Source organism: Metallosphaera sp. D4-4 (assembly GCF_046245145.1).
Lineage (GTDB): Archaea > Thermoproteota > Thermoprotei_A > Sulfolobales > Sulfolobaceae > Metallosphaera > Metallosphaera sedula.
Window position 1 is genome coordinate 720,013 of record NZ_CP176412.1, and the last position, 112,697, is coordinate 832,709.

At 46.7% G+C, this 112,697-nt stretch carries 120 protein-coding genes, 1 pseudogene and 1 riboswitch (2 of these 122 only partly in view); of the genes and pseudogenes, 66 read left to right on the forward strand and 55 right to left on the reverse strand.

All coding sequences use genetic code 11. From position 1 onward, the window contains the following. Positions 1-195, reverse strand: the beginning of a protein-coding gene (locus ACI49J_RS04135; RefSeq protein WP_240252810.1) for an aldose 1-epimerase. It extends 597 nt beyond the left edge of the window; only the first 195 of its 792 coding nucleotides appear in the window; it begins with the start codon at positions 193-195; its stop codon lies off the left edge, out of view. 112 nt (positions 196-307) lie between these two features. Between ACI49J_RS04135 and fdhF the strand changes: the two genes are divergently transcribed. Next, positions 308-2,293, forward strand: a complete 1,986-nt coding sequence (fdhF, locus tag ACI49J_RS04140; RefSeq protein ID WP_240252812.1) for a formate dehydrogenase subunit alpha — start codon at positions 308-310, stop codon at positions 2,291-2,293. Here fdhF and acs (ACI49J_RS04145) read toward each other — a convergent pair. Then, positions 2,279-4,246 carry an acetate--CoA ligase gene (gene acs / locus ACI49J_RS04145; protein WP_240252814.1) on the reverse strand — a complete coding sequence of 656 codons (1,968 nt, stop codon included), beginning with the start codon at positions 4,244-4,246 and terminating at the stop codon, positions 2,279-2,281. The two genes, fdhF and acs (ACI49J_RS04145), sit on opposite strands and share 15 nt — an antisense overlap. 440 nt (positions 4,247-4,686) lie before the next feature. Between acs (ACI49J_RS04145) and ACI49J_RS04150 the strand changes: the two genes are divergently transcribed. From ACI49J_RS04150 to ACI49J_RS04160, 3 genes are read left to right on the forward strand one after another with little or no spacing between them, the layout of a single operon-like run. Further along, positions 4,687-6,594 carry an APC family permease gene (locus ACI49J_RS04150; RefSeq protein ID WP_409366465.1) on the forward strand — a complete coding sequence of 636 codons (1,908 nt, stop codon included), beginning with the start codon at positions 4,687-4,689 and terminating at the stop codon, positions 6,592-6,594. A 39-nt stretch (positions 6,595-6,633) separates the two neighbouring features. After that, positions 6,634-7,413, forward strand: coding sequence for an MBL fold metallo-hydrolase (locus tag ACI49J_RS04155; RefSeq protein WP_240252818.1), 780 nt, complete (start codon positions 6,634-6,636; stop codon positions 7,411-7,413). Positions 7,414-7,472: 59 nt separating this feature from the next. Continuing rightward, on the forward strand, positions 7,473-8,624 hold the full coding sequence (locus ACI49J_RS04160; RefSeq protein ID WP_240252821.1) for a hypothetical protein: 1,152 nt from the start codon (positions 7,473-7,475) through the stop codon (positions 8,622-8,624). A gap of 2 nt (positions 8,625-8,626) precedes the next feature. Here ACI49J_RS04160 and ACI49J_RS04165 read toward each other — a convergent pair whose 3' ends face one another. Then, positions 8,627-10,441, reverse strand: coding sequence for a phosphoenolpyruvate carboxykinase (GTP) (locus ACI49J_RS04165; protein ID WP_240252823.1), 1,815 nt, complete (start codon positions 10,439-10,441; stop codon positions 8,627-8,629). Positions 10,442-10,593: 152 nt separating this feature from the next. Between ACI49J_RS04165 and tpiA the strand changes: the two genes are divergently transcribed. After that, complete coding sequence (gene tpiA, locus ACI49J_RS04170; protein WP_240252827.1) at positions 10,594-11,280, forward strand: triose-phosphate isomerase; 687 nt, start codon at positions 10,594-10,596, stop codon at positions 11,278-11,280. Between the two features lie 21 nt (positions 11,281-11,301). Here tpiA and ACI49J_RS04175 read toward each other — a convergent pair whose 3' ends face one another. The 3 genes from ACI49J_RS04175 to purE are packed head-to-tail and all read right to left on the reverse strand — an operon-like array spanning position 11,302 to position 13,164. Next, on the reverse strand, positions 11,302-11,637 hold the full coding sequence (locus tag ACI49J_RS04175; protein ID WP_012021394.1) for a winged helix-turn-helix domain-containing protein: 336 nt from the start codon (positions 11,635-11,637) through the stop codon (positions 11,302-11,304). After that, entirely contained in the window at positions 11,634-12,719 is a 1,086-nt protein-coding gene (locus ACI49J_RS04180) for a 5-(carboxyamino)imidazole ribonucleotide synthase (protein ID WP_240252828.1), read from the reverse strand. The genes ACI49J_RS04175 and ACI49J_RS04180 overlap by 4 nt, the downstream gene beginning before the upstream one ends. After that, positions 12,691-13,164, reverse strand: a complete 474-nt coding sequence (gene purE, locus ACI49J_RS04185; protein ID WP_240252829.1) for a 5-(carboxyamino)imidazole ribonucleotide mutase — start codon at positions 13,162-13,164, stop codon at positions 12,691-12,693. The genes ACI49J_RS04180 and purE overlap by 29 nt, the downstream gene beginning before the upstream one ends. Before the next feature lie 121 nt (positions 13,165-13,285). Between purE and ACI49J_RS04190 the strand changes: the two genes are divergently transcribed. Together ACI49J_RS04190 and ACI49J_RS04195 are read left to right on the forward strand one after the other, a co-directional pair. Next, positions 13,286-14,548, forward strand: coding sequence for an APC family permease (locus ACI49J_RS04190; protein ID WP_240252831.1), 1,263 nt, complete (start codon positions 13,286-13,288; stop codon positions 14,546-14,548). Continuing rightward, positions 14,548-15,048: a DUF429 domain-containing protein gene (locus tag ACI49J_RS04195; RefSeq protein ID WP_240252832.1), complete on the forward strand. Its 501-nt coding sequence runs from the start codon at positions 14,548-14,550 to the stop codon at positions 15,046-15,048. Before ACI49J_RS04190 ends, ACI49J_RS04195 begins: the two co-directional genes overlap by 1 nt. Before the next feature lie 2 nt (positions 15,049-15,050). Here the strand turns inward: ACI49J_RS04195 and ACI49J_RS04200 are convergent, their stop codons facing one another. Together ACI49J_RS04200 and ACI49J_RS04205 are read right to left on the reverse strand one after the other, a co-directional pair. After that, positions 15,051-15,635, reverse strand: a complete 585-nt coding sequence (locus ACI49J_RS04200) for a hypothetical protein (RefSeq protein WP_240252834.1) — start codon at positions 15,633-15,635, stop codon at positions 15,051-15,053. Beyond that, the gene (locus ACI49J_RS04205; protein WP_240252839.1) at positions 15,628-17,316 is read right to left on the reverse strand and encodes a DNA polymerase domain-containing protein; all 1,689 of its coding nucleotides are present in this window, start codon (positions 17,314-17,316) and stop codon (positions 15,628-15,630) included. Before ACI49J_RS04205 ends, ACI49J_RS04200 begins: the two co-directional genes overlap by 8 nt. A 248-nt stretch (positions 17,317-17,564) precedes the next feature. Here ACI49J_RS04205 and ACI49J_RS04210 point away from each other — a divergent pair, with 248 nt between their 5' ends. After that, on the forward strand, positions 17,565-18,416 hold the full coding sequence (locus ACI49J_RS04210; RefSeq protein ID WP_240252841.1) for a hypothetical protein: 852 nt from the start codon (positions 17,565-17,567) through the stop codon (positions 18,414-18,416). Between the two features lie 128 nt (positions 18,417-18,544). After that, on the forward strand, positions 18,545-19,075 hold the full coding sequence (locus ACI49J_RS04215) for a class I SAM-dependent methyltransferase (protein WP_240252843.1): 531 nt from the start codon (positions 18,545-18,547) through the stop codon (positions 19,073-19,075). On the opposite strand, the gene ACI49J_RS04220 is transcribed toward ACI49J_RS04215, so the two are convergent. The 4 genes from ACI49J_RS04220 to ACI49J_RS04235 form a co-directional block, all read right to left on the reverse strand. After that, a complete protein-coding gene (locus ACI49J_RS04220) occupies positions 19,072-19,311 on the reverse strand; it encodes a hypothetical protein (RefSeq protein WP_240252845.1) in 240 nt (79 codons plus the stop codon). The two genes, ACI49J_RS04215 and ACI49J_RS04220, sit on opposite strands and share 4 nt — an antisense overlap. Then, a complete protein-coding gene (locus tag ACI49J_RS04225; protein WP_240252847.1) occupies positions 19,312-19,506 on the reverse strand; it encodes a hypothetical protein in 195 nt (64 codons plus the stop codon). Positions 19,507-19,707: 201 nt separating this feature from the next. Then, a complete protein-coding gene (locus ACI49J_RS04230; RefSeq protein WP_240252852.1) occupies positions 19,708-20,658 on the reverse strand; it encodes an alpha/beta hydrolase-fold protein in 951 nt (316 codons plus the stop codon). A gap of 201 nt (positions 20,659-20,859) precedes the next feature. Then, a complete protein-coding gene (locus tag ACI49J_RS04235; RefSeq protein WP_240252853.1) occupies positions 20,860-21,459 on the reverse strand; it encodes a DUF2249 domain-containing protein in 600 nt (199 codons plus the stop codon). A 134-nt stretch (positions 21,460-21,593) separates the two neighbouring features. Between ACI49J_RS04235 and ACI49J_RS04240 the strand changes: the two genes are divergently transcribed. The 4 genes from ACI49J_RS04240 to ACI49J_RS04255 all read left to right on the forward strand — a co-directional run bounded on the left by ACI49J_RS04240 (position 21,594) and on the right by ACI49J_RS04255 (position 23,536). After that, entirely contained in the window at positions 21,594-21,971 is a 378-nt protein-coding gene (locus tag ACI49J_RS04240; protein WP_012021382.1) for a MarR family transcriptional regulator, read from the forward strand. A gap of 446 nt (positions 21,972-22,417) precedes the next feature. Further along, the gene (locus tag ACI49J_RS04245; RefSeq protein ID WP_240252855.1) at positions 22,418-22,729 is read left to right on the forward strand and encodes a ferredoxin family protein; all 312 of its coding nucleotides are present in this window, start codon (positions 22,418-22,420) and stop codon (positions 22,727-22,729) included. Continuing rightward, positions 22,730-23,203, forward strand: a complete 474-nt coding sequence (locus ACI49J_RS04250) for a hemerythrin domain-containing protein (RefSeq protein ID WP_240252857.1) — start codon at positions 22,730-22,732, stop codon at positions 23,201-23,203. Between the two features lie 9 nt (positions 23,204-23,212). Beyond that, positions 23,213-23,536, forward strand: a complete 324-nt coding sequence (locus ACI49J_RS04255) for a hypothetical protein (RefSeq protein WP_240252859.1) — start codon at positions 23,213-23,215, stop codon at positions 23,534-23,536. Between the two features lie 30 nt (positions 23,537-23,566). On the opposite strand, the gene ACI49J_RS04260 is transcribed toward ACI49J_RS04255, so the two are convergent. The 8 genes from ACI49J_RS04260 to ACI49J_RS04295 all read right to left on the reverse strand — a co-directional run bounded on the left by ACI49J_RS04260 (position 23,567) and on the right by ACI49J_RS04295 (position 32,250). Continuing rightward, complete coding sequence (locus ACI49J_RS04260; RefSeq protein WP_240252863.1) at positions 23,567-24,313, reverse strand: exodeoxyribonuclease III; 747 nt, start codon at positions 24,311-24,313, stop codon at positions 23,567-23,569. 178 nt (positions 24,314-24,491) lie between these two features. Continuing rightward, complete coding sequence (locus tag ACI49J_RS04265) at positions 24,492-25,121, reverse strand: hydrogenase (protein WP_240252865.1); 630 nt, start codon at positions 25,119-25,121, stop codon at positions 24,492-24,494. After that, positions 25,114-26,055, reverse strand: coding sequence for a respiratory chain complex I subunit 1 family protein (locus ACI49J_RS04270; RefSeq protein WP_240252867.1), 942 nt, complete (start codon positions 26,053-26,055; stop codon positions 25,114-25,116). Before ACI49J_RS04270 ends, ACI49J_RS04265 begins: the two co-directional genes overlap by 8 nt. Continuing rightward, positions 26,052-27,764, reverse strand: coding sequence for a proton-conducting transporter membrane subunit (locus ACI49J_RS04275; RefSeq protein WP_240252869.1), 1,713 nt, complete (start codon positions 27,762-27,764; stop codon positions 26,052-26,054). The genes ACI49J_RS04270 and ACI49J_RS04275 overlap by 4 nt, the downstream gene beginning before the upstream one ends. After that, complete coding sequence (locus tag ACI49J_RS04280; protein ID WP_240252870.1) at positions 27,761-28,372, reverse strand: NADH-quinone oxidoreductase subunit B family protein; 612 nt, start codon at positions 28,370-28,372, stop codon at positions 27,761-27,763. Before ACI49J_RS04280 ends, ACI49J_RS04275 begins: the two co-directional genes overlap by 4 nt. Next, complete coding sequence (locus ACI49J_RS04285) at positions 28,369-29,475, reverse strand: hypothetical protein (RefSeq protein WP_240252872.1); 1,107 nt, start codon at positions 29,473-29,475, stop codon at positions 28,369-28,371. Before ACI49J_RS04285 ends, ACI49J_RS04280 begins: the two co-directional genes overlap by 4 nt. Next, positions 29,472-30,767, reverse strand: coding sequence for a hydrogenase 4 subunit F (locus ACI49J_RS04290; RefSeq protein WP_240252874.1), 1,296 nt, complete (start codon positions 30,765-30,767; stop codon positions 29,472-29,474). The genes ACI49J_RS04285 and ACI49J_RS04290 overlap by 4 nt, the downstream gene beginning before the upstream one ends. Before the next feature lie 15 nt (positions 30,768-30,782). Then, positions 30,783-30,861: riboswitch (Fluoride riboswitch) on the reverse strand. A 390-nt stretch (positions 30,862-31,251) separates the two neighbouring features. After that, positions 31,252-32,250 carry an acryloyl-coenzyme A reductase gene (locus ACI49J_RS04295; RefSeq protein WP_240252877.1) on the reverse strand — a complete coding sequence of 333 codons (999 nt, stop codon included), beginning with the start codon at positions 32,248-32,250 and terminating at the stop codon, positions 31,252-31,254. 165 nt (positions 32,251-32,415) lie between these two features. Between ACI49J_RS04295 and ACI49J_RS04300 the strand changes: the two genes are divergently transcribed. Beyond that, the gene (locus ACI49J_RS04300) at positions 32,416-32,805 is read left to right on the forward strand and encodes a CBS domain-containing protein (RefSeq protein ID WP_240252879.1); all 390 of its coding nucleotides are present in this window, start codon (positions 32,416-32,418) and stop codon (positions 32,803-32,805) included. 35 nt (positions 32,806-32,840) lie between these two features. On the opposite strand, the gene ACI49J_RS04305 is transcribed toward ACI49J_RS04300, so the two are convergent. Next, positions 32,841-33,923 carry a succinate-semialdehyde dehydrogenase gene (locus ACI49J_RS04305; protein ID WP_240252881.1) on the reverse strand — a complete coding sequence of 361 codons (1,083 nt, stop codon included), beginning with the start codon at positions 33,921-33,923 and terminating at the stop codon, positions 32,841-32,843. 81 nt (positions 33,924-34,004) lie between these two features. On the opposite strand from ACI49J_RS04305, the gene ACI49J_RS04310 reads away from it, so the two are divergent. Further along, the gene (locus ACI49J_RS04310) at positions 34,005-35,180 is read left to right on the forward strand and encodes a 3-hydroxyacyl-CoA dehydrogenase (protein ID WP_240252883.1); all 1,176 of its coding nucleotides are present in this window, start codon (positions 34,005-34,007) and stop codon (positions 35,178-35,180) included. 31 nt (positions 35,181-35,211) lie between these two features. Further along, positions 35,212-36,630 (forward strand): phenylacetate--CoA ligase family protein, encoded by a 1,419-nt coding sequence (locus ACI49J_RS04315; protein WP_240252885.1) that lies wholly within the window; start codon positions 35,212-35,214, stop codon positions 36,628-36,630. A 26-nt stretch (positions 36,631-36,656) separates the two neighbouring features. Here the strand turns inward: ACI49J_RS04315 and ACI49J_RS04320 are convergent, their stop codons facing one another. From ACI49J_RS04320 to ACI49J_RS04330, 3 genes are read right to left on the reverse strand one after another with little or no spacing between them, the layout of a single operon-like run. After that, positions 36,657-38,492, reverse strand: a complete 1,836-nt coding sequence (locus ACI49J_RS04320) for an amylo-alpha-1,6-glucosidase (RefSeq protein ID WP_240252887.1) — start codon at positions 38,490-38,492, stop codon at positions 36,657-36,659. A gap of 4 nt (positions 38,493-38,496) precedes the next feature. Further along, positions 38,497-40,344, reverse strand: a complete 1,848-nt coding sequence (locus ACI49J_RS04325) for a glycoside hydrolase family 15 protein (RefSeq protein ID WP_240252889.1) — start codon at positions 40,342-40,344, stop codon at positions 38,497-38,499. A 1-nt stretch (position 40,345) separates the two neighbouring features. Continuing rightward, positions 40,346-41,590, reverse strand: a complete 1,245-nt coding sequence (locus tag ACI49J_RS04330) for an NDP-sugar synthase (protein ID WP_240252891.1) — start codon at positions 41,588-41,590, stop codon at positions 40,346-40,348. 34 nt (positions 41,591-41,624) lie between these two features. Between ACI49J_RS04330 and ACI49J_RS04335 the strand changes: the two genes are divergently transcribed. Genes ACI49J_RS04335 through ACI49J_RS04370 form a run of 8 tightly spaced genes read left to right on the forward strand, consistent with a single transcriptional unit; the run spans position 41,625 to position 48,996 of the window. Continuing rightward, positions 41,625-42,959, forward strand: a complete 1,335-nt coding sequence (locus ACI49J_RS04335) for a glycoside hydrolase family 57 protein (protein WP_240252893.1) — start codon at positions 41,625-41,627, stop codon at positions 42,957-42,959. After that, entirely contained in the window at positions 42,956-44,650 is a 1,695-nt protein-coding gene (locus tag ACI49J_RS04340) for a glycosyltransferase (RefSeq protein ID WP_240252895.1), read from the forward strand. Before ACI49J_RS04335 ends, ACI49J_RS04340 begins: the two co-directional genes overlap by 4 nt. A gap of 9 nt (positions 44,651-44,659) precedes the next feature. Beyond that, positions 44,660-44,866, forward strand: a complete 207-nt coding sequence (locus ACI49J_RS04345; RefSeq protein ID WP_012021361.1) for a MoaD/ThiS family protein — start codon at positions 44,660-44,662, stop codon at positions 44,864-44,866. Continuing rightward, entirely contained in the window at positions 44,787-45,491 is a 705-nt protein-coding gene (locus tag ACI49J_RS04350; protein ID WP_318551983.1) for a hypothetical protein, read from the forward strand. The genes ACI49J_RS04345 and ACI49J_RS04350 overlap by 80 nt, the downstream gene beginning before the upstream one ends. Beyond that, entirely contained in the window at positions 45,488-46,594 is a 1,107-nt protein-coding gene (locus ACI49J_RS04355; RefSeq protein WP_240252899.1) for an FAD-dependent oxidoreductase, read from the forward strand. The genes ACI49J_RS04350 and ACI49J_RS04355 overlap by 4 nt, the downstream gene beginning before the upstream one ends. Positions 46,595-46,637: 43 nt before the next feature. Then, entirely contained in the window at positions 46,638-47,147 is a 510-nt protein-coding gene (locus ACI49J_RS04360) for a DUF1955 domain-containing protein (RefSeq protein ID WP_240252907.1), read from the forward strand. Then, positions 47,144-48,481 (forward strand): pyruvate kinase, encoded by a 1,338-nt coding sequence (gene pyk, locus ACI49J_RS04365; protein WP_240252909.1) that lies wholly within the window; start codon positions 47,144-47,146, stop codon positions 48,479-48,481. Before ACI49J_RS04360 ends, pyk begins: the two co-directional genes overlap by 4 nt. A gap of 53 nt (positions 48,482-48,534) precedes the next feature. Continuing rightward, a complete protein-coding gene (locus ACI49J_RS04370; RefSeq protein ID WP_240252910.1) occupies positions 48,535-48,996 on the forward strand; it encodes a GNAT family N-acetyltransferase in 462 nt (153 codons plus the stop codon). Between the two features lie 32 nt (positions 48,997-49,028). On the opposite strand, the gene ACI49J_RS04375 is transcribed toward ACI49J_RS04370, so the two are convergent. Next, the gene (locus ACI49J_RS04375) at positions 49,029-49,379 is read right to left on the reverse strand and encodes a transcriptional regulator (RefSeq protein ID WP_240252911.1); all 351 of its coding nucleotides are present in this window, start codon (positions 49,377-49,379) and stop codon (positions 49,029-49,031) included. 283 nt (positions 49,380-49,662) lie between these two features. On the opposite strand from ACI49J_RS04375, the gene ACI49J_RS04380 reads away from it, so the two are divergent. From ACI49J_RS04380 to ACI49J_RS04390, 3 genes are read left to right on the forward strand one after another with little or no spacing between them, the layout of a single operon-like run. Beyond that, positions 49,663-50,136 (forward strand): hypothetical protein, encoded by a 474-nt coding sequence (locus ACI49J_RS04380; protein ID WP_240252912.1) that lies wholly within the window; start codon positions 49,663-49,665, stop codon positions 50,134-50,136. Then, positions 50,133-50,441, forward strand: coding sequence for a hypothetical protein (locus ACI49J_RS04385; protein ID WP_012021353.1), 309 nt, complete (start codon positions 50,133-50,135; stop codon positions 50,439-50,441). The genes ACI49J_RS04380 and ACI49J_RS04385 overlap by 4 nt, the downstream gene beginning before the upstream one ends. Beyond that, positions 50,438-50,737 (forward strand): hypothetical protein, encoded by a 300-nt coding sequence (locus ACI49J_RS04390; protein WP_240252913.1) that lies wholly within the window; start codon positions 50,438-50,440, stop codon positions 50,735-50,737. The genes ACI49J_RS04385 and ACI49J_RS04390 overlap by 4 nt, the downstream gene beginning before the upstream one ends. Here ACI49J_RS04390 and ACI49J_RS04395 read toward each other — a convergent pair. The 3 genes from ACI49J_RS04395 to ACI49J_RS04405 all read right to left on the reverse strand — a co-directional run bounded on the left by ACI49J_RS04395 (position 50,734) and on the right by ACI49J_RS04405 (position 52,623). Further along, positions 50,734-51,414 (reverse strand): creatininase family protein, encoded by a 681-nt coding sequence (locus ACI49J_RS04395; RefSeq protein ID WP_240252914.1) that lies wholly within the window; start codon positions 51,412-51,414, stop codon positions 50,734-50,736. The genes ACI49J_RS04390 and ACI49J_RS04395 overlap by 4 nt on opposite strands. Before the next feature lie 142 nt (positions 51,415-51,556). Next, positions 51,557-52,024, reverse strand: a complete 468-nt coding sequence (locus tag ACI49J_RS04400; protein WP_240252915.1) for a hypothetical protein — start codon at positions 52,022-52,024, stop codon at positions 51,557-51,559. After that, positions 52,021-52,623 carry a hypothetical protein gene (locus ACI49J_RS04405; RefSeq protein WP_240252916.1) on the reverse strand — a complete coding sequence of 201 codons (603 nt, stop codon included), beginning with the start codon at positions 52,621-52,623 and terminating at the stop codon, positions 52,021-52,023. Before ACI49J_RS04405 ends, ACI49J_RS04400 begins: the two co-directional genes overlap by 4 nt. 85 nt (positions 52,624-52,708) lie before the next feature. On the opposite strand from ACI49J_RS04405, the gene ACI49J_RS04410 reads away from it, so the two are divergent. Further along, entirely contained in the window at positions 52,709-53,089 is a 381-nt protein-coding gene (locus ACI49J_RS04410) for a RidA family protein (protein WP_240252918.1), read from the forward strand. Here the strand turns inward: ACI49J_RS04410 and ACI49J_RS04415 are convergent. The 3 genes from ACI49J_RS04415 to ACI49J_RS04425 form a co-directional block, all read right to left on the reverse strand. Further along, positions 53,086-53,265, reverse strand: coding sequence for a hypothetical protein (locus tag ACI49J_RS04415; protein WP_012021347.1), 180 nt, complete (start codon positions 53,263-53,265; stop codon positions 53,086-53,088). The two genes, ACI49J_RS04410 and ACI49J_RS04415, sit on opposite strands and share 4 nt — an antisense overlap. A gap of 39 nt (positions 53,266-53,304) precedes the next feature. Beyond that, entirely contained in the window at positions 53,305-54,033 is a 729-nt protein-coding gene (locus ACI49J_RS04420; protein ID WP_240252920.1) for a P-loop NTPase, read from the reverse strand. 189 nt (positions 54,034-54,222) lie between these two features. Continuing rightward, a complete protein-coding gene (locus ACI49J_RS04425; protein WP_240252921.1) occupies positions 54,223-55,227 on the reverse strand; it encodes a pyridoxal-phosphate dependent enzyme in 1,005 nt (334 codons plus the stop codon). Between the two features lie 170 nt (positions 55,228-55,397). Here ACI49J_RS04425 and ACI49J_RS04430 point away from each other — a divergent pair, with 170 nt between their 5' ends. After that, positions 55,398-57,380 (forward strand): acetate--CoA ligase family protein, encoded by a 1,983-nt coding sequence (locus ACI49J_RS04430; RefSeq protein WP_240252923.1) that lies wholly within the window; start codon positions 55,398-55,400, stop codon positions 57,378-57,380. On the opposite strand, the gene ACI49J_RS04435 is transcribed toward ACI49J_RS04430, so the two are convergent. After that, complete coding sequence (locus ACI49J_RS04435; RefSeq protein WP_012021343.1) at positions 57,381-57,701, reverse strand: transcriptional regulator; 321 nt, start codon at positions 57,699-57,701, stop codon at positions 57,381-57,383. A 362-nt stretch (positions 57,702-58,063) separates the two neighbouring features. On the opposite strand from ACI49J_RS04435, the gene ACI49J_RS04440 reads away from it, so the two are divergent. Further along, positions 58,064-58,441: a MarR family transcriptional regulator gene (locus ACI49J_RS04440; RefSeq protein ID WP_409366466.1), complete on the forward strand. Its 378-nt coding sequence runs from the start codon at positions 58,064-58,066 to the stop codon at positions 58,439-58,441. Here ACI49J_RS04440 and ACI49J_RS04445 read toward each other — a convergent pair. Continuing rightward, positions 58,434-58,775: a hypothetical protein gene (locus tag ACI49J_RS04445; RefSeq protein WP_048060096.1), complete on the reverse strand. Its 342-nt coding sequence runs from the start codon at positions 58,773-58,775 to the stop codon at positions 58,434-58,436. The genes ACI49J_RS04440 and ACI49J_RS04445 overlap by 8 nt on opposite strands. A 52-nt stretch (positions 58,776-58,827) precedes the next feature. Between ACI49J_RS04445 and ACI49J_RS04450 the strand changes: the two genes are divergently transcribed. The 6 genes from ACI49J_RS04450 (at position 58,828) to ACI49J_RS04475 (ending at position 62,690) form a co-directional block, all read left to right on the forward strand. Then, positions 58,828-59,130, forward strand: a complete 303-nt coding sequence (locus ACI49J_RS04450) for a hypothetical protein (RefSeq protein WP_240252924.1) — start codon at positions 58,828-58,830, stop codon at positions 59,128-59,130. Between the two features lie 249 nt (positions 59,131-59,379). Next, complete coding sequence (locus tag ACI49J_RS04455) at positions 59,380-59,694, forward strand: DUF4898 domain-containing protein (protein ID WP_012021340.1); 315 nt, start codon at positions 59,380-59,382, stop codon at positions 59,692-59,694. Between the two features lie 131 nt (positions 59,695-59,825). Beyond that, positions 59,826-60,449: a hypothetical protein gene (locus ACI49J_RS04460; protein WP_240252925.1), complete on the forward strand. Its 624-nt coding sequence runs from the start codon at positions 59,826-59,828 to the stop codon at positions 60,447-60,449. A 15-nt stretch (positions 60,450-60,464) separates the two neighbouring features. Then, positions 60,465-61,550 (forward strand): M28 family peptidase, encoded by a 1,086-nt coding sequence (locus ACI49J_RS04465; RefSeq protein WP_240252927.1) that lies wholly within the window; start codon positions 60,465-60,467, stop codon positions 61,548-61,550. A gap of 77 nt (positions 61,551-61,627) precedes the next feature. Then, a complete protein-coding gene (locus ACI49J_RS04470; RefSeq protein WP_240252929.1) occupies positions 61,628-62,170 on the forward strand; it encodes a hypothetical protein in 543 nt (180 codons plus the stop codon). A 40-nt stretch (positions 62,171-62,210) separates the two neighbouring features. Beyond that, positions 62,211-62,690 carry a dCTP deaminase domain-containing protein gene (locus tag ACI49J_RS04475; RefSeq protein ID WP_240252932.1) on the forward strand — a complete coding sequence of 160 codons (480 nt, stop codon included), beginning with the start codon at positions 62,211-62,213 and terminating at the stop codon, positions 62,688-62,690. A 41-nt stretch (positions 62,691-62,731) separates the two neighbouring features. Here ACI49J_RS04475 and ACI49J_RS04480 read toward each other — a convergent pair whose 3' ends face one another. After that, positions 62,732-63,631, reverse strand: a complete 900-nt coding sequence (locus ACI49J_RS04480) for a BadF/BadG/BcrA/BcrD ATPase family protein (RefSeq protein WP_240252935.1) — start codon at positions 63,629-63,631, stop codon at positions 62,732-62,734. 112 nt (positions 63,632-63,743) lie between these two features. On the opposite strand from ACI49J_RS04480, the gene ACI49J_RS04485 reads away from it, so the two are divergent. Continuing rightward, positions 63,744-64,760, forward strand: coding sequence for a metallopeptidase TldD-related protein (locus tag ACI49J_RS04485; RefSeq protein ID WP_240252942.1), 1,017 nt, complete (start codon positions 63,744-63,746; stop codon positions 64,758-64,760). Here the strand turns inward: ACI49J_RS04485 and tsaA are convergent. Continuing rightward, on the reverse strand, positions 64,757-65,158 hold the full coding sequence (gene tsaA / locus ACI49J_RS04490) for a tRNA (N6-threonylcarbamoyladenosine(37)-N6)-methyltransferase TrmO (RefSeq protein ID WP_256464104.1): 402 nt from the start codon (positions 65,156-65,158) through the stop codon (positions 64,757-64,759). The genes ACI49J_RS04485 and tsaA overlap by 4 nt on opposite strands. Next, positions 65,155-65,730 (reverse strand): XdhC family protein, encoded by a 576-nt coding sequence (locus tag ACI49J_RS04495; RefSeq protein WP_240252943.1) that lies wholly within the window; start codon positions 65,728-65,730, stop codon positions 65,155-65,157. The genes tsaA and ACI49J_RS04495 overlap by 4 nt, the downstream gene beginning before the upstream one ends. A gap of 139 nt (positions 65,731-65,869) precedes the next feature. Here ACI49J_RS04495 and ACI49J_RS04500 point away from each other — a divergent pair, with 139 nt between their 5' ends. Together ACI49J_RS04500 and ACI49J_RS04505 are read left to right on the forward strand one after the other, a co-directional pair. Further along, complete coding sequence (locus tag ACI49J_RS04500; RefSeq protein WP_240252944.1) at positions 65,870-66,100, forward strand: ribbon-helix-helix domain-containing protein; 231 nt, start codon at positions 65,870-65,872, stop codon at positions 66,098-66,100. Beyond that, the gene (locus ACI49J_RS04505) at positions 66,097-66,519 is read left to right on the forward strand and encodes a PIN domain-containing protein (RefSeq protein WP_240252947.1); all 423 of its coding nucleotides are present in this window, start codon (positions 66,097-66,099) and stop codon (positions 66,517-66,519) included. The genes ACI49J_RS04500 and ACI49J_RS04505 overlap by 4 nt, the downstream gene beginning before the upstream one ends. 63 nt (positions 66,520-66,582) lie before the next feature. On the opposite strand, the gene ACI49J_RS04510 is transcribed toward ACI49J_RS04505, so the two are convergent. Beyond that, a complete protein-coding gene (locus ACI49J_RS04510; RefSeq protein WP_240252948.1) occupies positions 66,583-66,996 on the reverse strand; it encodes an SRPBCC family protein in 414 nt (137 codons plus the stop codon). A gap of 32 nt (positions 66,997-67,028) precedes the next feature. After that, positions 67,029-68,183, reverse strand: a complete 1,155-nt coding sequence (locus ACI49J_RS04515) for a VWA domain-containing protein (RefSeq protein ID WP_240252949.1) — start codon at positions 68,181-68,183, stop codon at positions 67,029-67,031. Between the two features lie 190 nt (positions 68,184-68,373). Here ACI49J_RS04515 and ACI49J_RS04520 point away from each other — a divergent pair, with 190 nt between their 5' ends. The 8 genes from ACI49J_RS04520 to ACI49J_RS04555 all read left to right on the forward strand — a co-directional run bounded on the left by ACI49J_RS04520 (position 68,374) and on the right by ACI49J_RS04555 (position 78,288). Beyond that, the gene (locus ACI49J_RS04520; protein ID WP_240252950.1) at positions 68,374-69,576 is read left to right on the forward strand and encodes an ABC transporter permease; all 1,203 of its coding nucleotides are present in this window, start codon (positions 68,374-68,376) and stop codon (positions 69,574-69,576) included. After that, positions 69,573-70,322: a peptide ABC transporter permease gene (locus ACI49J_RS04525; protein ID WP_240252951.1), complete on the forward strand. Its 750-nt coding sequence runs from the start codon at positions 69,573-69,575 to the stop codon at positions 70,320-70,322. Before ACI49J_RS04520 ends, ACI49J_RS04525 begins: the two co-directional genes overlap by 4 nt. Further along, positions 70,323-71,177: an ATP-binding cassette domain-containing protein gene (locus ACI49J_RS04530; RefSeq protein ID WP_240252954.1), complete on the forward strand. Its 855-nt coding sequence runs from the start codon at positions 70,323-70,325 to the stop codon at positions 71,175-71,177. 24 nt (positions 71,178-71,201) lie between these two features. Then, positions 71,202-72,005 (forward strand): hypothetical protein, encoded by an 804-nt coding sequence (locus ACI49J_RS04535; protein WP_240252956.1) that lies wholly within the window; start codon positions 71,202-71,204, stop codon positions 72,003-72,005. 53 nt (positions 72,006-72,058) lie between these two features. Next, the gene (locus ACI49J_RS04540) at positions 72,059-74,032 is read left to right on the forward strand and encodes a DEAD/DEAH box helicase (RefSeq protein ID WP_240252958.1); all 1,974 of its coding nucleotides are present in this window, start codon (positions 72,059-72,061) and stop codon (positions 74,030-74,032) included. A gap of 157 nt (positions 74,033-74,189) precedes the next feature. Continuing rightward, a complete protein-coding gene (locus tag ACI49J_RS04545; RefSeq protein WP_240253482.1) occupies positions 74,190-74,885 on the forward strand; it encodes an ABC transporter ATP-binding protein in 696 nt (231 codons plus the stop codon). Next, positions 74,882-76,498, forward strand: coding sequence for an ABC transporter permease subunit (locus ACI49J_RS04550; RefSeq protein WP_240252960.1), 1,617 nt, complete (start codon positions 74,882-74,884; stop codon positions 76,496-76,498). Before ACI49J_RS04545 ends, ACI49J_RS04550 begins: the two co-directional genes overlap by 4 nt. A gap of 215 nt (positions 76,499-76,713) precedes the next feature. After that, complete coding sequence (locus ACI49J_RS04555; protein ID WP_012021320.1) at positions 76,714-78,288, forward strand: acyl-CoA carboxylase subunit beta; 1,575 nt, start codon at positions 76,714-76,716, stop codon at positions 78,286-78,288. Here the strand turns inward: ACI49J_RS04555 and ACI49J_RS04560 are convergent. Together ACI49J_RS04560 and hel308 are read right to left on the reverse strand one after the other, a co-directional pair. Next, positions 78,285-78,461 carry a hypothetical protein gene (locus tag ACI49J_RS04560; RefSeq protein WP_240252963.1) on the reverse strand — a complete coding sequence of 59 codons (177 nt, stop codon included), beginning with the start codon at positions 78,459-78,461 and terminating at the stop codon, positions 78,285-78,287. The two genes, ACI49J_RS04555 and ACI49J_RS04560, sit on opposite strands and share 4 nt — an antisense overlap. Continuing rightward, entirely contained in the window at positions 78,421-80,523 is a 2,103-nt protein-coding gene (gene hel308 / locus ACI49J_RS04565) for an ATP-dependent DNA helicase Hel308 (protein WP_240252966.1), read from the reverse strand. Before hel308 ends, ACI49J_RS04560 begins: the two co-directional genes overlap by 41 nt. A 163-nt stretch (positions 80,524-80,686) precedes the next feature. Here hel308 and ACI49J_RS04570 point away from each other — a divergent pair, with 163 nt between their 5' ends. Next, on the forward strand, positions 80,687-82,141 hold the full coding sequence (locus ACI49J_RS04570) for an APC family permease (protein ID WP_240252967.1): 1,455 nt from the start codon (positions 80,687-80,689) through the stop codon (positions 82,139-82,141). Here the strand turns inward: ACI49J_RS04570 and ACI49J_RS04575 are convergent, their stop codons facing one another. Both ACI49J_RS04575 and ACI49J_RS04580 read right to left on the reverse strand, forming a co-directional pair. Continuing rightward, the gene (locus tag ACI49J_RS04575) at positions 82,142-82,498 is read right to left on the reverse strand and encodes a NifB/NifX family molybdenum-iron cluster-binding protein (RefSeq protein WP_240252968.1); all 357 of its coding nucleotides are present in this window, start codon (positions 82,496-82,498) and stop codon (positions 82,142-82,144) included. It abuts the gene before it with no gap. Then, a complete protein-coding gene (locus ACI49J_RS04580) occupies positions 82,495-82,899 on the reverse strand; it encodes a PadR family transcriptional regulator (protein WP_225938844.1) in 405 nt (134 codons plus the stop codon). The genes ACI49J_RS04575 and ACI49J_RS04580 overlap by 4 nt, the downstream gene beginning before the upstream one ends. 268 nt (positions 82,900-83,167) lie before the next feature. Here ACI49J_RS04580 and ACI49J_RS04585 point away from each other — a divergent pair, with 268 nt between their 5' ends. The 3 genes from ACI49J_RS04585 (at position 83,168) to ACI49J_RS04595 (ending at position 90,098) form a co-directional block, all read left to right on the forward strand. Further along, positions 83,168-84,316: a hypothetical protein gene (locus ACI49J_RS04585; RefSeq protein WP_240252977.1), complete on the forward strand. Its 1,149-nt coding sequence runs from the start codon at positions 83,168-83,170 to the stop codon at positions 84,314-84,316. 104 nt (positions 84,317-84,420) lie between these two features. Next, entirely contained in the window at positions 84,421-88,230 is a 3,810-nt protein-coding gene (locus ACI49J_RS04590; RefSeq protein ID WP_240252979.1) for a protease pro-enzyme activation domain-containing protein, read from the forward strand. Beyond that, positions 88,227-90,098 (forward strand): peptide-N4-asparagine amidase, encoded by a 1,872-nt coding sequence (locus tag ACI49J_RS04595; protein WP_240252981.1) that lies wholly within the window; start codon positions 88,227-88,229, stop codon positions 90,096-90,098. The genes ACI49J_RS04590 and ACI49J_RS04595 overlap by 4 nt, the downstream gene beginning before the upstream one ends. Here ACI49J_RS04595 and ACI49J_RS04600 read toward each other — a convergent pair. The 4 genes from ACI49J_RS04600 to ACI49J_RS04615 form a co-directional block, all read right to left on the reverse strand. Continuing rightward, positions 90,010-90,369 carry a hypothetical protein gene (locus ACI49J_RS04600; protein ID WP_012021312.1) on the reverse strand — a complete coding sequence of 120 codons (360 nt, stop codon included), beginning with the start codon at positions 90,367-90,369 and terminating at the stop codon, positions 90,010-90,012. The genes ACI49J_RS04595 and ACI49J_RS04600 overlap by 89 nt on opposite strands. A gap of 76 nt (positions 90,370-90,445) precedes the next feature. Next, positions 90,446-91,042: an endonuclease V gene (locus ACI49J_RS04605; RefSeq protein ID WP_240253484.1), complete on the reverse strand. Its 597-nt coding sequence runs from the start codon at positions 91,040-91,042 to the stop codon at positions 90,446-90,448. Positions 91,043-91,044: 2 nt separating this feature from the next. Beyond that, complete coding sequence (locus tag ACI49J_RS04610) at positions 91,045-91,488, reverse strand: protein-tyrosine phosphatase family protein (RefSeq protein WP_240252987.1); 444 nt, start codon at positions 91,486-91,488, stop codon at positions 91,045-91,047. A 28-nt stretch (positions 91,489-91,516) separates the two neighbouring features. Further along, the gene (locus ACI49J_RS04615) at positions 91,517-92,086 is read right to left on the reverse strand and encodes a GMP synthase subunit A (RefSeq protein WP_240252988.1); all 570 of its coding nucleotides are present in this window, start codon (positions 92,084-92,086) and stop codon (positions 91,517-91,519) included. 90 nt (positions 92,087-92,176) lie between these two features. Here ACI49J_RS04615 and ACI49J_RS04620 point away from each other — a divergent pair, with 90 nt between their 5' ends. Genes ACI49J_RS04620 through ACI49J_RS04630 form a run of 3 tightly spaced genes read left to right on the forward strand, consistent with a single transcriptional unit; the run spans position 92,177 to position 94,394 of the window. Next, positions 92,177-93,439, forward strand: a complete 1,263-nt coding sequence (locus tag ACI49J_RS04620) for an NAD(P)/FAD-dependent oxidoreductase (RefSeq protein ID WP_240252989.1) — start codon at positions 92,177-92,179, stop codon at positions 93,437-93,439. 21 nt (positions 93,440-93,460) lie between these two features. Continuing rightward, a complete protein-coding gene (locus tag ACI49J_RS04625) occupies positions 93,461-93,931 on the forward strand; it encodes a DUF2299 domain-containing protein (protein ID WP_240252993.1) in 471 nt (156 codons plus the stop codon). A 4-nt stretch (positions 93,932-93,935) separates the two neighbouring features. Next, complete coding sequence (locus ACI49J_RS04630; RefSeq protein ID WP_240252994.1) at positions 93,936-94,394, forward strand: DUF2299 domain-containing protein; 459 nt, start codon at positions 93,936-93,938, stop codon at positions 94,392-94,394. Here the strand turns inward: ACI49J_RS04630 and ACI49J_RS04635 are convergent. The 4 genes from ACI49J_RS04635 to ACI49J_RS04650 all read right to left on the reverse strand — a co-directional run bounded on the left by ACI49J_RS04635 (position 94,332) and on the right by ACI49J_RS04650 (position 97,596). Further along, complete coding sequence (locus tag ACI49J_RS04635) at positions 94,332-95,051, reverse strand: carotenoid biosynthesis protein (RefSeq protein ID WP_240252999.1); 720 nt, start codon at positions 95,049-95,051, stop codon at positions 94,332-94,334. The genes ACI49J_RS04630 and ACI49J_RS04635 overlap by 63 nt on opposite strands. 43 nt (positions 95,052-95,094) lie before the next feature. Then, on the reverse strand, positions 95,095-96,222 hold the full coding sequence (locus ACI49J_RS04640; RefSeq protein WP_240253486.1) for an MFS transporter: 1,128 nt from the start codon (positions 96,220-96,222) through the stop codon (positions 95,095-95,097). A gap of 71 nt (positions 96,223-96,293) precedes the next feature. After that, positions 96,294-97,202, reverse strand: a complete 909-nt coding sequence (locus ACI49J_RS04645; RefSeq protein WP_240253000.1) for a fumarylacetoacetate hydrolase family protein — start codon at positions 97,200-97,202, stop codon at positions 96,294-96,296. Positions 97,203-97,254: 52 nt separating this feature from the next. Next, positions 97,255-97,596, reverse strand: coding sequence for a DUF2173 family protein (locus tag ACI49J_RS04650; protein ID WP_240253001.1), 342 nt, complete (start codon positions 97,594-97,596; stop codon positions 97,255-97,257). Positions 97,597-97,843: 247 nt separating this feature from the next. Here ACI49J_RS04650 and ACI49J_RS04655 point away from each other — a divergent pair, with 247 nt between their 5' ends. From ACI49J_RS04655 to ACI49J_RS04670, 4 genes are all read left to right on the forward strand, one after another. After that, positions 97,844-98,251, forward strand: a complete 408-nt coding sequence (locus tag ACI49J_RS04655; RefSeq protein ID WP_240253002.1) for a hypothetical protein — start codon at positions 97,844-97,846, stop codon at positions 98,249-98,251. Between the two features lie 120 nt (positions 98,252-98,371). Beyond that, positions 98,372-99,499: an MFS transporter gene (locus ACI49J_RS04660; protein ID WP_240253003.1), complete on the forward strand. Its 1,128-nt coding sequence runs from the start codon at positions 98,372-98,374 to the stop codon at positions 99,497-99,499. A gap of 155 nt (positions 99,500-99,654) precedes the next feature. Then, on the forward strand, positions 99,655-99,840 hold the full coding sequence (locus ACI49J_RS04665) for a double zinc ribbon domain-containing protein (protein ID WP_240253005.1): 186 nt from the start codon (positions 99,655-99,657) through the stop codon (positions 99,838-99,840). Between the two features lie 39 nt (positions 99,841-99,879). After that, positions 99,880-101,862: a DEAD/DEAH box helicase gene (locus ACI49J_RS04670; RefSeq protein WP_240253006.1), complete on the forward strand. Its 1,983-nt coding sequence runs from the start codon at positions 99,880-99,882 to the stop codon at positions 101,860-101,862. Here the strand turns inward: ACI49J_RS04670 and acs (ACI49J_RS04675) are convergent. Beyond that, on the reverse strand, positions 101,840-103,834 hold the full coding sequence (gene acs / locus ACI49J_RS04675; RefSeq protein WP_240253007.1) for an acetate--CoA ligase: 1,995 nt from the start codon (positions 103,832-103,834) through the stop codon (positions 101,840-101,842). The two genes, ACI49J_RS04670 and acs (ACI49J_RS04675), sit on opposite strands and share 23 nt — an antisense overlap. A gap of 97 nt (positions 103,835-103,931) precedes the next feature. Between acs (ACI49J_RS04675) and ACI49J_RS04680 the strand changes: the two genes are divergently transcribed. Next, entirely contained in the window at positions 103,932-104,492 is a 561-nt protein-coding gene (locus ACI49J_RS04680; protein ID WP_240253008.1) for an acetate uptake transporter, read from the forward strand. 19 nt (positions 104,493-104,511) lie between these two features. On the opposite strand, the gene tenA is transcribed toward ACI49J_RS04680, so the two are convergent. Further along, a complete protein-coding gene (gene tenA / locus ACI49J_RS04685; protein WP_240253017.1) occupies positions 104,512-105,192 on the reverse strand; it encodes a thiaminase II in 681 nt (226 codons plus the stop codon). Positions 105,193-105,399: 207 nt separating this feature from the next. Here tenA and ACI49J_RS04690 point away from each other — a divergent pair, with 207 nt between their 5' ends. The 5 genes from ACI49J_RS04690 (at position 105,400) to ACI49J_RS04710 (ending at position 108,350) form a co-directional block, all read left to right on the forward strand. Next, positions 105,400-105,711: a muconolactone Delta-isomerase gene (locus ACI49J_RS04690; protein WP_048060092.1), complete on the forward strand. Its 312-nt coding sequence runs from the start codon at positions 105,400-105,402 to the stop codon at positions 105,709-105,711. A 1-nt stretch (position 105,712) separates the two neighbouring features. After that, positions 105,713-106,246, forward strand: coding sequence for a hypothetical protein (locus ACI49J_RS04695; protein WP_240253020.1), 534 nt, complete (start codon positions 105,713-105,715; stop codon positions 106,244-106,246). A gap of 46 nt (positions 106,247-106,292) precedes the next feature. After that, on the forward strand, positions 106,293-106,649 hold the full coding sequence (locus ACI49J_RS04700; RefSeq protein WP_240253023.1) for a HEPN domain-containing protein: 357 nt from the start codon (positions 106,293-106,295) through the stop codon (positions 106,647-106,649). Further along, complete coding sequence (locus ACI49J_RS04705) at positions 106,612-107,028, forward strand: nucleotidyltransferase domain-containing protein (RefSeq protein ID WP_240253024.1); 417 nt, start codon at positions 106,612-106,614, stop codon at positions 107,026-107,028. Before ACI49J_RS04700 ends, ACI49J_RS04705 begins: the two co-directional genes overlap by 38 nt. 173 nt (positions 107,029-107,201) lie before the next feature. Continuing rightward, positions 107,202-108,350 (forward strand): OFA family MFS transporter, encoded by a 1,149-nt coding sequence (locus tag ACI49J_RS04710; protein ID WP_240253025.1) that lies wholly within the window; start codon positions 107,202-107,204, stop codon positions 108,348-108,350. On the opposite strand, the gene ACI49J_RS04715 is transcribed toward ACI49J_RS04710, so the two are convergent. Together ACI49J_RS04715 and ACI49J_RS04720 are read right to left on the reverse strand one after the other, a co-directional pair. Further along, positions 108,351-108,752, reverse strand: a complete 402-nt coding sequence (locus ACI49J_RS04715; protein ID WP_275691867.1) for a thioesterase family protein — start codon at positions 108,750-108,752, stop codon at positions 108,351-108,353. It lies immediately after the preceding gene. A 155-nt stretch (positions 108,753-108,907) separates the two neighbouring features. Further along, on the reverse strand, positions 108,908-109,687 hold the full coding sequence (locus tag ACI49J_RS04720; protein WP_240253026.1) for an AAA family ATPase: 780 nt from the start codon (positions 109,685-109,687) through the stop codon (positions 108,908-108,910). Between the two features lie 402 nt (positions 109,688-110,089). Between ACI49J_RS04720 and ACI49J_RS04725 the strand changes: the two are divergent. Beyond that, positions 110,090-110,302: pseudogene (locus ACI49J_RS04725) on the forward strand (IS6 family transposase); the annotation flags it as partial. A gap of 339 nt (positions 110,303-110,641) precedes the next feature. On the opposite strand, the gene ACI49J_RS04730 reads toward ACI49J_RS04725, so the two are convergent. Next, on the reverse strand, positions 110,642-111,796 hold the full coding sequence (locus ACI49J_RS04730) for an NAD(P)/FAD-dependent oxidoreductase (protein WP_240253059.1): 1,155 nt from the start codon (positions 111,794-111,796) through the stop codon (positions 110,642-110,644). 73 nt (positions 111,797-111,869) lie between these two features. On the opposite strand from ACI49J_RS04730, the gene treH1 reads away from it, so the two are divergent. Further along, on the forward strand, positions 111,870-112,697 hold the beginning of the coding sequence (gene treH1, locus ACI49J_RS04735; protein ID WP_240253060.1) for an alpha,alpha-trehalase TreH1. It continues 870 nt past the right edge of the window; 828 of the gene's 1,698 nt are visible here — the first part of the coding sequence; the start codon lies at positions 111,870-111,872; its stop codon lies off the right edge, out of view.

A 112,697-nucleotide genomic window follows, 5' to 3' on the forward strand; every position in this document is an offset into this window, starting at 1 on the left:
AACTCTTCCCTTCCACTCATATCTTCCCCCCTTTACTCTGTTAGCAAACGGAAGAAGTATTGCCATTCCTCCCCTAGTTTGTCTTTCCTGGCCCTCAGTGATCACGTTCTTTCCCTTCATCTTGAAGGATGTAAGGTATGCCCCCCTCTGGTCAATTATTGCCTCCAACTCTCCCGAAGATATCCTTACCTGCATGTATGAAATAGCGGACCTAAACTAAAAAGTAACATGTAAGTTAACTCCGTTTACTAGTTTCTAAGATTTCTATAATACCTCAGTTTAATTGAATAGAGCATTACGTAAGTTTATGCTTGAAACGAAAAGTATCTGCCCATACTGTGGAGTAGGGTGCGGTCTTATACTTGAGGCGGAGAATAACGTAATTGCGAGAGTGTATCCAGACCGCGATCACTTGGTTAGCAAGGGTCACATATGCGGTAAAGGGAGTACAGCCCACGAACCTGGGAACAGTTGGGACAGGCTTCTGTATCCTCTAAAAAGGGAAAAGGACTTGCTAGTCAGGATTTCGTGGGACGAAGCTATCCGAGAGATCGCGTCAAAACTCTCGGAGATAAAGACCAAGTACGGTCCTAGTGCCATAGGATTCTACGGAGGTTGCCAGAACACCCTTGAGGAGGGATATACCATGATGAAGCTAGCAAGGGCCTTAGGAACCAATAATGTGGATTCATGTGCGAGAGTTTGTCACGATCCCTCAGCTACAGCCCTAAAGGAAATGGTAGGCCTCGGCGCAACCTCAACCTCAGTTACGGAGATACCCAAAAGTAAGGTCGTGGTTATAGTTGGAGAATCACTAACCGAGAGCCATCCCGTCCTAGTTCAGTACCTCTCGACCTTGAAGAAAAATAACGGCAAGGTGGTAGTGATAGACCCCAGGGTAACAGGGACTGCGAGGTTGGCTGACCTTCACCTCAGGGTTAGACCTGGTACAGACATTTACCTGTTTAACGCCGTCGCCAACTACTTGATCTCCAACAACATCTACGACAAGAAGTTCGTTGAGGAAAGGGTGGAAGGATTCGTTGAGTTCTCTAGGCTTGTTAAGTCCTACACAATCCAAGGAGCAGAGGAAATAACGGGGATAGATCAGTCCGCTATCCTCGAGTTTACCAAACTAATATCGCAGAAACCTGTCATCTTCTCCTGGGGTCTGGGGCTTACCCAGACTGGAGGGCCTAAGGCAGTCCGTAGCCTAATTAACCTCGCCCTGCTTACAGGCAACGTGGGTTTCGAGGGAGCGGGCCTCCTAGTATACAGGGGACAGACCAATGTGCAAGGATCAGGAGATATGATTAAGCCCAACGTGTTTCCCAATGGTCCCATGACGCTGGAAACGGCGAAGGAGCTGGAGAAGGTATGGGGTTTCCTGCCTCCCACATGGGAAGGTAAAACTGTAACTGAAGCCCTCCTTGAGTCGGACATGAAGGCTGTGGTACTCATGAACTTCAACCCTGCAGTGAGTTTCCCAAATAGACATAAGGTTGAGAATTTCTTGAAGTCCCTAGAGCTTCTGGTAGTTATGGATCCCTTCATGACAGAGACCGCAAGGTTTGCACACTACGTCCTGCCGTCGGCTATGTGGACCGAGAAGGAGGGTTCTGTCACCAGCCTTGATAGAGTTGTGAAATGGAGGTTTAGGGCAGTATCTCCTCCAGGAGAGGCGAAGGAAGAGCTCGAGATCCTGTCCCTCCTCGCAGATAGACTGGGATTCAAGGGATTTTCCAGGGATCCAAAGGAGGTATTCAAGGAATTGAGGAGCGTGGTCAAGATCTACTCTAACTTAACTTTGGATCAGGTCATGGACTACTCGTCCCCCTCAAGATACCCTGAGAACGACCCAGTTCTCTACAGAACAAGGTTCTATACTGCAAGTGGGAAGGCTAAGTTGAAGTTTGAGGAACAACCAGAACCCAAGAAAGGCCTCATCTTGATAACGGGCAGAGCAGTAACTAGGTACAACACAGACGAGATGATAAGCAGAACACCTGGATTCGGCCAACTTACACCCGTGATTTACCTTAATCCAAGGGACGCACAAAACCTGGGTATCAAGGATAATGACCTGGTAAAGGTATCCTCAAGATGTGGTATGGCAATCCTGAGCGCCAAAATCTCCCCCGACGTGTTAGAGGGAACAACTTTCGCGTATATGCACGTCCACAGTATCAATAATGTAGTCTGCGATGAGCTGGATCCAGAAACTAAAACTCCGAGATACAAGTATACTGAGATAAGTATAACAAAAATTGAAATGGGCCTAGGAGGTCTTTAACTCCTTCTTTAGTTCCTCGACAGCCTTCTTTATTTCATCCATCGATGCTTCGTCCTCTATGGTGGTTAAGTCGCCAGCACTCGAGCCCATCATTACCGCCTTTATCACCCTTCTCATGACCTTCCCAGACCTTGTCTTAGGCAACTTATCCACGAAATGAATCTGCGGACTAACAATGGGCCCCATGACCTTCCTAACGTGTGACTGTATGTCCTTAGCCAGTTCAGAGGAAGGAGCGTAACCTTGCTTTAGTACAACGAACGCGTGAACCTCTTCTCCTTTCACTGGGTCTGGCACGCCTATGACCGCTGCCTCGGCAACCGATGGGTGAGACGTAATTGCTGATTCCACTTCCCCAGCTCCAATTCTGTGGGCTGCAATTTTTAGAGTCTCGTCTGCCCTACCCAACACCCAGATGTATCCGTCCTCATCCACCATGGCGAAGTCTCCTGGATAATACAGGGAACCGAACTTGCTAAAGTACGTCTTCTTCAACCTCTCCCCGTTGTCGTTCCACATTCCCATCATCATGTTTGGCGGGAAGGGTGGCCTCATTACAAGGTACCCCCTCACTCTAGGAGCAGAGGGATTTCCGTTCTCGTCCAGAACCTCCACGAAGTTACCGGGTAGAGGGAAGCCTGAGGCTGGACCCGACTTCATTGGCATGTAAATTATACCCGGAAGGTAGCCCAGGTTCGGTGCGCCTGTCTCAGTTTGCCACCACTGGTGGGACATGAATACCTTTCCTCCACCTAACACTTCTAGCCCCCACTTCCATGGAGAGTAGTTAAGCACTTCCCCGTTCGTCACAATTATCCTGATGGACGAAAGATCGTGGTTCTTCACGTATTCGTCTCCATACTTCATGAAGTAACGCAAGGCTGTAGCTGAGGTGCCGAAAGTGGTTGCCCTGTATCTCTCAATAATCTCAGCCCACTTGTCTGGATAGGGATAGTCTGGGGCACTCTCGTAAATTACAACCGTTCTCCCCATGACAAGGGGGGAATAGGTGATGTAGGAGTGGCCAACTATCCAACCAATGTCTGAGGTGTTGAAGAGAACGTCGTTCTCCTGGCTAAGGCCGTAGCTCCACAGTAGCATAACGGCTGTCCCAGTCAGATAGCCACCGGTAGAGTGCATAATTCCCTTCGGTTTACCGGTGGTCCCAGAGGTGTAGAGAATGAAGAGTGGATCATTGGAGTCCATCCTTTCAGGCTCCACGTACCTGTACTTGCCGACCTCGTCGAAGAAAACATCTCTTCCCTCCTTCATGTTTACATCCGTTTTCATTCTCCTGTACACGAGCACGTGTTGTACTGGGCTTCTTTCTCCAAGGGAGTTTAAGGCCTCGTCGACAGTCTTCTTTAACTCCACGACTTTCCCCCTTCTGGGATAGGCGTCAGCAGTGATCACTACCTTGGCCTTAGCGTCCTCAACCCTGTCGGCTATGGCTTGCGAACCAAACCCGGCAAATATTACGCTATGAATTGCACCTATCCTGGCTGAGGCCAGCATTGCAGTTATTCCCTCTGGGGTCAGGGGCATGTATATGGTTACCCTATCCCCTTTACCCACTCCTAGGGATCTGAGCGCATTGGCCCACCTATTAACCTCATAGAACATGTCCTGATACGTCACGATCTTCCTTTCCCCTAACTCACTTTCCCAGATGACCGCAGCCTTGAACTTTCTGGGGCCGTTGAGGTGTCTGTCGACAGCGTTGTACGAGGCATTTATCTTACCTCCTATGAACCACCTTGTCATCGGGTCTTCCTGTCTCATGGTCTCTTTCCAGGGCTCATACCAGTCTAGCAGGTCCTGTGCTAGAGATCCCCAGAACTCTGCAGGTTTTTCCTTACTCAACTTCATGAGGTGAGCGTAATATCTCATGTTATAGTCTGCCTTCTCCTCTAGTTCCTGTGACCCGGTCTTCAGGGTCTGTTCCTCAACCATAATATATCGCATAAACATGCTTATACAATATTAAAAAGGATTACCCTCAACTCTAAGGCATAGTAAAATGAAGCTTAACTTTCTGTGGTTTAACCTTTACTTGAGTACACTAGTGTTTATTTCTTTATGAATTGCTCATCACGATGAAAACATAATTATTTCGTGGTATTGTGAGATTATTTTCAATTCATTTATCTCATCTTCATTTAACCTCGACTGGCTCATCACACGTAAACCCTATAAAACTATTTGTCAATATATGGCATTATATCTAATTATTTCTAATTATATTACTCCCAACACTTACAATATAACAATGATTTTAGCATACTAAAATGAAAAAGACTTATGGTAATTCCTTATCGCCTTGAAAAAAGGATAAAGTAAAGTGATAGATAGTAGAAAGATTTTTAATAATTAATTTCGGTCTAGAGTCTGATATGTCAGGAGAAAAATCTCAAAAAGCAGGGGATTTGGGGTTAGAATCTGATAAGCAACTAAGGAGGTCTCTAGGTAAGTTCGAGTTGCTATATCTTTCATTGGGAGGAATCATAGGATCGGGATGGTTATTCGGAGCCCTATATACTGCGGAAGATGCTGGTGGCTCTGCCATACTGTCATGGATAATCGCAGGAGTGCTCATTCTTTTCGTCGGTCTAGCTTACTCCGAATTAGGTTCGGCTATACCAAAGTCCGGTGGTATAGTGAGGTATCCGCATTATTCTCATGGGGGTGTAGCTGGATATATTATCACGTGGACCTATTTTCTTTCCGCGGCGTCGGTTCCTGCTATAGAGGCCACAGCCACAGTGACCTATTTATCTAGCTTGATTCCCGCACTTACAGTAAATGGAGTACTAACTCCTGTGGGCATATTGACAGCATATCTATTCCTCCTATTCTTCTTCTTCCTTAATTACATCGGTGTAAATATCCTAGGAAAAGTTACACATGGTGCGGGTTGGTGGAAGTTACTGATTCCCTCAATAACCGTAGTAGTTCTTCTCGTATTTTACTTCCATCCAGCTAACTTCACTCTTGGCGGAGGATTTTTCCCTTCTCCTTCCAATGTTGCAGCTGGTTCTTCAGGGATCTATGGATTTTCTGCAGTACTTTACGCAATTCCTACTACCGGTGTAATACTTTCCTACCTAGGTTTTAGGCAGGCTGTAGAATATGGTGGTGAGGGTAGAAATCCAAAGAAAGATATCCCCTTCGCGGTTATGGGCTCCCTAATAATTGCGCTTATTCTATACACACTTTTACAGGTAGCATTTATAGGAGGAATAAACTGGAACGTGCTCACTGTTACTAGGGGAAACGCAACAGTTCCTGTCACGCCAGGCAACTGGACAGAGTTAGGTCAAACTGCCATTTCATCGGGACCATTCTATCAAATTTTCAAGTTAGCTGCTCCTCTCGGCCTATTATCATTAATTTTCAGTGGATGGGCATACATACTGCTTCTAGATGCTGTGGTTTCTCCAAGCGGAACAGGGTGGATATATACTGGCACCAGTACTAGGACAATGTACGGCTTCGCTACAAACGGCTACTTGCCTGGTATCTTTCTAAAGGTAGGTAAAACTAGGATTCCAATCTACTCTTTGATAGCCGCGACTATTATTGCCGCAATATTCATGTTACCCTTCCCATCTTGGCAATCGCTGGTTGGTTTCATAAGTTCGGCCACAGTCTTTACCTACTTAATGGGAGGGATAGGGCTTGAGACTCTCAGGAAGACCGCCCCAGAACTCAATAGGCCGTACAGGTTGCCCTTAGCAAGGGTTATAGCGCCAATTGCTACACTTGCAGCGGGCCTGATAGTATATTGGTCAGGTTTTGCCACCCTGTTCTACGTTATCACTGGGATATTCTTGGGGTTGGCCTTATTCTTTGGTTACTATGCCTTCAAGGTTATGGGAATTAATAAGGCGTTTTCGGCTATTGTAGGACTGGTAAACATAGTGGTGACCCTAGTGTTAGCCTTTGAATTCTACGGTGCCACCTCCGGTCTAACTGCAGCGAATAACGTGGCGTTCTTGATCTATATCCTAGTCATGGTAGGCCTAGTAGCGTTTGATGTGGGAGTGCTTCACGCATTTGGCAAGGGTGAAGATGTGAAAAGGGAGATAACTGCTAGCTACTGGTTGCTGGCCTACATTTTCGTAGTAGCCATCATTTCATACTTTGGAGGTTTTGGACTCAATCCAGTTATTCCATTCCCCGAGGACACCATTGTCGCCGCAGTAGTTACTCTGGCAACCCACTACGGGGCAGTGAAAAGCGGATTTAGGACTCAGGCCATACAAGATATCCTAGAGGAAACAAGGGAGACCCCACCCTAATAGATTCTTTTTTTATCCTTTCTGTTCCATTTCTTCTTCATGTGTTCTGGCATACATGCTATACCTTCAGGTCCTGGAGAGTTTCCCGAGGCCGTTTACTCCTTTGTGGTATGCGATAAAATGAACGTCATGATAGATGCGGGCGTAGCGAATTCTGTCATGGACGCTAGCTTTCTAGACAAGCTAGATTACGTTGTAGTCACTCACCTTCATATAGATCATGTGGGAGCACTCTCAGAGATAGTCCAGAGGTACAAGTCAAGAGTCATAGTTTACCAGGGCTACTCCAAGTACCTAAGGGATCCCACGAAGATCAATAGGGATGCAAAACTCGTGTTAGGAGAGGTGGCGGACATTTACGGGGAAGTTACGCCGACGGAGGCTAACTTCCTTGAGGTTAAGGGAGGGGAAGAGATTGACCTTGGAGAAAGGAAAATGAAGATCATCTACACGCCGGGTCACGCAAGACATCACATATCGGTGATCATAGACGGTATCCTCTACTCCGGGGACTCAGCTGGAGGAAGGTATAATGGAGTTCCTATTCCCACAACACCTCCGCCACTTGACCTAAAGAGCTACCTAGAAAGCCTAAGGTTGCAGATATCTCTCTACCCTAGAGCTGTGGGACTAGCTCATGGTGGTCTAGTTTCCCCATCGCATCTTCAAGAGCACCTGAACCAGATATTGAGTAGAAACTACAAGGTTAACGTGGACCTAGGGGGGATAGCGGAGCAAATATTGAGCAAGCATCTGGAGGTAAATTACAAGGGGTTGGAGGAGGCCTATAGTTCACTGGATAGCTCCTCAAACCCATGAAATCTGTTTCTTAAATCTAACAGGAAAAGGCTTAAAATTGTTTGTTTTCTTTATTTATGATGCCATCTCCCCTGGACTATCCTGACTTCAAGAGGTTTATCATAAACAATGCGATCACGTCCGGGGTCTTTCCGCTAAGCGAAATGACCGTGATGTGGCTATTTTACCTGAACTTGCACAATCTCCTCCTCTACTCGCTGGTAGCCTCCTCGAGGGTCATAGCAAGGATTGCAGTCTCTCCGCTTGCTGGGTATCTGGGAGATCGATATGACAGGGGAAGGGTTATTTTCCTGACCAAGGCCATATCACCAGGTTTTCTTGTCGCCCTGGCTCTCCTCATGGGTTTCCACGCGTATTTACTGGGAATATTGGTCGTATATGCGAGGGCCTTCAACTCCGAGATAACTACTCAAACTGGTTCGGCGTCAATTGTCACAATGGTTCCCAGGGAAATGATGTCAAGAGCAATCTTCATAAACAGGTCATTCAAGGAACCGTCAACCTTGGCCGGTACCTTGGCCTGGCCCTTTCTCCTCAACGTGTTAGGCCCATACGTGCTCTTAATCTCAGCCACAGCCCTAGCCGTCTCTCTTCCCCTTATACGTAACCTAAAGATAAACCAAGGAAAGAAAGACGTGAATCTCCTCACAGGGTTCAGGCTATTTTTCTCCAGGTCTGAGGCTAGGGGAGCCATACTGGGTTTAGCTATTGATCAGGGCGCAATCTCCTTTCTAGTTAATTATACGCCTCTCCTGGTTTCACTGGAGGGAGGCACGGAGATCTTTTACAGTCTAGCTCAAGCTGCCTTTTATCTAGGAATACTTTCCGGGTCCTATGTTGTCACAAAGTTGAAGAGTTCAGCCGTGATGGATATAATCAACTTGGTTCTCAAGGTTTCACTCTTTCCTCCTCTCCTCCTCCACACGCCGTGGGTCCTCCTCTATTCCATGTTCGCCTTGACCTTCGCCGACGCTAATCTCGAGATAATGTGGTTCAGAGCACTCAGGAAGGGAGCAGGGGATGACTATTTAACAAGTATATTGGGCGTTGACGAGTTAATGACCAACGTTGCGAGGGTGGGAGTGTTGGAGGCGATACCCTTTCTTCTTCCTGTAGGGCTATTCGCGTTGGTTGGACTTGGTCTCATACTGATTGGCGGGGAAGGGCTAGTCCACCTGCTTCACAGGGAAATCCTCGAGATAGAAAACTGAACTCATTCAAGCTGGGATGGGGTAACCCTGTCACCAAACTTTCTCATGGACTTGTCTATCTCGAGCAATTGCCTGTCCAGTATCTCTATGACTTCGCTAGGCGTATCCTCTATGCTCAGATAGATGTCCTTGATTCTCTTGAACTTCTCCTTATACCCCTTGAGCCTGATAGTAAATTGGGCCTCATAGCTTTCCCTCGAATAACCCTTACCCAACACCTGTGAGAACAGCCTGGATAGGTCGTCGTATGTGGGAATGTAACCAATGGGGGTCCGTACAGAGTCAGCCTTTCCCTCAAGTCTCTCGGCTATCCACCTCAACCATACCCTCTTATCCTCCTTACCGTTCAGGAAACCCTTCTCGTCCTTCAGGAAGTAGTTAGCGCTGTATATCCTGGGAGTCTTGCTCAATCTCTTTCCAAAATCAAGGTAGTTACTAAGGTATTTACCCAGCGACACCGAAATGAAGTCCAAGAGTGCCATGGGATTGAACTCCATCTCGTCAGACTTCCCTAGAACAGCGCTGGTTCTGGCTGACTCCATGGAAGCTCCCATGGTTATGACCCCATGACCCCAATCAAAAGCCTCGGCTATGGGGACAAGCGTGTTGTAATCCTTGACCCCAAATATCATAGCCTCAACTTCAACTCCTTCAGGATCCTCATATCTCGGATCAAGGTTTCTAAAGGATGTGAGCCTAACTGTGAACCTAGCGTTTGGGTGACTTGCTGGGATGGGTTTCCCATTCTCGTCTTTCTTCCCCTTCCACCACTCCCCGGTGAAATTTACTCCTTTTTCAGGTTCAGGTTCTCCACTCCCCTCCCAGTAAACCGTACCATCCGGTTTCAACAGCACATTGGAGAAAATTACTTCGTCGTTTTGATGTAGGACTTCCCAGATTATGGGATCGTCTCTGGGGTTGATTCCGTGAATTATACCGAAAACTCCCGACTCAGGGTTCCACGCCCTTGGGCTTCCCTCCACGTTCCTAATGAAGGCCAGATCGTCACTTATTAACTTGCCCAACATGGACGTACTGGTCTTACCTGAACCCGATGGGAAGGACGCAGTAATGTAGTGTGTTCTCTCACCATCAATTCCTATGATAGCCATGTGTTCTGAGAGCCATCCCTCCTTAACTGCCATGTTCAGGGTCAACCTCAGTGCCAGCTTTTTCAGCCCAACACTGTTTCCTGCGTAAGTTGTGTTGACGCTGTAAACTGTCCCATCGAGGTCTATGGCTATCCTCCTTTTCTTGATATCCTGCGTTCCCTTAGAGTGAACAAACCTCAGGAAATTTACGTTACCGCGGAATTCCTTGAAGGCGCTCCTGTATAGCATCAGTTCGCTGTGTATCACGTAAGCTGAGTCGGTGACCTGAACAGCAAGGATTCTATGCCTGGAGTTAACTGGGCCTAGCGAGTAGAAACCCACAAACATTTCCCTGTTCCGCATGGACCCCTTGAGGATTCCCAGAACTTCCTTCAATCCTTCCTCTTTCGGCCTGGTGTTCACGAAGGGAATCTTTCCGCTCAGAATGAAGGTGTCCTCTCTAGCTCGTGCCTGATCCAGGGGGTGGTCGAAGTGAATTGTGTGATTCCTGTTGCGTAGGGGTATCTCTTCCCCGTTTTCCAAGGCCCTTCTTTTCACGTATTCTAAGTCCTCCCCAGTTCCCTCCACTAGATAAATGCTATCTGGTTCACATAATTCTGCCACACTAGATAAAAAGGTAACAAGATAATTATTATTAAGCTGATTTAATTTGCTTAACATTGAAGAAGAGAGTCTCCCCCTTAATGATTCGGGAAAAACTTCCATATTAACCATGCGAAATCCTTACTTAAATTCTTTAAACATGAAAAGTTCATATGATCGTGGGTCCTTAGGAGCTAGTGTGTTCATATTCTACATGTAGACTTTAGGGGAGTTTAGACAACAAAACTTAATTTAAAACTAGTTCTCCTCTATCCATGAAAGTTCCAATCATCCTTGTGAACTTTAAGGTCTACGAGACCTCTTACGGCAGAAGAGGTCTGGAAATGGCCAAGATTGTAGAGAAGGTTGCACTGGAGACGTCAACTGAGATAATCATTGCGGTCCCAGCCACTATGATAACTAGAGTGGCCGAGTCGGTCACAATACCCGTATATGCTCAGCATGTGGATGGGGTTCCTGAAGGAGCCCACACGGGGGCAGTGACCCCAGAGCTGATAAAGGACGCTGGGGCTAAGGGAAGCTTACTAAATCATAGTGAAAGGAGGGTAAGAATGGACGAGATGGACGACGCTTTAAAGAGGATGAAAAAGTTGGGTCTAGAGTCAGTGATTTGCGTGGATAGATATGAACTGGTTGCTCCAATGGCTCTTCTTAAACCCACAGCAGTTTTGGTGGAACCGCCTGAGTTAATAGGCACGGGGGTGTCTGTGTCCAAGGCTAGACCAGAGGTCATAACGAGCGCAGTGGACGAGATAAAAAAGGTGCAGGGAGTTTACCTCATTGCGGGTGCAGGTATCACTTCAGGTGAGGATGTATACGTTGCAATGAAGTTGGGCTCTGACGGGGTTGGGGCAGCCAGTGCCATCATGAAGGCAAAGGAACCCCAAAAGGTTCTCCTAGATTTCGTGAATGGGGCAATAAAGGCCCTCAAGGAAAGATAAAAACACAAGTTGTGATACGCGTTAACCCATTTCCTCCTCCAACATTTTCGAATATTTTTCTAGGACTCTTCTGACCTCCTCCTGCGCCTGTTCGTAAATTCTTACGGCCTTGATCACCTTGGGATCAATGTTTGTTCCGCCTGCGTTCTTCCCTCCCTTCTTCATTTGTATTCCGCCGATTTCCCCATTGATCCTCCTGACGTATTGCCATGCAAACTTATACGATACCTTCATCTCCTCTGAGGCTTTGGCAATGGAGCCCGAGTCTACAATTGCCTTGACCAGGGCAACTCCACCCTTTCCCATCACAGGTTTTCCCTCATCGTCCTCAATCCAGATTTTGAAATTAAACTTCATAGATCAGGCCCATTGGGATATAATATATTCATAACATTTTCAATCTTTTCCTTAACTTGAGCCAGATCGTCTCCTAGAACGTTCACGTGCCCCATCTTCCTCCTTTTCCTAGCCTCGCTTTTTCCATACCAGTATAGGGTCCCAAGCTTTAGGATCTCCATAGGAGGAGAGGCTATGCCCAGTACGTTTATCATCCCCGAGAAGGTAAGCACTTTGGCACTTCCCAGTTCCAATCCAGCCAGGGCCCTAACGTGTTGTTCAAACTGGGATACCTCTGCTCCGTCCAAAGTGTAATGGCCCGTGTTATGAACCCTGGGGGCGAACTCGTTGATGAGCACCTTTCCATCCCTGACGAAAAACTCTATTCCTATCACCCCTGTATAGTTCAATTTTCTCGTGAGTTCCTCAGCAATCTTCACCATCTCCTCGTTACCGAAGGGCCCGTAATTATAAACAAGGATTCCCTTTTCGTTATAGTTGAACGTCGGAGGATACGCCCTGAACTCGTTTCCCCTCCTTACAGCTATTATTGAGGCCTCATAATCGAAGTTGACTAGCTCCTCAATAACGAAGTAATCGTTCTCCTCCCTAAGGAAAGAGTATTTCTCGGGGTCTCCCCTCACGAAGAACTGCCCCTTTCCATCGTAACCACCCTTGGATCTCTTTATAACTCCTGTGCCATTGAACTCGTCCTTGAGAATCCTAAGTGCCTCATCTCCACCCCTCACAGTGACGAAACGTGGTACCGGTAATCCTTCTCTCCTTAGAAATTCCTTTTCCAGATGCCTCGCCCTCTTGAGTTCGACCGCATTCATTCCAGGCATCAGCTTGTTAAGGTCCCTGGCCAATTCAAGTGGCTTATCATCCACGTGCTCAAACTCGTATGTGACGACGTCGCACTCCTCAATAACCTTCCTATACTCATCCTTGAAACAGTTGGCAATCTTGCAGGCTGGATCCTCCTTCTCCCCGTATACGAGGAAGGAGATTGGAAACTTCAACCCCTCAAGAACCATCATCCAGCCAAGTTGGCCTCCCCCAAGGATACAGAACTTAAACGAGTTCCGTGGAGAGTACGTCATTCCTCATCTCCTCCATGAACTTTCTCATTTTCTCTCCCAGCTCGGGATACTTTACGGATAGTATTCTAATAGCCAGCAGGCCAGCGTTCTTTGCCCCTCCGATGGCCACAGTCGCAACTGGGACGCCGTAGGGCATTTGGACAATAGAAAGCAGGGAATCAAGACCGTTAAGGTTCCTCGATGGAACCGGTACCCCTATAACGGGGAGATGGGTTAGTGAGGCCACCATACCAGGGAGATGGGCAGCTCCGCCAGCTCCTGCAATAATAACCTCTATACCCCTCTCATGTGCCTCCTTAGCGTATTTCATCATGAACTCAGGTGATCTATGGGCAGACACAACCTTGGCCTCGTAACTAACCCCAAAGTTTTTCAGGATATCCACGGCCTCCCTCATGACTTCCCAGTCGCTCTTGCTTCCCATTATTACTCCAACGAGTGGCATGATTAAGTAAGGAGAATACTAGTACATAACGTTTAACTTAGAGCGAGTTTATGAGTCTAGGCCCTTCGTTTAGAACCGTTCAAGAGTGCGTGATTTATACTTCCGTTCAGTAATAGTTACGATGGGTAGTAAACCAAAAATCTCACCCACTGAGGTGTTCTTCCTGTCCTTTGGCGGACAATCGCCCTTCATTTCGCTCATGGCGTTCGGTACAGTGATGATTTCCTACGTTGGCATTCATTCTGGGTTTGCGATGATAGTTACTACCCTCGTGGTAATGGCTAACGCGTCAGTGGTTTATTCACTTTCGAAGAGATTCAACAAAGGAGGCGGATATTACACCTATGCCCTACACACGCTGACCAATAACTTGGGCATAACTACGGGCTGGATGTATATTCTTTACTCGTTAAGCTACGGTGGTACCTTAATGATGGGTGGGGTTTATGTACTTAATCTGTTAACCGGCATTAGCCCCCTATACCTTACCCTGATAGTTTCCATTCTTGCCTCCACGATAGTTATTGCCGGGGTAAAGCTTTCAGCCAAGTATGCAGTGGCTGTGGGCATATTGGAGATAATAGCAATCCTAGGTCTCTCGATTTTCTTCATGTATAGATCCGGGTTTGCGTTTTATAATCCCATTCCTACTTCCCTTCCAATGAACCTGCCAGAGGCAATACTTTTTGGTATTGGAATACCATCGGGCTACTCCAGCATAGTCAGTTACCCTGAGGAGATTGAGAATGCTTCCAAAACGGTGAGTAGGATTTCCCTCCTTGTTCCAGTCATAGGAGGTGGATTGGCATCCTTCTTCTTCTACGCTTTAGCGGCCCTAGGTTTCACGGGTAATCTAGTTCAATTGCTCACCTCAGAGTTTGGACTTGTAGGGGGTATCCTGATATCCGCCATAGCTCTGAGCGATGCTGTGCTGGGAGGAATAGCGTACCTGTTGGCTGGGTCAAGGACTCTCTATAATATGTCCAAAAATGGCCATCTAATCAGTTATCTCGCGAAGGAGTATAAGGGTCAGCCCAAGGTGGCCGAAGTACTAATCTCGGTGTTGGTGATACTCTCGCTCTCTTTTCTCTCAATGAATTTCAGTCCTCTGGTGGCACTAGGCCTGATTGGAGGGGTATCAGGAATGAGTAACCTTTACATCCACATGGCGGCTGGGGTCTCCCTCGCGAGAATGGGAAGGAAAAAGCCTCTGAAGCATCTCCACGAAATAGCCTTTTCCGCTATATCCTTGGCCTTCTCGGCCTGGGTTCTGCTCATTTCACTGGTTCAGCTAGAGAAGTACGTGGTTTACTTCTTCTTGGGTTGGATAATTCTAGGTTTTCTCCTGGCTGAGAGTCTGGAAATGGTTAGGGAGGAGGAGTAATGGAGTGCGGAATAGACCTGGCAGTCAAACGTAAGTCGGCAGTGGCCACGATAGATAACAATGTAATTGCCGTATCCTTTCTCGATACCGACGACGAGATCCTGGAGAAATGTAAGGAAGCTACTGTGGTTGCCCTAGATGCACCCCTCACCTCAGCGAGGGGATACAGGGAAGTGGATAGACTTCTCCTGTCCAGGGGACTGAGGGTTTTCCCTCCTTCCTTTATCTCGAGCCTCACTGAGAGGGGAATAAGACTGTCCAGGAGATTAAGGGCAATTGAGACCCATCCCACGTCGTCCCTCAAACTACCTGGATGGGACTGGAGACAACTTTCGCCGAGCAAGGACGAAGCTGACGCAGTAGTATGTGCCTTAACCGCAAACCTCTGGGTGAAGGGCAAAACCCTGGTCTTTAGGGCGAGAGATGGGGAAATACATCTCCTGGATCGCGATGTCCCATTTCCTAGAATAGTCAGCAGGGGGAAATATCTTGTCACGTAGTCCTAGAGAAGCCACCTCATTAACCCCTCGTCTCCCCTTCCGTAAATGTCCCAGAGCCCGTAGGGTATCTCCACGTTATCGATGATGACGCTCTTCATTATCACTGCCCTGAAACCGGTTCGTGTTCTCTCAAGCTTGATTACGCTGTGGGCGGAGTGGAGCCCAAAGGTTGACCCCTCTCTCTGCCTATCCATGTAACTGAACAGGAAACGCTTCCCCCTTCTCTCCCTCAGTGCCCCAACTATTTTCGAGTACTCTCTACCGTTCCTGTGATGATATGGATCAATCACGATCAACTCCATGTCCCCCATGGCCCTTATTGTGGGTTCCACGTCCTCCGCCTTGAACGCCCTCCTCAACTTCACTGAACCAGTCACGTTGAATATGCGTTGGAATCTCCTCACCAGGACTGGATCGAGTCCGCCCCTCTCCGAGACCACCACTACTAGGATAGGGGACGATAGTGCTATAACCCTGTGGTAGAATACTCGCAATAGTTCCCAATCGGTTGAGTAGAATTCCACGAACTCGTCGTCTCGGGTTATCCTGTCGAGTTCCTGAAACCCCGTGAGTGGTCTCTCATCCAATTCCCAGGACCTCCCTCGCCGTTCTCCTAAGATATTCCAGATAGTACTTCGTATCCCTCCCCATGAACCCTCTCCTTGCGTTGTAGAACCCCCTCACTCCCCTCACGTATGGCTCTCCCTTCACCCACATAACGAAGTCCCTGGGCTCCCCATGAACTACCCTCTCTTCATACTCCCTGAGGTTCTCGAGTAGGTTTGACCTAAGCCTTTTCAGGTCATTGCACGTCTCCGCCCTGGAAAGGATGTTCATGGAGCTCTCGAGGAAACCCCTTACTAAGTTCGGCATGTTTCTCCTGATGACCCCCTTGTATTTCATTCCCTCCTCCGTCATTCCAAAGTACCTCATGGGGTACGGAAGTCCATCCCTTCTCCCACCAAGAACTATCCACTTAAGCTTAGTTGAGTGAAGGTGTAGCCCAGTCTCCTCCTCCAGCCTCTTCATCAACTGTTGGGCATCTCCCCTAATCACGAGGGAGTCCACTATCCCGTGAAGCACCTCTATCCCAATTTCTTGCGCAATTTCTAAGGCTCTCCTCAACGTCTTCCTGGCGTAGTAGGTCACCAGTTCATATGCCTCAATCTTCCCAAACTTCGAGTTCCTGTATCCTAGATACCCAAAGGAGGCAACAAGTATCCATTTTATTGCCTCGGCCCTCTCGGGGTCCACGGGCTTTAGGGCCTCTTTCCTTCGTATTAACCAGGATAGTGCCTCTGGTACTATCCCCCTCTCGCTATTGCAGATGGTATGACCTATCTCTGTGACCACGTCATTGCAGGCGTCAATGGTTTCCCCGGAGATGTTATGCTTAACTATGAGAGAAGGATACATAGAGGAGAAGTCAACTTGCCAGGCATCGTCGAAGCAACCAATCCTGGGAAACAGGACTAGTCCACCCTTATCGTTGAAGAGCAGTTCATCCAGATCCCTGAGCTTCTCTACCCTCGGGACCTTGTTGGGAACAACTATTTTCCTCTCGAATGCGACCCACGCTTCGTTCGTGGTCAGCGCTTTCCCTATGGTTGCGTCCACCAGTTCCCTTATGGGTGTCTTGCAGGTGTAGGACCACTCAATTAACCCCTTAATGGAGACCGGAGACCTCTTTTGTTCAAGTTTTATCTTAACTGGCGCCTTCACGTGATCGCACGCACGTCCGAAACAGCCCGCAACGTCTACCTCGAGATCCAGGTCTCTCAGGAATCCTCTCTGCTTCTCCCCATTCACGTCAGCCTCAAACATGTTCCCCGTCTCTGAGGGGCCATACCAGTCATGCGTTATCACCGTGGCGTATTTCACGGGCGGAAAAGATAGGCCCGGATCCCAGGATTCGAGGACTTTACCCTCGTCTATCCTGACCCTTCTGAAGGGTCTAGCACCTAGCCTGTCCAGGACAAGGGAAAGTGTGGTGGGAAGCTGGTTCACCACGGTCGTTCTCCTGGAAATATAGGACCACGCCTCAAGGTCTAGTAGCTCGTACCTGTGTAGGGTAATCCTTTCGCCAGATAGGGTTCTCCACTCCTCCTCTTCGTGGGACACCACCGAGGGATGTTGCATCACGAGGTCAGGTCTATCGGTGATGACGTAAATGGGATAGGTTGTCTTAATCCACGCCTCTCTGAAGGAGTTAAGCACGATCTTTATTCTACCCCTGTACGGTATGGCATCTATTACGTAACCTTCCATGTCATCACCTATTCCATTACTATCAGTTCGTGGAAATACTAGTTTCAACGATCTTCCCTCTAGAAAAGGGACACGCGGTGGAGTGAAACTGAGCGCCGATTCCATAAGCGAACTGGTTTATCAGACCTTGGAGCGAAGAATATTTAAACGTCATTAGATTACTATCAGTCAAGAGACAGTAGTAATCTTAAGCGTATTTGGGGAAAAAATTTTTTATAAGATTAAGTAATCTATCAAAGCTGATAGGTATGTTACAGACCTATGAAATTGATGTTAAAGCGCCTAAATCAGTGATTAAGTCAGGATTAATGGATCCCTTCCTCTTCTCAGGAGTGATGGGCCATGTTAATATTCTGCAGGTACTGGATAAGGCAACAGGTCAATACGTGGCTCCTGGAAGACTAACTAGCCCTGAGAGAGATTATAGGGTTCTCTATATCTTTGGTACGCCAGACACTAAATTACACGTGATCCTAGGGCATATGAGTGGCCCTAATCTATCCGGAGGAGCCATAGTCTATACCGGAAAATCAGACGACGGCAAGTTTGAATGGAGAACTGAATTTATGGTTGAGGACTCAGCGTCAGGATCGAAAATTAGAATAGGTCTAGATGTTACCTACAAGAGCTCTGCGCTGGACAAGTTAATGGGAAAGAATCCCTTTCAACTTGCAGAACATTTCATCCAAGACCACATATTGCCATACTTAAAGCTATACTTAGAGAAGGAACAGGTTGTAGTGCCTGAACTCCAAGGGTTACCTATGACTGAAGTGGGCAGGGTAGAGGGAGAAATCTCAGAGATAGCAACTAAAATAAGGCAACTTATGAGCAATATGAAGACAGGAGCTATTGTAATCAAAGGCAAGAATCTGAGAGCAAGCATTCAGGTTAAGGATGGGAAGCTAAGTCACATGAAAATGATAAGAGGAAATCAAGTAATAACTGGTAATGAAGTTCTAGCAAACCTTATACTGGAATCCGGACAAGCTGTGGCTGTGGCACTTGAGATTGACATGGAGCGTATTCTAGAATATAGTACAGAATATACATTGAAGAATGTGGAAATTGCAAAGGATGTTAAGAATACTGGATATTAATCTAGGGATTTTTGTCCCGATTATCCGGACAGGAAGCCGAAACCCTTTTAAGCGGGATTATATTCTTCTCGTAACGCAAGAGAAACTTAATCACTAAACGATTTAAGTATTGAAGATGTAACAGGATCATGGATCATCATTTCAGGAGACTTTTAGATCCAGAAAGGAAGAAATTTGAGGACCCCGAGAAGTTTATTCCGTCATTGCTCCACGGAAATGAAGTAGTAGTGGATATGGGATGCGGTCCAGGATATTACTGTCCAGTGCTTGAGGAACACTCCCTTAAGTTGTACTGTATCGACCTAAGTAAGGAAGCTCTTGATATAGCTAAAACTAGGGTGAAGAAAAGCTCCACCGTTTTTCTCAACGAGCCGTCGGAACATACTTCTCTCCCATCATCATCAGTGGATGTAGTGGTGTTCTCAAGTTCCTTTCATGACATGGACAGGGAGGGAGCTTACAGGGAAGTCATGAGGATCCTTAAACCTTGCGGTAGGGTAATAATTGTGGACTGGAGGAAAGATGTCCCCTTTGGACCACCGATTCATATTAGGATGTCACGTGAAGATTACCTTACCACGTTCAAGGATTTTCAGGTAGTGACCGAGTTCTCTCCTGGTCCCTATCACTTTGGTCTTGTCCTGCAGAGGAAGTGCTAAGCGAACTTACAGGTTTTGCAGTGCGGGAATATCTTGTTTAGTACCTGGGATAGACACTCCTTCTCATCCGAGTTACATACAAAGACCTTGACTCCTCTACTTGCATAGTCCTGAAGTTTCTCCCTTGTTAATTCCCTGACAATCATCACGGAGGGTAGTCCTGAAGACCTCTTTATCACTCCTGTATCTTCAAGGGAAAAAACCTGTCCATCCTCGAATCCAACTAGCACATTCATCTAGGGAATGAACGCTGAAATAATAAATAGAGCTAACGCTATCCCTATGAGCATCGAGCCGATCATGGTTGAGTCCTTCTTAGGTATGAAGGGTATATCAAACCTTCCTAGAATAACGTAGCTTATGCCATACACTGAGGAAATGACCCCAACCATCGTCAGAATTACTTTTGTTAGCAACACAACTTCTATCATTAATAATGTGTTTGTCATAGAAGATAAATAATCTTTCTTCTAGATGATAGAGAATGATATATTTATATAGAATAATACACGGTAATGAAATAGTTGAGAAAGGAGTTGGAAAAAGAGTTACGAATCTTTAGTACACATGGACCACTCACTCTTTCCATTATCAAGGGACAACCTCACAGAAGGTAAAGGCATTAGCAAGTTTTACTTGGCCTTCAGGTTTTCGTAGAGGTAAACTAGGGAGACGTCATATCTGTACGATGTGTTCATGTGTCCCCCATGAAATTCCTCATAGACGTGAGCTATCTTCCAGTTGTTCAGCATCTCGTGTATTATCCTATTTCCATACTGGAGATGAAAGTCGTCCCTATCTCCAACGTCTATGTAGATTGACTTTCCCCTAAGTTTTTCCTTTCGTTCTTCAAGGAACCTAACTGGATCCAAGGAAAGCCAGTGTCTCCAAACGTCATCCCTAACCCTTCCAGTTTCAAGTTCAAAGGGTAACTCCACATTTTCCGTGGGAGAGTAAAAGGCTGAAAGTCCTATGATCATCATTGCGTCCAACAGGTCTCTCCTTTTACGGTCCTGCTGAGCCCAGAACATGCTCACGAAGTCTTTGGGGGTACCGGTTCTTCTTAGAGTCTGGATCACCCGTGGAAAAAGAGGAAGGTAGGCATATTCGAAGTAGGCGTCGGCTGAGTGAACTGCTATCGCCTGAAAGTCGTACTTACTTCCCAGGTGTAGGGCTCCATATCCGCCCGAGGACTTTCCCATGACACCTAGGGATGTGATCTGGTACTTCTCCCTCACGAGTGGAACAAGTTCCCTTACGAGAAAGGATTCGTATAGACCTATTGCCTTCGAGTCCAGGTACTGGTTGCCTCCCAGAGAGGTGAAGGTGTCTGGAAGGATGAGGGCCAAGTCGCCAATCTTTCTCTCTGCGTAAAGTCTTCCTACCTTGTCCTTCAGGGACTCTGAGAGAGGGTCCAGGTTTAACTGGGCCAGTGACGTTGAGAAATAGCCGCTGAGGTAGAGAATCCCAGGGATATCCTCGGTGGATCCAGTGGTCACCACAGCCACCTTCCTCTTGTACGGGTCCTTCCAGGGATTATCACGGAGATAATCGCTTTCAATTTCTAGGTATTCGATTTCCATGACACAATCTGCTACGGTAGCTTAAAATAAGCTTAAGGAAAACCTTAGGACGTTAAGTCGTCAGTAACGAGTTTATCTATAGTGATCATTTTATGGAAATCGTATGAGGATTTACAAGATGGAGTTATCTATCCCAAGTATTTCTCAGGGAAACTTTTTGTGGAGAATCCAAATTACTAACGAGTAATGGAGCTAGCCTGATTACCCTTTTAACTGAACTTCCCTAATCCCCCTAGCTGCGGCCTCCATCACTTTTTCATGGTCCTCTGGGGATGGAGCTGGAACCACCACATGTAGCGCTTCCATATATGTTTCTGCCGTTATTCCCCTCTTTACACCCTTTGGAACAACAAGGATAGAACCCTTATCTATCTCAACTTGGTTATCCCCAATCTGGGCCTTCCCTTTTCCCTCAATTACGTAGAAAATAAGGTCCGAGTCAGGGGCATGTGTTGGAATATACTGTCCAGGTTTGAAGAAGACTAGAATGGCTCCATACTCGTCCTTTCTGATAACTGGTATTGGAGTAAATGTTTCTCCTGATTTTCTATAATCAGACAGGCGAGATACTATAGGTCTAGGTTCTTCTCCACCCTTGATTAGCTTTAGCACAAAGATGCCCTCGCCGCTCTCTTTGACCTCGTATTTCTTAATCTTACCCGAGATTAGTTGGAGGAGATGAGCCGGATAGTGGTCAGCTATCACTTCCAGTTCCTCTCCAGGCCTCATCTTATGAAAAGTTTCTAATACCAGCTTATGTCTAAGAGGAGGATCTACCTCCCTCAAATCCAGTGTGGTCATATGATCTAATGTGCCTAACTACAAAAAAGGATGAACCCTAAATGCTTAGGGAGTTTTCCGTTGGTGTTTAGATAACTATAAAGGCCTAAATATTTAGGGTCTATAATTAAAATCAAGAAATAATCATTGTTTTTATGGATCAAATCACCCAAACTAATTATAACACGGCAGATAGAGTTGCGGCAAAATTGGTAAGATGCATCTATGGACTTAGCCCCACAACCACCGAGGTCCTATGGAGATTGTGGACGTCCGAAAAGCCGATAACGGTTGAGGAGTTAATACCGTTGATTGGCGTGCCTAAGGTATCTTTAAGCCTCTCTTTAAAAAGATTGTACGAGCTAGGTTTAGTTGAGAGGAGACAAAGAAGAAGCGGTACGATAAAACGCGGAAAAGGCCGTTTTCAATTTGAATACTATGTTAATAAGTCAAAGTTACTAGAGAGATTCTGGAATGACATGGAGGAAGCATATCGCAAATTAACAGTAGATTTGGCGATCAATCGGGATTAGTTAGACAAAATCCAACGATTTCATGGTTACACGCTCTTGGTAGATAAGTGGATGCATATAGTTGTCTGAGTCGAGATTACCCTGCCTGTGGAGCTAAGACTCTTCTGTGGGATTACTGGAAAACGAGTCTCTATTTAGCAGAATCTCCGTAGGTAAGAGAAAATAGAAGCCTGACCGAGAAAAGTGAAATCTTTCGTAAAGAGTATGCTCTCTCTAGAAGTTTAGTTCAAAGATGGCTTGATGCCATGGGAATCCATGTTTACTATTTCAATACATTGTACTAGGTTAAGCCAGCGAAGCTAGTGACAATCAATATGAAGCTTAAATCGTTTCCTGAGAGAAAGGTTATATTTATTTGTTAGTAAAATTATTGGTTCTAGATTAACCCTTAATGTTTAGGGTACTAATTTTTCTTAGCGTCTCGAGATGAGACTCTCGGTGATGTGATGGGAATAGATCCCAACTACAGATCAAGGCCAGTGTCGGGGGAACATGTGGGCCATAAGGTTTATGGAAACGTAGATTCGCCTAGAGTCTTGGGAGTCCATGGAACCATTGTCGGAGTAGACTTTGACATCTGCATCGCTGACGGTTCATGTATAACTGCATGTCCAGTGAACGTGTTTCAATGGTTTGACACTCCTGGCAACCCAGTCTCGGAAAAGAAGGCCGATCCAGTCAACGAGAACGCGTGTATATTTTGCATGGCATGCGTTAACGTATGCCCAGTGGCAGCTATCGACGTGAAACCTCCCTAGGTGAGGATATTGGAGAACATAGAGACTATCTCCCTGTTCATGACTAGGGACCATGTAAGTGGAGATAATGAATTGGAAGAGACCCTAAAGGAGATTAAAAGGAGAGACTGGGAGAGAGCATGGAATAAGGCGAAAATAGCAAGCGCCAGGATAAAGACACATATCTTCCTGGAGGAAGAGGTTCTCTTTCCTTACCTAAAGTGTCCAGATCTTGACAACTGGATAAGTGAGCTAATGATGCAACACGTAGCTATCTGGAACCTGTTGGACACTATTCTTCGACTCCTAGAGGAAAGGGACAACGAAACTGAAGTGAAACTCATTCTCCTCATGCAACTGCTTAAGGCACATAACTCCATCGAGGAACATAGCATTTACCGTGAATTGGACAAGCAATTGGCCTGGAATCCGAACATACTTTTCGAGCTAAGGGATAGTATCTTGCCGGCAGGATGGAAGCCCAAGTATATGTGAGGTGGTTAAATGGAATTTATCTTGTTCATGATTTTGGTGATGATACTTATTCATCTTACCGGGACAGTTATCTCTTTCATGAAAATGACGTTCCCGAAAAGACTTGGAAATCTCATCGCCGTCTACGAAGCAGTATTCTACATAGTCCTGATCGCGTTACATGCGGTTGCTGGCGTGCTATATTATCTCGGGGTTCTCTATCTCGTAATCCATGTGCTCGGTGGGGCCTACTATGTAAGGGGTGGTCTTAGCAAAATACAAATCGCGAACGGTCTAACGTATTACGGCATCTACGAGTTACTGGAAACGATTTACTTGATCTTGATTCTGTAATTGGCAGACTTAACCTTCATCACGCCCAGGTTAAATATCAAGCTCCAAGGTGACTGGAGCGTGGTCAGACCCCATCACCTTTTCTAGAATTTCGGCCTTCTTTACATGTTTCTCTAGCTCCTTGGATACAACGCAGTAGTCTATTCTCCAGCCTATGTTCTTTTCCCTGGCATGGAACCTATAGGACCACCACGAATAATGGCCTCCCTCCTTTACAAACATCCTGAAGGTGTCCACGAACCCAGAGGCAAGAAACTCGTGAAACCACTTTCTCTCCTCTGGAGTGAAACCTGCGTGGTCGACGTTGTCCTTTGGTCTTGCTATATCTATCTCCTCGTGCGCTACGTTGAAGTCCCCACAGATCACGCAGGGCTTTCCAAGGCCCTTCACAAATTCATGGAACCTTTGATTGAACCTCAACTTGAAATCCAATCTCTTAAGTTCCTCTCCTGCGTTCGGGAAATAGACGTTGATAACGTAAACCTTTTGAAATTCAAGTGTGATAACCCTGCCCTCGGAGTCAAACTCCTCATCTCCCATTCCGTACCTCACGGATATTGGCTCTATCCTGGTTAAGGTAAGTGTTCCGCTATAACCCTTCTTCTTAGCTGGGTAAAGATAGGACCTATACGGAAGTAGTTGGAAATCAATGGGTAACTGGTTACTCTTAACCTCTTGGAACATCAAGATGTCGTATTCCTGCTTCTTTACAAGATCAAGAAGGCCCTTACCAAGTATCGCCTTGAGGCCGTTGACGTTCCACGAAAGGATCTTCATGACAAGTCTGTTGTTTAAAACTTCTTAAGACCTCTTTTCCTTCAGACTCACTCAAGACGAGTTCCGAAGGTTTCATGTGAAGATGACAAACGTGTCACCATTTGCTTCTCTAACTAATGCTGGGCGTGAATGAGCCATACTGTTAAACAACTCCATTTCTTGTTAGACCTTGGTGTTTTCATCCTGTTAACTCTTCAAGAGGCTCGTGGTCTCTCTTCTCGACGATGATGATGGACGATATGACGACTAGGGCCAAGACATCTAGAAATACTGTAGCATCTATCAGAATCGGTGGAGGTATGAGGAATATGCCCAGCATTACAAGCGAATTTTCAAGTTCTATGTACCCTAGTATGTGAGCTACGGTAGACTTACGTGAGGCTATGAGAAATAAACCCTGGAAAAAGAGCGTCATGGGCATTATAACCTGCTCATATTCCGTTGGTATGGCTCTTGTGAATACTGCATAAGCTACAAGGAGGGTCGCTGAGAAGAAGAAGGTTAAGTTCAAAACGAAAATAGATAAAACCTTTACTCTTTCCCTATCCCATTCTCTGTACTTGACCGTCCTTAGTAGAATATATGGCGTAAGGAACACTCTTGTAAAAAATATTATCCCAGCTAATACTATAAATTCAACATTTCCTGTAAGGAAATAGTAAATAAGAGAAATAACCCCAATGATAAGGGACTGAACCCCAACCACTTTTATTGCAGGATTGAAATAGGCTTGACCCTGTATATACAAGGCAGTGACAGGTAACAGGAAGGAGAGCAACAGTATTGTTTCCTGGATAAGTTCAATCATTCAAGGTCACCGTCAGGATAACCGAAAACACCGAGAGCACTAAGGCCACAATCAGGAAGTCCTGTATCTTAAATAGCCTGAACTTCGCGAGGCTTGTCTCTATTACCACGGTTATCACAAGGAGAACTAGCCACTTCAGGAACATTACTCCCACATCCGCCATGGCCCCAAGTACACCCGTCTGCATTCCCCAGGGTATGAGGAAGACGTTTAACAGCACAGATCCAAGAAGGTAAGACTTCACGTAGCTTCCCCATCTCAATAGCATCAGACCCTTTCCACTGTATTCGTATACTAGAGAGCCATCGATCATTCCCATTTCCGACATCCCTGAGCTCTCCAACGGAAGTTTCCCAGTCTCGTACAACCATAACATGAAAAAGGCTACACTGGCTGTTATATGAGGCAGGAAGAGATATTCTGTCGGCGATTGAATAGCCTCCATCGTGATGTAGGGGTTATTAGTTCCAGTTACCAACGCAACTGCTATGAACACTGTTAGCAGGGTGGCCTCTCCAAGATAGGCAAAGGAAATGTTTCTCGATACCCCAAGAGTCACTAGGTTACTAGAGCTTTCCATGGACTCATAGACTTTCAAGAAACCTGAAAGCGAGAAAAGGAGAGCTCCTCCTAAAAAGTCCACCACTGGGGTAAGATAGATAGGTTCTGGGTAAACAACAGGAATTACAAAGGAGATAAGGACATAAATTGAGAAAACTAGGTATGGCCCATTGACGAAGAGCCACCCTGCGTTTCTCGGTATGGTCATCTCCTTCTTGCTAAGTTTTAGTAGATCGTAGTAGGGCTGAAATATGCTGGGACCTCTTCTTCCTTCCATCCTAGCTTTCATTCTCTCAAGGATACCGGGATAGAGAGGAGAGAGGGCAAGTACTGCAGAGACCTGGATAAGTGTTTCCACTAACGTGCCAATCATAACGTGATCACCATTATGACGACAATGGCAATTATCATGTAAATCATGTACCATCTTAGGGAGCCATTCATGAAGCTCCTGGAGAAGGTTCTAGAGAACTTGAGATACCATCTGATTAAAACTAACATGGCTTGCCAGAAGATGTCAGCGCTAGTCTCCAGGGATCCAGTCTTGGTTCTAAGTAGAGCCCTTAACATCAGTCTCACGTTATTTGCCATGCCAAAGGAGGTGTATCTAAATCCCTGAGCAGATCCGTTATCCCAAGGGTCTACAACTCTTATTTTTCTCTTACCTAGGGACAGGTACACTATTAATGCGATAATTGGCCATGAAACTAAGATATAAAGCGGATCAATCCCTCCAAAACTTCTTTGGTATTGCGAGGAGATGAGGGAATTTAGTCCAACTCCAAGCTGGGACACCTCTGTTTTGAAGGGAGAAAGAAGATACGCCAGACCCACAGTAACTAAGAGGAGACTCCCAGAAACTGCGAGGATGAGTCCCTGTTTGTCCTTGATCGGTTTTGTCAGTTGAGTGTATGATACGAACTTCGCAAGGGATCCAGTGGCAAATCCCTCTCCCATGCCTATCATGACACCTGCCACTATTGGGACAATGTTGATGAAGTGCGGTAGTGTTATAGCTTCCATGAACATCGATTCGAGCAATGACCAAGTCGCGATTCCCCCTATGGTAGGTAAAAGTCCCGACAATGACATGGCCATCAAGACTGTTCCTAGGACTGAGAGACCATGTCTAAAGGAGCTTGCAGTTGTGAGAGATTCTCCCTCAACATATCCAGTTGAAAGGAAAAGTCCTGTCTTAGCGAGGGAGTGAGCTATTACGTAAGTAAAAAGACTAAACGTGACGAACTCCTTCAAGTCTCCGCTCACAAGCTCTAGGCTTCCCAACAGAGCTAGCATGGCACCATTATTTTCGATGGTGCTAAACGCTAGCAATCCCTTAACATGATCGGAGACATAGGAGTATAGGGCACCAAACAGGTTGGAGAAGGCTCCCACGGCGAGAAGGAATATTCCCAGATACGTCGAAACGGGACTCAAGGACTCCATCTTCAATATTCCGTAAATCCCTGTCATGGTTACCGTTGCGCTTAGAACTGCTGATAGATCCGACCTGGCGTTTCCGTGGGCTATGGGCAACCACTCCACGACAAGGAATGGGAATATTCCCATCTTGACGATGAAACCCATTGACGTTATAATGAGGGGGAGCTGAGTGCTTAACCTCTCGAATGCTAGACTACCTGTCTGAGAGTAGGCAAGGGCGAAACCGGCTAGCAGTAATGCAGTGCTCAGCTCCCCGAACGCAAGGAAAGTTAATGCAGGTTTCCAGTCCTTTCTGTAGATCGCTATTCCAACGAACGAGAAAAGCGTCATGGTTTCCCATCCCGCGAGAAACTCGATGTATTTCGTGCTGGTAAGAACCACAATGATCCCTAGTACAGTGCCACTTAGGGTCATAGTGAGCCACTTATCGCTATAGTGAACCAAGGAGTGGACAGCGACCAGAACCCATACCAATCCCGCGACTAGGTAGAATATACCCATGGGCAGTTCCTGTATACCGTAAAAGGCAAGTATCCCAGAAGCTAACACTAGAAACACTGAAGATATTCTGTTGCTGAAGAAGGCTGTAGCTAAGGAGAGTGCAGACAGTACGTAAATTAGGTCGAGTTCTAGAATCACTCCCTTTCACCTCCTTTGGTCTTTATCAACGCGTCAAGTATTGAGGCTGGGGTTGGGGGACAGCCTGGAACAATGACGTCTCCTCTTATATCTGGTGGAATTCCGGTCACTCCACCTGATATGGCGCACGTACCCAAGAGAATAACTAGCTTAGGGGAGGGCATTACATCGTAAGCTCTTCTTATGACCTCTTCCATTCTCTTGCCCAGATTCCCCATAATCAGTAGTGCGTCGGCGTGCTTGGGGGTATTGGTGAAGAAAATACCAAATCTAGTCATATCATACTGAGGAGAGGAAATCAGCCTTAGTTCTAGGTTGCATCCGCCACAGCTTCCAGCATCTAACGGATATAGATAGAACGATCTTTTGAAGGTAACATCTGTCCTCTCAACCCTAGGTGTCAAGGTCTCCCCTGTTGGCAAGAATACGGGTTCACATGCCCTGCAGAAAATGCACCTCTCCTGTTTCCATTCCTCACCTATAGCGTCTGTGGGACAGGTAATTTCTCCTCCCTTAACTCTCGTGAGCCTGGATGGCCATTTAGTTTCGTGGTGATAATCGTCCTCGGTCTTAACACCCATCCTAATTCCCTTTATAAACCAATTCATTCCAGATCGACCTCGAGCTCAGATATCCAGATCCCGAAACTTTCCCAGTTGAAGGGAAAGTCAGTGAAGATATTTCCAGGCATAGACTTGAGGAAAAGTCTCATGTTCACCTTTGATGGAGCTAAAAGGTACGTCCTCTCCACGTGGCCACTCCTCACCCTTGTGAGGTAAGCCAGATCTCCAGATGGGCTCTCAACTCTTCCTATTCCCTCTCCATCCCTTATCTTCATGGTGAAACTACAGGGTTTTACCTTGAGCTCCTGGAGTAGCCTAAGCGATTCCTTAATCTCCTCCAGACGAACTAGGATCCTGGAGAAGGCATCTCCCTGATCCTGAGTAGGGATTCTCAGGTCAAAGTCCTTGTAAGCTAGAAAATCCGAGTCTAGCCTTGCGTCGTACTTGAACCCAGAGGCCCTGGCGACAGGTCCAATGGAGAAGCTATCCTTAACCACTCCATTGCCTTGGAGTCTGTCAATGAAGATCCTGTTCTCCAGTGTTCTCTCTATGTCCGAAATCTTAAGAGACGGAAGCTTAAGCTCGCATCTAACTCCTCCTGGGTAGTTAGCCCCAAAGAAATATCTATGACCGCAAGACCTCGCTATGGCCCTGTTAACCTCCTCTATCTGCTGGAGAAGAAGAAATGATGGAACCAGGAACGATGCCGATTCCAATACCCTCTGAATCACGAGTAGATTATTCCTTATCCTTTCAAGCTCGAGCTGAGCCATCCTAGAAATAACAACGTCGTGAGGCACCTCTATCTCTAAGGCACTCTCAATTGCCTGAAGAAAAGAGATGGAATGAGATGCGGTGAACGCTCCGTTAATTCTCTCAACTCTAAGGAGGGCATCTCCAATTGTCAGCCCGGAGAGAGTTATTTGTCTACCCTTATATGGTAAATGATTTATTTTCTCTATACTTTCTCCATAAGTTGTAATTTCAAATCCCACTGACTCCAGTAGACCCCCAGCTGACGGGCCATAAACGAACTTGAATGAACCATAGCCCAGACTCTCCTCTTCGCTCTGGTCCTTAATGCACGGTCCTTCTCTGAGCCCGTCTGAGGTCAGGCAGTAAGGCCCTATATCTCCTATAACTCTCATAGTAGTACCACCCCTACTACACCAACGATTAAGGAAATCAGAGCTGAAATTATGGCAATGATCGAGAGTGCCTTGTATCTCTCCCGAAATGGTTTTCCCTTAAAGATCATCCTAGACACATGATAGTTAACGGAGACGAATGATATTATCAAGGAAATGATTACAATCCAGAATTGGGGGACAAGTCCATGTTTGAGGACTGAGGAGAGAATCAGGAACTCTCCAATGAAGTTGCCAAAGGGGGGTGCACCCGTTACTGCTAGAGATGAAAGGATGAGCGAAGAAGCTAGTAAGGGACTTCCATAGAGTCCATATTCGTTGATCTCCTTGGTCCCTTGGCTTTTGAGCAGGGATCCAGACGCATAAAACGCCCCAGCCTTAGCGAATGCGTGAGTCACCAAGAGTATAACTAAACCTGTTAACGAGTTCACTGCAACCCCAAGAAGGGCAAAATTCATGTTCTCGATCGTGGAGTAGGCGAATAGCCTCTTGTAATATCGTTGGCTAGCCATCATTATGGAGGAAATGAGAATGGAGATAGTAGCTAGCCAGCTATACAGTCCCGGAAGGGGTGCTATGATGAAAATTGTGTGAAGAATGTAGATAGATACTGGCAGGAGGACTCCTGAAAAAAGTGCGCTCACAGGTGAAGGAGCTTCCGAATGAGCATCTGGTAGCCAGGTATTTACTGGGAATACTCCAGCCTTTGTCCCGAAACCCAATAGTGCAATGGCTGAGGCCAACGAGAATAATGGAGAAATATGAGGATATAGTACCTCGCTTATGGTTAAGGTGTGTAGGCCGAAATAGAAAAGGATGACAGAGATGAATGCGAAAGTCACTCCGGAGGAAACAAGAAGGAGATACCTCCATCCCGCTTCTAGCGCAGTTGAAGTACCCTCAAAGGTTACTAGAAGTACGGACGATATCGTAGTAGCCTCTAATCCAACCCACATGAGCCCAATATTGTTGACGGAGAGTGTGAACAACATGGAGGCGGCGAATAGATTGAGGAAATAATAGTAATTCCTTTCCTGAGCTCCCCTCTTCTCCACGTAGAAGAGGGAGTAAATGGATGAGAGCAGATAGACACCAGCCACCATGACCAGAAAATACCAAGTTAAGTTACTAACGTAAAATTGGGAGACTATGGGTAAAAATGGTTTGAGAGCTAGCACGAGAATCAAGGTGATCGTAGCGGAGGCTACCGTAGAGTACTTTTCCTTAAAAACTACGACACTTCCCAAAATGGGAACTAGTATTATCCATCCTACTAGGTTTAGGCCAGTCATCCTATCTCACCTAGGCAAGAGATAGGCGTCATCAGCCTTCATGTATCAGGCGGTTCGGGAACAAGCCCTGGGGGACGCCATCCCCAGTAACCTACAAAGTAACTGGATTATAAGCCTTATTTACGATAGTGTGAAGTTACCTTTTACTAGAGGACTAGTCGTTTCCAGGAATGACTTTCCAATGTGATCAGATATGAGTAATGTTGTTGGTTCTCCTTGATCAGTCTCCTAGCCTTTTCCTGTTTTTAACGCTTCGAGTCTCCTGCTTCAATCCTTTGTCCAATCCGTATCAACATTGTTAAACGATTTCATCGTTGGAAATCTTCAGCATGATTAAGTGACTCCTTATCCTCTCAAGGTTTGTTTAGTTAATTGGAATCTTCTTTTATCTTATCTATACCTTGAGTTACCTATCTTGGCAAGTATCGTCAGTGTCTACTTGGAGTTGTGGACAATACTTTGCTACTGATTGTACTATCCTAGATCACGTGGTAAGGAGTACTTTCCCCACTTTGTGCTTATCCTTAAGCATTTCATATCCCTTGTCTATCTCCTCCAGGTGAACAGTTCCCGCAACCACTGGTCTTATCTTCCCCTCAGCAGTCAGCTTTAGTGCTCCCTCTGCATCTCTCCTTGTGGCTGACGCGTGTCCAATTATGGCTATATCCTTGAGGATGGTGTAACCTAGCCTCAGTTGATAGGATTGGGTTGGGTCCACGTTTCCTATTTGGACTATCCTACCTCCCATCCAGAGCGACTTTAGGCTTTCATCGAAGGTTGGTGTTCCCACGGTGTCTATTACCACGTTAATGTCATCCTTCTTTGCCTCCTCCGAGAACTTCGATCCAACAATGACCCTGTCGGCGTACTTTCCAACTACGGACGCCTTCTCCTCCGACGTCGTGACTCCCACTACCCTGGCTCCCATGGCCTTTGCCACTTGCAGGGCATGTATTCCAACTCCACCGCTTGCCCCAGTAACCAACACAGTTTCACCCTCCCTTAGGTTAGCCCTCCTCAATCCTCTGTACACCATGCCTGTGACGCAGGGGACCATAACCGCTCCCTCATCTGAAGCGCTCGTCGGAACCTTCACGAGACTGGTTACCTTCACCTTGGCCATCTCTGAGAAGAAACCATCCAGTTCCTCAGAGTATCCTAACCTGGAGTGGCAGTAGGCCTCTTCACCCTGTCTGCAGTAGTGGCAAGTTCCGTCAGGCGCATAGAGTAGTGAAATTACTCTATCTCCCGGAGAGAAACCGGTCACTCCCTCACCTACTTCCACGATCTCCCCAACAACCTCATGACCCAGAACTACAGGGTACTTCATTCTAGGGTAGAACCCCTGTAGCTGGAGAAGGTCCCTATAACACAGAGCTGCTCTCCTAACCTTGATGATTACTTCTCCCGCGACCGGTTTTGGGTCCTGAATTTCCCTGACCTCATAACCCTGTTTATGTCCTTTCACTACGACAGCTTTCATCACTTTAAATCCATTTAAATAACTTAAAAAATAACTGGTTTTTAATCGAGATTATTCCGGCCTTTTTTATTCGATATTCGAATTCTCTTCCCTGATCATTGCGGATGTTAAAATCTCCAGATGAGGTTGGGAACTTTATTATCCTTCATGACGATATATTACTTAATGATTCTGAAAGAATTAATCGGGAGGGAACCAGTAACCATAGATCCTGAGTCAGATCTAGTTAGGGCTGCTAAGCTCATGAAAAAGGAGATAGTGGGCTCACTTCTAGTAGTTGAGGGAGGAGAACCTAAAGGGATTATCTCTGAAAGGGATATAGTATATGCCATAGCCTCAGATCTTCCCTTGACCACCAAGGTAAGGGAAGTCATGAGCACTAACTTGGTGACGGCTGATGCAGGGACTGATGTTGGGGAAGCGGCAATCCTTATGGTGGGTAAGGGGATTAGGCATCTTGTTGTGAAGGAGGGGAACAGAGTCGTTGGCGTGGTGTCGCTTAGGGATGTTGCAAGAAGCCTAGGCCTGATTGCCACAGACCTCACTATCTGGTGAGAAAAACCCTAAAGAAGATAGAACGACTCTCTACATTACGGTATTATGAGACTTCTTATGGCCTCTCCTTCCTCAAGCATTTTGACTGCCTCATTTATTTCCTCCAATCTGAATCTACCCGTCACAAGCCTAGACGGATCATATCTTCCCTGCCTTACTAGCTCGAGAAGCTTGGGCATGTCAACCCTAGGTCTTCCCCCATAATTCCCCATAACCTCTATACCTCCCCTAACTATTGACGCTACCCTGATGGGTATCATGGCCGTTGCTGGAGGTAACCCCACTAGAACCACCTTTCCTCCAATTCTAACCGAGTCCAGTGCCATATGGATCGTTTCTTCATTTCCCCCAGCCTCTATCACCACCTGTGATCCTCCACCCGTGATCTCCTTTATTGCTTTGACAGCATCTGTCTCCTTTGAGTTTACTACGTCAGTTGCGCCTAGTTCCATGGCCCTGTCAAGTTTCCACTTTTTCGTTCCCACGGCGATTATCCTCCCAGCACCTGAGGCCCTTAGGAGTTGTATTGTGGAGAGACCCACTCCTCCTACGCCTATCACGGCCACAGTGTCTCCAGGCTCAATCCTGGCTGATGATATTGCACCGTACCCTGTTAACCCGGCACAACCTAGGACTGCTACCTTCTCTAGGTCCATGTCCTCTGGAACCCTGGTTAGCGCGTTTTCCCCCACAATGGCGTACTCCGCGAAACCGCCTCCAAGGAAAGTCCTTATCTCCTTTCCGTCCTTTGACAGCCTTGACGTTCCATCTGGCATTACTCCCTTGAGTCTGACCTGGGAGAAGGTTTCACAGAGGTTCTCCTTTCCTGCAACGCAGTTACCGCATTTACCACATGGATGAATAAACGCCGAGATCACCCTATCACCTGGTTTCACCCTGGTCACCCCAGGTCCCACCTCCTCTACAATCCCTGAAATTTCGTGTCCAGCAACCACAGGAGGTGGAACAGGGGTTTTCCCCTCAAAGACATTGACGTCAGAGTGGCAGAGCCCGGTTGCCTTGATCTTAATCTTGACTTCCCCAGCCTTAGGTTGGGAAATGCTCACGTCCTCAATGGACAGCGGTTCCTTATACGCATGAAGTACTGCAGCTCTCACAGTGTAGATTAGTGATCCGGGTTTAAAATGTTTAAAGTGTAAAAGTAGTACTCTTTTAAATTGGTTTTCGCTCTTACTCGTATGCGAATAGCTGTTGTTGGTTCGGGAACCATGGGTCATGGCATAGCCGAAGTGGCTGCCATGGCGGGCATGGAGGTAAAGCTAATCGACATATCCTGGGACATCCTGAACAGGGCCAAGGAGAGGATGTTAGACTCGCTCAAGAGACTGCACGAAAGAGGCACAATAAGGGAAACGCCTGACACGGTAATGAGCAGGATAGAGATGTCAGTGAGCTATGACGTAGCTAAGGACGTTGACTTTGCGATAGAGGCTGTTCCGGAAATACTAGACCTCAAGAGGAAGGTGTTTCAGGAACTGGACAGGGTGGTGCCCAAGGAATCCATCCTCGCAACTAACACTAGTTCAATCCCCATCAGTGACATTGGCGAGATAACCTCGAGGAAGGAGAAGGTCATAGGGATGCACTTCTTCAATCCACCCCCCCTCATGAAGCTAGTCGAGATTATTCCCAGCAAGTATACCTCAGAGGATGTAACCAGGTCCACGGTGGAACTAGCTAAGAAGATGGGGAAAACCCCAGTGAGGCTGAGGGTTGAGGTACCAGGGTTCGTGAGTAATAGGATCTTTCTGAGGCTACTGCAAGAGGCATGTAGGGAGGTTGAGAGCGGTGAGGCCACGATTGAGGAAGTTGATTCATCCGCCAGGAACAAGTTAAAGCTACCCATGGGTATCTTCGAGCTCGCAGATTACGTTGGTCTAGACGTGGTGGTGGACCTGTGGAAGGTCATAGTGGAGAGGGGGGCCTCAGACGTTAAGTGCTCAAGTTATAAGGAGAAGGTGGACAGGAAGGAGCTTGGGGTCAAGACGGGAAAGGGATTCTACACTTACCCAGCACCGGGTAAATACAGTAAGGTATCGCTACCTGCTGAAAGTAAGGTTCCCCCGGAGAGGATCATCTCTCTCGCGGTAAATGAGGGTGCTTGGTTAATAGAGAACAACATAGTCAATGCTGAGGAAATAGACACGGTGATGAGACTCGGCTTTAATTTCCCCAAGGGGCTCCTTGAGATAGCTGACGAGTTGGGACTGGATAAAATCCTCAACGCATTAAGGGAAATAAACTCGAGAGGATATGAGGCCTACTCACCCAATCCCCTACTGGTTAAGATGGTATCCCAAGGCCAAACTGGCAAGAGCTCTGGAAGGGGATTTTACACGTACGGCAAGACTTAAAGTTTTTAAATTATTTAAACATTTTACAACCATGACAGTTCTACAGGAATATGAAAGGATCCACGAGGAACTTAGAAGGGAAGGTTACATTAACACCCAATATCCCTTGAATCCCTCCGAGACGCTCTGGAACAAGAAGATAATGACCATGAAGAGGGAGGAGTTGGAGAAGGTAAAGTCCTTCAGGCTCAAGAGGATAGTCAAGTGGGCATGGGAGAACGTGCCCTTTTACAGGAACTTCTGGAAGTCTAAGGGTTTCGAACCAGATCAAATACGCGATTGGAAGGATATCGTGAAGATACCGATTCTAAGGAAGGACGAACTCAGGAAGGACCTGTCAGCCAATCCTCCCTTTGGTTCCATCATGGTTCCTGAGCTAGCCAAGAGGATAAGATTTGTGGGTGCAACCTCTGGTTCCACAGGGTTACCCACTTTCCAAGGTTGGGGTGCCCTTGAACTTGATTACTTCGAGGAGGCGCAAGCTAGGTATCTCTGGACCTTCGCAGGAGTTAAACCCACGACTGTTTACGCAAACTACCTTAACATGTCAGGTTTCTACAGCTGGGGTCCTCCAGTGGTCGAGACCGCAATGTGGAGATGTGGAGCCACGGCGATTGCAGGAGGAGGTGAGACCTACTTCTCGTGGAAGGCCAGGCATAACCTCATATTCAGGCTCTGGAAAGTAGATGTTCTGGCTACCACTCCCTGGCTCCATAGACTCATAGGAGAGGAAGCAAAGGCGGAGGGTTGGGAGTCCCCGTTCAAGGTTCTTCTCCTTCACGGCGGAGCTGCAGCCGAGAACACGAAGAAGAAGCTGTTCCAAGTTCATCCCAACGCGAAGCTGGCAATCAGCGTGTGGGGTACGACTGACGGTCACATGGCCGTTGAAGTGCCTGGCCTAGATGGCCAGCTTGTGATTTGGGAGGACATGGAGATATTTGATATCGTCGATCCCAAGACTGACGAGCCAGCATCACAGGGCGAGAGGGGAGAGCTCATTGCTACCCTTCTCAACCACTTTACCATGCCCCTAATCAGGTACAGTTTAGGCGATTATGTGAAGAATGAGTTTACCACAGATCCCGATCCCACGTATGGAATAACTCACGCTAGGTTCGTGGAGCCAATTCCCGGAAGAGTGGAATGGATGTTTAAGGTCAAGGGCAAGTTATTGCTCCCAATATACGTGGAGGATGCAGTGAACGAGATACCAGACACAACCGGAATGTTTAACGTGATAATCTACGGTAATGAGATGGATAAACTGAAGATAAGGGTTGAGACGAGGAGAAACATGGTAGATTCTACCTACGACTCTAGGGCAAGGGAGATACTCGCAGAGAGAATAGGGCTCAACAAGGATGATGTGGAGATAGAGTGGGTGGAACCAGGTAAGACTGCCTGGACAGGTTATAAGTTGCAGGTGTTTCTGGACCAGAGAAAGAAGTGAGACGTCTTTTTACTTTTTGTGACTCCTCACGAGTAATTGATGATATTTCTAATTGCCCTGTTCAATTCTGCGACACTCCAAGCTTGAGCAATACATCCGCCCTTCTTGTAGGGAGGAATATCCTCAAAGAGCTCAGGAACGTATCCATTTTCCCTCACGGCCACTCCTAGAAGGGGACTGAATTGGTTCAGCAGGTTCTTGATTCTGAGGGAATCGTATTCAAAGTTGAGCTTAGCATCAACGTAGATTCCCACGAGCCATGGCCATATCGGGCCGTTATGATACGCTCTGTCTCTACTGGCCCTATCGCCCCTGTAAAAGGGTGTGTAACCTTTATCCCGCTTGGAGAGGGTGCTCAACCCGTATGGCCTCAACAGTTCCGTCTCCACCACCTCCAGTACCCTCATGGCGATATCCTTGGAGACCACAGGGTAAGGAAGGCCAAGAGCAACCAGCTGATTGGGTCTAATCTCCTTCCCCGGCTTATCGTCCCATCCAATGTAGTCATATAGCCCAGCCTCCGAAGGAAACTTCTCCAGGAACGCCGACCTCACCTTTTCGGCCTTCTCTACGAACTCGTCGTCATGTATTCCCAACCTCTTGGAGATCTGGTCCATGATCATTAACGCGTTGTACCATAGGGCATTAATCTCGACAGCTGCTCCTTCCCTTGGAGTCACGACCTCACCATCAAATTGAGCGTCCATCCAAGTCCTAGGTGCTCCAACGTGATACAGAAGGTTGTCCTTGTTCACCACGACTCCGTTCCCTTTCCAGTAAGAGTCCACGACCTCCAGCATTCTTGGAAATATCCTTTTCAGGAACTCAACGTCATTCGTGTACTGATAGTACTTATACACAGCATTAATTCCCCAAAGCGAAACGTCGACTCCCTTATAGGCGCTCTCGTTGTTTCCTAGGAAGTTATTGGGCATTAGACCCTTGTTAAGCGCGTTGAAATACCTCAGAAGGATGCTCTTAGCCTGTTCATATAGCCCGTTCATGAGTAGAATCCCTTCCATGGAGATCATGGTATCCCTTCCCCACTCATCGAACCAATGATATCCTGCAATGATCGCGTACTTGTCTCCGCTTCTCACGACGAAGCTTTTCCCCGCACTTGAAAGAAGGTCCATGATCTCTTTGGACCCAACCCTTTTCTGCTCGGGCTCAAATTCCCCCCAGTAGAAGTCCATCTCAATCTTGTTCCCCTTGCTGATCACGCAGAAGGGATTGTACAGGTCCTCCAGGTAATTGGTTCCCCTCTCGAAGTCTAAACGGTAAAAGAAGTTATAGTACCAGTACTCCGTCTTATCGAGGACGTGGTCTCCCCTTATCCTGACCCTGAGGAAGGGTATCCCATTCGCGAGAAGGAGAATGTGGTCCTGAAGAAGTCTGTACGTGAAGATCGGGTGTACCGACTTCAGAGCCACGTGATGACTCCTGTATGTGACTAGGGGACATAGCCTGAAGACCCCTCTCTGGGAAGCGTAGGACAGGGTTATGGCGTTGTAACCCCTGTGCACAACCAGGGTTCTCTCGACCCTTGAATTCCCAAAAAGGAAGTCCCATCTAACAAAGTTCTCTCCCCGCTCCACGTGATTCAGGAACCTGTACCCCTCCGGATAAAACACGTCGTTCAGGTAATGGTTCGTGCTCATGGGGTACTCTTGGCCGTCAGTTATAACGAAATCCTCCACCTTGGCCAGGGTCATGTATCTCCTGTGAGGTGGATCCTGCGGTATAACTAGCAGGCCGTGATAAGTTCTGGAGTTTATTCCGCAGAAGGTTGAGGACGAGTAACCTCCGGTCCCAGTAGGTATTATCCACTCCCTGTCCTCGCATTCCTTCGGGTCGAGCATGCGGTTAGTATTTGCCGTGGTATTTATTTAATGTAATTATTAGTTCCGCGTGTGACCACACAAGGGGGATGACGGAGGTAGACACCCACGTCTCTGGGTCAACCTGTTCAGGAAGGAAACCAGAGGGGGTTGCCCTCTTCATAACCCAGGTCAGGAGATCCTTGGCCTTATCCAGCCTGGAAGTATCTATCATGTATTGAGCAACCCACAGGGTTGTGATTATCCAGGGATTGGGCTGAGCCTTTCTTCTCTGGTACATGTCGTTCTCGTATCTCGCGATTCCACCGTTTATCATTAACCTCTGTTCTATGGCCTCCATGGTGGAGATCATAATGGGATGATTTGGTTCCACCATCCCAAAGTAGTACGGGGCATACATGCTTGCGTCCACAACCTGATCGGGCTGATAGTTCTCGTCTAGCCTCCTGATGAATCTCCTCCCGTTTGTCAGCCTGGAAAGGGCCTGTTCCTTCATGGTCTTGGCCACGTCTAGGGCGTCCTCTGAAAGGCTTTCGTCTCCCATTCCCTTGGCAAGTTCTGCTCCCATGACTAGTCCTCCATACACCGTTGACACGGTGTAGAGGTGAATTCCATACCTCTCCTCCCACAGATCAAAGCTCGGTTTTGGAAGTCCGTCCTCGGTGTACCTCATCATGAACTGTAGAGCTGGTTTCACAAACTTCCTGTAAATCTCTGTGAGTTCGTCCAAGTCCTTATACCTCCTGTAATGACTTCCTATGGCCCAGACCTCGAGAGCAGTTTCGTCCTCCTGTATTGGCAGGATCCTCTTCCCGTTATAGAGCCAGGGGTGCCACGAGCTCGCAAGCGTCCTGTTGGGGTTGTACTTGTGGTGTAGATAACCCTCGGGATTTGCAATCTCCTTCACAAAGTTGAAGTGCCTCATGGCCAGTTCTCCATATCCTGCAACATCCAGCGAGTGCGCAGCTATGGCCCCGTCTCTAGGCCAGAAGTATTGATAGGAGTCCCCATAGATGTTCACAAAGGAGAAATCTGAGGAGGCTATGATCGATCCATTCATGTCCATGTGATTCTTCACGGTCAGGAGACTAACATTATATATCCAGCTCTCGTGATCAGATGTCCAGCTACCCTTAGATAGCCAGCTCTTCCAGAACTGGAACACTGAGACGAAGTTGCTCTCTATCTTGGCTGGGTTCGCCTCACCGAGAAGTCTCCTCAACTCCTCGAGGTTCCTCGCCGCCCCTATTACGTAATAGGCCTTCACGAAGGATTTACTCCTGAGGTTTAGTTCCACCCCCACCGCGGACTTCACGTCTCCGTGAGAGATCGGACTACCATCCAATCTCCCGTCCTTTATATCCTCCAAGGGATCGCCCTTGGTTGCGGAGAACTCCATGTTGTTCATTTCAGTGGACATGAGCTTGATTCCTAGGTACCTCTTGGACTTGTAGTGAATCATGGACCAGGTAACAGGGTCCAGAAGCGCTGTATCCCCAAAGGGATTGGAATAAATGTTCAGGTCGTGAACGAAGAAGAGCTTGAGTTTTCCCTCAACGTCCCTGGATAACACCTTTATTATGGAATTCATCACAGGTTCATTCACGTCGACGAAGTTGTAGGAAGTTATTTCAAGTCCTGGGTTATCTAGGGTCCACTTGACCTCCACGAGATTGGTTCCATCCTCGTACGAGACCTCTGTCTTCCACGACTCATCCAGATAGACGTTCTTCCCATCCCAGAGCGCAACCCTTATGGGAATACCAGACGTCTGGTTCTCCATTCCTATATAGGGGTAATAGAGGTCAATAATCCTCCCGTGGTCATCAAAGTTCACTAGCATTTTTCCGTTTCCAATGCTGGCAAGTCTCATGTTAAGTCAGTACAGTATCGTGTATTTTACTATTCGCGTTAATAACTTTGTGCGGATATATCTTCGAGTTCACTATTTCAGTGTCAGCATCTATCACCACATCGTCACCTATGACGCTCCCAATTATCCTAGCCCCTCCCCTAATTTCCACATGTCTAGCTATGACCGAGTTCTCTATCACGACGCCTTCGCCAATGAATGCCCTGTCCATGATGGAGCTCCTCACAACCCTGACGTTATTCTTGAGGATGGAGAAGTTGTCAATCGTGGAGTTCTCCAGGTAAACATTGTTCCCGATCTGGCAGTGCCTTCCTATGAGCACGCTCCCCTCTATTTTCATCCTACCCTTTCTATACTTCATGGCTATCACGTTTCTCCTCCTTATGGAGTCAGGGCTAGTTCCCTGGACAAATATCCTCTTGGACTGATCTATCCTCTTCCCGCCCATTTCGTGTTCGTCCAGGCTTTCCAGAAGTACCCTCATGGCTTCCAAGTACCTCTCAGGAGTCCCGACGTCAAACCAGAGGGAGTCAGTAACGTAACCGTAAACTGGGTAGCCTTTCTGGATTAGGTAAGGAATTATATCCTTCCCAAAGTCCATCTTTCCCTCCTCTCTCATGGCCGAAACCTCATCACTCGCGAAGATATCCCTTATCTTAGGAGACAGGACGTAGACTCCCGTGTTGATCAGGTTAGATGGAGCCTCTCCTTCCTTGGGCTTCTCAACGAACCTCTTTATTTTCAAGTCCTCTCCCAGTTCTGCGACCCCGAATTCTCTCACGTCGTGCCATTTCTTGAGCACGATAGTCATTATCGCTCCCTTTGATAGGTGATAGTCCACTAGCTTCTTTAGGTCCAGCTTGATCAGGTTATCTCCCTGGATCACTAGCGTGATGTCATCTATCCTGTAATAGTCCATGTTGATCCTTACGGAGTCCGCGTTACCAACGCTGTCAACCCTAGGTTGATACTTGAAATGCACCCTTGGTTTAATCCTATACCTCGCTGAAAATCCTATACCCTCCTTGAAGGTGTCAAAGAGCGACTTGTAATTAACGTATCCCTTAACGCCAAAAATGAACTCCTTTACTCCCTGCTTTGCGAGCTCAAGAATCGGAAACTCGAGGAGGGGTCTATTCAGAAGCCTCACGGTCGCCTTCGAGGTTTCCACGGTTAAAGGGCGCATTCTCGTTGCTTCTCCCCCAATGGGAATGATAACCTTTATATCCTCAGGAGACCATTGCATGTCTTTTATTTATCAGATCTCACTTAAGTGTATTATGACTAGCAAGGTAATAATGGGCTTTGAGGTTCATCAACCCTTCAGAATCAGGAAAGACGCCTTCTGGAATCCTAGGTTTAAGGGATCCCCGCAGGAAAGATACTTCGACGATAAACTAAACAGGGAAATATTTGAGCGCGTGAGGGCCAAGTGCTACATTCCAGCAACCAACATCATCCTTGAGGAGATCGAGGCGGGAGAGGATGAGGGAAGAGAGATCAAGTTCTTCTTCTCCGTGTCTGGGACCCTGCTGGAACAGGCTGAGAGATGGGGAAGGGATTTTCTAGATTTACTCCAATTGCTCTCGAGTACGCGAAAGGTCGAGTTCCTGGCTCAGACCTACTATCACTCCGTCACCTCGCTGTGGGAGGATAGGACAGAGTGGAGGGAACAGGTAAAGCTTCACGTTGAAACAGTTAAGTCACTCTTAGGTCAGACCCCAGTTACGTTCGAGAATACCGAGCTACTCACTAGTCCCGTGATAGTGGAGGAGGCAGAGAACATGGGTTTCAAGGGCATTATGATGGAGGGAAAGGACTCCGTGTTGAGGGGGAGATCACCAAACTTCGTCTACAGGAGAAAGGGAGGTAAAATCTCGATCTTACCCAGAAACTTCACCTTGAGCGATGACGTTGCATTCAGGTTCTCCAATCCCAACTGGGACCAGTATCCCTTAACCGCGGAGAAGTACTCCTCGTGGGTTAAGGCTTCCCCCGGTCAGGTAGTCACTATTTTCGTGGACTATGAGACATTTGGGGAACATCACTGGAAGGAGAGTGGAATCCTGGAGTTCCTAAGATGGTTGCCCAGGGAGCTCAACAGGGAGGGAGTGGAAATGGTCCTACCAAGGGAGGTCGAGGGTAGTCCCTACTATGACCTTGAGGTTAGCGGAATATCCTCATGGGCAGATATCAGAAAGGATCATACAAGTTGGTTGGGTAACATAATGCAGTGGGCCTACGACGAGGCAGTTAGGAGATCTGAGATGACCTCGAAGGAGCTAGGAGGCGACTTTCTAAGGGCGTGGAGATACTTCACCACGAGTGATAACTACTACTACTTGTTCACTGAGGGTGGTGGCCCAGGGGAGGTCCACTCGTATTTCAACGCATATAATTCCCCGATAGATGCCTTCCTAAATGAGTTCTATGCCATTAACTCCTTTCTTCACGATGAACTTGAAAACCTAGGAATCAAGAATGAGCCCTTCTTCTTCTACAAGGATGGGAAGAGAGTTGGGGTAGCTTGGGATGAGAACCAGTTCATGGAAATAGTGAGGCGCGACGAATCACTTAAGGATCACCTGAAGTACTTGAGGGAGTGGTTGCAATGAGAAGAATTGAGTCTTTCTGGATCCCCGAATCCGTGGATAGCGTCTGGATGATTTCGTTTGAGTTCAGGGGGATAACTAGTTCTGGAGGGCTTGGTTCAGCGGTCTACGCCTTGAGCACGTCTCTAGTTAAGATGGGTAAAAAGGTCACTGTAATAATGCCGAGCCACGGAAGACATCTGGACGGTATCTATAGGAGTAAACTGAAGCTTCAGGAGATTCCCACCTCGGTCATGGGGAACAGGAAGGGAATGGATGGTGGAAATTACCCATTCAGGCTGGGGTTTGAAAGGGGAGAGATTGAGGGTGTCGAGTTAATCCTGGTGAAGGGATTAGACTACGACACAGGAAAGGTGATAGACTCCTGGGGAGTTTACGATCACGCCATGGAGAAGTCAGCCCTCCTGACTAGGGGGATCGAGCATTTAGTCTCTACCTTAAGCCTTGAGAATATTCCTTCCATTATCCATGCCCACGACTGGCATGCCGTTCTCCCTGGGGTGAGGGCCAAGATGAGCTTAGAGGAGAGGAGAGTAATAGTTCCCCTGGTGTACACTGTTCATCTGCTGAACAAGGTTGGTGCACCATGGCACTTTGCCTCGGAGGATTGGGCAGGACTTGAGAACTACGCCCACTACGTTTGGATGGTCTCTAAACACGTGCTCAATAGTACCAGGAGTCTGTGGGACTCATGCGATGGAAAGATTGAGAGGTTCGGGTTTTATGAGGCTGACCTGATCACAACCGTGAGTAAAAACTACCTCTTCAATGACGTTCTTCCATTCTCGGGAAGCTTCGCTGAAAATAAGTCGTGCGTAATATATAACGGGACAGACTGGGATGTGAACCAGGTTAAAGCTTACGCTAACTCAGTGATGGGGACAGATAATAGGGCGAGTGTAAGGGAGAAGCTATTTGCATCACTATCAGGGAATAGGTATGTCCCATCCGACTACACCACTGGAAGCGTGTTGTGGGCCAATAGGCACAGACTTGGTATAAGGGATGACTGGAGTTATGAGCCACTTCAAAAGGGTCAGTTAGTTCTTTTCGCTGGAAGGTTGGTTTACCAGAAGGGGATAGACCTTCTACTCAGGGCATTTAGGGGAGTAGTTGACAGGATCCCAGACGCTCGCCTAGTGGTAATAGGAATTCCATCAGATGACTATGGTCTTCTACAGGACATAGTGGACAGGGCATCAGAGCTCAAGGATAACGTGAGGATTCTTGCAGTTAGCACCATGGACCAGAACATGTTTAAGCTGTGGCACTATTCAGCCTCAGTTATGGCCATGCCCTCGAGATGGGAGCCCTTTGGAATCACGGCCATAGAGTCCATGGCTTTGGGTACGCCACTTGTGGCTTCGGCCGTAGGAGGGCTTATCGAGATCGTTGACGACGTGAGAGCTGATCAAAACGGAAATGGGTTCCTCACTGAAAGGGAAAATATAGACTCCCTAAGGTCAAGTCTCACGGAGGCTCTTCTGCTATCCAAGGCGAGCGAAAGTGGAGATAAGGAGTTACTCAATCAAGTATCTTCTAGTATCAAGGAGAAATCCTGGGATAAGGTAAGGGAGAACGCCATAAGGAAAGTGGATACAACCTTCAGGTGGAACGCCATCACCAATCAAGCTCTTGAGTGCTATTCCAGGGCACTTGTCATGGCTAAATATAGGGGCTCAGCCTACCTTTAGGCGAGAGAGATGAAGGTGACCGTGTACTTACCTAGGGAAAAGAGGGAGAAGGAAGTGGAACTGAACCCCAATTCCACTGTGAGGGATCTGGTGAGGAAGCTAGGGTTAACGGTACAGGGTTCAGTCGTGTTAAGGGATGGAGTTCCTCTCCTTGAGGACGAGAGGATCAAGGAAGGCGAGAAACTTACCGTCGTGCAGACTGCTTCAGGTGGTTGAACTGAATCCAAGGAATCTTAAGAGTCTGAACCCAGAGGTCAGGGAATCTGAATGGAGGAAAGTGGAAGAGGTCCTTAAGGAGGAGCCCAAGAGGCTTCAGGATATCAGGTTCTACCTTCGTTCCCTCCTCTGGAGCAGGGTTCAGGGAGTGAGGGAAGAAGCCTGGAGACACCTCCACGTGTATAAGGAACTTGGGATTACGGGACTTGAAAAGGCATTTTCCTCCAAGTCTGACAGGATAAAGTTAACGGCATGGCAACATGTGCAGGAGGTGATGGAGCTTGGCCTGCTCTCCAGGGAGGAGATCGTTGGACTCAGGCAACATTTCTGGAGAATGTTAAGGAGCTATTATCCCACAGTGAGGAAGAAGGCATGGAAACTCCTTCCCACCCTTGTGAAGCTGGGTATAGTAGGTCCTAGAGATAGGGAGAGGCTGGTGGAGTTCCTGAGGAATAAGAAGCCTAACATAAGGTTAATGGCCTGGAACCTCGCGAAGTTTCTTGTTAATGAGGGGGTGCTCACGCGGGACGACCTTGAGCAAAATCTTATTTATTTGAAAGAGCTCACAGAACGCAACTCTACAGTTTCATTGAGGGCTAGGAAGATCCTGGAGGAGATGAAATGAAGGTAGGAATTGTGGGTGGCGGTATTGTTGGGTTAATGTCAGCCTATTTTCTAGCTAAGGAGGGAGTCTCCGTCACGGTGTATGATCCTGCTCCTGGTAAGTACTCTATTCATGCCGCGGGATTGATAGAGCCATACCGTTTTGACAGGATTAACACAACCTCCATGATAGCGAAGATGTTACGTTTCATGAGGAGGGGGGTCACAGAGGTAAGGCAACTTAATAAAATGTGGGTAGTCGAGCTTCTTTCCTCACTAAACAAGTCACCCCCTCAGGAGGCATGGGAACTAATGAGGGAAATGGCGAGACTATCCCTGGACACTTACGCCCAAATGTCAGAGGAAAGAAACGATTTCGATTATCATAACGACGGTCTTCTAGAGGTTTATACAAGTGAGGAAGAGCTGGAGAAGGGAGAGAAGGAGGAGAAACAGAGTCCCTTTTCGCCCAAGTTCGAGGTGACCGAAGTTCCAGGGTTTGCTGGAGGAATATTCTTTCCAGAGCTGAGCCGAATCGCAACCGAGAAGTTCGTGAAAAGGATAACACGAGAGCTAATTCAGATGAGGGTCAATTTTCAGGGAATGGAGGCTCAACCCAATCTTAAGGGCTACACCTTGAACGGTGAGAAATTCGATGTTATAATCCTGGCTAACGGAGTGTGGATCACCAAGTTCTTGAAGTTGCCAATTACCGCGTTTAAGGGCTATGGGGCATGGGTTAAGGGCAGTTCAAAGATAAAGAACGCGTTCGTAACCGTGGATGAAGGCGTTGCGGTCTCCCCGTTATCTGACCACGTCAAGATTACAGGTGGATTCTCAGCTGATTACGGAAGTGAATGGAGGACAGACATCCTGTCTAAGGTCACAAGCCTTGTAAAGGTGGAGGAGGTAATAGAGAGGAACATGGGTTTCAGACCTTGCTCGCCGGACGGTTTTCCTATCATGGGCAGGCTGAATAATGTTGTGGTTGCAACTGGCGCATGCAGGTTAGGGTGGAGTTATGCCCCAGCTATGGGCTATTACGCCAGCGAACTGGCGCTAGGGAAGAGGAGCACCCTCGGATATGTTTCAAGGTACGTTGACAGGTTACGCTCTAGTGGGTAAGATCCTGGTATAACCATTTAAGCCTTGGCGAAACATATTACTCATGGTAACCGAGAGTAGGGAACTTGTTAAATCTCTCATGGAAGCAAAGGAAAGTATTATCTCAGGAGATGTGAAGCGAGGAGTTGAAATAATCGAAAAGACCGTGAACTCCTCCAACATCAAGGAGGCAAATTGGGTAATCTGTAACGTGATTGATGCAGCGGACTGTGCATACGTGGTGGAGACGCTAAACGCCATAGGTAAGATATTTGATGTGACCGCCTGTGGCAATCTGAAGAGAGTGATCTCCTGTTTCATGAGGGCTGGTAAGGACTCTGAGTTCGTTGACTTGGCCCTTTCGGCCCTAGTGCAGAAAAGAAGGGAGGATCAGCTGGACAAGATCTTGGCAGAGGCTGGTGAGATTCCTGCTCCACTCCTTCTCAAGTTGGCCTCTGCATACGGGAAGATCGGGAATAGGAAAAAGGAACAGGAACTGTTGAAGCAAGCGTGCGAAAAGGGACTTAAGGAGGCTTGCAGAGATATTAACCAGATTTTCCCAAGAATAACATGACTCGAAGGACGAAAATTGTCGTCACACTAGGTCCTTCCACTGAGGGTTTGATCCCTAAGCTTAAGGATAAGGTGGACATTTTTAGAGTTAACTTGGCACACGGGGATTACGACTCCCATGCCAGGTACTTTGAACTTTTGAGGTCTGGGGCTCCCGATTCCTCCATTCTTGCTGATCTTCCAGGTCCTAAGCTGAGGGTAGGGGATATAGGAAAAATGGAGCTTACAATGGGCGAGGAGGTTCTCTTCTCTCCCGACGAAGGGATAGTGGTTCAAGAACCGCTGTTCTATAGGAGCGTAAAACCGGGCTCAATCATTCTTCTGGCAGATGGTCTCATAAAGATAAGGATCAAGGAGGTTTCTGGAGACCAGGTAAGGGGGATAGTGTTAACTCCAGGGACTCTCACCTCCAGGAAAGGAATTAACATCCCCGACATGGCCCTTGATTCTGGACTTACCGAAAATGACTTTAAGCTAATGGAGGAGGCCCTATCCCTAGGAGCAGATTACGTAGGACTCTCATTCGTGCTTAGTGAAAATGACGTGATGAAGGCCAAGGAAAAGATACAGGGAAGAGCGTGGATTATCTCTAAGATCGAGAAAGGTCAAGCTGTACAGAGGCTCTTCAGGATTGTGGAGGAAAGCGACGGAGTTATGGTGGCTCGAGGAGATCTAGGGGTCGAGATTGGTTTGGAAAATCTGCCATATGTTCAACGCAAGATTATAAGGATATCAAAACAACTGGGAAAACCGGTCATTCTTGCCACCCAGGTACTAGAGTCCATGGTAAGCAACCCTTTACCTTCCAGGGCAGAAGTAATTGACATCGCCAACTCGGTGTACCAGGGTGTGGACGCCATAATGCTCAGCGACGAAACTGCCGTTGGCAAGTATCCCGTTGAGGCAGTCCAATATCTAGATCAAATAATTTCCTCATCAGAGGACAAGGTTAAACCCCTAAGTCCATCACCCATGAGGAGTCCAGACGACGCAGTTGCCTATGCTTCCTCGTCGCTATCAGAGCTCTCCAAGTCCCACGTAATAGTGGTTCACAGCAGGAGTGGTCTCTCAGCCATAAGGGTTTCAAGGCTTAGGCCTAAGGCCATGATTCTAGCCTTCACTCCAGATATCAAGGTAGCCAGAAGGCTCAAGATATGTTGGGGAGTCACTCCCATATCCTTAGAGGAGGGTGCCAGCGACCTCAATGATCTAGTCTCTATCCTCGAAAGGAAATGTAGGGAACTGGGAGTTAAGGGTAATGTGGTCATTGTAGCAGGGGATCCTAAGATGGAGTCAGGTAGGACCAACCTGCTGAAGCTTCACTCGATCGACTAATGTCTATGAGGGAAATGGCAAGGGTTTAAATTCTAGAATAGAAACATAAACTTATGTCGGAGAGTATAAGCTTGCCCTTGACCATCAGGGAGGCAACTAGAGGCGATATAGAGGGGATTTACAGGTTATATCAGTCACTGACTCCTGAGGATCTTTACATGCGCTTTTTCTCGTTCCATAGGGTATCTCACGAGGAGATAGAGCAACTCTTCAGTAGACAGGATCACATCACCTTGCTGGCAGAGATTGATGGAGAAATAGTCGGCGAGGCCACTCTCTACGATGATGGTGAGTTCTCAGTTGCGGTGAAACCCAATCAGAGGAGAGGAGGAATAGGAACTGAATTGGTTGCAGAACTCATAAGGAGGGCGAAAAAGATGGGTATAAGTAAGGTCAAGTTTTACACCCTTCCAGAGAATTACCCGATGATAAGGATAGGCAAGAAACTAGGATTTAAGCTGGAGTACGACGAGGATCAGGTCAAGGGAGTCTTAGAACTAGGTCAAGGGTCTTAAACCAGTCCTTTTAAGTCTTAGCCCCGCCAGGTTTACCAGTCATAGGGGCAGGAGTAATCCATAATTCCCAACTTCTTCCTGGCTAAGCTACATAGGGGGCAAATATTTACCTGATCCGCCTCATGAAGCCTGCTTGTGTAATGCCTTATCATTTCCATGAATTCCTCGTCATTCTCGAGGATTGTCTTGTACTCTCCCTCGGCCCTTTTTCCCTTTAGATAATAGCTTACCTCAGCCGGAGTGAGACCTAAAAGGGAAGCAGCATGTGATTGAGATTCTCCCTGCTTAACTAACTCCTTTACTAGAAGCGCTTTTATTGCTGGTATCACATCTCTCATAGCAGTTTCACAGGGTATCACAAGTTTCCTCGACTCGCTTTTCATTAAGTAATAATCCCTTTAACACACTTTAAAGTTTAGAGCAACTAGAAATTCCTAGGAGAGACATAATTCCTGAGGTATGGGAAGAAAGAAGATGACATGATAAAATGCTGACTGCGAAGCGATCTTCCCTAGATTTTGAGACCTAAATGCTGGATCTATAATCCTTTAATTGTTGAGCCCATATTATTTAAAAAAGATTTATCTCTTTTAAGAGAAGAACGAAATATCTTTTGATTTGAAGGAAAAATTTTTATAGATTTTTAAAGGATTATACACGATACATATGGCTCAAAATCCAGATCCTAGATTTAATTATTTTAGATATGCGACAATTGTATCATACTTCTTCTCGTCTGTGGCTGCAGTCGTTTTCATGACATTGGCAATAATCCGTTCTACATTCGAGGCAGCCTATGTATACGACGTTTCTGGCTCCTTCGAGGTACCAAATATTGCACTGCTTGCATTGGAGGTAGGGACTCCCATATTTTCGGTGATGTTTGACGCCGTAGTGATACTAGGAATTCAACTCATGCTTAACAGGATTTACGTGATGAACGTTGTTAAGTCGGTTTTGGTTATTGTTCTCATGGGAGTAATATTCGGTTCAGTCCTAGGGCATAAGCCAGCTAATCCCTTCGACGCCGCAACAGAGATACCTTTCGTGGGAAGTGGTGTAGTTGCGATGGTTTTCAACGGAGTTGCAATAGTCACGTCTTTAGGAATGAGAAGTATAGAGAGGAAGATGTATGGATGATCATTAAACCTTCCATACAGTGGGCCTCCGTGTCATCTCTCACCGCTCCTTACATTTACTGGAGGGATGTGATAGTAATTCTGGAAAATCCTACCAAGGTTTTCGTGGTTGATGCGTGGAGGGATCAACTGGGAAGATACAAACCCCCGTCACAGTTGTCTATCTTTAGATATTCGTATAGAATTGGCCAGGTTGATGAGGAGAACACAAAGTACCTTGAGTGTATTGCTAATACTCTTCAGACCAAGTTAAGGCCTTTGATTCAACGAAAGTATGATTGTAAGGACGTGGTGGTTATGTTATGATAGATATTGAGGATTTTTTGAGGTGTATGGGAAAGGTTGTAGAAATCAGAAGAGTAACTGACTTAGAGTGGACCTTTAAGCTTAGAGATGCTATCATGTTATCTGGAATTCTAAGGGTTAATCCTGGAATAGTTACAGATATAGAATTTAGATTTAGAAGTCCAGATGGAATTGGCAAAATAAAGATAACTAAGGGGACGATTCTAGAGGCGAGTTATGAGGGAATCCTTTCGCTTCAACTCAGGCCTAGGGTTAGGGACTGTTCCAAGATCCTCGTGGGAAGAGAGACACCCTAGGTTATCACAGATCTAAATTCCTTAACCCTGTTCATGACGAAGTTAACCATCTCCTTGAATACCCTTTCACCCAGTTCCTTGCTCGGCTCTACCTTCTCAGCCACAATTCCGTTACTCCCTCCCTTCTCAGAGGTGATGAGAGTGAAGGTGAACGGAGAGAAACTCACGCTGGACGGTATCCTGTCCAATCTCACCAGTTCAGGTCTTAGATACAACAGAAGGGAAGTTTCAACGGTCCCAGCATGAAGGTCCCTATATTGGGAGAAGACCTCTATTTCATGAAGATCAACTAACATAACCTTGGGCCGAGACCGCGTGAAGTTAACTCTTCTCGTGGCAACCTTCAAGAGGTCAGTATTTCCTCCATGACCGTTAACAAGGACGAGACCCTTTATGTTGAGTTTCACAGATGATTCAAGGATATCTCTCATCATGTTCAGAAAATTTACGTCTTCAATGGACACGTGCGGTAGGTCCCCATGTTCCACGGAACAACCATAATACATTACAGGAAAGAGTAAGAGCCCCTCGATCTGAGCCACCTTCTCCGCGACAGCCTCAGCTATTATGGAGTCCGTACCCAAGGGGAGATGTGGGCCGTGTTGCTCTATACTTCCCACAGGAATAACCCCTATGGGCGAGAGTAGCTCATCCTTTGTAAGTTCCAGGATCCTCATGGATCCATATGAGGTAAAGAGAAATATTTGATTATCACTATCGTGAATGATGATGAGCTTCCAGGCTCAGTGAACGGTGATGTTCAGGTTGCAAGAGCTGAGATGTTTTACACGCTTACCTGTCTAGTCAAAGTATGAGTCCCTACGGGCTTTCAACTAACTTTCGTATCATCTCCTTGGCGTCTCCCCTTGTCTCTATATATATTAGTTTCTCATACCTAATCCCAAATCCGTATGCGTCCATCTCAAACTTGTACCCAACACAGTTTTCGCAATAACCCCTTACCACCTTTACGAACTCGAGATTGCTCACACTAAACCTAACTTTCCCAAGAGTTTCAATCTCCCTTGGCTCTGTGGCGTAACTAAGCCTTTCTAGGAACTCATGTATTGTCGCCCTGACCAGCCTGTCGCTCTCAACTCCGTGATCCCTAAGGAGTGCTGGTAGCTCCCAGTCTCGCCTCGTCATCTCGCTTATCTTAGCTAGCTCCTCCTTCAGTACTGGTTCCTCAAACTGCTTAAGGCACTCCCTCTTCACCTTGTCCACGAACTCCTTGTCCCCAATCCAGGAAAGGAAATATGCTTTTCCAATCTCCTCTATGCAATTCAAGGTCTTATCACCACAGCCATCATTTTCCATTCCTGATCTCTATACAGGTAGGTGAGTATGGCGAAATTATCCGGATATCTCACCTTCTCCACCTGCACCATATCTCTCCTTAGATTCCTGTGGAGCCATGCCTGGGACCATCTATATGACCCCCTGGCATTAAGGAAGAGTAATCCTTTTCCGCCTAGGAACGAAATGAGTTTCGGATACTTGCTCACGTCTATCACTGCATCGGGAGAAAATCCTAGGTATTTGACCTGCCTCAGTGGAATAATATCAAGAAACTTTACCTCAAATTTCTTCTCCAGGAGAGCATATGCCATGGTCTCTCCCAACGACGCTGATATGTCACCGGAGTAGTATTTTCCTCCCCATCTCCGCTCATCCAAGTGTCCCAAGACCCCCGTCACGAGTTTACTGGAGAGTAGGGAGGCCATCATTATCTTTCCAGGGTCTAGCTCAACTATTTCACTTGGCATGTTCTGAACTAGCGTGTCAGTCAATGCCGAGGATATAACATCTAGATCTCCATCACTATCTTTGTTTGAGTGAGGAATGGCGTCAGAGGGAAGATCAACCCATGATATTTTCAATTGCACATGATATGATTTGGAAGCCATTTTTAAGTTATAGATTGGGAAAGTGAGAGGGAAGCCATTTTAATTCCAGCGTAGATCATACCCCATGAAGGAAATAATCTACTCGGAAAACTCTCCCAAGCCCATAGGTCCCTACTCCCAGGCCGTGTTGGTTGATAAGATACTTTTCGTTTCTGGTCAAATACCACTAGACCCAAAGACTAATGAGTTGGTGAAGGGAGGAATAGAGGAGCAGACTAAACAGGTAATGGAAAACCTAAAGGGAATCCTCTCGTCTGCTGGGATGACGCTCGACAATGTAACCATGAGCTTCGTTTACCTCAGGAACCTCCAGGACTTTCCCAAGTTCAATGAGGTCTACGCTAAATACTTCAAGGAAAAACCTCCCGCAAGGGTAACAGTGCAAGTTGGGGATTTACCAAGAGGATCTTTGGTAGAAATAGCGGTTATAGCTTACAAGTTTTAAGAAAAAACTTTCTTTAGTAGCTGTTCCATATGGGGACAATTGACGTCAAATAGTTCATGATTCCCGTGTTCTATGCAGGAGCCCGCTACGGGCTTACCCTCTAAGAACACGATCGATGCCTCATCGTCCTCCACTATGGAGTAGGCTATGCCTTCAAAGACTTTTCTGTATAGCATTTGCTATCACTTAAAACATATAGTATCAATTAGACCATTTTAAGCCTTTCTACCAAGCTGAGTCCTCTCCTCCTCAGTAACTAGTTCAAGTTGAATTGTATTTTTAGTAAGTTCAACTAGTTTTTCGATGCCTGGAAGGTATGAGTCAACCTGGAGTCCACTGTAAAACATCTCCCTATGGAACGGGATTACTACTTTTCTCTCAACTGGTACATCCTCGACCTCTCCCTTGACCATGTTTATGACAAGAGCGGTCAACCTGAAGTAACGAGTATCTGGAACCCATTCTCTCAATAGACCAGGAACTTCGTTCATATGCTTGAGGGTAAGTCTAAGGGCGACACCTGGAGTTGTGACGAAAATACTGTTACAATGGGCCTCTCCAGTAGCAAGTCTGTAAGCTTTGTACTCAATCTCGCATAGTTCATCAAGGTTAGGAGGGTTATCCGTAATGAGAACGTCACTGTCTTTCAGGATATCCCTGTATATGGGCGCCAATTCTTCGGGAGAAGGCATTCTTCTAGGGAAGAACCTCACCATACTTACAACTTGCAAGTTTCCATCTCTAGCAAGGAAGTTACCCTCTTTATCTTCACTTAAAGCGTTAATCAGACCATTGTTAAGTCCATAAAGTCTGCCAATCGTATTTGTGTTGTCCCTGTCCACCAGGGTTACCCTGTAAGTTTCAGCTAGCTTCTTTGCAAGGAGGAGCGAAATGGTGGACTTGCCAACCCCGCCCTTGAATCCTAAAACTGAAAATCTAATCATCTAGACCAACCAAATCTCTTTTCTATCTTATTATGATCATTTTCCCAGATTAAAAGATCATGTTATGATTAACAGTGTTGAACTTTATGTAAAGAGTATAAAGGAGATATAGATTACATCTAAGAATTTTATTTAAATAAAATAAAGCTAGTTATATTATTTTCTAAATTATTTTCATGGTTATCATTTCTATAAAGTCTTAAGTCCATTTCCCGTTAGCACTATAACCGGATCTGACACCTCGTATTTTCTTGCCCCGGCTAACGCCACCGCAGAGCTATACTCGGCAAGTATCCCTTTCCTGGAAAGATATTTCCAAGAGCCTATAATCTCATTTTCACTAACAACTACGCAGTCACCTGTCTCTTGAAGAACCCTAATCATTTCATCTATGAGTACGGGATTCGTTGAAACTAGCGCGTCAGCTATAGAGGTGACCCTACTTGGCGGTCTATATTCTATTCCACGGAACTTGGAGCATACTGGACTCACTTGTTCCGTTTGAACTGCAACTAACTTAGGCATCTTATCTAGGATTCCCTCGCTGACCATGTGTCTAAATCCTTCATAAACTCCTAGGAGTAGAGTACCTGCTGACGTGGGCAAAAATACTTCTCCTGGGGATTTCCATCCATGATCCCTCGCTATCTCGTAGGCTAAGGACCTTATTCCGTCCCTAAACTCAGGTTGAAGGACGTGGGACGCATAATAGGCTCCAGAGTTCTCTGCAGCCCGTGATACGTCATCTCTTGTGCCTTCCACCCTGACAACTTCAGCCCCATAAGACTCAATCTGTTTTAGTTTCCCTCCCCTTGCAGTTGAGGGAACAAAGACCTTCACCTTCATCCCAGCCATAGCTCCGTAGGCAGCTATAGAGGCGCCTGCATTACCAGATGAGTCCTCAGAGATCTCCCTTATCCCAAGCTGAGAAAGGTGAGAAATTAGGGTTACCGATCCTCTATCCTTGTATGAACCGGTGGGATTAAGGAAATCCAGCTTATATGTAAAGCCTTCAACCCTAATAGAGGGGGTGTTCCATTCACCTAGGGAAATCCATCTCTTAACGTAAGGGAAGTTTTCCCTCAGGTCTTTAGAAAATGGGGTATCCACCTCTACCTTGAAGACTCCACCGCATTTGCACCTAACCTCTACGCCTTCCCTCTCCCTTCCACATTTTATGCATTTAACCCTCATGAGGTGATGTTGAACTCCTGTGTTTTAACCTTCACGGGGGTTGAGGGAGCGGAAGTCCCCATCTGCGAGGGTGGGGATGCTCCGTCCGTAAGGGCGGAGTAGTTCACGGACTTCTAGTGACATGATACGATCACCATTTCTATTATTAACCATGAGGCTCAATTTCTGGTATGTCGCTAGATTACCTCTTTAGGCCTAGAACCATAGCGGTCGTAGGAGCTTCACGCAACAGGGAGAAAGTTGGAAACGTGATTTTTAGAAACGTCGCATCTACTTTTCGCGGTAAGGTTTATCCTGTCAACAATAAATCAGAAACCATCGAGGGTGTCCAATCTTATAAGTCCTTGAAGGATATACAAGACGACGTTGATCTTGCCATCATTTCTGTGCCAAGGGAGTCAGTTCCAGGGGTTATGGAAGAGGCTGGTGAGAAAGGCGTAAGGTCGGCCATAGTTATCACCTCCGGCTTTAGGGAGGTAGGAGAGGAAGGAGAAAAGCTAGAGAGGGAAGTCGCATCAATTGCTAACAAGTATGGGATAAGGTTTCTTGGGCCAAATACCATGGGTCTTCTAACTCCTGATTATAACGGTACCTTCGCCTTCGCAGACGTTAAACGTGGAGAAATTGCCCTCGTGGTACAGAGCGGTGGAATAGGTGCTTACATGCTTAACTGGGCTCAGAAATCTAGGACAGGTGTAAGTTTTCTCGTTAGTCTAGGAAACCAGACTGACGTGAAGGAGTACGAGGTTATAGATTATTTAGCGAAGGATCCTGAAACTAAGGCAATCTTTGTGTACATTGAGGGAGTATCTGACGGAGAGAAGTTTCTCAACGTGGTTCCAGAGGCCACATCCAGGAAACCGGTCATCTTCATCAAAGGAGGTGCCTCGGCCCAGAGCGCAGAGGCCGTAAAGACCCACACTGGGAGTCTAGCAGGATCTTACGAGGTTTTTAAGGCAGCCATAAAGACAGTGGGAGGAATCTTTGTTGAGAACCTTAAGGATTTCTTAAACCTATCAAAACTTGTTAACTCCTCGGAACCTATCAGGGAAGAGATCCTGGTGGTGACCAACTCAGGAGGTCACGGTGTGCTGACCTCAGATGCCATAAGTAGGGCTGGACTATCCCTCGTGAAGATTCCTGAAAGGCTAAACATGGAACTCAGAAAGGTTCTTCCACCCCAAAGCATACCGAAGAATCCCCTTGACCTATCCGGAGATGCAGGAAGAGACAGGTATCTAAATTCGCTCAAGATAGTATCAGACCTAGATTGCACCAAACTAGTAATTGTGGAGTCCTTGCCATTCATAAGCTGTACGGAGGTGGCAAAGGTCCTGCTCAACTTCAAAGGAAAAGGAATCATAGGTGTAACAATGGGATATGACGAAGACTCAGCCTCGAGAATTCTTGAATCAGCCTCGATCCCCGTCTTCACGTTCCCTGAGGAGGCCGTGAACGCGATAAGCAAGCTAGTGAAGAGACCTTCACCAAGAAGAAAGGTTAGGGTTACCCAACCCATTGACAGCGCACGGGAACTAAGCAAGGGTAAAAGTTTCTTGGCAGATTATGAGGGGCTTAAGCTCATGGAACTCTATGGAATAAGGACGCCAAGATGGGGGATTGCTAACACGCTGGAGGAGGCGCAAAGGCTAGCGGATTCTATTGGTTACCCTGTGGTCATGAAAATCTCCACAGATCAGCCGGTACACAAGACCGAGCTCAAGGGGGTTTACATGAACGTGGAAAGAGACATGGTTAAGGAGAAGTTTGATCTCCTCTCCAAGATTTCCAAGAGGGTAATGATTCAGGAACAGCTAACAGGTCTGGAGGCCTATGTGGGTGGAATCAGGGATCCGGTGTTTGGTCACACAGTCCTGGTCGGCGTGGGAGGAATATATGTAGAGGTCCTGAAAAGTGTCAGCTATGGCATTGCCCCAGTGTACGAGGATGAGGCTCTGGAAATGTTAAGGGAAAGCAAGCTCCTGGACATGATTAGGGCAAGAAAGAGGGGTTATGACGAGGGTTCTGTGATAAGAACGGTCTCCAATATATCGAGGCTCATCTTGGATCTAAATGTGAAGGAGATGGACATAAATCCTCTAATGGTCAATGAGAAGGGAGCCTTTGCGGTTGACGTTAGGGTAACGTTTTAGTTAGATCATACAGGGAGGTAACCCGAAAACCTCCCTAGACTTGGAACAGAGGAGACAGAAGGTGGTCTCTTCTACCCTCTCGCCTGAAATGATTCTGCTCACAACCCCATCTATCATGTCCGAGATGTCAGGGTTGCCTAGGAGGGATTTGAGCTTGGACTCATCCTTCACCCTTTTCTCATATGAGGTTGCAGATAAGCCTATGAGCTTAGCAGCCCTTTTCACAGGAACCTTCCTTTCAACCAATCTCCTCATAATAGCAACTCTGAGGTACGGGACCACAGTGTTAAACGCTTGCTCGCACGGGGTTTCCCATTTCATAATATCAAATCTCTTTCAGGGGAGTTATACATTTGGTATATGATACCCAGATTCGTTGTATTAACCCTGTTAAATATCCCTTCTCATATCCTGAAAATATATGATTCGACACGTGCCAAATAGGAAAATCCTAGTTGCGTACCAGCACAATATGCAAAAAGAAATCCTAAAACAATGACAAAACTAGGCCTTCCCTTTCCTCTATCTAGCTCGACTTTAACAACCTTTACCACTTTTGTTCAGGAGTTCAAACAAAGATGTACATTTTTATATATAAGTGTATACTTTCATATTGTTCTGAACATTAACATATATACATTTTTTTAATCAAGTTATCCCATATGGAGTTTAGTGAGAAAGAAATGAACAAGATGACAAATAAGATAAGATTCCCTGATGGAAGGGAAGTTGATATACAGGACGTCATAGGATTCCTCTACGGTCTTTCAAGGAGTGACGTTGAAGTATTGCATGTCCTGACTTGCAAAGGAGAGAAAATGTCCACTGAGGATTTGGCTGAGGCTTTAAAGGTAACTAAGGCCTCCATAAGCAAGTCAATCAATAATTTGCTTTACAAGGGATTGATAAACAGGGAGAAAGTTACAGAAGACGAGAAGAGAAAGGGAAGGCCAGCATACATGTACTGGGTCAACAAGGAAGAATTATATGAAAGGGTAATAGCTGACATGATAAGCCTAGCAAACACGATGAAAACGACTTTAAGGCACACGTTCAGCTAGCAGTGGTACCAGCCTGAGATTTAGTTTCTGAGCTCTTTTCCTCAGCCTTCCCTTCCTTGCTTTCTTGTTTAGCTTGTTTCTCTTCCTTCTTTTCTTGACTTTCTTTCTTAGGCTTTACTATCCTATTTCTCCTTATTTCAAATTGATAGGAAATTCCCTGACTCTTGTACTCCGCCGTGATCTTATCTTTATCTTCGCTCCATTTAACCTCGGCACCAGTCAGCGACCTGATATAGTCCTTGGCGAACTTAAGATGTCTATATTTTCGTTTAAATGTAGTTATCTTCCCATTAATCTCAAGTTTTCCCTCTAGCTCATATTTTACGACTTTCATGGATTCAGTTTATTGTCACAAACATTAAAAGTCACCTTTTCTCATAGGTATTATGACACCAATTCCTGGAATTACTGAAACTTCTGTCGTGTCGTTGATAGTGGCCTTTGTTTTAGGGTTACTTATAGGGTTCCTTATAAAGAATGTGATTAAGGTTGGGATAATTATTCTAGCCATAGTGATTATTTTAATTGCTGTAGGTGCAATAACTCCTACTTCTGTGGAACACGCATTGATGAGCTTGGGGCAGACTGCAACTCAAGCAGAGTCTAAGGTGTCCGCCTATTTGGACTTACTCCCCTACAACTCCATTGCGTTCATTATAGGGTTGGTAATTGGTCTAGTGAAGGGTTAGTCATGTTTTACGTAATATCGAGATATAAGTGATACAAATAGAGGTAGCATAAGTAAGAGCGTGACAAGCAATCATCCTTAAGTTAATTTGGCCATCTGCTGGAACATTGGAATTTAATACTGACGGCGATTCTTCCCTGTCTTGAGATTGAACATGAGCATAATCTTTAAAATTTTATTTTACAAATAAGGTGTTAAGTGGGGGTTCTTTCAGCACACATGTCGATTCCTTCACTCGTGGTGAAGAGTAATGATGGCTGATATCATGGCGAGAGGGGGAAATGAGCAGATAGAGCCGGAGCTGTTAGAGGTGTTAATATCATCGTTCAGAGTTAATTCTACCCCCAAGAAGATCCCCATGAAAGCTGTCTCAAATCTTGGGAAGATGCTTTCTCTTATTTTACCTAAAAATGTAGAGAAAATTGTAATAGTCGTATCAAAGGACTACCTAGGTTCTGAAAAAAGTTTTGTGGAGTCTACAAAGAGCATATTCCCTAGTGCCAGCGTGAATGTGCTGTTTAGTCACAAATTGGATCAGGATTCACTATTAGTTTATTTTAAGTGATTTCGTAATCATATATTCAACTCATCTTAGTTCAGCGGGTCGTTCCCTAGACGTTCAATCACGTATGACTAGAACCCTTAATTGCTTACCCTGTAGGAGAGTACAAATACCTTTTCCCCCTAAGTATTTCTGTGATATCTGACTCGCAATTCAAAGATGTTTGCGGTAAGGTTAAGGCTCTCCTGTACTTTGGCTCCTATACTAGGGAGGATTACGTAGATGGAATTTCAGATATTAACGTGATTGCAATTACCAACGACAAGAGCGTTCTCATGGACTTGGCCTCAATGGATCTCTCTCCTGTCGTGATCGATGAAGAAACCTTAAACAAGTTATGCCAAGATGGAGATCCCCTATGTTATTACGTTCTAAATGACTCCAAGCTCATATGTGGATCACTGCCCAATTTTACATTTATTTTCACCGATGAGACGTGCAGTAAGCTCCTCCGTTACTCTAGGACTCAGGCGAAAATGAGTCTTGAAGGAATAGCGAGAAGAGACGAAATATCCTCAGTCAATAACTTGTACAGGGGTATAAGGTCATTCATAAGGTCCAAGTGTTGTGCTAAAGGGAAAATCCCATTATCTGATGAAGATGTGATTGCGTGTTGTAAGAGTATCGGGAACGACGAAATTTGCGAGCTTTTCAGCAGGGTTAGGGAGTTAAGGAGAAATAGGGAACCAGTTACATATTGGACAATTAGAAGATTCGTGAAGATAATGGAGGGAGAAGACAAGGATTCATCGTTGTAGAGGAGATGTTCATTCATGGAATTGGCCAAACAACTATTCGACTTAGGTGAAGCGATCCATGGTGGGCCTGTGGAATTAAAGATTCTTGAAAAACTTGAGGAGTTATTTCCGGACTACAAATCAATCCCTGTCAATACAAAGTTCTGGGATGTCAGATTCTCTGAGATCCTTGTGAATGGTCAAAACATACCCTCGGTAGCAATGCCCTACACCTCAGGTTGCGTTAAGGGCAAAGTGGGAAGGGAGATAGGTTTGTTACCAATGCCTTCCCATCCCTTTGAGCTCAAGAACTTATCACTTTCCCAATATGAGGGGGTGATAATTGTGGAGGAAGGAAAGCTGAGAAGAATAACTCTTCCTCAAGGCTCACCTCCTACGTTCTTTGCGTCTAGGAATGTCGACGGCTATGTTGAACTTTGCTCTGATACAAGGCTTGTGGAGGTGAACTCCAGAAACCTGGAGATCACCTTAAGGGAGGGAGACTCCTACATTCTGCTTGGCGCTCACGTGGATCACTGGTTATCTGGTTTTCACGACAATATCTTATCCGTTCAACTCTTGGTGGACATGAAGAAAGACCTGGAAAGATCTAACCTAAGGCATGGGGTCAAGCTGGTTTTCTTCTCCTCAGAGGAAGGGCCAAGATGCTGTACAGGTTCATCACAGTTTCCTGTAAAGCACGTATTTGCGGTGATATCCCTAGACGCCATCTATCCATCTAGGGTCGTATTCTCAGGAACCCCTGACCTATGGTTCCTGTCCAGACATTTTCCCGTAAAGCGAGTGGAAATGCCTACACCGTTCTCTGATCACTATCCCTTCGTGCAGAGGGGGATCCCTGGTCTCGTGCTCTACAACGATGACATGACCACAGTCTATCACTCGGACGCAGACGTTCCAATTCCCCTTGATTCCCAGTATCTTGAAGTGTTGAGGAAGAGTCTTGTTGAGGCTTTGCGGGAATTGGATTCTACCCCTAGCGACAGGCTCGATGAAGAATTCTTCAGACATGCTAAACTCGCCGGTTACACTGGGGATACTAGGGAGGGAGCACTGATTCCAGATCCATCAACCTTGACTACCAAGTTTAAAAGAATCTAGTTTCTAGCGCTTGTTCATTTTACAAAAAAGGACTCACTAATCATCTTTATAAGTAAGAATTTCATAAATGATTATTAATGAGTATAGCGGCTTTCAAGGATCTATCTATGTACAAAAGAAGGGCTGAGCACTACTTAGGTTCTAGGGAGTACCTAGAGGATATACCGCTTAACACATGCGACGATGTTTTCGGCACGGTAATTTATCTTAAGATTCCTGAGACGGAGGATATAATCAAGGCGAGTGAACTTGCTAGGTCAGAGTTAAGTGAGATGTTGACAGCTAAGTTACATGAATACATGAAAGCAGGAAATCTAGAACTAGTAGAACAGGTATCCCAGATCTTGGAGTCTTTGAAGGAGATAAACAGGTTGGAAGAGGTGTTTAAGACAATAACCGTCGCGTACGTTCTCTCCGTCATTAGGAGGGAGAGGGTTAACCTAGATATTGACCTTAAGTCCTCAGCCCTGGACTTAATGGAGGGGATTGAAAGCCTCTTCCTTAAGGCAATTCCCTTTCTCACAGACTTGGGAGATCTAGGAAAGGCAGTGGATAACTTGAGGTTTAGCGTGGAGATGCTGAAGGCAAGAATAAGGAAGATTAATTCAAACGGGGAGTAAGCGGGATTCCTTAAAAATTCTAGATAACAATGAGAACTCTGTGATTTACGCTCATCAATCAATTGTCAAGTCCCTGGGAAACATGATATTAAACTATTCCATGGAAAACGTTAAGGAAAATGGATACGATCTTAGAATCTGTGGTGAAAAGTACTGGAGGGTTAAGGGGGACTCTCAGTTACCCGAAGTCAAATCTGAACTGGAAGAGCTAAGTTTTTCGGAGTATGCTACCTTAGAGCCTGGAAATACTTACCTGTTTGAGAGCTGTGAAGAGGTAAATATGCCTGCAGATACTATTGCCATTATGACCTTGAGGAGTACATTGGCGAGGAATGGATTCATCGCACCTCCGACAGTGATAGATGCAGGTTATCACGGAAAGATTATCATCTCCATAAGTACCTTAAGGGGAGGAAAACTGAAGAAGGGAATGGGAGTTATCCATCTCATATTCTCGAGGCTCGACTCACCCACGGAAAAGGTGTATCAAGGAAAATATCAGGGCGGAAGGCTTATCTAGAAATTCTGGCTTTTAAAGGACTTGGGCTTTCTCGAGAGACTTCAACTCACAGACAACTTACAGTTGATTTTGTCGAGACCATACATAAGAGGACCCATTGTGGGATCCTTGTCTATTCTTAGCACCTTAATTTTCCACTTCGACATGACCTTCTCGAACTCCCTCAAGTAAGTCCTAGACCTAAACATTCCTCCCACAACGTAAACTGAGTCAGACCTAACTTCTCTGGCAACACGCGAAGCTATCTCACCCAGTTCATTTGCTGCCCTACTCAGAATCGAGGTGGCCACATCATCTCGTTTCCTTGAGGCCTTGTCCACTATCTTGGACACAGAGGCCACCCTTTCCACTTTATGACCTTTATGATAGACCCAGTATATTAGGTCGTCAATATCTCTTATCCTGAGCGATTTCATGAGTGCTTTCGTCATCTCTGTCTCCTTCTCTACTCCTTGAAGAACCTTCGTGAGATATCTTAATGCCTCCCTTCCAATCCAGTATGCGGAACCCGTGTCAGAGAGGAACCATCCTGCTCCCTCTGCCCTAACTTTCCTGCTCCCGTCTAAACCTAGGATTACGCTACCCGTTCCCGAGATCACTATGACTCCCTTTCCTCCCCTAGTTTCGCTGTACAGAAGAAAGAAGGAGTCATTATCCATGATTACCTGTTTACCCAGTTCGTGAAGGTTTTCCCAGAGAACTTCGTAGTCATACCTCGAGTCCAAACCAGCTAGACCCATCACCAACAGGTCAGGGATGACTCCCCTTGTGCTCTCCATAACTGCCTCCCTTATCCTCTGAGCTGCCTTCTTTATTCCCACATTGTGAAAATTCGATCCCCCAGTTTCATGTTCTGAAATTATTTTCCCTACCCCGTTAGTGCACTCGACGGCTATCGCCTTTGTCTTAGTTCCTCCACCGTCAACTCCAACTACTATCATAGGTATAACAAGGTCTTCTAGGTTTAAACATTAAGGGATAGTACATTCTTCAACATCATCAATTCCTCAAGTGTAGGGAACCTTTTTCAATTGACCCGACTAAATATGACCCATGAAAATAAGCGTCCATCAGGAGTCCATAATAAAGGAGAGGAAGGGGAGCAACTCGTTGATATATACCAAGAGTGTCGAGTGGAGTGTTACCCGATATTTGACGGACTCTGGATGGAGCAGTTCTGGGAAAGATCAAAAACCTGAGCCTCTTTGCGGTTCCTTCATCCATCCTTCTCTTAATAAGTGGGAGAGGGCAAAGGAAATTCTCGAGAGAATTCAGTCGGGCGATCGGATAGAGATTAGGAAAGTGAAGAGGGAGATCATCTGGGATGATTACTCCTGTCTAGAGGAGAAGATCGTGAACTTTGTCAAGTCAGAGGATAGAGAGTTCGCCTTCACGGGAGACCCAATGGATATCCCTAGCGTCTTAGAGTTTCTTAAGGAGGAGACAGGATTTAAGCCAACTCCAACCTTCGTGGAGAGGGGAAGAATGATCCTAGATCCTGAAGCTACTTCTCACCTCTTGCGGGCCCTCGTGTCCATGTTGAGGGCAGATTCACCCCTTCTAAACAAGGATGAGAGAGGTCTTCCAGACATAACGGTTTATGACGATCCTCTCATCTCCTATTCACACGTATATTATACTTTTGACGATGAGGGAGTGAAGACGGAAAGGAAGGAACTCATTGGAAATGGAGAGGTACTAAATTACCTGGGGACCCTTTACACGGGTTCTCCCGGTAACGGTAGAGGGATGTATCCGCAACCCGATTTCTTCAACGCTGTCCTCAAACCTGGTGACTGGAAGTTCAGGGAACTAATGGAGGAATCAAGGAATGCCTTTGTGGTACTTGGGGCAACTAGGTCAGAAATTGTGAAGAGAAGCGTGAGGATAAAGCCTAGGAGGGTGGTTCAGCTAGGGGGTGGGGAAGTACTGGTCAGGGAGATCGCCATTCCCCTCTCAGAACTTAGCACGTTGGATGCAATAACCTCAGATACAAGGTTCGTTTACCTAGATGAGGACCACGGAGCCCTAGCACCATTTGTGAGGTTGACTGCCAGGTTACTCTTCTAGTGTTGGACCTGGTGCCATCTAGGCACCCTCGGGTTAGCCACAGAGTCCCACCTGTCGTATGGCTTGATATCTAGGACTGGAGTTCCGTTGAATGCATTCAATCCCCTAACCTTAACCCTGTTTCCCTTAACTTCCAGGATCTCTACTACCGATATACCTATGGGATTGGGCCTATTGGGGCTTCTAGTGGCAAATATGCCCACCCTCTCACCTGACCTAACCTTAATTGGGCCGTTAAAACTGGCAAGATGAAGATGATAAATGACTATCCCGTGAGAAAACTCATCTAGTCCCAACAAACCTTCTGCTAGATCTGGTCTCACAACCACGAAGGACTCTTTCTCTCTGGATGGCTCACCCTCTACTTCAATAAAACCTATGGGTTCGTAAGTTATCAAAGCTCCTCCACTACTTTGGCAAGTCCCTTCTTATCCCTAAGGGGTATCCCTGTCCCTCCCCTTGAGACTGCAACTATTTCCGCAACTATACTTAGCGCAATCTCGTTCTCCTGCTCCCCATTTAGATCTAGTCCAGCAGGTATCCTAAGGGAGAGCAGTTTTTCCTTTGGAATCCCAGCCTGTAGTAACCTCTTTAGGATTACTTTCGCTCTCCTTACGCTCATGACTGCTGCAACTTCCTTGGCACCACCAAGGATTGCCTTCATCAAAGCCCACGTGTCGTAAACATGTTTTGTCGCGACCAGAACGTATTTGTCCTTAACGAGTTCGTCGGGAATTTGAAAAGTATTCCCCCTAATCACTTGGTCGGCCTCATAGTCTCCATCCTCGGCAAAGGGATCCACTATGACGACCTTATACCCAAGCATCTTCAACATCCTGGAAACTGTCGGTGCTACGCCCAGGGATTTCCCCTTGCACTTGCTCTCGTCTACCTTCACTGTGTCCCTGTCACAGAATACCGGCTCCTCCATTTCGGCCTCACGGCTGGATGAGAAAATGAGAACGTCCATAGGTACCACAAAAAGATGGACATTCCGAAAATATAAACGTGAGCCTAATATGTTTCAGGGGAATATTCTTTTACAAGTTAACCCTTGGAGAAGCATATACGCGGAAAGGGTTTTATTTGTATACTATACATAGTGTACTATGAGTGAAGTAGTCTCTGTAAGGCTGAAGAGGGATATGATCAGGGAGATAGATGAACTTATATCCTTAGGGTTGTTCAGTTCGAGAAATGAGGCGTTAGTCTTCATTATCTCCGAGGGGCTCAAGGAGGCTGACCAGTGGAAGCGGGTTCTTGACAGGTCTAAGAAAGTGGGTATCCCCCTCATAGATAAGCGATTAGAGGACTTCTTGAGTGAAAGGGATAGATATTGAAATATTTCGATACTAGCGTTATTCTTCTGTCCATCCTCAACGATCCTAGAAGGGATAAGGCCATAAGTGAGCTAGAGAAGGGTGGAATCACGTCAGAGTTGAGTTTCGTAGAACTAGTTAGTTACCTTTCGAGGAATATGGCTGACCCTCTACCCAACGCTGTGAGCATCATTAACAGGTTCAACATATCAGTGAGGAGTCTCTCTAAGGTTAGGTCCTCGCTCATGGGGGATATGATGGAGGTAGTTCATTTCTCGTTAAGGATAGCGGAAGAGGTGAAATTAAGGACTCTTGATCTTCTTCACGTGAGCTATGCCGTTCTTCTGGGATCAAGCGAACTTGTGACTGCTGATCTAGAGTTTCTCAAGGCTAAGACTTTTCTATCAAGGCAGGGAGTCGAGATAAACCTACTGGAATAGTCTTGGAGTAACTTGTCCCGCGTAAAGAACTAACGCCTTTCTCATGTTATCTGAGCGTTATTATTACGAGACTGAGGGTAACTTCACGGCCTCAATTATCCTCTCAAGTGCATGCTCAGTTCCCTGGGAGAAGTGCTCCTTGTTCCTTCCTTCAAAGGGTTTCATATAAAGGGGCATCTCGACTTTCCACGTCGAGACTATGGTTGAGTCCCTAACCTCGATCCTGTTTGTTCCCTTCAGGATACCACTCAGAAAATGGAGAACTACAGCGCGATCAAGAACCTCTATCCTCACCCTAGATGTGGAAGGAAACGCAAATCTAACCTCGCCCTCAAACACGTTCTCCGATACCTTATTTATGTGAAGTTCCCTTATGCCCTTCCAGTAGTTGGGCATCGAGTTAACGTCCTTGACTACTTCCCAAATCCTCTCACGAAGGCCTGTTGGAAACTCCTTCACAACCTCAAACTCTATCATAATAGAAAACCCTCCCCGCAATATAAATAGCCCTACTCCGCACTCCTCATCTTCCTTGTAACCTCGCTCGCAATCTCCTTCGCGTTACCTTCTCCGCTTGACATCTTTCTCGTGAGTTCCTCTGCAACCTCTTGAAGGTCCTGTCTCCTGGTCTGCTCCGCTATCTCCCTTAGTCTATCCAACTTCTTAGTGGCCTCAACCAAGTTTCTAGCCTCTAGGTCCCTGGAGTAGCTCTGAAGTGTTTGTAGATATTCATACTCCATGATGACGTCTCTGTCGATGCCAGAGATGAAGTCCTGCTGGTTCTGTGCGCGGGTCAGGAAGAACTCCTGTGTCCTATCCTGCATCCCCTTCTCATCCCTGTACCTAACCTTAAGCGTCATAAACTTTCCCGTGTACTCCTTGGGAATTACCGTTTCTCCAAAAATTTTTACCACGCCTTCAACAGCGTTTATCCTTACAGGCAGGGAATCATAGTTCAGTAATTTCACAGGGGACTCGGACACTAGATCCACTGTTACGTCACTAGCAGCAACCTCAGATTTTACAAGCTTGGGCATCTTCTCAGGGATTTGAGCAGGGTCAGTAACATGATAAAAAAAGCCTCTTCCTTTCTCCGAAACCTCAGTGAGTATTTCTTCGCTGTAGTCATCTCCAATTCCAAAGGATATGATCTGTACGTTCTCAGGTACTGACAATCCCTGATATACGGGAAGACATCTGTTTAGGTCAAATTTCCTAGATAGCCCAGGCATACACCCCATGTCTGAGGGAACCCCATCAGTGAGCAATATGACATAAGTCGGTTCGCTGTACTTTCTAGCTAGGTTAAATGCCTCCTCCAATGCCTTATACATTGCAGTACCACTTCCAACTTTCAGGCCCTCAAGTTCCTTCCCTATCTCTGAAGGATGTTCATGCTCCTTGATTATCGACACCTTTTCGTTGAAGGCCAGTAAGGAGAAACGACTATCCTTGGGCAGGTTATCAACAAGTAACCTAGCTCCCTCCTTGGCCATCTCCAGCTTCTCACCCTTCATGGAGTAACTCCTATCAATCAGGATCACATAGTGGAGGTTCTTAGCTTCAAATCTTGACTCAGGAACAAGGACAATTCTGAACATTGCTCTAATTTCCTGGGTGAAGCTCCTGCTATGGCTGACGTTGAAAAGTACTGAAAGTCCCATGAAGCAAAAATAGTTATCGCGACGTTTAAACTTTGCCATATTATTTCCAATTCTTGCAATAAGATGAAGTCTATCCCTCTCAAGTTCTCAACCAACTCTACATATCAGTCAAATCAAAAAGTAGTTTATTTTTTTAGAAAATTTTAAATAAAGAGAAAGTCTTTTAAGTTGATTGGCCTACCATTCCAAAATGAGAGCGAGAGCACTAGTAATAATATCATTGATATTAATCATAGCTGGGATATATCTCTCCTTCTTGGCCACAGAAAGTCAGTACATCTCTCTGGTGTCCTATGGACAGGGTAACTGTGCAGTGCCACCGAGTAACTGGCAGAGTCAATACTGGTCTGTAATGAATAAGGGGCCTCCCGTAGCTACTGTGATACTGAATGGGAGTAAGACGTTGATTCTAAGGCAAGTGGAAAATGTATCCCTTAACTCCACCTCGTTTTATGTTTACGTAATTCACGGTTACGTTGAGGAACTGGCCCCCCTATCTTTGCCAGGAATTCTCCTGGTATTTGTGGGTTCTGCAATGGGATTCAGGGGGACAGTTCTCCTGGTGCAGGAAAGGGCCATAGGAGATTTAGCCAGTTCCAGGGGGACTGGATCGCTCTCTGGATACGTGATAAAGAGGTTTCTGTCATTCCTTGTTTCAATCCTTATCATTTCAGTCATTACGGCTGTTCTGGAGATGCTTCATGGAGAGAACCTATTCAGGGTTATCCTTGAACTTTTAACCTTTAATTTTGGAGTGAGCCGGCATTACGGTCTTGACGTGGACTCTCTGCTAATATCTGCACTACCCTACACCAGCCTACTGTCTGGGATATCCTTCTCGCTGTCCATTTACCTCGGCTCCTTCATGGCTGTTAGAAGCGTTGCGCAAGAAGGTCTGCTAACCAAGATTGTGAGGAGGTGGAAATACATAGGGAATGCATTGGCTTCCTGGATTATCGCGCTATCTCTAATTTACGCCTTTCACCTAAAAGTCGAGAGTGGCGTCAACATGGTTTTTCCCGTGATAGCCCTTTTCTTTCCCTTCATTGGAACCTACGCCAACAGGCTGATTCTACCCTATGGAGTTAACGACGCTTTCAAGGCTAAGGGGCTCTCAAGGGCAGTATTAGTCTACAGGCACATGTTGGGAAGCGCTTCCGTAGTGGCACTGTCCACTATTTCAGCAGCGTTCGTAGATATGCTGGTCGCGGAGTTCCTGGTGGAGTCAATATTTTATTGGCCAGGCTTGGGATTCCTTCTGAGGGAGGGGGCAGTCTATGGAGACTTTAAGGTGGTTGAGGGAGTCCTGATATTCTACTCCACGATTGTCCTCCTCTCAGGGCTTGTGGGAGACATCTTCTACGGTTACGTTGATCCAAGGGTGAGAAGATGAAATGGGCCTTGATTGCGTTTCTCGCCTATTTTGGGTGGGCCCTGCTCTTCACCTTCCTTCAGCTACCGAGAGGTTCGCCACTTCTCCCTCCCTCTCAGGAGTATCCCTTGGGAACCTACGTGAACGGTGCCAACATGATTAACGTAAACGCTAGGGCAGTTGTGGACACCCTCCTTTTCGGGATAATGGTCTCACTCATAGAGGTAGGCCTAGGTGTTTCATACGGTATGTTAGCTGGGAGCTCATGCGGTACTGTGAGGTCCATAATGATGAGGATTTCCGATGGCATAACCTCACTTCCTAGGGTGCCTATCCTCATGGCCATTATCATCCTATTTGCGACGCCAGAGGTCACCTTCGTTAAGGCCAACTTCTTCCTCACCGCCCTAGTTGTGGGTTTAACTGGATGGTCTGTGATCTCAAGGCAGGTTTCGGAGGCAGTATGTAAGGGGAATCCACTGTCCAGGATCCCCGAGATATCTCTCACCCAAAGGGTAAGAAGTTCCTCGGAAATAGCTAAAGCCTTATCCAAGCGCTTCTTCTTGCCCTCCGTGGTTGACGGGATAGCAGTTTACACGGCGCTAGGCGTAATAGCTGGCGTAGGAGATCCCAACTTCCCGACCCTGACGACCCTTCTCAATAGCTCTCGTCTATTTGACTTCTGGTGGCTGTTTCTACCCCCAGCTGGTTTTAGGGCAATTCTTCTCGTCTTAATCTTCCTGATCTCCGATACGGTGGTGAGATAGGTGCTCGAGTACAACTGTGTAACAGTGAAGGGTTCACTTAACTGTTTTAGCGTAAGATTGGACAAGAAGTCCGTGGGAATTCTGGGCGAAAAGGATAGCGGAAAGGAGGCAATAATTCCTGCAACCTTGGGACTTCTGAACAACGTATCTGGTTCCATTCTCCTTGATGGCGTAGACTTGGTAAAGTCCAGGGACCTTCTACATAAGGTTAGATGGGAGAAGATATCTGCAGTATTTTATGATCCTTCAACAATGTTTAATCTGCTATACACGATCGGATCCCACTTCGCTGAGATTGTGGTCTCACATGAAATCGGAAATGCGGAGTACGGCGTCGAAGTAGGGCTCGAGTATCTGAAGCTTCTGGGGCTCAGCGCTGACGTAATGGAGAGATTACCATATCAACTAACCCCACTTCAACTGAAGAAGGTAGCCATAGCGCTCGCCGTGTTTCTGGAACCTGAATACGTAATTTTCGATGACCTAGAGTTTGGATTGGGAGATATAGGACGTGCCTCGGTCATGAACTCAATAATAGATCTCATGGGTTCGGTCAGGAGCTCTTTCATGTTTCTCGAAAATAATCCTGGGATTCTCTCCAGGTTGGCCGACTATGTCCTTGTGCTGTACCGTGGCGAGACCGTTGAGGAGGGTCAAGACGTCCTTCAGTCTCCCTTACACCCTTACACTATAGATCTAATTAACGGGGAGATCGAGGAGGAGAAAGTCGAGGGGAAGGGTTGCGTCTACTCGGGAATATGTAAGCACTCTACTCCTAAGTGCTTCGAAAACGTGAACTGGGTCTCCATGGGGAATCATAGGGTAAGGTGCATTGCCTATGCCTGTGGGATATGACCTTCACAACCTCGAGGTGGCATAATGATAGTCCTGAAGGATGGCCCAATACCCATGATAAAGGATATTACCTGCATTCTGGGGGAATGGGATGATTACAAGAAAAGATTCTCCGAAGCCCTGAAAAGAGGCGACATTGAAGCCCAGTACATCGACCCGTTCACCGGCGAGTACATGTCAAAGAAGGACGGATTGAGATCCACCTATCTCATCCCCAGTCACCTCGAAAGGGGAAGGGTAAGGGTAAAGGATCTACTTTCTGCATGGCTGAAGACGAGCAAGAGAGCACAGGAGATCATGTTCCTCCTAGGAATTCCGGACGATTTTCTGGATAACCTGAGCGACCTGAACCTGGTTAAGGTTTACCTTGCTCCTCTCTTCATGGAGAAGACAAGATTCGTAATAGTTGAGGACTTCTTCCAGGAAGTTGAGGAGCAGGGGAGGCTCAAGGTGGAGAGGCTCCTAGCCAAGATCATCAGGTCCAGAAGACTAGACTCATTGTTCTTCGTAAGTTCGGTGGACCTGATATCACCTTGCACCTCCGTCACAGTGATGTATGAGGATGAAGTAGTTGAGACGGGGGCTCGTCTAATTCATCCCTACTCAATGGTCCTAGCAAACTCCGCAATACGCCTTGGTAAAAGGGGCGAAAAGGTTGGGGTGAGTGAAGTTGGACGGGGGAGCCTCAGCGGGTGCAGATTCCACGATTACTGTGAGGTAATGAGAAGGAAAAAGGAATTGCAGAGGCTATGCAGATTACAGAGGCCTCCCATAGTCCAGGTAGAAGATGCACAAGTGAAGTGTTGGGACTACGTTAAGAGAAACTAGGAGAGGTAATAGTTAAGGAAAACGTTATTTTTAGTCTGGTTCAACTCCTGTGAATGGACTTTCCACTGGCCGAGAGGTTCTTCAGGGAGTACGAGAGCAACAGGGATATCAATTACCTGATTTCCGCGCCCACCGGTAGTGGGAAGACTCACATTGCCAAGAGGGTTCTAGTCGAAGACGAGGGAATATCTGTTTACGTCTCTCCCTTGAAGGCCTTGTCCAGGGAGGTATATCTCTCAGTTAGGGACAGAACCAACGCCGTGATGGCTGACTCAGACGTTTATGAGGACGACCTAAGAAAGATGAAGGGAGACGTCCTCCTCGCTACCTATGAAAAGTTTGACAGTGCAATACGCCATAACTACACCTGGCTCAACGACGTCTCGAGAATCGTCATAGATGAGGTTCATAACGTCGAGACCGACAGGGGGCTGGCACTTGAGAACCTTGTCCTCTGGGCCAAGTCCAGGAGAGTCCCCGTGATTGCCCTGAGCGCGACCCTTAGCGACCCTGAGAGATACGTGACTTGGTTAAACGCGAAGCTGATCTCCCACGAGAAGAGGGCAGTTCCCCTCCACGAGTGCGTGGCCTATCCCTACGTTCTCAAGTGCGGTAATTGGCAGGAGAACCTGAAACCGTCCAGGCTCACTCGTCCCAGATTTGAGTTGTTGGTGTTAGTTCTCCAGAGGATAGTCTCCATGGGAAAGAACGCTCTGGTCTTCGTGAAGAGCAGGAGGTCTGCAGAAACCCTGGCACAGGAGCTTCAGAGGAGGGACTTCAGGGCTCATCACTACCATAGCGGAATGCCTCACGAGGACAGAAAGAAGGTTCTCGACATGTTATTGGAGGGAAATCTCAACGTCGTGGTATCCACCACCGCGCTGGGTCAGGGGGTCAATCTCCCAGTTTATGCCGTCGTCTTTTACGAGCTAAAGTTGCCAAACGTTGATGAGAGGGGAGAATTCAAGGGCTGGAAGGACATTTCCCCATCCGAGTTCAAACAGATGGCTGGGAGAGCAGGGAGGCCCAGGTATGACAAGGAGGGAATGGTTATCATTATTGCCAACTCCGATAAGTTTGCGACCCAACTAGAGGAGAGGTATTACCGCGGGAGTGCCAGGAGTGAGGGAGTGAAACCGGATCTGGACACCCTCTCCCTGGCCTTCGTGTCCTGGAATGACGGCGTTGAGATGGACGAGCTTGGAAGATCAATAAACTCCACCTTCAACTTCAGGGGGATAGGGTACAACCTCGTCGAGTCCTCCATCTCGAGACTAAGGGATATGAAGCTAGTCATGACGGACCGAGGAGTTACAGTAACGCCTTTGGGAAGGGCAGTAGCAGTGAGCTATATTGATGTAAAGGCCTTGTCAGGCTTTCCCATAGACAATAAAGACGCCGACCTAGTGTCTGTGATAGCAGGTTCTCCTGCAGTTGCACAGGCCTTGAGGGGATGCAAAGAGGGAAGGGAGCTTCTCAACAGATGGATGAGTGGAAATAGTCTAGATGGAATTTGCGAGAAACTGACGTCGAAGGATCTCATGGAGGTGATCTCCAATGCCAAATGGATTTCCTTTGCCCTATTTCGTGTTTTAAGGGCTCTAGGGGATGACAGGTATCGCAAGGCTCTGGAAATTCACGACAGCCTCAAGTACGGAGTGCCCTCGGAGGGCGTGAAACTGGCTAGATCAGGTTTACCTAGAGATACCGTGATGAGCTTGATCTCCCTGGACGTCAAGGATCTGAGGGAACTGTGCATGAAGGTAGGTTACAGGGAGCTCAGGGATGAACTGAGAAGGTCCAATGTTCAGATCGAGGTGCTATGCAGGAGCGTCTACTCCCAAGACCCCCTAACCTTTGATGTTAGGAGGGCAATACAGGAATTTCGGCAAAGGGAATTTAGTCTCAGGGAGGTATCCTCCAAGTTTGGAGAGGACGTTCTGAGAGAGATGGTGAGGTTGCGAGTTCTAAGGAAGAGAGGGGATAAGTACATAATACGAGATCTGGAACGTGACACCATGGGATAAGTCAAACTTTCGAGCACAAAATATTACTTTATGATAGAATAAGCTTTTAAGAATTGAATTTAACGTTCATCGGGGATGGTCAGATGGAACAATCCTAGAGGGAATCAATTTAGCATACCAGTATCCCAACAATTACAGGGTCTTTGAGAACGTCTCTATTAGGACGGAAGAGAATCAGCTTACCGCCATAGTTGGACCATCTGGAGTCGGAAAATCGACTCTGCTTAGGATACTAGGTGGGTTCATAAGACCCTCCGAAGGGGAAGTAAAGCTAATGGGAAAGAAGGTTCTACATCCTACCCCCAGGATAGCCCTCATTCATCAGTCCATAGCAACCTTCCCCTGGTTAACCGCTTTGGAAAACGTTAAGCTTGGTCTCAAGTACAGGAAACTTCCGAAGGAGGAGGAAGAGAAGATAGCCAGAAAGATGCTTGAGCTCGTTGGTCTTCAGGGATTTGAGGACTTTTACCCCAAGCAAATGAGTGGAGGAATGAGGCAGAGGGTAGCCATAGCTAGGGCCCTGGCAGCCGATCCCTATGTTCTTCTCATGGATGAGCCCTTTGCCCATCTGGATGAATTGACTGCCGAAGGTCTGAGGCAGGAGATTTACTCCACCATATTCAGTGAGGACACCTCTCTCAAGACCGCTGTCATGGTTTCTCATAATATGAATGAGGTTGTAGAACTATCAGACAAGGTTTACGTATTAAATGGAAGCCCAGCTACGGTCGTGGGAGAGGTGATCATAGACCTGGAGAGGCCTAGAAACCCTAAGGATCCGAGATTCCAGGAATATCTGGACACGTTGTATAAACTTCTCACCCCCGTTAAGAAAAGGGTGAAGGAGAGTTGATTTTTCCGCTTCTAGCATTACTGGCCGTTGGAGTTACGGTGGGGAGAGTATTTATCACGATCATTCTCTCCATTGTAACTGGATGGCTCCTAGGTTATCTGGCCTTAAAGAATAGGGCCTTCGAGAACGTGTATATTTCCCTGTCAGAGGTCCTGGAATCTGTCCCCGTTATCTCCTTCTTCCCCGTGGTACTCATCTTCTTTGTGTCGGATATAGGAGGGTTTCTCGGTACTCAGCTAGCTGTAATATTCCTCGTATTCACTGCCGTAGTCTGGAACATATGGATGGGAATTTATCAAGCCTTCAAGACCGTTCCTGAGAACCTGAACGAGGTAGCTGAGAACTTAAGGCTTGGGTTTCTTGGCAAGATGTCCAAACTATACATCCCCTTCTCGATTCCTAGGATTGCAGCTAACCTGATCCCCAGTTTTGCGGACGCAATGTTCTACATAACCGTGAGTGAGGTCTTCAGTGTAGGCAATAGTAATTACGCAGTATTCGGTATTGGGTCCCTGATCTCTAGGCTAACCACGCTTGGACTCTACAACCAGGCCCTTTACGCCCTGGGAATTCTAGCGGTGGTTGTAGTTTTCATTACCTTTGGCCTTAGGGAATTTGCCTCCTTCTCGGTTCAAAGATATGGCCTTGATACGGAATCCTCCAATAAGGCCTTGAGGAGAGGGAGGTTTAGGATTAGATATTCTGCGAAGGTAAGCAACGCCATAGCCCCGGTGAGCAAGTTAGCTAGATATGTAACAAGGAGCAAAACAGTTCCTGTAGATGTAGATGAAGAGAAGGAGAAAGTACGCCAATGGGGGAAGATCGGGATAGTGATTGCGGCTCTCTTCCTCCTAGGAATATCATACTCCGTGTTCACAGTGATACGAAGCGTATCTCCTCAAACCTGGAGCTTCTTAATTTCTTCAACTCCGTACGACTTAGTCCTAATAGGAATAGACTACATGAGAGTTGGGGTAATATCTGTAGTTTCCTTGTTGATCGCCATCTTTGTGGGATACTGGCTCTCTGTCCACGAGAGAACCGAGAGAGTGGTCATCCCAATGATTCAGACCGTGGCCTCCTTCCCGGCACCAGCGTATTTCCCTCTTCTATACGGGGCGACCTACTCAATCCTGAGACCGGTTTTAGGCGGTTTCACCAGCGAGTTTTACGTCCTCTTGCTGGGTTTCATCTCCACCTTCTATTACGTCTTTTATAGTTACTGGATGGGGATAAAGAACATGCCCAAGGAGTACTGGGAAGTAATGGACAACTTGAACCTAACGTTTTGGCAAAGATTGAGAAGGGTAGTGATTCCCTCAGCTATGCCATACATAGTGGCAGGGTTAACGAGTACGGTGAACAGTGCATGGGGAGGCCTGGCCATAGGAGAGTACTGGCCAGATATATATGACGGGAGAACCCTCGAGGTACATCAAGGTCTTATGAAAGAGCTGGCATTAGCCGATAGTCAGGGCAATCTGGCTCTAGTGGGTTGGCTTTCAATCCTTTTCGCCATTATTGTGGTTATATACTCCCTCTTCTTCACTAGGAAGCTCATGGATTTAGCTAGACAGAAATACGTGGCTGAGGAAGGGATATACGCTGCTTAGCCCTTCATGCCAAGGCTCACACTTTTAACGCTACTTTACATCTTGTTCTCACCAGTGATGAGGAATCCGGGATCCGATCTGTGAGGGCCCATACGCGAACTCTGAGGGTGTAGTAAAAAGTCCGTTATAATTATAAAATATCAGCATGTCAATATTAACTAAAGTTTAAATGATAAAAATTTTAAGAGAGAACTTACAATAGGTCTTGATTAGACATGACTGCAACTTTTGAAAAACCGGATATGTCAAAACTAGTTGAAGAATTGAGAGCCCTAAAGGCCAAGGCTTACATGGGTGGAGGAGAGGAGAGAGTCCAGGCTCAACATGCTAAGGGCAAGCTGACAGCGAGGGAGAGGTTAAATCTCCTATTCGATGAGGGGACCTTTAACGAGGTCATGACCTTTGCCACGACAAAGGCTACTGAGTTTGGATTGGATAAAAGCAAGGTCTACGGAGACGGCGTAGTAACTGGATGGGGACAGGTTGAGGGAAGGACTGTATTTGCATTTGCCCAGGACTTCACGTCTATAGGAGGCACGCTAGGGGAGACTCACGCGTCTAAAATAGCTAAGGTTTATGAGCTCGCATTAAAGGTTGGAGCACCTGTAGTTGGGATAAATGATTCTGGAGGAGCCAGAATACAAGAGGGCGCAGTCGCACTAGAGGGTTACGGTACGGTCTTTAAGGCCAACGTGATGGCATCTGGCGTAGTTCCCCAGATAACCATAATGGCTGGTCCAGCTGCGGGAGGTGCAGTTTACTCGCCAGCGCTTACTGACTTCATCATCATGATAAAGGGCGATGCCTACTACATGTTTGTGACCGGTCCAGAGATCACAAAGGTGGTGTTGGGTGAGGACGTTTCATTCCAAGACCTAGGTGGAGCCGTGATTCACGCAACTAAATCAGGCGTGGTTCACTTCATTGCGGAGAACGAACAAGATTCCATTAACATAACCAAGAGGTTGCTCTCTTACCTACCCTCTAACAACATGGAGGAGCCACCCTTCATGGACACAGGAGACCCTGCAGATAGGGAAATGAAGGACGTGGAGAGCGTTGTTCCAACTGACACCGTCAAGCCCTTTGACATGAGAGAGGTAATATACAGGACTGTGGACAACGGCGAGTTCATGGAGGTGCAGAAGCATTGGGCTCAGAACATGGTGGTTGGATTTGGAAGGGTAGCCGGGAACGTGGTGGGTATAGTAGCAAATAACTCCGCCCATCTGGGGGCAGCCATAGATATAGACGCCTCAGACAAGGCGGCCAGGTTCATAAGGTTCTGTGACGCTTTTAATATTCCCTTGATTAGCTTGGTGGACACTCCTGGTTACATGCCGGGAACAGACCAGGAATATAAGGGCATCATAAGGCACGGAGCAAAGATGTTGTACGCCTTTGCTGAGGCAACAGTTCCCAAGGTCACTGTGGTGGTTAGAAGGTCCTACGGCGGGGCTCACATCGCCATGAGTATAAAGAGCCTTGGAGCGGATCTCATATATGCTTGGCCCTCTGCAGAGATAGCGGTGACTGGGCCTGAGGGGGCCGTGAGGATCCTGTACAGGAGAGAAATACAGAACAGTAAGTCTCCTGACGATCTCATCAAGGAGAGAATAGCTGAGTACAAGAAGTTGTTCGCCAACCCCTACTGGGCTGCTGAGAAGGGACTAATAGACGACGTAATAGAGCCCAAGGATACGAGGAAGGTAATAGCGTCAGCCTTGAAGATGTTAAAGAACAAGAGGGAGTTCAGGTACCCCAAGAAGCATGGAAATATACCCCTCTAAGGCCTTCTTTTCTTTACCAAGAGCCTATTTCCCTCAATTCTAGTTTCTTGGGCTAATGCCCTCAACACCAGCTCCAGCTTTTTCAGGGTATCCTGATCTCCCTCAAACACAAGTTCCTCTCCGTCCTTAGCCCTAAAGAACTCCTCCAATAACTCTTGCAGCGTCCTTGACAACCTTCTCACCTACCTTCTCTCCCAGGAGTACCTTAACTTTCTCCGGGTTCATGACTAGGTCCTCCGGCTTAGTTAAGCCGTTCTGATACAGCAACCTTCCCCTCTTCCTTCCAATTCCAGGAACTCTCACTAGGTCTAGCAGATCCTCCTTAACGCCGTCTGATACTCTCCTGTTGAGCAGGAACATGATATCAGCATGCGACTCCCACTCTAGGGCCTTGCTCACTTGATATCCCGAGTAGGTTAGCCACTCCATGGTTTCGACTATGGACCTGAGGTCACCAGACCCAATTCCGTACTTTGACAGAATCGCATCCTCATCCACTTCCTCTATCCAGTCGTGAACTATGAGCGCGATCTTAAGGGCGGAGAAATATTGAAAGGCTTCATCCTCGTCATCTGGCACATCCGTGAAGGGAGGACAAGGCGCCCACTCCAAGAGGTCATCCTCCTCAGGTTTACTCACGTTAGCTATGGGTCCATCGGGCGTTAACGCCAACATGTGAAGGTATGGAATATCGCAGTTTTCGGCCTCACTCATGGATAGGGTATCCTTGATTAACTTAGCTGTGAATGGATTGATGTAAAGATCTGCAACCCTTCTTCCGAACTTGGTCAGTTTGACACCATCGCTGAAGAACCCGTTTTCTCTCAACCAGTTCAGTCCCGTCTCGAGGTATGACTTCACGAGTTCGTGATCTAGAAAGGTCTCTTGAGCCATGGTTCTTACGAACTCCTCGTCAGCTCCGTCCTCCGACGCTAATCCCAGCAGAAAGGAGTAAAACGCAGACTCGTTACCTAGCCTGGACTCAAGTGGTTCAGGTGGGGAAAGAATGTACTTCTTCGCTATCCTCTCGGAGTCCTTCCTGTTCCTCACAACTATGACTGCCTCGCCTTCACTATCATAACCCGGTCTTCCTGCCCTTCCACTCATTTGCTTGTACTCCATCACAGAGATTTCCTCTTGAAAACCTAGGATCTTCCTGTTGAACCTGTAAATATCCCCTACCACAACTGCCCTTGCTGGTAAGTTTACGCCAGCAGCCAGCGTAGGAGTTGCCGTTATCACCTTGATCACTCTCCTCCTGAACCCCTCCTCAATCAAGTCTCTCAATCCCTTAGATAGACCAGCGTGATGGAAGGCAACCCCCCTACTCACTAGCTCAGCTAGGGTGTTCCTCTCCTCAGATCCAGCGTCCTCAACTTCTCTGAGCCTAGAGACTAGATCCTCAACCTCCTTTTTCTTCAGGGGGAAATTCAGCTCCGCTATCTTCCTTGCAGTTGTCTCAGCCATCTTCCTAGAGTTCCTGAATACTAGAACCTGACCACCTTCCTCCACAATCTTCTTGGTGTATGCTAGGATACCGTCATTTCCCTTGAGCTGTATGCTTACCCCGTCAGTGTAGGTTAGGACTATCTTTCTGTCATTTACAAGTATACCTTCCTTGAGGGGGACAGGTCTCCAGTTAGTTTTCACGGGTGTGGCGTTTAACCACTCCGCAATGGCGTCGGCGTTGCTTACAGTTGCGCTAAGCCCCAGTAAGTTCCTCCTCTTGGATCTCACGGCCACGCTTTCCACCACCGGACCCCTCTTTCCATCATTTAGATAGTGAAATTCGTCAAGGATGAAGTAGTCCGATTCCTTCAACCAAGAGGGGTTATGTCTCCACAGGGAATCCAGCTTCTCATAAGTCGTGACCACAATGTCATACCTGCTCAGAAACGCGTCATCTGTATCGTAATCCCCGGAAGTCATCCCTACCTTGTAACCTAAGATCTCCCAATCCTTGAAGGTAACATATTTTTCAGAAGTGAGTGCTCTCAAGGGAGTAACGTAAATTGCTCTCTTACCTCCACGGAGAAGATGAGATATCATTCCTAGCTCTGCTATGAGCGTTTTTCCAGAGCCCGTGGGAGAGGTCAGAAGTAATCTCCTTCCCTCCAGTAGCCCCTTTTCCACTGCCTCAGATTGCACAGGATTTAAGGTAACTATCCCTCTTCTTTTCAGGACCTCCTTCACCTTAGCATCCATGGGTAGGTCTTCGACGCTGATTATTTTCATAGAAGAAAACTCGCTTCCACTAATTAAAAAGGCATCAAAAGACGGTTTTCCTTAAAAATGTAGGAGTATTTGTGAGATAAACTGTTATAGTATCGTTACACCAATTTTATTTGTGTATTACAAGAAGATTTTAAAATCTAAACGATAGTATCTTTCTTCCTGAATGTCAAAGGGATCTCAAGAGCAGCGAAATGAAGAGCCTAAACGGGTCATAGGAATCCTTGACTTAATATTTATCTCCTTGGGTGGACAATCGCCTTTCCTCAGTGTGTTAACCTACGGTGTAGAGGCGTACCTTCTCGCGGGTACGGGAGCGTCACTGGCCATTATACTAGGGACTATCCTGGTTCTAGTTAACGGAATGTCAGTTTATATCTTATCTAGGAAATTTACTAAAACTGGAGGGTATTACACCTACGCATATTATTCCCTAACGAAGAGGCTTGGCTTTGAGACAGGCTGGCTGTATCTCCTCTACTCCTCCATGTACGGTTCGGCATACGTATTAGGCGCCTCCTACATTCTTTCCACAATAATCCCTGTTCCTGCCATCGCGGTTGCAGCAATAATCCTCACTATTTCTAGCATATTTGCAATTTTGGGAATAAAACCCACAGCCAAGTACGCCATAGTTGCAAGCCTGATAGAAATAAGCATGATGGCTGCCCTAGCTGTGCTATTTATGGCCTCCACGCATTTCTACCTTTACAACCCAATTCCGTCCAACATTAATCTGTCCACTCTTGCCTTGGCAATTCTTTTCGGCTCTTCTATTCCCACAGGTTACGGTTCCATAACTCCCTTATCAGGGGAAGTTAAGAATCCAGAAAAGAGTGTTCCAAGGGCTATAATAACTGTCATATTGTTAGGCGGGCTACTGGCCGCATTTGACATTTACGGAATAACGGATCACGTGATCTATTTCCATTTAGTGGCTAATCAATTGAATTTAATTCAGCTTATTGAGGATAGATTCGGTCTATTGACTCTCGCGTTTGTCCTGTTCGCAGCTGCCAACGACGGTATACTAGCCACTTTAACGTATATTATGGCAACCTCTAGGACCATTTTCGCTATGTCTAGGGGAGGATTTTTACCAGAGATACTTGGAAGACTTGAAACGGGAAGAGGTCCGCTTTATGCGGTCATAGTCACTGTGGTAAGTTTCGTGATCATAGTTCTAGGCGGAATTCTGATTACGGGTTTTAATGCCTTCCTTGCCTTTTCAATAACTGGTTTAGTCTCACTACTGGCAAACATATTTGTTCACTTGGCCTCAGATTTCTCTCTCTTCAAGATCTCGCTTTCTAAAATAAACAAAAGAATAAGCTGGTTAGTGCTTTCATTGGGAGGTATAGCGTTCTCTTCATACGAACTACTTCAGTCAATAAGGACCTCGTCACCAGTGATAGTCTACTTCTTTATGGGAACCATTATCCTAGGATTCCTAGCTGCTGAAATAATAGAAATGAGCGAATCAGGAAAGGAAGAGGACTATCCAGAGAGGAATTCACAGGCAAATCAACAGGGGAGTCATGACCAAGCCAATCATCATGACAAGCAGCAGGTCAATGGAAAAATCAGGGTGAAAAGGTCGGAAGGCGAGGAGGTAACCTAGTTAGTGATGTCCGTGGCTGTGGTGTTCCCCGTGTGTAGGCTCATGCGTTTCCTTTAGTTCTCCCTTGATTAACTTGTTGAGGACGTCCTCGACTTTGCCCTCTGCCAGGTATATCTTAGCTTTTCCCTCCAGAAACCTAACCCCTGGTGGGCCAATCTCGGCGACGATAAAGGCAGTCACTCCCTTATCCAGAGCAGACCTAAGCATGTATATCCCCCTAGCAGCCATTGCCGTAAGTGCAGGGTTATCGTACTCCTCTAACAGCTTGACCTCCTTATCCACCTCGTAAATTCTTACCTTGAGGCCCTCTCCAGGTCCGTCAACCATTCCATTTGTCACAGGAATTGCTACCTTCATGATACCACCTTCATTAATCTCTCGCTAAGTCTTTTAATTCTATCTGTCAGGTTGCTGATCTTGGTTGGGTCGTTCTTCTTTAGATCCTCCAGATAATCCACATAAAATTCCATCTCCTCTAGAATTTCCTCGGGAGATGAGGCCTCATGCCTCATGCTTTCCTTGAAGCTGGACATCATGGCCATTCTCTGTCTAATTATCTCTATTTCCTCCTTACCTATTTCAGTTAACTCGTATTTTCCGTCCTCTCTCCTCCTTATGAATCCCTCTTGAGACATTTTTGCGAGCATGGGATACAGGGAGCCGGGCGAGGGTCTCCACCATCCCTTTGTCATGCTTTCAATTTCTTTCATTATCTCTATTCCGTTCTTGGGTGACTCGTTCAGGGAGAATAGGATCACGAATCTCAGTCCTCTCCTATGACCCCTATGACCAAATCCGTGGTGAAACATTTCCTATCTAAATATCGATATCGGATTACAGATATAAATCTTTTTGGCTCTGACCATCACGAGAGAACTTTTAGAAATTAAAGGGATAGAATGATTATTCAAAGCTTAGATTGAATATTGTTTAGTGAAATGGAGGCAACAACTCGGCTGTTTACTAGGACGTAAATTCTAACCTATTTTGACAATCTTTTTAAACAACCCTAAGGACATCTCTCTCATGAACAAAGCTTTAGTGATAGGAGTAATAGCGATCCTTGTAATAGCGGTCGCAGTAGTAGGTTTTCTGCAGATGACATCACAGCATTCAGCGGTTCAGCAAGCTAAGGTGAATCTAGCGAGTGCACCCAGTAGCACTATTCTACTTTCCCCAGTTCAGGCCCAGGCGTCAACAGGAATCTCTGGGTACACTGTGGGAGCGTGGATGGAACTGAATAATCTATCGGGATTAGCCCCGATGAATACCTTAACTTCCCAATACCTTGGCAATTTCTCCCAGATGGTAGGAACTACTTTCGCGGAAGTCTTGGTACACAATAGTACTTCTACTGCCATAACCTTCGTGTCTAAGGTGAATTCGCCGAACATCACTCAGGACTTCAGGAAACTTGCTCTCATTCTAGTTGCTGGGTATAACTTCAACGTTAATAAGAGCGGGAACCTGGAGTACGTATATGGTAACATTTCCAGTTATGGCATTGCACTAGGCTATGACGGACAACATCTAGTGGGCGTGATTGTAACGGGCGTGAATGATCCTTCTTCAGCATCCCTCAACCTGTTCATGAACCAGTACCAAGACATTCAGAACTCGCAATCCGCCCTTGTACAGCCACCATCTATATTTGGAAGCGTAAACGAGATGAAGTTGGCCTACTGGTCTTACGTTAACTATACGGCATTGAATTCCCTTAATCTTTCCAACGGAGTGGGTAGTGGATTCCTGGGTAAATTCCAGACCAAGTTTGGAAACTTCAACATGAGTAACGTTCAGTCAAAGTATCAGATGTTCAAGCAATGGAAACTTAACGTTAGCACTGGTTATTTGGCTATCTACGCCAATAGTTCCTCAGTCTTGGCTGTCCAGGTAACCCAATTCAATACCCCCTCTCAGGCACAGGCACAATACAACGAATCTCTCACTTTCTATGAAAACCTTAAGGAATACACCGGAATGAACTCGGTGATAGCTCAAGGTAACCTTAACGGAGCACCATACTTTATCGCGAATCCAAATCCAATCAACAATAACACCTTGGTATTAGAGTCAGTGTCAGGACAGTACCTGGTGATGGAAACCAATTACGCTCACATTGCCAGCGAATCCCTACTTCTCTCCTACCTACAGAGCCTTCTAAGTCAACTGTAATTTTTTGAAGAACTTGTTTGATTTTAACCCTTTATTGGGCCTAAATCAAGAATTGATTTGATATTTTCAAAAAGTTAATATATTGTCCTTAACTTATTTAACGCATGAAACTTGCGTTATTGTTGGTGCTCGTGATTGTTCTTAGTCCATTAGTTCCCATTCAAGCGAACTCATATGCTACATATTACGGACCCCAGTATCAGGGTATCCTTCAAGGACAGTTACCCTCAACAGCTCAAGTCTGCATTTCGATTTTCATACCCCCAAAGAACATGAACTACCTGTACCTACTGGTGCAGGAGATAGGTAATCATCAGATACATCCTTTAAACAGGTCAGAGATCATATCCATGTTCGGTAACGTTCAAAAGGAGAAACAGATTATGAGCTATCTGGAAGCTCACGGCTTCCAGGTCGTGTACAGCAGTCCATTCTCTGTAATGGCAGTCTCTAACGCGTCTAACGTGGAAAGGGTCTTCGGTACCTCTCTCTCAATCTATAAAACTGGAGGTCTCCTTTATTACAGGCCAGCTACGTCACCAGTGATTCCCGGAGTTCTTAGTAACTCTCTCATAATGGGACTCACCAATTACACCTTGATAAAGCCAGACCTGGTAGTCCTGGGAAACATAAGCAATGGAGGACTTAGGCTATCCTCACCTTCAGGCTACTATGGGTTCCAGTTCTCCGCGACATATTATACGGGAAGGGAGATCTCACAGGCCTATGGAGCAATGCCAGGAGGTAAGAACGTAACTGTAGCTGTCATTGATGCCTATGGAGATCCCGAGTTAACTCAGGACCTTAAGGCATTCGACACGCAGAACGGTCTTCCCCCCATAAATCTCACGATACTGCCTGTGGGTCCATATCACCCTATCTATGGAATTTTCACCTCCTGGGATGTAGAGACGGCTCTCGATGTGGAGGCAGTTCACGCGATGGCTCCTTACGCCCATGTGATAGCAGTGGTAGCATCCAACGCTGGGTCAGCCCTGTTTGAGGCTGTAGATCTCGTGGTGTCTCAGGACCTTGCCCAGGTGGTATCCATGAGCTGGGGTCTCCCCGAGAACCTGATCGGCGCATCAGGATTTTACGCGTATTTTCAGGGTAGTACTCCCAATTATCCTTACCTAGACTACTACTTCGCACTTGGGACTGCAGAGGGGGTTTCGTTCTTCGCCTCTTCCGGTGATAATGGGGCCTATGGCGGAACCTTAACAAGTTACGGTGGAGTTAACTTTCCAGCATCTTCACCCTTTGTCACTGCGGTGGGAGGTACATCACTTTACGTTAACTCCACGTCCGGTTCCTTAGAAAACAAGGATGCGAATGTGACCTATGGATTTGAAACTGCCTGGGGAGTCCTTCCACAGTACTTTGAGCCAGGAGTGACCAGCGTTTCATCGGGAGGGGGGATGAGTACCCTTTTCCCAGCACCTTGGTATCAGAATCAGTATCTAAACGCCTCCTATAGGGAGGTCCCTGACGTGAGTGCAGATGCAAATCCCTACACTGGATTGGTGATTTACGCTGAGGGTGTCGAGGAGGTTATTGGTGGAACAAGCTTAGCCTCCCCTCTCTGGGCTGGCGTGACAGCAGACCTAGATTCTCAACTTAATGAGTCCCTCGGTCTTCTCAACCCCATACTGTACTGGATATACTCCAATTCAACTCTGTATTCCCAGGCTTTCCATCAGGTGACGGTGGGCTTCAACGGAATTTACACCGCAACCTCAGGTTATAACATGGTGACAGGTCTTGGTACTCCCAACTATCCGGGACTTCTAAAAGCCGTCAAGGAATATCTGAAACAGCCCCAGCTCAAGATCTCAGTATCCACCTTCTCTACCAATCAAACCTACCCATGGTATCCCTATAATTCCACAGTGAGGATAGTTTCATACATCACCAATGAGAGCGGTGACATTGTGAACTCCGGAAACTTTACTGCCTACATCTATACGACTAATGGCCTACTCATGGAAGTTCCCCTGCAGTTTAACGGGACTTACTGGAACGGTATGTTTGAGGTGCAAGGAGGTCCACCCAACATCTGGTCCATTGTGGTTAAGGGGTCGTCTAACGGTATTTCAGGCGTAGCACAAACCGATGTAGACGTGGGTGATTCAGTGGTTATCTCGCAACCGATTCCCTTCCCCTACTCCCTCCCCATACCTCCCAACGAACCTGTACCTGTCCAGGTTCAGGTAACGGCACCTAATGGGACACCGCTTTCGAATATGTCCGTAACAGGTTATCTCATAAAGAACGGGAAGGCTCTGCTTAACTTCACCCTACTACAATCGCAAATGCCTGGCATCTATAACGGTCAGTTCTCCCTACTTCCTAACATGCCTCAGGGAACGTATCTCTTAGTGGTCAATACCACGGGAGGGTCAACTTATACATACCTTTACTTTGGGGACGCAGTTTACGGGACAGTATATCCATCGACAATCTCAGGAATGCCAGGTGTATCCCCTGGCGAGAACGTGACTTTCTTCGCTGAGACCATAAGTAGCTTCGGGCTAGGTCTATTCTCCTCAAACGTAACGGCATACGTGTACCAAGGGAATAGGCTAGTTGCTCAAGTTCCCATGATCTCTGCCCCTGATACGGCACAATATGGTGTGTTCATACTTTTCGGGTTAAAGGAGGCTAACTTCACGATACCTAGCAATTTCACGCCTGGGGTGTACAAGGTCGTATATCATGCTGTGGTTAACACATCCGTGGGTCTGGAGGATGGGAACTTCACTACCTGGTTTTACGTATCACCTTCCGTTAAATCCACCATCCTGATGCCAACTTACCTATATCAGGGTGAAAACGTGCCCATTAAGGTCAAGATAACCTACCAGAATGGAACTCTCGTCACCCAAGGAATGTTTACCCTGACCCTAATGCCCTCTGGGACCACGTTCGAATCCCTTCTGAATGAGGTGAACTACGAGGTGCCTCTGCAGTATAACGCGAGTCTGGGTGAGTGGGTTGGTAACTTCACTGTTCCCTACTTCTCAGGCAGTGCCCAATTCAGGGGGAGCCAGCCAGGGGTTATCCAGGGTCCTTGGGTTGCGGTAGTTCAGGGAAGCTCTGCCCTAGGCTCTCCAACTTTCTCGACCGAGAACCTATACGTCACCGACCAAACCTATATGGGACCAATGACTATCCGAGGAAACTCGTCATTACCTTACGCAGTACAGGACGGAAATACCTACTCCCTTTACCAGGTGTATTCGCCAAACCTCACAGTTTACGGAACCTCGGTTAACATAGTGGGATCTACCGTGAGTGAGCTGAGGGTGATAAACTCCAACGTCACGGTGTCGTCATCTGAGATAGGACAGATATACGCGATTAACTCCACCTTGACCATTGTGAGCTCTAGCGTCAGGAACCCTAACGTTGCCCTTACCTTGATAAATTCTGACGTGAACCTGATCTCGTCTTTAGTTAACTCGACCTACGCCTTCAACGTGACAGGTGGAAATGTGGTTTTACAGGGCTCAACCATACTCTCGTCCCACCTCTCGACTAGCTCTCCACCAAGGATTGTAGAGCTAACAAGCAACGTCACGTCGTCTTTCGAGGTAGTGAATGTTACAATCTCGCCTACCCTTAAGCCAATCTCAGTGTACTTGAACGGACAGGCTCAGAACTTTACCTACTCCGAGAGCAATAATTCCTTAACACTGCATATTCCATTCCATGCCTCCTCTCTGCCCGCCGGAATCTACCATTATGTAGCAGTCCTGAAGAATGGACTCGAGTACAACGTCTCCTTTACCGTGAACAATCTTTATCCGGAGGCCGTACTTCATCAGGAAATAACTTACCTGGAAGTGGGCATAATAGCCCTGGCTATCGTGGTGGTTATCCTGTTGATCCTTGTTCTGAGGGTGAGAAAATGAAGTCCTGGATTCTCCTGATTGTTCTGGTCTTGGGGTTACTCCCAGGTGTAGGGGCTTTTTCTTCACCAACCATGCCTCACAACTTCACCCTATACAACATAACGGCGATGCAGGGTCTAGATCCGAAGTACTACTCCTTCGAGGCTGTAAGGTATCTCCCACCCAACGAGACTCCTGTCACTGTCACGGTAGCCAAGAACTTAGTCTTCAACGATACGGCGTGGAAACCCTACTACTTAAACGTTCACATTCCCAATGGGTCCTACAGTTTCATCCTAATGAATGTTAGTGTGAAGGAAGAGAATGGGACCCAGTTTGATCGTCCCTTCTACATTTTCGTGAACAGTATACCGGTGTTCTGGGGATCTACACAGGAGATTCAGAACTCGAGTGCCTCTGTAGACCTAACCATGTTTGAAAACCTCCTACACGGAAACGTAACCTTTGAACCTGTCCTCGTGAATTTCTATGACGCAAAGGTGAACATAACAGGGCTTTATCTAGTCAACATAACTCTGTCCCTCTACCCAGGACAGGCCCTGAGTAACTTGCCCAACGAGTTCATACCTCTCTTCGTGAATGGGACTTTCAACTACAACTACTCGTACGTCATTCTTAACCCTAATCAGGACACTATTACCTCTTCGGTTAAGTTACCTAACGGCACGTATAGGATGTCAGCTTTCCTTTACGAGGAAGGTGGAGGTCTAGATGAGTTCTGGTACAGTAACGAACCTGCTACCAGGGACATCCTGCTGTACTATGATGGTCTCCTCGGAGGAGTAGTTCCTCCTTACGAAACAATATACACTGGTGGTATTGATCTGTTCTGGTGGAAGCCACTTCCCAGCATTAACACGCTGGCATTTCATACGCCCTATCAGGTGGATCTTACTCCTCTTCTGGCGCTGGGATCTAATGCTAACGTAACAGTCACAGTCTCTAACTTAGGAACTGCGAAGGAACTAACGGGTAGTTCCTCCTTCGACTGGGACCTATCAGGGTTCCTGGCTCTGTGGGTAAATCAGAGCAATCCTCTAATCTCTGGGCAGGTAGTGAAGGCCTATACTAGGTTTATTGACTCCTCGCCCATCTTTGTTGGCGGTTTCTCAGGGGTTCATTATCAGGAGGGAGGTAGCTACACCCTCACTTACTCCTCAATTCTAAGGTTCCTTCATGGTACCGAGATGGCAACGGTCTCCCAGACAGGAAGATTCTACGCATCCCAAACCTTCAACAACATCTATCAATTCGCATATCTGGACGAAACCTTCAAGGAAATTGCAAATGAGACCGGGTTCTACTCCTCCTCCATGTATCTGGCGGGGAACTATCCCGTGACACTGCAGATTTCAGCGTTTGTCACTCCAATAACCTCACCTAACATGATACCCTTCAACGTATCATATGCGCAGAACGGATCCATTCAACTGGGTGCGAATTACCTGTACTCATTTAGCCTTAACGGTTACGTCACGAGGCAATCCCTTCAAGAGAACTTGACCGCTCAGGGAGGTTTCTCTGGGATAATTGAGGTGATCAATAGTTATGGCGGAGCCGTTCTCGTTAAGCTCACGTCCAATAACGCCCTAACTCAAAAGTACCTCACCTTCATCTATCAGGAACCGGGTGTAACCGAGTTCAGGGAAAACTTCTTCGCCATGGCCGGACAGAACAGCTCCGTGAATGCTACGGGCTACTACCTGAAAATACAGAGGAGTTTTACACCACTAACTGACCCTGCCTACCAGGAAGTTGTAAGCTTCACTGAAGATCATCTTACTGCAGATCATCTGGTGGCATATCATCGAAGTATTCTGGCGGAACTTCCTCGCTTTGCTCTTCTTCCACATCCCTCCCCTTTTTAGACGACTGGTAGTTCCTCTTACTTTTTTCCTCTATCTGGATGTATTCCTTCGCTGACTCATTAAGCACATAGCTTAACCTTTGATAGAGCAGGGCAGCCTCTGCGGTACTGAGTTGAAAGCCAACCCTATTCTTACCGTCATCTATCACCAGAAGTAGTTTACCCTCTTGCGGAAACCCCTTATCGTTCATTATGGGGGAATCCACCAGTAGTTCCAGCGTCTTAGGCTTTCCCTCCTTGTTAAATCTAGGTATTCTGAGGACTCGTTTCATGACTAACAATTAAAGTCCAGACACTTTAATCCTTTTGGGATGAAAACTTGCCCGACCGATCGGTGACGACGAGGGTTTAGCTGAGTTTAAGGTCATTTCTATAGACCTTAGAGAGCCTGTCAGCCTCCCTAAGCACTCTGGGATAACCCATCCTGCTCAAGTTGATTACGTAATCTAGGCTAACCAGGTTGCCTGGACTATAGTAGTATTTCCCTACCTTGACCCCCACCTTCTCACCGTTGAGGACAATGTAGTTAACCCCATTCTCTTCTACAACCTCTCCCACAAGTCTTGACTTCGCAACACCTATCGTGGGGATGTTTAGGAGAACCCCAAGTACCGTGGCAATACCGCTCCTCCTGGGATGAGCTATCCCGTGTCCATCCACGAGGAGGAGGTCTGGTTTAAGGTCTTGTAGAGCCCTTATCATGAGGGGAGCCTCTCTCATGAAGAGTAAACCTGGAATGTAGGGGAAACCCACCCTCCCTGTAGCCTTCTTTACTAGCTGGTTTTCGCCATCGCACACGACCACTGCAACCCCCACCTCCCCCTTGTATGCCACATCGACACCGCATATCTCTCTTGGTTCTCCCTCCAGCTTCACTAGGTTAACCTGTCTAGCTATTAGGTTCTGAACCAGGTAGAGAAAATTCACCAGGTAATCCTGTTCCAGTTTCAAGACTTGGTCAACCCATGAAGAAACATGAATTGTTGCATTGTTTGCACGGCTCCTGGCCTGTACCTCCTGACCTCCTCCACTGCCTGATCAGGGCTCATCGCCTCCCTCAGGATCAGGTAGCCTGCGAGAACGGTACCTGTTCTTCCCATGCCCGCAACGCAATGAACCACGTTACTTCCCGTGTCTAACCATTTCATTATTTCCTGAAACTGCTCCATGGTTGGTCCATATCCGTCTGGAACTGGAACATGTAGGAACTGGAACCCCTCCTCCCTAAGTTGAGAGAAATAGTACTCCGGGTTTCCCCATGCTTCCTCTATTTCCCAGTCCTCTGCCAGGACAAGTATTTTCCTCACGCCCTTCCTTTTCCAATCACGAATCTCCTCCAGGTGAGAGGGCATATGGGATCCGCCAATTCTGTTTCTCCTCACCCAGTACAATCTTTCACCTCAGGTGATCCGCTGTTCTTCATCTACCTTTACATACTTCAAGGAAGTTTTTAAGTACCTGTATTCCGTGCTCCGTGTGTTTTACCTCAGGATGGAACTGAACTGTGAAGATGGAGTTATCGGAGTTCACCATGGATTGTATCCTCGTGGTCTCACTGCTTGCGAGTACCCTGAACCCCGGAGGTGGGGTCTTAACTTCATCGTTGTGACTCTCCCACGCGTTAAACTCGGAGGGTACCCCACTCAGGATTGTGTCGTGATCCTCTACCTTAATTCTCACGAGTCCAAACTCAGGGGTACTTGCCTTGTCTACCACACCACCTAGTACATGGGCTATAAGTTGATGTCCCAGGCAAATACCCAGCTTCGGAACGCTTACCTCTCTGACGAACAGGGGTGAATTTCCCATCCTGTGTAGCTCCTCCTTCACGGATTGGGGACCCCCACTGAAGATGAGACAATCATACTCCTTAACCTTCTCCAGGGGTAGGGAGGGATCAATGGTTTCAATGTTTCCCCCTAGATACTTCACGTTTTTCAGGATGAGGTGGTTGTATTGACCACCGAAGTAGATGAGTCCTATCTTCACATTTTACCAGAAGATTAAGGGATTTTAAGCTCATACCCTTCCTGATTCTTCTCCAAAAGCGATTTTACTTTACCCTAGTATTGGGTTCAAATGAAAGCTCTAGTGATAGGGGCTGGACATAACGGACTGATAGCCTCTTATTACCTCAGAAAACTAGGTCTAGACGTAACGGTTCTCGAGGCATCTCACAGGATCGGTGGAATGACTGAGAGCGCGGTAGAGGCCAAGGCTGTGATAAGTAGGGCCTCATACGTCCTAGGGATTATGCCTGAGTCTCTACGAAGGGAATTTGAGATACCCATAATTGAGAGCGAGATCTTTCAGACCATTGAATATGACGGAGAACTCATACCGTTTTATCGTGAGCCAAGGAGGAGAAGAGAGGTTCTTGGTAAATATTTTCCTAAGTTCTCCGAGTTTGAGGATAAACTCTTCAAGATGAAAGAGATCATGTCATGGTTTACCTTTACCTCAAGCCCTCCTTCAAGGGAAAAAATTCTCGAGGTAGCAGAGAGGGAGGGCGTACCAGAAATGGTTAAGGACACCTCAGCTCATTTTCTGAAAGAGTATCTCCCTGAGGAGGTGCACAGGTACTTCATATACCCTTCCATGGAGGACGCCCCAGCCTATATGGTGGCTTACTTCTATAACGAGTGGTCCCTTGTTCCAGGCGGAATGGGCACAATTCCAAGCCTCATAGAGAAGAAAGCTAGATCCCTGGGTGTGGAGATCAAGACTAGGAGCAAGGTGGATCAAATCGTGGTTAGGAACGGCAAGGTAACAGGAGTGAAGGTTGGAGACAGGGAATTGAAGGCAGACTTGGTCGTGTCTGCAATTAGCCCCGTTGCTACTTTCTCGATGACAGAGCCGTTGATGGACCTGAAACTGGATCCGGGGAAAGGAGGATGGGTCAAGTACAACGTGGTATTTAGGTATGGAGTCAAGGTTAGGGACGATCTCAAGCCATACTTGCAGGGTATAATTGACCTAGAGGTGGGCGAAATTATAATGCCCTCAGTCTTAGATGAGACGAGAGGAGCCCCAGTCCTAGAGTTCATGGGAGATAGGGAGGAGGTCTTGTCCATGTTTAGCGGAGAGATTCTTTATGAAGAGAAGATAACTGCAGATTATGCGTTGAGGTATTATCATGCACCAGGTGGAAACCTCAATCATCTGCCCATGAGGTATCCCTACCTCTTTGACGGTAGACCTGTCAAGGGATGGGGTTATAGGACGCCAGTGAAGGGACTATACCTCTCAGGGGCAGGAACCTACCCTGGAGGACAAGTTACAGGAATACCAGGTTACAATGTGGCCTTGGCTGTGGAAGAGGATCTTCAACAGGGTTTTTAATTCCTGGATTTATCTTCCCCTATGGAGAACAAGATTAAGGAGTGGCTGACCTCGCTCGGAATGAAGGTTTGGACCCCAGATGGAGCTAAGGAATACTTTCATGTAAGCGCTTCACCTCCTCAGGGAGCCCCTGTGGTCGACGTGGTTCGCCCAACTAACATGACACCTTTCTACATTGTGGGAATGGGCATAGCAGTACATCAGGCTCACCAGGACACGCTCAGGAAAATGAGCACGTCGAGCAGGAAAGCTTTCATTGACGAGATAAAGTATTACCTCATGGAGATGGAGGTGGACGTGGCCTTCCTTCCGCCAGGTCAAGAGATTCCACAGCTAATAAACGTGAGCAAGGTGGTTTATCAGGACGGTCTTAGGGCAAACGACTTCCTCGACGCCTTCTACTCAGTGAGGAACGCAGGAACCTACGTGATTATGAGATTCTTGGATGCATTTGGAGCTGGGGAAAATAGACCCAGCACAATGTATGGGTGAGACCATGGACCCAGTTAAGGTGTTTAAATCCCTGGGATTGAATGTAAGGGAGGTCCCCCAGGCCAAGGAGTTTCTACACCTGGCAATATCCCCTCAGCAGGGTGGACCCCAACTGGAGCTAGTGAAACCAGAGAAGGACTCAAAGGTCTACGTACTGGGGATGGCCGTGGGAATTCATCAGTATCACCAGTCGCAGTTGAAGTCCCTTCCTCCTAACGAAAGAAAGGAGTTCCTCACTAGCATGAGGTACAGATTGCTTAGGATGAAGGTTGATGTGGGATTCACTCCTCCTGACGATGAAGTTCCTCAACTTGTGTTTGTGAGCAGGGTAATGCTCGACGAGGATCTCACCGAGAATGACGTGATGAACGTCATGTATAAGGTCAGAAATGCGGGGACTCTAGTTATTTTTATGTTCGCTGACAGATTTGGTGTACCTCAACCTACGAGCAAGTACATGTAAAGTCAGAAAAGAGAATGAGGCCACCCCGAAGGAGATTAATGCTGGTAGTCCAAGCCCTGCGAAATAATCCTGAAGGGCTAGATCTAGGATCAGTCCGTACGTGAAGAGAGATGCCTTGGGGTTATATACCAGCGTAACTCTCCTGCTCCACGTTACGTAGATCAGGAGGGAAATGAAATACCAGGAGACGAAGTTTGAGATGGGTACGCCAAAATATTGTCCAGGAGTTATCCAGTGCCAGTCAAACCTGGAAAACAGAGGATCTACCGTTAAGTCTATCATTATCATGATCCATGAGGAGATGAAGGGATTCCCTGAAGGGAGAAATGAGAAGTAAGCCAAGGTTGCCCAGAGGAAGGGAATAATGATTGGAACTCCCAACACCTCATACCCTAGCCCTGAGGTATAGTAATATCTCCCGAAGGGAAATCCAGTATGTACTCCTAAGAACTCGAACAGGTAACCAATGGAAAACCCTATTGCGAAGAAGATGACCGATCTTCTCCCCAGTTTCGCGTAGGAATGATAGAAGTAGGTCGCAATCAGAACTAGAATGGGTATACCTAGATTGAACCCTGGAAGATTGGTTAGTTGAGGGAGCGTGGCTAGGAAAAGGTACATTAGATAGGCGTAGCTAACTATCCATATCCTTTCCATGATAGTATGTTAAGGAGACTGGTTAAAGCCTTTCAATAGGAAACTAAACGGTCTTAGGTTTCTCCTCCCTTCTCTCCTCCCTTTCCCTCAATAGTGTGTAGTATAAAATCCCACCTAGAGCTTGCATCATTCCTCCAACCTCAAGCGGTAATGCAAAGCTTTCCTCAAGAAGGTATCCACTTAATCCAGAACTCATTTGCGACAGACGTGTGGCGACTCCTTGAAGACTTGATGCGGTACCGAAATCGTCCTCTGAGACCCCTCTTACGTTTATTGCGGTTCTATTGGGCATACCCACACCAGCGTTAAACCCTCTAACCACGTAAAGCGCTCCCGCCAGGGGAAGGAGCGGGGAGATCGCCATGGCCAGGAGAAATCCCCCGTTCATTATCCTGGTCAGGGATGCCAACCTAAGGGGATTTCTCGAGATACGAGTGGCAATATAGGACCCTAAGGAGGTACTCAAAGACGCCCCCGTGAAGATAACCCCTATCATCAAGGGAGATGCATGAAAGCGTAGATTGAACCAGAGGGGAAGAAGGGGAATAGCCAATCCAACACCTGCACCTGATAAGGTGTTAGAGGCTATTACCTTAGAGATATACCTCAAACTTCCCTTTGTCATGAACTTTGTGCTCTTCCTCTCTCCTCTCCTTTCCTCTACCTTAAGAATACATAAGGCAGAGGCGAAAAGAAGACCAGAAGCTACCCCAAAGAGGAATCGAAAATCATTCACGTTTCCGAAGGGCAGGTAATCGTGAAAGCTCAGCAGTATACCACCACCTGCTCCAGCTAAAGCGGAGATTGAGGTTAGCTTTCCCAATCTCCTTACCCTTTCTTGATCTTCCTTCCAGTTCCTCGCCACTAGGGCAGTTAATCCAGGGGAGAAGGCCCCCCTAGCTCCCCCTGCGGTTCCGCCTAAACCTGTGATTATCGCTGACGGAATTACCACGAGGGGATTCCTGGTGGAGATAAGGAGTATTAGGGCAATCGCTGGAATTAGGTCTCCTAGAATGAGGGACTTCTTGTAACCTACCCTGTCCCCCAACATGCCCAGGGAAAGGGAGAACCCCGCTATATAGCCGGTCATTCCCAGGAATACCAACCCTATTATCACGGGTGAGAGACCGAGCGTGGAAAGGTAAAGGGAACTCGATATGGTCACGAACATTATGCCTACGCTTCTAAGAGCTCTAGAAAGAAGTAGCCAGTTGAACGAGTCCAAAAAATCCACCAAGTATTCTATTCCTGTTCCACTTTATTTCTTAGTGTTCCAATACCCTCTATGGTTGCCTCCATCACATCCCCAGGCTTGAGGTACTTCCCCTTTGCAAAACCGACTCCTGGTGGGGTTCCCGTGGAGATTATGTCACCAGGGGAAAGGGTTATGCCCCTTGACGCCCAACTTACTAGTTCCTGGACATTAAATATGAGATCCCTAGTGTTTCCGTTCTGCTCCACGTTACCATTTACCTTGAGGATCATGGAGAGGGAGTTGGGGTCTCTTATCTCATCTCTAGTCACAATTACAGGTCCCACTGGCGTAGTCCTGTCCATTGCCTTTCCCCAAACCCAGTTTTGGCCATATGGGTTCAAGATCTTTGGCCATCCCTCAGGGAATTGCCAATCCCTAACAGACACGTCGTTGAACACTGTAAACCCGAAAACGTGATCCAGGGCACGTTCAGGCTCCACGTACTTCCCAGGTTTCCCTATGACTATCCCCAGCTCAACTTCCCAATCTAGCTTCTCAGTAACCTTGGGTTTAACAACTGGCATTTCGTGGCCCACAAGGGAGCTTGCAAACTTGGTGAAAAAGTAGGGTTTAGGTGGAGGCGGAGTTCCAGCCTCCTGGCCGTGCGCCCTATAGTTAACTGCGGGGCAGAGGATCTTCTCAGGGAAGGGTACAGGGGGAGACCACTCCAGTTGACCTGAAAGTTCGGCCTCCCTAGGCCACTCTCTCTCCAGTTCGTGTAGTACGTCCATCACTGGCTTGCCCAACATTATCAACTTCTTCATGTCTAGAAGAAAACCCGGAGCTTCCCTGGTCCCATACACCAGCCTATAGGCCTCGTATAGGTCGAGTCTCCTGGAATCCCTCTCCAGGCCAACCCTAGTTTCACCGAATTTTAGGAAGGTAAAGAGCCTCATATACGCTCTTACAAGGGGAAGGAAAAAAACCTTACTTGAACCAAGTGAAAGGTTACTTGGCCACTTCCATTAGGGTCTTGAATATCTCGTTGAAGTCTGCCTTGGCCATCTCCACGAAAACTCCGTACTGTCCCATTACGCATACGGCATAATCTCCAGCAGCTACCGCCCAGCCGTGGAACGGGGACCACTTCATTCCAGAGAACTTAGTGAACCCTTCGGCCTGCATCCTCCCCATCATTGTGTTCGCAGCACACATCATGGCTACCATCTCGGCCATCTCCTTGGGCAGATTCCCCTTATACTCTGCGAGTTTCCCATCCATGGTATACTTACCTGCTGCCACTGCTCCCTTTAGTTTCATGAGCCTTTCGAGTTTCTGCGACTCTGACATATTTATCTACTTTATATTGTATCAATCATATATATAAGATTAATGATTAAACATTTCAAGTTACACATGAAACTAAAATAAACGATGACTAGTGCCGTACATGGATCTATAATCATAGTTCATTTTAACGGGGTTTAATTTGGAACATATGTGAGTCAAGATTTAAATATTGCAATATTTAGTAAACTAACTATCCAGGATCTACATCTTAACATTGGTATAAAAAGGTAGAAGAGAAAGGTAAGTTATGCCAACCTTAGAAACACCCTATTCTGTTCTAAACGAGGTTATGAGGGATGTACTTAGAAGGAGCGGAAAATCTGCTAGGGCCGAGATAGAGCTGGCGTCGTTCAACCCGTCAATTCTAGGCTTTGTTAGAGCAGGTCAGGACGTGATCTACGTAAATACGGTGCCTCTCAGTCAAGTCCCACAATCTGATTTGTTCGAATATTTCTATGTTGTCATTCTTCATGAGTATCTTCATCTCCTAGGGATAGCTGACGAGAGGGAGGTCAGAAGGATCACGCTAGAAATGGTCGATGAGAAGTTTGGGGAGAACAGCTTTGCTCACAACCTGTCCCTGAATCTCGTGGATCCTAGGGACGCAATGCTGATGCAGTCGTGGAAACTGGGAAGACCTCACACTTATATGTAATCTGGTTCTTTGGAAGTACAACGTCATCCTCCCACCTCCTTAGATGGTCATCATATTATCTTGAGATTCTTTAGAAGTAGAACAGAAAATTAATACCTTGTAACCAATCTGAACCCAACCTTGAAGCCTTTGAGAACGTACGCCGTGCTAAAGAGTCTGGCCAATAATCTATCACAGCCCTTCATTACCTTCACTGCAGCGTCCTCTGGAATTGTGAATGAGTATCTGGGCATCATAAGTTCTGCTTCAACAGTGTTAACTTCCGTGTCAGAGTTCATAACTGCACTGTTCAGGGTCAGAGCGTTAATGATGCTCGTGTGTGGAAACCTCATCTCTGGGATAGCTTGGATAGTGATGTCACTTTTACCCTTTACTGGGCCCTATATTACCCTGACCTACTGTGTTGCCGAACTGGGTCTCGGGATGTCCTTAATGGGATGGAACCTGGTCATGGAGAAGCTTAGCTCCACATCAAGGGGGGAAATTCTAACCCAGTATACGGCATACGCGAATGTTGGAGGGCTAATTGCGACTATTGGGGCTGGGCTGTTCGCTGGTTCTTCGACACAGCTCATTAAGGTGCCCTTTATCCTAAGCGGAATAATCACCCTGTCCACTATCCTTGTTCTCAGATACTCCGACGTAGATTATGAGGACCCCGCGAGGAAGTTTCACATACCCCGAGGAGTGTGGGGCTTCTTTTCCCTGACCACGGTTTTTACCTTCTTCTGGTCCTTTGCCTGGCCTCTCTTCCCCCTGGCCCAGATATATATTTTTCACATGAACTACGTAAACATAGCCATAATCTCCGTCATTGCGGGCATTTCCTCCCTTCTCATGAGAAGATGGGTGGCTAGGCTGATAACTAGAAACAGGAGGATGGCCATGTTCCTAGGAAGAGCACTCCTGACGGTTTTTCCATTGTCGTACGCCTTAGCTCCAAACGTTTACTTCATTTATCTCGCTGAGGTGGTGGCAGGTTTCACAAGCATGATAGGTTCCACAGCTTACATAAGTTACTTGTACGACAGCTCCAGCAAAGAGGACATGAAGGTAGCGCTAGGGTTTTACTCTGTCCTTCAGGGTTTGGGAGCTCTAGCTGGATCCGTGTTATCCAGCTTTGTTCTCAACCTTCTGATACCTTTCCTGGGACTAGTTGTGGATATAAGGACGCTTCTATTAACCTCGGCCGTTTTAAGGCTGATAACCTCCTTCTGGTACCTTAAGCTCAGGGAAATTAGATCCTAATTTCGTAATCAGTGCTCTGTCTTATATAAATTCTATAGTTTAACGACCCTATGATCGCTAGCTTGATTGCGTCGTGTACATCGTGTGTATATAAATTCTATAGTTTAACGACAGAAAATTTAAAAGTTCTTTCTCTTGAATTTTATTAGATAAGAATGGGAAAAGTTAAGTGTGCCAGTTGCGGAGAGATTAACCCAGACATTCTTACTAACTGCAGGAGGTGCGGTGCTACTCTCCCCAACAGGTTTGGCGCGTTTCAAGCTAAGATATGTCCCAAGTGTGCAAGATCTAATCCGGCGGGAAGAACAACTTGCCTCTACTGTAATGCGCCCCTGGTATAACGGATCAATAATATTAACCCTACAGCTCGCTTAGTTTTTGTGAGTATTTCCGAGACCTTCGTCGAGAAACTTAGAGATTCCCTTGGTTTCGCGCCCTATCCCTACCAGGAAAAGGTCATGCAGGACGTTCTGGACAACTTGAGGAAGAGCCGTTTCATTGTGGTTTCCATGCCCACGGGATCGGGTAAAACCCTAGTGGAGCTTGCCCTAGCTGACTACCTAAGAGGGAAGGGGATGAAAGTCCTGGTCCTGGAACCCACGAGACTTCTCTGCGATCAAATGTATCATAACTTTTGGGCCAAGGTCTTTAACGACGTAGGGGAAGAGTATGAAGGAAATTGCACTAGTTTCGAAGAAGGAAAGGGCGTGGTCGTGTCAACTCCATTCACCTCCTCCAAGTGCATGCCAAAGGTTGATGCGGTGATTGTGGATGAGGTACACCACGCCTTTGGAGATCCGAGGTACATGTCGGGCCTAATTTCCATGAAGCCGAGGATAGTGATAGGTTTCACTGCCCTCCTACCCAGTTCCAAGAGGTATAGCATGGACTCGAGGTTCGTGGAGGCCTTTGGGGTACCCTCTCTTCTGGCCTATGACTTCAAGAAGCTCTCCGAGATAGATCCTTCCTTTACCTTACCCAAGGCGATCGCGGATGTTTTTGATGCGGAGATGGACGGTGTTGAGAACGTGGCGTACGATGCCCTCCTCAAGGGGAAGATCCCAGGGGACGAGAGGACGTTAAGCTTTCTAAGGTTTACCCTGTATAGTCACGGAAAGACGGCCTTCTGCGAAAGTCTGGAAAACGTGAGAGATAAGGTTTCAGATAACGTTACGTTGAGGACTCTCTGCAGTTCAGAGGGTATGGGACATAAGGCTCGAAGTCTTAAGGAGATACTCGAGGCCTACGACGTCGAGGAACATCGGCCGGTCTTGATTTTCACTGCGAGGCGTTCCACGGCCCACGAGTTTGAGGTAATACTCCATAACATGGGAGTGAACCGAGTTAAGACTTTAACCGGGGAGTTAAACAAGGAGGAACGCCTTCAGATAGTTAACGAGGCTAAGAGCGGTAATGTGGACGTGATCATCTCTACGCACGTGGGTGAGGAGGGGATTGATATCCCCGAGGCTAGGCTCCTCATAATGACAGATGTACCCAAGAGTCCGCTCAGGTTCTATCAGAGACTCGGCAGACTAATAAGGAAGAGCGAATCCAAGGGCGTAAAGTATCTGGTCGTGACCTTAACTCCCAAGACTCCCGAGTACGATGATCTGGATGAGGCTTTGCGATCGCTTCACAGGGAGGGTGTTGACGTGAGTTACATTGTGGAGAGGAAGTCGGGGAAGGGATCCACATCTAGAATACTGGATCAGGTTAAGGAGAAGGGAGGGGAGGTTCCCCTCATGAAGCTACTAGAGATGGAGTATGACCTGAAGGACTACATGATGGTGAGAGGAAAGTCCAGCGTCACTCAATTCTTTAACGCCAAGGAGCAGGATATTCCATACTCCGACTTCGTCGATAGGGCAATCATGGATGGAGATCTCATGTATTACTATGACGTGGAGGGAATGGGAAACCTGTTTGCCAAGATATTGCTCTCCAAGTATTGCCAACTATGTTATGGTTCCCAGTGCCAGGGTTTATGTGATCTGGACATCATGGAACTTGGGAGAAGCAAACAGTATAAGCTCACTAGAAAGGACCTTTTGAGGTACTTCATGGTGTTGTTCCCACCCGACAAGCTCACGGATGTGGAGAAAAGAATGGAAATCACTTTCGAGAACCCAGGTTTCGGCATTTCCCTTCAGAGCAACGTAAATGAGAAGAATAGCTCCATCAGCTTCAACGTTCAGTTAAACGCGTCAATAAACGGTATCACTGTCTACCCAAAGATAACCCTGGCGTATTATGGAGTAAAGAAAGAGGCTAAGGACTTCCTAAAAAAGAATGTCTTAGCTATATGCAATACTGCGGGCAAAATCTATTTCTCCTATTTCACTTCCCGACCTGCTCCTTAAGCTCCTGGAAGGCTTTCTTTACCTCCTCCACAGAGGCCTCATCCTCTAGCGTGGTCACGTCACCCACGGGAGAGTTAGTTGCGACCGCCTTGATTACCCTCCTCATGATCTTTCCGCTTCTGGTCTTGGGTAGCTTCGAGACGAAGTGGATTTCCCTGAATACAGCTATGGGACCGAAGTTCTCCCTCACGAACTTCACTATCTCCTCCTTTAGCTTAGGGCTAGGCTCCACTCCAGATCTGAGGATGACGAAGGCCTCAGCCACCTCTCCCCTAACGGGGTCTGGAACACCTACTACTGCTGCTTCAGCTATCGCTGGATGTTGCACAAGGGCTGACTCCAGCTCATACGTTCCAATCCTGTGTCCGGCAATCTTCATTACCTCGTCGGCTCTCCCCAGTATCCAGAAGTAATCATCCCTATCCTTGATCGCGTAATCTCCGGCGTAGAAAACGTTGGGGAACTTACTCCAGTATACCTTAACGTACCTTTCCGGATCCTTGTTGATGGTTAGGGGCATGCCAGGCCACGGCTTGGTAATCACTAGGTAACCCTTCTTCTCCTCTGGCATGGGTCTTCCATCTTCGTCAAATACGTTAGCCTCTATGCCAGGAAGAGGAGGACCATTGGTTCCAGGCTTCATGGGCACTAGGTATCCACCAGGCGTGTGTGATATCATGATACCCCCAGTTTCAGTCATCCACCAAGTGCTACCAAAGGGAACTTGTCCTCTCCCTACTAGTTTGTGGAACCATCTCCACGCCTCAGGGTTGATAGGCTCTCCCACGGAGTGTATGAGCCTTACGCTACTAACGTCATGCTTCTTTATCCATTGCTCCCCTTGCTTCATGAATGTCCTTATCGCCGTGGGTGAAGTGTAAAGTATTGAGACTTGATGTCTTTCTACGATCGAGACCCACCTGTCAGGTTCAGGGAAGTCCATGGCTCCCTCATACATGACCTCAGTCGCTCCTTCCTGAAGGGGCCCGAACACGATGTAGGAGTGACCAGTTACCCATCCTATGTCTGCAGTGCACCAGAAAACGTCTGTGTCCCTAATGTCAAACACAAGTTTCATGGTGTTATGAAGGAGAGTCATGTATCCTCCAGTGTCGTGAACTATACCCTTAGGCTTCCCCGTGGTGCCAGAGGTGTAAAGAATGTAGAGAGGATCCTCGCTTTTCATCCTTTCTGGCTCCACGTAGGCGTTAATCGGAACCTTACTCATTACGTCGTGCAAATAGGCATCTCTTCCAGGTTTCATGCTAATCTCTATTCCGGTTCTCCTGACCACTAACACGTTCTTCACTGTGGTGGCTGTCTCGAGTGCCTTATCCACGATCTCTTTGAGGGGCACCACTTTCCCCCTTCTCCAACCACCATCAGCTGTGATAAGCAACTTGGCGTCGGCATCGTTCATCCTATCAGCTACCGCCTGTGCACTGAATCCCGAGAAGACTACAGTGAAAGTTACCCCCAGTCTCGCTGCGGCAAGCATGAATATTGGAAGCTCTGGAATCATGGGAAGGTAAATCCCTATGGTATCGCCCTTCTTTAGGCCGTAAACTTCCTTGAGGAGATAGGCTGCCCTATTTACCTCACGGTATAGGTCAAGGTACGTCAATTTCCTGACTTCCTTGGGACCGTTTTCCCACGGCTCTCCCTCCCAGATTATAGCTACCTTATTTCTCCTCCATGAGTTAGCGTGCCTATCAACTGCGAGATAAGACGCATTCAGCTCTCCTCCAACAAACCACTTATAGAAAGGAGGATGTGAATCATCAAGCGCCTTTTCCCATGGCTTGAACCAGTCCAGTTCCTTAGCCACGGACTCCCAGTACTCTTGGTTGTTCTCTACGGTCTTCTTGTGAATTCTTAGGTATTCCTCAGGTGTCACTAACCTATGTTTAAGTAACTCTGGTACAACCTTCTCTTGAAAAGGTAGACCTGATTCATTTTCTGATTGAGACATACAAATAAAGTTCGAAATTTATATTATAAACTTGTTGCAGTATGGTAGTCTTAGAAAAGATTTAAATTTTCTAAAAGACAGAAAGGATGGAATTTACATGACAGAACAAAAAAGAGCAAACCCCGCACCCCTAGGTCTATCTGGTTTCGCCTTAACCACCCTTGTTTTAAGTACATATAATGCAGGGCTACTTTCGAGTGGCGTTAATGCTGTTCTTGGGCTTGCAGCTTTTTACGGAGGATTAGCCCAGCTCCTCGCAGGAATACTGGAATGGAGAGCAGGTAATACGTTCGGGTATGTTGCCTTCTTTACATATGGAGCTTTCTGGGAATGGTTCTTCCTAACCTCATTGGGGATTTTCGGAGGAGTTACTGCGGTTGGTATAGGATATGTATTGGTAGCATTTGGCATATTCACCTTTGTAATGTGGTTAGGAACCTTCAAGTCAAACATGGGACTATTTATGACCTTCCTGTTGTTATGGATAACTTTCTTCCTCCTAGGAATAGGCGCTATGACAGGAAACGAGGGACTATTTCATGCCGGAGGATATGTAGGTATATTGACGGCTATTGCTGCATGGTACACGGGATTGGCTCAGGTGGTGGCTGAGGCACTGGGCGCTAAAGCCCCTCTGGGAAGGGCCCCAATGTCTTGATGAGTTATGGGGGTTTAAGTTAAAACATTAGGTTTTTTCCATTTATCTTGACTGAAAATGGGAAACGTTCCTTTCTGTATGCAGAGTCCCAGAACATGTATTCATAAATAGAGGCAAGCCTGAAATTCTCCATCATTTGCTTTTCTGTCCTCGCATCCACATCAAGCTTATCAAGTTGGCTAATAGCCCACGTAACTCCCTTCTCATACTCTTCGCCCCCATACGTATTTATCCATCTCCTGTACTCCTCCACGGGAGATCCCAGCTTCACCAGCGACTTGCCCACATGCATGTATATCCAGTAGCACGGTAGGACTGCAGCTAGGACTTCAGGAAAAGGGGAGGAGTAGCCAACACTTAGAAGGAAAGAGGTGTATGCCCTGTTCACGGGAGACATTTCCTGGGCCTCTAGGTTTATGCCCCACTTTCTAAGAAAGGATGAGTGAAGTCCCTCCTCAACCCTTATGGAATCGAGGACGTGAGTGAGGAAATTAACCCTCTGCTCGTTGTTCTCAGCCTTCACTGAGGCCATGAGCAACACTTTCCCAAACTCTTTGAGGTATAGGGCATCCTGAACTATGTAGTGTTGGAAGCTCTCCATGGGGAGGGACCCGTCAACAAGCCCTCTAATGAAGGGATGTTCCTCAATCTCCTGGATTACGTCGTGAATTGAGGTCCAAAACTTTTCGTGTCTAGTCATGGCTGATACTAGATTACCCAGTTAATAAGTAATTTATCGTTGGTAGAGAGTGTGTGACAAGGTCACCTGTCGAGGCGTCACTGGAAGCTCAATAATTACCTAACCTGCTCCCTCACAGCCTGGCAACTGGAGTAATGCAATAACTCACGTATCCACCCACAGAGGAATACAATGAATGTTTATTTACTTAGATAATGAAATTGTAATATGTTATACCTAGTTTGGTTTAAGATTCGTCAGCCCGAATCTCTCACTCAGAGGCATCTAATGCAGATCTGGCAAAGGGAGGCAGAGGCAGCCCTACCTGGGGTGAAGCAAGGTGTGATCAAGGGGTTATGGAAGGTGTCAGGAAAAAGAGAAGTTGTCGCGGTCCTTGACGTGAATACACACGAGCAACTGGACGAAATTCTGGAGAATCTCCCCATCATGAAGGAGATGGGGTACGGAGTCGAGATAGAGGTTTACCCGATTCATCCCTATGAGAACTTCTACGAACTCATAAAGAAGTTGGCGACTTAACGTGGAGGCTTACGTCTTCTGGCATAGAAGGGATCCGCGGGTGGAAAGGGAGGAGTACGAGAAGTACTTGGTTAGGTTCCACGAGAGCTTTCATCGGGTCAAGGTTCACGGGTTTCTCTTCTCCACTAGCTACAGGGTCTCTGGAGTTACATGGATGCCTCCTGGTGATGTGTATGAAGATTGGTACTTCATTGAGGATTCTGGAGCCCTAGACAGGTTAATAGAGGCGGTTGAGAGGGATACTCGCTCCGTCCACGATGAGGTGGCTTCCCTCTCCTTGGAGGGAAAGGGAACCCTCCTCGCATTGAAGGCAGGTGAGTTCAGCAAGCAAAGACGAGACGTTGTAACCTGGTTTTCCAAACCACGTGGGGTTCCATACGAGAAGTTTTATGCCTCTTTGCAGATTAAGGGATCTCTTTGGAGAAGGTTGCTAGCGCTGGGTCCATCTCCCGAATTCTGCATGGTGAATCTCGAGAGGATCACGATACCGTCCTCGATTCACGTTGAAAGGGAAATGATATTTCCGACTCCCTAAGTGCTCCATCATGGAACCTTTATAACGCATTTCACGGAAACCATTTATGGCAAAGTGGTTTGAAAGGAGCGAGAAGGAAAGAGAGGTTGCTATTCTCTTGATGGAAAAGGGCTATTTTCCTGAGTCGTGTTTTCATTCGCATATGGCTGTGGAGCTGAAACTCAAGGGATATATTCTTCAACGTACTGGTTCAGTTATCTACACTCATTCCCTGAAAAGATTGCTCCAGGAAATCGCGAAATTAAACGAGGTTAAAGTGAGCGAGGAGTTACTGGAGTGTGCAAACTTTCTCTCAATGTTGTATACTGGATCCAGGTACCCGGAAGAGAACCTGGTGGACCTAGACAGACAGGAGGGTGAGAAGTGTGTCAAATGCATGGAAAGACTACTCAATAGTATCTGATTTGCTAGAGATATACGCAAGGGAGAGGGAAGAGGTTAGGGAATACATCTCTTCCCTATGCGGAAAGGGGTACACGGTGATCCTTTTCGGCTCAAGAGCCCGTGGCGACCACAAGGTCTACAGCGACTGGGACCTTCTTGTCGTGGGAAAAGAGAGGCCTATCACTCCACCAGCTCAGATCGATCTGCATTTCGTTAATGCGGAGTCGGTTGAAAGAGAAATCCAGGAATTTAACACGGTGGTAATAGATGCGTTTTATGAGGGAGTCGTTGAGTGCGATAACCTCTCGATATTTATGCGTTATCGAGAAATGGTGCTAAGAAGGATCAATGGGCTGAGGAAGACTAGGGATGGATGGATAAGGACTTCTACTCCGTAATATCGCCTCCACGGTGTATGTGATTATCTATCGCGTGGATCCCACATCTCTGTCAAGCTTGGGGGATCCAATCACCCTATTGATCATTTTTAATATCAATAATTTAGTAATGTTTATGTTATTTAAGCTTAATTGAAAGAAATCTTTTTAAAACGTACAGGTTTCATGAATCAATGAAAAGAGAGACCTTCCTAGCAATTGGTTTCGTTGTGATGTGCTTCAACTCCTTATATCAGTATTCATGGAATGCCCTGGAGCCTCTCCTGAGGACAGGCTTCTCTGTTTCCGTGGTGCAGATAGCCCTTGGCTTCACCCTATTCAGTGTATTCTCCTCCTTCTTTCAGCCCTTAGGAGGTCATTTCGCTGATAGGGACGGTCCTAGGAACGTTGGGATTGTGGCATCGGTCCTGGCCTCACTGGGGTTTCTTGGAACTTACCTCTCGCCTAACATTCTCTACTTCTACGTATTCTGGTCCCTTGGAAGTATTGGTGAGGGAATACTTTACGGGATAGCAGCAAACCTGGCCATGAAATGGTTTAGTGACAGAATGGGTTTTGCCACGGGTATCGTATCCATGGGATTTGGACTAGGCTCGGTGGTGGCTAACCCCCTGATACTTCACGTGGATAATTACAAGATAGTCACACTAACAATAGGTCTCTCTGAACTCGTAGTGGTCACGGTCCTGATGTCCCTTATTAGTTATCCCGCATCAAGTAAGGGAAGACCACCAGGACAGGTGATCTTCACTACCAAGTTCTGGCTTATCTACGTCTCCTTCGTGGGCGCAGTTATTCCACTGACTGCCATCTCCTCTCAACTTGCTGTTCTAGGTAAAAACCTCTCACCGGAGGAACTTACGATCCTTATCTCGATTTTTCCCTTACTCAGCGGTGGGATGAGGCCAATCATGGGAAGGATAGCTGACAAAGTTGGAATAGTGAGGACTACCCTTATACTTAACGCGATCCTGCTGGTGGGCTCCTTAACTCTCCTGGTCGGCCAATTGATCCCAACGACGGTTCTGGTGGGATTTGCTGGCGGGTCCATGATCACCTTGTACTTTAACGTTGCAGGAGAGATCTTTGGCACTAGGTTCTCCACCGTTAATAGCGGTATCCTGTATACGGGAAAGGCACTTGGTGGGGTTCTGGGCAGTTTCGTTTTCGCCTATCTCTACACGTTAAACGTGATCACATCAGAGATTTATCTAGTTCTCGGAAGCCTTGTGGGGGTGCTTGCCTTGATTCCAGTGGTTCCTAGGATTAGAACTGGTCAAAGGGTGATGGGCCAGCACGGTAATCAGGGAAACATGAAGTGACTAAACCTCAACTATCCTCTTCAGAATATCCTCTGGTATCTCCACCGACTTCCAGACCTTTGGATTTATTGCTACCTGGGTTACGTAACCCTCTGTGGTGACCGTGCCCTTAACCAGAATCTTCAAATCAAATCTGATAACTTTCTTGGACACAACCTGGGGAGAGATGATCACGGTCAACTCGTCTCCCAATCTTACCGGTCTCCTGTAGACGGCGTGAGTCTCTACCATAACAAACCACAACTCGTCATTCACGTTAGGGTAGGGAATCCCGGCCTTATCCTTCATGTATTTCTCAATAGTATTGGTGAAGAAGCGATAGTAAGACGCGTAATGTGCAATGTCTTGGGCATCCGTGTCGTATATTCTCACAGTGTCTTCAAACACGAATTCGTGGGTCATAATCAGTAAGAATCCGGTGTCATAATAAGCTTCTTTTCCTATCATATGTTGATTAGGATTATCTAGCTAGAGAATTCGTGGCAATAGTAGACTCAGTTTCATAGCGCCATAGAATTACAATTTCATGATACGGATGTCCTGTTGGGTTTATTATATTAGAAGGACAAAATTACATTTTCTCTGCTCTCTGATTCGTTGACTACTATTTTGGCAAGTTCCGCCAATTGACTTAGTCTGGGCATCCCATTTATAGGGCCATTATATTCAAAAAGGTCATCAATAAATGGAATTAGAATTCCAATATGCGTATTTATTCTGTTCATTAATTCGATAATCCTTTTCTCAACTGCCTGCTTTCTAGACGAAGGTATCATGTTAGTAACTAGAGCAAAGGGCGAGCAAGGATCATTGTTTTTCCGTAAATAAGTTGAATAGACCAAGGTTTCATTTAAATCAAAATCGCTTGAATCTGTAACTAGAATACTGTAACATATATCGTTGCGAACATTTGTATAAATTTCCCTTTCTAAAAGGCTCTCCTCATCCATGGAACTGGACAATGGAAAGTTATCGATTATACTGTAATCATGGGGAATTGAAATCGCAGAAAGATATGCCTTCTGAAACTGGGTAAGAAAAGTTGAATTGCTGCGGATTTTGGAAACGTCAAGTTTCGTTCTTGGGCCATCTCCTGCAAGCTTGATTATTCGAATATTTTCAATGTCTCGGTAAGACTCTACCTTATTCAACGTTCCATCGACGATGGACGAAAAAATCCCCGGCTCTCTTATTCCTGCGAGAAACGATGTATAACCGGATAGGTCCATGTCTACTAAGATAAGTCTTTTTCCTAGCCTATTTAATTCTATGGAAAGTAATATAGAGATTGTAGATTTTCCAACTCCACCCTTTATACTCATAACTGAAAATCTCATTACTATATGGAGGAGAAGATTAAATATAAAAATCTTGTTAGATGCATTCATAGTTACATAACAATAATATAAACAATGAATTTATCTTTAATTGCTCCTAAATAGGTGAATGTTTAAAGACATAGAATCTATAGGCTCTATTGATCATCTCTTTGTCAAAAATGAAGACATGATACCGGTTTCAGGTTGCGGAGTCAGGTATGAAGGGCATATCATGAAGTCTATTCTAGAAAGGATGAATCTCCTTACATAATTACTTCAACATCATCTAAATCATTTTTCCTATTCGAGACAGATAATATCATTCATATACGTTCAAAGTTTTTGAGTGTGTCCAACAATATTGCTAAATTAGACAAAATAATATTTAAGGGTCAGGACAGGTTTATCACGTGAGGAGACGTGAAGAGGAGCGTACCTCTTCCCGTCCTGACCCAGGTAATGCCTTCTTGAACTTAATAACCTTAAGCCCAGGTTCTGGTCCCTTGAGGAGTTAGGGAGGCTTTGGCTAGTTACTTCCTTGGGCTCCCCCTCAGGAGGTTCGGGATCCCGAGGAGCACTGTTCATTACTACTGGAGGAATCCTGGTTCTCTGCGTTCTTCACGGTCTACAATCTATTGGAAATTTGGAGGGAGAAATAAATTGTTGGACACGCACGGTCGGAGGTAACGATACTGATGGATTTCCGGGTATTCACCCAAGTGAGCTTATATTTCTGGTATCACCAATTTCATGACACGCAAAAATGATTTATCTAGAGTTCATAGACTACTAATCCATTTGATAGGAAAGGAAATCTAACTCCATTAATCCTGATGAGAACCGGCAAGTAACCGGGTCTGATTGGGCATCTTAAGGATTTTAGATCGATATTATATGGTTTAAGATCATCTACGGATAAAGCTCAAATATCAAGGAAACGGCGTATATGACGCGCGAGTTCATAATTTCTTATTAAGGAGAGAAGTTGTATCGTATTTCAACTGTTAGCGCTCCGTGATAGGGAACATCAAAGGCCCTCTTGACTAGAAGTTTACTGTAGAGTTTCTTGATGGCGACGTAACTCTTTCCAAAGGCTAACGTAGTTTTCACCTCCTTTCCATTCGTATCGAATCTAAGAATTCCTCCCTCATCTCCTCCTTCCATTACGCATAGAACGCCCAGGGAGTACATGGGCAACTCCAGTCCCTTAACCTCCCTTAACACTGACGAGACTGCGTTCTCTGCTGAGATCATGGCTGCCCTAGCTGTCCTAGGGAAAGGAGTCTGGGCCAGGTCTCCGAGGGCAAAGATCCTGTCATCCTTTCTAAAACTTGGTAACTTCACCTCAACGAAACCTGAATTTCCCGCAAGTCCAGCGTCCCTGACCACTTTCGGCGCAGAGAGTGAGGGAAGCACGGAGATCACGTCAGCCTCCACTTCCTGACCGTCGCTCAAGATCACCTTCCCTCTCTTGACCTCCTTCACAGTTTTCCCCTTGAGGACACTTATGCCCCTCTTCTCGAAGTAGGAGTTGGCCTTCTCGTGAACCCAGTCCAGGGGAATAGGACCAAAGACACCCTTGGGACTTTGTGTAGCCAGGTAAACCTTTCCCTTTATCCCTCTCCTCCTAAGAATGTACTCAGCTATGAGAGCGACCTGATACGAGGGACCCTCTATGGGACTCCCTGGCGCGTTACCCACGAACACGTTCCCCTCAGTGTTCCACAGCATTTCCTTAAGTTTGAGGAATCCATCCAGGGTATGGTGCATGACTGCGTTCTCATGTCCAGGTATCCTCCTAAAGTTCTCTTCATATCCTCCACCTAGGGCTAGGAAGAGATAGTCATAGTCAAAGGCTCCCTTGTCCGTCTTGACCTCCCTGCTCTCGGGCAGGATCTGTGTCACCTTACCCTCCACGAAGTTCACTCCCTTCCTCTCCATGGCAACTTTGGCGTCAAATTCGGTTTCCTCAACCTTCACCTCGTCTGTGAGGAGAAGCGGGAAAATTGTGTTTTCCCTCACCACCCTAGACTCAGAGATAACAGTTATCTCGTCATTGAGGTATCTCTTCAATTTATGAGCCACAGTAAGCCCTGCATACCCTGCTCCAAGTATTAAGAATTTCATAAGATAAAATGAGATAAAGAATATTAATCTTTGTCGTCCCAAACAGTTTAATAGTCCAACTCCTAAACTAGGTGTGTTAGGCTTCATTTCCAATCAAATAACCTCCGCTATCATTGACGGCACATCGGTGGTCTGGTTTCCAGTTCCCAAGTTCGACTCTCCCTCAATCTTCTCCAAGTTGGTTGACGAAAGGGGAGGAGAATTCTCCATAGCGCCGGGAGAGGTAACTTACATGGCACAGGAATACAGGGATCCAATGGTTCTCACAACTTACGTGGAAACAGACCAGGGAAAGATGACCATCCAGGATCTTATCCCCATAGGGGAGACCATCATTATAAGGAGAGTGGAGAGCGAGTTTCCCTTCAAGGTCCTGTTTAACCCAATATTCTATTATGGTCTCTACAGACCAGTTCCCGATGGCAATAGGAGGATCAATCCAAGGGGGAGGGACTGTGTGGCGTTTCTCTACGAGTATGATGGGGAAGTGGAAATGGAGAGTGACGATGTCTGGAAGTTCTCGAGGGGGAAGGGATATCTAGTGGTGAATTACTCATCAGATGCCAAGCACGGTCCATTGAGCGAGAGAACCTCCCGCCTATCCCTTGACTTCTCCAGACCCTTTGAGAAGACCGTTGAGTATTGGAGAAGGTCCCTACCCAAGTCCAGGATATACCTAGAGGATTTATACACTACATCGCTTGCAGTTCTCCTGGGGTCCATCTACGCCCCTTCGGGAGGCCCAGTGGCTTCCCCCACAACCTCCTTACCTGAGGTGATAGGTGGGTCCAGGAACTGGGACTACCGTTTTGCCTGGGTAAGGGACTCCTCTATTATCGCCGAGTCCCTCCTGGACGCGGATTACGTGGTGAAGGCCAGGGACATAATTAACTTCTTGCTC

Coding starts and splice junctions, on each gene's coding strand:
- fdhF (WP_240252812.1), top strand. CDS start 308: ATGCTTGAAACGAAAAGTATCTGCCCATACTGTGGAGTAGGGTGCGGT.
- ACI49J_RS04220 (WP_240252845.1), bottom strand. CDS start 19,311: ATGAATGTGCTAGTTGGATTCGAGGATGGACAGGTTTTTTCCCTTGAA.
- ACI49J_RS04540 (WP_240252958.1), top strand. CDS start 72,059: ATGGACTTTCCACTGGCCGAGAGGTTCTTCAGGGAGTACGAGAGCAAC.
- ACI49J_RS04590 (WP_240252979.1), top strand. CDS start 84,421: ATGAAACTTGCGTTATTGTTGGTGCTCGTGATTGTTCTTAGTCCATTA.
- ACI49J_RS04495 (WP_240252943.1), bottom strand. CDS start 65,730: ATGGACGTTCTCATTTTCTCATCCAGCCGTGAGGCCGAAATGGAGGAG.
- ACI49J_RS04570 (WP_240252967.1), top strand. CDS start 80,687: ATGTCAAAGGGATCTCAAGAGCAGCGAAATGAAGAGCCTAAACGGGTC.
- ACI49J_RS04640 (WP_240253486.1), bottom strand. CDS start 96,222: ATGTTCGTGACCATATCGAGTTCCCTTTACCTTTCCACGCTCGGTCTC.
- ACI49J_RS04425 (WP_240252921.1), bottom strand. CDS start 55,227: ATGAGGGTTAAATGCATAAAATGTGGAAGGGAGAGGGAAGGCGTAGAG.
- ACI49J_RS04190 (WP_240252831.1), top strand. CDS start 13,286: ATGGGTAGTAAACCAAAAATCTCACCCACTGAGGTGTTCTTCCTGTCC.
- ACI49J_RS04260 (WP_240252863.1), bottom strand. CDS start 24,313: ATGAAGATCCTTTCGTGGAACGTCAACGGCCTCAAGGCGATACTTGGT.
- ACI49J_RS04300 (WP_240252879.1), top strand. CDS start 32,416: ATGATTCTGAAAGAATTAATCGGGAGGGAACCAGTAACCATAGATCCT.
- ACI49J_RS04340 (WP_240252895.1), top strand. CDS start 42,956: ATGAGAAGAATTGAGTCTTTCTGGATCCCCGAATCCGTGGATAGCGTC.
- ACI49J_RS04420 (WP_240252920.1), bottom strand. CDS start 54,033: ATGATTAGATTTTCAGTTTTAGGATTCAAGGGCGGGGTTGGCAAGTCC.
- ACI49J_RS04210 (WP_240252841.1), top strand. CDS start 17,565: ATGTTACAGACCTATGAAATTGATGTTAAAGCGCCTAAATCAGTGATT.
- ACI49J_RS04345 (WP_012021361.1), top strand. CDS start 44,660: ATGAAGGTGACCGTGTACTTACCTAGGGAAAAGAGGGAGAAGGAAGTG.
- ACI49J_RS04285 (WP_240252872.1), bottom strand. CDS start 29,475: ATGAGAGTTATAGGAGATATAGGGCCTTACTGCCTGACCTCAGACGGG.
- ACI49J_RS04575 (WP_240252968.1), bottom strand. CDS start 82,498: ATGAAGGTAGCAATTCCTGTGACAAATGGAATGGTTGACGGACCTGGA.
- ACI49J_RS04225 (WP_240252847.1), bottom strand. CDS start 19,506: ATGATAGAAGTTGTGTTGCTAACAAAAGTAATTCTGACGATGGTTGGG.
- purE (WP_240252829.1), bottom strand. CDS start 13,164: ATGCCACTCGTTGGAGTAATAATGGGAAGCAAGAGCGACTGGGAAGTC.
- tpiA (WP_240252827.1), top strand. CDS start 10,594: ATGAAAGTTCCAATCATCCTTGTGAACTTTAAGGTCTACGAGACCTCT.
- ACI49J_RS04350 (WP_318551983.1), top strand. CDS start 44,787: ATGGAGTTCCTCTCCTTGAGGACGAGAGGATCAAGGAAGGCGAGAAAC.
- ACI49J_RS04290 (WP_240252874.1), bottom strand. CDS start 30,767: ATGACTGGCCTAAACCTAGTAGGATGGATAATACTAGTTCCCATTTTG.
- ACI49J_RS04325 (WP_240252889.1), bottom strand. CDS start 40,344: ATGAGACTTGCCAGCATTGGAAACGGAAAAATGCTAGTGAACTTTGAT.
- ACI49J_RS04715 (WP_275691867.1), bottom strand. CDS start 108,752: ATGACCCACGAATTCGTGTTTGAAGACACTGTGAGAATATACGACACG.
- ACI49J_RS04245 (WP_240252855.1), top strand. CDS start 22,418: ATGGGAATAGATCCCAACTACAGATCAAGGCCAGTGTCGGGGGAACAT.
- ACI49J_RS04620 (WP_240252989.1), top strand. CDS start 92,177: ATGAAAGCTCTAGTGATAGGGGCTGGACATAACGGACTGATAGCCTCT.
- ACI49J_RS04520 (WP_240252950.1), top strand. CDS start 68,374: ATGAGAGCGAGAGCACTAGTAATAATATCATTGATATTAATCATAGCT.
- ACI49J_RS04500 (WP_240252944.1), top strand. CDS start 65,870: ATGAGTGAAGTAGTCTCTGTAAGGCTGAAGAGGGATATGATCAGGGAG.
- hel308 (WP_240252966.1), bottom strand. CDS start 80,523: ATGAAAATAATCAGCGTCGAAGACCTACCCATGGATGCTAAGGTGAAG.
- ACI49J_RS04450 (WP_240252924.1), top strand. CDS start 58,828: ATGACACCAATTCCTGGAATTACTGAAACTTCTGTCGTGTCGTTGATA.
- ACI49J_RS04525 (WP_240252951.1), top strand. CDS start 69,573: ATGAAATGGGCCTTGATTGCGTTTCTCGCCTATTTTGGGTGGGCCCTG.
- ACI49J_RS04315 (WP_240252885.1), top strand. CDS start 35,212: ATGACAGTTCTACAGGAATATGAAAGGATCCACGAGGAACTTAGAAGG.
- ACI49J_RS04215 (WP_240252843.1), top strand. CDS start 18,545: ATGGATCATCATTTCAGGAGACTTTTAGATCCAGAAAGGAAGAAATTT.
- ACI49J_RS04195 (WP_240252832.1), top strand. CDS start 14,548: ATGGAGTGCGGAATAGACCTGGCAGTCAAACGTAAGTCGGCAGTGGCC.
- ACI49J_RS04645 (WP_240253000.1), bottom strand. CDS start 97,202: ATGAGGCTCTTTACCTTCCTAAAATTCGGTGAAACTAGGGTTGGCCTG.
- ACI49J_RS04465 (WP_240252927.1), top strand. CDS start 60,465: ATGGAATTGGCCAAACAACTATTCGACTTAGGTGAAGCGATCCATGGT.
- ACI49J_RS04655 (WP_240253002.1), top strand. CDS start 97,844: ATGCCAACCTTAGAAACACCCTATTCTGTTCTAAACGAGGTTATGAGG.
- ACI49J_RS04440 (WP_409366466.1), top strand. CDS start 58,064: ATGAACAAGATGACAAATAAGATAAGATTCCCTGATGGAAGGGAAGTT.
- ACI49J_RS04165 (WP_240252823.1), bottom strand. CDS start 10,441: ATGGAAGTTTTTCCCGAATCATTAAGGGGGAGACTCTCTTCTTCAATG.
- ACI49J_RS04515 (WP_240252949.1), bottom strand. CDS start 68,183: ATGGGACTTTCAGTACTTTTCAACGTCAGCCATAGCAGGAGCTTCACC.
- ACI49J_RS04160 (WP_240252821.1), top strand. CDS start 7,473: ATGCCATCTCCCCTGGACTATCCTGACTTCAAGAGGTTTATCATAAAC.
- ACI49J_RS04710 (WP_240253025.1), top strand. CDS start 107,202: ATGAAAAGAGAGACCTTCCTAGCAATTGGTTTCGTTGTGATGTGCTTC.
- ACI49J_RS04395 (WP_240252914.1), bottom strand. CDS start 51,414: ATGAGGATCCTGGAACTTACAAAGGATGAGCTACTCTCGCCCATAGGG.
- tenA (WP_240253017.1), bottom strand. CDS start 105,192: ATGACTAGACACGAAAAGTTTTGGACCTCAATTCACGACGTAATCCAG.
- acs (WP_240252814.1), bottom strand. CDS start 4,246: ATGGTTGAGGAACAGACCCTGAAGACCGGGTCACAGGAACTAGAGGAG.
- ACI49J_RS04410 (WP_240252918.1), top strand. CDS start 52,709: ATGAAGGAAATAATCTACTCGGAAAACTCTCCCAAGCCCATAGGTCCC.
- ACI49J_RS04635 (WP_240252999.1), bottom strand. CDS start 95,051: ATGGAAAGGATATGGATAGTTAGCTACGCCTATCTAATGTACCTTTTC.
- ACI49J_RS04585 (WP_240252977.1), top strand. CDS start 83,168: ATGAACAAAGCTTTAGTGATAGGAGTAATAGCGATCCTTGTAATAGCG.
- ACI49J_RS04665 (WP_240253005.1), top strand. CDS start 99,655: ATGGGAAAAGTTAAGTGTGCCAGTTGCGGAGAGATTAACCCAGACATT.
- ACI49J_RS04360 (WP_240252907.1), top strand. CDS start 46,638: ATGGTAACCGAGAGTAGGGAACTTGTTAAATCTCTCATGGAAGCAAAG.
- ACI49J_RS04650 (WP_240253001.1), bottom strand. CDS start 97,596: ATGTCAGAGTCGCAGAAACTCGAAAGGCTCATGAAACTAAAGGGAGCA.
- ACI49J_RS04720 (WP_240253026.1), bottom strand. CDS start 109,687: ATGAGATTTTCAGTTATGAGTATAAAGGGTGGAGTTGGAAAATCTACA.
- ACI49J_RS04265 (WP_240252865.1), bottom strand. CDS start 25,121: ATGATTGAACTTATCCAGGAAACAATACTGTTGCTCTCCTTCCTGTTA.
- ACI49J_RS04680 (WP_240253008.1), top strand. CDS start 103,932: ATGACAGAACAAAAAAGAGCAAACCCCGCACCCCTAGGTCTATCTGGT.
- ACI49J_RS04370 (WP_240252910.1), top strand. CDS start 48,535: ATGTCGGAGAGTATAAGCTTGCCCTTGACCATCAGGGAGGCAACTAGA.
- ACI49J_RS04155 (WP_240252818.1), top strand. CDS start 6,634: ATGTGTTCTGGCATACATGCTATACCTTCAGGTCCTGGAGAGTTTCCC.
- ACI49J_RS04455 (WP_012021340.1), top strand. CDS start 59,380: ATGATGGCTGATATCATGGCGAGAGGGGGAAATGAGCAGATAGAGCCG.
- ACI49J_RS04445 (WP_048060096.1), bottom strand. CDS start 58,775: ATGAAAGTCGTAAAATATGAGCTAGAGGGAAAACTTGAGATTAATGGG.
- ACI49J_RS04295 (WP_240252877.1), bottom strand. CDS start 32,250: ATGAAAGCTGTCGTAGTGAAAGGACATAAACAGGGTTATGAGGTCAGG.
- ACI49J_RS04690 (WP_048060092.1), top strand. CDS start 105,400: ATGTTATACCTAGTTTGGTTTAAGATTCGTCAGCCCGAATCTCTCACT.
- ACI49J_RS04535 (WP_240252956.1), top strand. CDS start 71,202: ATGATAGTCCTGAAGGATGGCCCAATACCCATGATAAAGGATATTACC.
- ACI49J_RS04235 (WP_240252853.1), bottom strand. CDS start 21,459: ATGACCACACTGGATTTGAGGGAGGTAGATCCTCCTCTTAGACATAAG.
- ACI49J_RS04625 (WP_240252993.1), top strand. CDS start 93,461: ATGGAGAACAAGATTAAGGAGTGGCTGACCTCGCTCGGAATGAAGGTT.
- ACI49J_RS04485 (WP_240252942.1), top strand. CDS start 63,744: ATGAAAATAAGCGTCCATCAGGAGTCCATAATAAAGGAGAGGAAGGGG.
- ACI49J_RS04270 (WP_240252867.1), bottom strand. CDS start 26,055: ATGATTGGCACGTTAGTGGAAACACTTATCCAGGTCTCTGCAGTACTT.
- ACI49J_RS04435 (WP_012021343.1), bottom strand. CDS start 57,701: ATGAAATGGGAAACCCCGTGCGAGCAAGCGTTTAACACTGTGGTCCCG.
- ACI49J_RS04380 (WP_240252912.1), top strand. CDS start 49,663: ATGGCTCAAAATCCAGATCCTAGATTTAATTATTTTAGATATGCGACA.
- ACI49J_RS04510 (WP_240252948.1), bottom strand. CDS start 66,996: ATGATAGAGTTTGAGGTTGTGAAGGAGTTTCCAACAGGCCTTCGTGAG.
- pyk (WP_240252909.1), top strand. CDS start 47,144: ATGACTCGAAGGACGAAAATTGTCGTCACACTAGGTCCTTCCACTGAG.
- ACI49J_RS04205 (WP_240252839.1), bottom strand. CDS start 17,316: ATGGAAGGTTACGTAATAGATGCCATACCGTACAGGGGTAGAATAAAG.
- ACI49J_RS04150 (WP_409366465.1), top strand. CDS start 4,687: ATGTCAGGAGAAAAATCTCAAAAAGCAGGGGATTTGGGGTTAGAATCT.
- ACI49J_RS04175 (WP_012021394.1), bottom strand. CDS start 11,637: ATGAAGTTTAATTTCAAAATCTGGATTGAGGACGATGAGGGAAAACCT.
- ACI49J_RS04430 (WP_240252923.1), top strand. CDS start 55,398: ATGTCGCTAGATTACCTCTTTAGGCCTAGAACCATAGCGGTCGTAGGA.
- acs (WP_240253007.1), bottom strand. CDS start 103,834: ATGTCTCAATCAGAAAATGAATCAGGTCTACCTTTTCAAGAGAAGGTT.
- ACI49J_RS04310 (WP_240252883.1), top strand. CDS start 34,005: ATGCGAATAGCTGTTGTTGGTTCGGGAACCATGGGTCATGGCATAGCC.
- ACI49J_RS04180 (WP_240252828.1), bottom strand. CDS start 12,719: ATGACGTACTCTCCACGGAACTCGTTTAAGTTCTGTATCCTTGGGGGA.
- ACI49J_RS04330 (WP_240252891.1), bottom strand. CDS start 41,590: ATGCAATGGTCTCCTGAGGATATAAAGGTTATCATTCCCATTGGGGGA.
- ACI49J_RS04355 (WP_240252899.1), top strand. CDS start 45,488: ATGAAGGTAGGAATTGTGGGTGGCGGTATTGTTGGGTTAATGTCAGCC.
- ACI49J_RS04390 (WP_240252913.1), top strand. CDS start 50,438: ATGATAGATATTGAGGATTTTTTGAGGTGTATGGGAAAGGTTGTAGAA.
- ACI49J_RS04375 (WP_240252911.1), bottom strand. CDS start 49,379: ATGAAAAGCGAGTCGAGGAAACTTGTGATACCCTGTGAAACTGCTATG.
- ACI49J_RS04320 (WP_240252887.1), bottom strand. CDS start 38,492: ATGCTCGACCCGAAGGAATGCGAGGACAGGGAGTGGATAATACCTACT.
- ACI49J_RS04335 (WP_240252893.1), top strand. CDS start 41,625: ATGACTAGCAAGGTAATAATGGGCTTTGAGGTTCATCAACCCTTCAGA.
- ACI49J_RS04480 (WP_240252935.1), bottom strand. CDS start 63,631: ATGATAGTAGTTGGAGTTGACGGTGGAGGAACTAAGACAAAGGCGATA.
- ACI49J_RS04470 (WP_240252929.1), top strand. CDS start 61,628: ATGAGTATAGCGGCTTTCAAGGATCTATCTATGTACAAAAGAAGGGCT.
- ACI49J_RS04240 (WP_012021382.1), top strand. CDS start 21,594: ATGGATCAAATCACCCAAACTAATTATAACACGGCAGATAGAGTTGCG.
- ACI49J_RS04700 (WP_240253023.1), top strand. CDS start 106,293: ATGGCAAAGTGGTTTGAAAGGAGCGAGAAGGAAAGAGAGGTTGCTATT.
- ACI49J_RS04415 (WP_012021347.1), bottom strand. CDS start 53,265: ATGCTATACAGAAAAGTCTTTGAAGGCATAGCCTACTCCATAGTGGAG.
- ACI49J_RS04600 (WP_012021312.1), bottom strand. CDS start 90,369: ATGAAACGAGTCCTCAGAATACCTAGATTTAACAAGGAGGGAAAGCCT.
- ACI49J_RS04595 (WP_240252981.1), top strand. CDS start 88,227: ATGAAGTCCTGGATTCTCCTGATTGTTCTGGTCTTGGGGTTACTCCCA.
- ACI49J_RS04730 (WP_240253059.1), bottom strand. CDS start 111,796: ATGAAATTCTTAATACTTGGAGCAGGGTATGCAGGGCTTACTGTGGCT.
- ACI49J_RS04255 (WP_240252859.1), top strand. CDS start 23,213: ATGGAATTTATCTTGTTCATGATTTTGGTGATGATACTTATTCATCTT.
- ACI49J_RS04630 (WP_240252994.1), top strand. CDS start 93,936: ATGGACCCAGTTAAGGTGTTTAAATCCCTGGGATTGAATGTAAGGGAG.
- ACI49J_RS04385 (WP_012021353.1), top strand. CDS start 50,133: ATGATCATTAAACCTTCCATACAGTGGGCCTCCGTGTCATCTCTCACC.
- ACI49J_RS04280 (WP_240252870.1), bottom strand. CDS start 28,372: ATGAATTGGTTTATAAAGGGAATTAGGATGGGTGTTAAGACCGAGGAC.
- ACI49J_RS04230 (WP_240252852.1), bottom strand. CDS start 20,658: ATGGAAATCGAATACCTAGAAATTGAAAGCGATTATCTCCGTGATAAT.
- ACI49J_RS04555 (WP_012021320.1), top strand. CDS start 76,714: ATGACTGCAACTTTTGAAAAACCGGATATGTCAAAACTAGTTGAAGAA.